The sequence below is a fragment of the Cycloclasticus sp. genome (genome assembly GCA_040743155.1).
In the GTDB taxonomy this organism is placed as follows: domain Bacteria; phylum Pseudomonadota; class Gammaproteobacteria; order Methylococcales; family Cycloclasticaceae; genus Cycloclasticus.
Genome location: JBFLJU010000001.1, coordinates 863,819 through 979,161, shown reverse-complemented (window position 1 = coordinate 979,161; position 115,343 = coordinate 863,819). Strand labels below are relative to the sequence as shown.

Annotated in this window: 107 protein-coding genes and 3 tRNA genes (2 of these 110 running past the window's edge); 15 read left to right on the top strand and 95 right to left on the bottom strand. The window is 42.4% G+C overall.

The genetic code is table 11. The annotated features are described in order from the left end of the window. The 10 genes from recJ to surE form a co-directional block, all read right to left on the bottom strand. Positions 1–1,613 carry the 5' portion of a single-stranded-DNA-specific exonuclease RecJ gene (recJ, locus tag AB1Y31_04735; GenBank protein ID MEW4982472.1) on the bottom strand. The gene continues 127 nt to the left of window position 1, outside the view, so only the first 1,613 of its 1,740 coding nucleotides appear in the window; it begins with the start codon at positions 1,611–1,613; its stop codon lies beyond the left edge, outside the window. A 19-nt stretch (positions 1,614–1,632) separates the two neighbouring features. After that, positions 1,633–2,775: a threonine synthase gene (gene thrC / locus AB1Y31_04730; protein ID MEW4982471.1), complete on the bottom strand. Its 1,143-nt coding sequence runs from the start codon at positions 2,773–2,775 to the stop codon at positions 1,633–1,635. 8 nt (positions 2,776–2,783) lie between these two features. Then, positions 2,784–4,094, bottom strand: coding sequence for a homoserine dehydrogenase (locus AB1Y31_04725; protein MEW4982470.1), 1,311 nt, complete (start codon positions 4,092–4,094; stop codon positions 2,784–2,786). Positions 4,095–4,158: 64 nt separating this feature from the next. Beyond that, complete coding sequence (gene alaC, locus AB1Y31_04720; protein ID MEW4982469.1) at positions 4,159–5,343, bottom strand: alanine transaminase; 1,185 nt, start codon at positions 5,341–5,343, stop codon at positions 4,159–4,161. Positions 5,344–5,450: 107 nt separating this feature from the next. Next, positions 5,451–6,116 carry a sigma-70 family RNA polymerase sigma factor gene (locus AB1Y31_04715; GenBank protein MEW4982468.1) on the bottom strand — a complete coding sequence of 222 codons (666 nt, stop codon included), beginning with the start codon at positions 6,114–6,116 and terminating at the stop codon, positions 5,451–5,453. After that, positions 6,113–6,370, bottom strand: coding sequence for a sigma-70 factor domain-containing protein (locus AB1Y31_04710; GenBank protein ID MEW4982467.1), 258 nt, complete (start codon positions 6,368–6,370; stop codon positions 6,113–6,115). The genes AB1Y31_04715 and AB1Y31_04710 overlap by 4 nt, the downstream gene beginning before the upstream one ends. A 1-nt stretch (position 6,371) precedes the next feature. Continuing rightward, positions 6,372–7,064 (bottom strand): peptidoglycan DD-metalloendopeptidase family protein, encoded by a 693-nt coding sequence (locus tag AB1Y31_04705; protein MEW4982466.1) that lies wholly within the window; start codon positions 7,062–7,064, stop codon positions 6,372–6,374. Between the two features lie 51 nt (positions 7,065–7,115). Then, entirely contained in the window at positions 7,116–7,691 is a 576-nt protein-coding gene (locus AB1Y31_04700; GenBank protein ID MEW4982465.1) for a YqaA family protein, read from the bottom strand. A gap of 11 nt (positions 7,692–7,702) precedes the next feature. Continuing rightward, positions 7,703–8,359, bottom strand: a complete 657-nt coding sequence (locus tag AB1Y31_04695; protein MEW4982464.1) for a protein-L-isoaspartate(D-aspartate) O-methyltransferase — start codon at positions 8,357–8,359, stop codon at positions 7,703–7,705. Further along, the gene (surE, locus tag AB1Y31_04690) at positions 8,356–9,108 is read right to left on the bottom strand and encodes a 5'/3'-nucleotidase SurE (protein MEW4982463.1); all 753 of its coding nucleotides are present in this window, start codon (positions 9,106–9,108) and stop codon (positions 8,356–8,358) included. Before surE ends, AB1Y31_04695 begins: the two co-directional genes overlap by 4 nt. Before the next feature lie 62 nt (positions 9,109–9,170). On the opposite strand from surE, the gene AB1Y31_04685 reads away from it, so the two are divergent. Next, complete coding sequence (locus AB1Y31_04685) at positions 9,171–9,719, top strand: Smr/MutS family protein (GenBank protein ID MEW4982462.1); 549 nt, start codon at positions 9,171–9,173, stop codon at positions 9,717–9,719. On the opposite strand, the gene AB1Y31_04680 is transcribed toward AB1Y31_04685, so the two are convergent. From AB1Y31_04680 to rpsB, 26 genes are all read right to left on the bottom strand, one after another. Next, positions 9,716–10,516 (bottom strand): undecaprenyl-diphosphate phosphatase, encoded by an 801-nt coding sequence (locus tag AB1Y31_04680; GenBank protein MEW4982461.1) that lies wholly within the window; start codon positions 10,514–10,516, stop codon positions 9,716–9,718. The two genes, AB1Y31_04685 and AB1Y31_04680, sit on opposite strands and share 4 nt — an antisense overlap. Before the next feature lie 9 nt (positions 10,517–10,525). Further along, complete coding sequence (locus AB1Y31_04675; protein MEW4982460.1) at positions 10,526–11,572, bottom strand: tRNA pseudouridine(13) synthase TruD; 1,047 nt, start codon at positions 11,570–11,572, stop codon at positions 10,526–10,528. After that, positions 11,573–12,055: a 2-C-methyl-D-erythritol 2,4-cyclodiphosphate synthase gene (ispF, locus tag AB1Y31_04670; protein ID MEW4982459.1), complete on the bottom strand. Its 483-nt coding sequence runs from the start codon at positions 12,053–12,055 to the stop codon at positions 11,573–11,575. It abuts the gene before it with no gap. Next, complete coding sequence (gene ispD / locus AB1Y31_04665; protein MEW4982458.1) at positions 12,046–12,762, bottom strand: 2-C-methyl-D-erythritol 4-phosphate cytidylyltransferase; 717 nt, start codon at positions 12,760–12,762, stop codon at positions 12,046–12,048. The genes ispF and ispD overlap by 10 nt, the downstream gene beginning before the upstream one ends. After that, positions 12,752–13,036, bottom strand: coding sequence for a septum formation initiator family protein (locus AB1Y31_04660; protein ID MEW4982457.1), 285 nt, complete (start codon positions 13,034–13,036; stop codon positions 12,752–12,754). Before AB1Y31_04660 ends, ispD begins: the two co-directional genes overlap by 11 nt. A 1-nt stretch (position 13,037) precedes the next feature. Continuing rightward, a complete protein-coding gene (gene eno / locus AB1Y31_04655) occupies positions 13,038–14,318 on the bottom strand; it encodes a phosphopyruvate hydratase (GenBank protein MEW4982456.1) in 1,281 nt (426 codons plus the stop codon). A 21-nt stretch (positions 14,319–14,339) separates the two neighbouring features. Continuing rightward, positions 14,340–15,173, bottom strand: coding sequence for a 3-deoxy-8-phosphooctulonate synthase (gene kdsA / locus AB1Y31_04650; GenBank protein ID MEW4982455.1), 834 nt, complete (start codon positions 15,171–15,173; stop codon positions 14,340–14,342). A gap of 2 nt (positions 15,174–15,175) precedes the next feature. After that, on the bottom strand, positions 15,176–16,816 hold the full coding sequence (locus AB1Y31_04645; GenBank protein MEW4982454.1) for a CTP synthase: 1,641 nt from the start codon (positions 16,814–16,816) through the stop codon (positions 15,176–15,178). Positions 16,817–16,911: 95 nt separating this feature from the next. Next, positions 16,912–18,240, bottom strand: coding sequence for a tRNA lysidine(34) synthetase TilS (gene tilS / locus AB1Y31_04640; protein MEW4982453.1), 1,329 nt, complete (start codon positions 18,238–18,240; stop codon positions 16,912–16,914). Between the two features lie 60 nt (positions 18,241–18,300). Further along, on the bottom strand, positions 18,301–19,260 hold the full coding sequence (accA, locus tag AB1Y31_04635) for an acetyl-CoA carboxylase carboxyl transferase subunit alpha (GenBank protein ID MEW4982452.1): 960 nt from the start codon (positions 19,258–19,260) through the stop codon (positions 18,301–18,303). Positions 19,261–19,302: 42 nt separating this feature from the next. Further along, positions 19,303–22,812 carry a DNA polymerase III subunit alpha gene (gene dnaE, locus AB1Y31_04630; GenBank protein ID MEW4982451.1) on the bottom strand — a complete coding sequence of 1,170 codons (3,510 nt, stop codon included), beginning with the start codon at positions 22,810–22,812 and terminating at the stop codon, positions 19,303–19,305. After that, a complete protein-coding gene (locus AB1Y31_04625; protein MEW4982450.1) occupies positions 22,809–23,375 on the bottom strand; it encodes a ribonuclease HII in 567 nt (188 codons plus the stop codon). The genes dnaE and AB1Y31_04625 overlap by 4 nt, the downstream gene beginning before the upstream one ends. Continuing rightward, the gene (gene lpxB, locus AB1Y31_04620; protein MEW4982449.1) at positions 23,372–24,547 is read right to left on the bottom strand and encodes a lipid-A-disaccharide synthase; all 1,176 of its coding nucleotides are present in this window, start codon (positions 24,545–24,547) and stop codon (positions 23,372–23,374) included. Before lpxB ends, AB1Y31_04625 begins: the two co-directional genes overlap by 4 nt. Before the next feature lie 67 nt (positions 24,548–24,614). Beyond that, the gene (lpxA, locus tag AB1Y31_04615; GenBank protein ID MEW4982448.1) at positions 24,615–25,385 is read right to left on the bottom strand and encodes an acyl-ACP--UDP-N-acetylglucosamine O-acyltransferase; all 771 of its coding nucleotides are present in this window, start codon (positions 25,383–25,385) and stop codon (positions 24,615–24,617) included. Continuing rightward, a complete protein-coding gene (fabZ, locus tag AB1Y31_04610; GenBank protein ID MEW4982447.1) occupies positions 25,382–25,831 on the bottom strand; it encodes a 3-hydroxyacyl-ACP dehydratase FabZ in 450 nt (149 codons plus the stop codon). Before fabZ ends, lpxA begins: the two co-directional genes overlap by 4 nt. Then, positions 25,831–26,853 carry a UDP-3-O-(3-hydroxymyristoyl)glucosamine N-acyltransferase gene (gene lpxD, locus AB1Y31_04605; protein ID MEW4982446.1) on the bottom strand — a complete coding sequence of 341 codons (1,023 nt, stop codon included), beginning with the start codon at positions 26,851–26,853 and terminating at the stop codon, positions 25,831–25,833. The genes fabZ and lpxD overlap by 1 nt, the downstream gene beginning before the upstream one ends. A gap of 23 nt (positions 26,854–26,876) precedes the next feature. Further along, the gene (locus AB1Y31_04600) at positions 26,877–27,386 is read right to left on the bottom strand and encodes an OmpH family outer membrane protein (protein ID MEW4982445.1); all 510 of its coding nucleotides are present in this window, start codon (positions 27,384–27,386) and stop codon (positions 26,877–26,879) included. Positions 27,387–27,420: 34 nt separating this feature from the next. Then, entirely contained in the window at positions 27,421–29,715 is a 2,295-nt protein-coding gene (gene bamA / locus AB1Y31_04595; GenBank protein ID MEW4982444.1) for an outer membrane protein assembly factor BamA, read from the bottom strand. An 83-nt stretch (positions 29,716–29,798) separates the two neighbouring features. Continuing rightward, entirely contained in the window at positions 29,799–31,157 is a 1,359-nt protein-coding gene (rseP, locus tag AB1Y31_04590; protein MEW4982443.1) for an RIP metalloprotease RseP, read from the bottom strand. Beyond that, positions 31,157–32,335 carry a 1-deoxy-D-xylulose-5-phosphate reductoisomerase gene (gene ispC, locus AB1Y31_04585; protein MEW4982442.1) on the bottom strand — a complete coding sequence of 393 codons (1,179 nt, stop codon included), beginning with the start codon at positions 32,333–32,335 and terminating at the stop codon, positions 31,157–31,159. Before ispC ends, rseP begins: the two co-directional genes overlap by 1 nt. After that, positions 32,332–33,153 (bottom strand): phosphatidate cytidylyltransferase, encoded by an 822-nt coding sequence (locus AB1Y31_04580; protein ID MEW4982441.1) that lies wholly within the window; start codon positions 33,151–33,153, stop codon positions 32,332–32,334. Before AB1Y31_04580 ends, ispC begins: the two co-directional genes overlap by 4 nt. Before the next feature lie 3 nt (positions 33,154–33,156). Beyond that, positions 33,157–33,900 (bottom strand): polyprenyl diphosphate synthase, encoded by a 744-nt coding sequence (gene uppS / locus AB1Y31_04575; protein ID MEW4982440.1) that lies wholly within the window; start codon positions 33,898–33,900, stop codon positions 33,157–33,159. Between the two features lie 93 nt (positions 33,901–33,993). Then, positions 33,994–34,551 carry a ribosome recycling factor gene (gene frr / locus AB1Y31_04570; protein MEW4982439.1) on the bottom strand — a complete coding sequence of 186 codons (558 nt, stop codon included), beginning with the start codon at positions 34,549–34,551 and terminating at the stop codon, positions 33,994–33,996. A 14-nt stretch (positions 34,552–34,565) separates the two neighbouring features. After that, positions 34,566–35,279: a UMP kinase gene (gene pyrH / locus AB1Y31_04565; GenBank protein MEW4982438.1), complete on the bottom strand. Its 714-nt coding sequence runs from the start codon at positions 35,277–35,279 to the stop codon at positions 34,566–34,568. 3 nt (positions 35,280–35,282) lie between these two features. Further along, positions 35,283–36,167, bottom strand: a complete 885-nt coding sequence (tsf, locus tag AB1Y31_04560) for a translation elongation factor Ts (protein MEW4982437.1) — start codon at positions 36,165–36,167, stop codon at positions 35,283–35,285. An 80-nt stretch (positions 36,168–36,247) separates the two neighbouring features. Continuing rightward, positions 36,248–37,030, bottom strand: coding sequence for a 30S ribosomal protein S2 (gene rpsB, locus AB1Y31_04555; GenBank protein MEW4982436.1), 783 nt, complete (start codon positions 37,028–37,030; stop codon positions 36,248–36,250). 295 nt (positions 37,031–37,325) lie between these two features. Between rpsB and map the strand changes: the two genes are divergently transcribed. Together map and glnD are read left to right on the top strand one after the other, a co-directional pair. After that, positions 37,326–38,129: a type I methionyl aminopeptidase gene (gene map, locus AB1Y31_04550; protein MEW4982435.1), complete on the top strand. Its 804-nt coding sequence runs from the start codon at positions 37,326–37,328 to the stop codon at positions 38,127–38,129. A 20-nt stretch (positions 38,130–38,149) separates the two neighbouring features. After that, positions 38,150–40,762, top strand: a complete 2,613-nt coding sequence (gene glnD, locus AB1Y31_04545; GenBank protein MEW4982434.1) for a [protein-PII] uridylyltransferase — start codon at positions 38,150–38,152, stop codon at positions 40,760–40,762. On the opposite strand, the gene AB1Y31_04540 is transcribed toward glnD, so the two are convergent. Genes AB1Y31_04540 through AB1Y31_04515 form a run of 6 tightly spaced genes read right to left on the bottom strand, consistent with a single transcriptional unit; the run spans position 40,755 to position 51,674 of the window. After that, positions 40,755–41,444, bottom strand: coding sequence for a TIGR04283 family arsenosugar biosynthesis glycosyltransferase (locus AB1Y31_04540; GenBank protein ID MEW4982433.1), 690 nt, complete (start codon positions 41,442–41,444; stop codon positions 40,755–40,757). The genes glnD and AB1Y31_04540 overlap by 8 nt on opposite strands. 25 nt (positions 41,445–41,469) lie before the next feature. Next, on the bottom strand, positions 41,470–42,513 hold the full coding sequence (locus AB1Y31_04535; protein ID MEW4982432.1) for a methyltransferase domain-containing protein: 1,044 nt from the start codon (positions 42,511–42,513) through the stop codon (positions 41,470–41,472). A gap of 10 nt (positions 42,514–42,523) precedes the next feature. Beyond that, a complete protein-coding gene (arsS, locus tag AB1Y31_04530; protein ID MEW4982431.1) occupies positions 42,524–43,474 on the bottom strand; it encodes an arsenosugar biosynthesis radical SAM (seleno)protein ArsS in 951 nt (316 codons plus the stop codon). Between the two features lie 8 nt (positions 43,475–43,482). Then, the gene (locus tag AB1Y31_04525; GenBank protein MEW4982430.1) at positions 43,483–45,585 is read right to left on the bottom strand and encodes an FAD-dependent oxidoreductase; all 2,103 of its coding nucleotides are present in this window, start codon (positions 45,583–45,585) and stop codon (positions 43,483–43,485) included. A gap of 25 nt (positions 45,586–45,610) precedes the next feature. Continuing rightward, a complete protein-coding gene (locus AB1Y31_04520; GenBank protein MEW4982429.1) occupies positions 45,611–48,991 on the bottom strand; it encodes a UvrD-helicase domain-containing protein in 3,381 nt (1,126 codons plus the stop codon). Further along, entirely contained in the window at positions 48,984–51,674 is a 2,691-nt protein-coding gene (locus AB1Y31_04515) for a PD-(D/E)XK nuclease family protein (GenBank protein ID MEW4982428.1), read from the bottom strand. Before AB1Y31_04515 ends, AB1Y31_04520 begins: the two co-directional genes overlap by 8 nt. A gap of 153 nt (positions 51,675–51,827) precedes the next feature. Between AB1Y31_04515 and AB1Y31_04510 the strand changes: the two genes are divergently transcribed. Beyond that, positions 51,828–52,274, top strand: a complete 447-nt coding sequence (locus tag AB1Y31_04510; protein MEW4982427.1) for a hypothetical protein — start codon at positions 51,828–51,830, stop codon at positions 52,272–52,274. Positions 52,275–52,409: 135 nt separating this feature from the next. Here the strand turns inward: AB1Y31_04510 and AB1Y31_04505 are convergent, their stop codons facing one another. The 6 genes from AB1Y31_04505 to AB1Y31_04480 are packed head-to-tail and all read right to left on the bottom strand — an operon-like array spanning position 52,410 to position 59,202. Beyond that, on the bottom strand, positions 52,410–54,122 hold the full coding sequence (locus AB1Y31_04505) for a BatD family protein (GenBank protein MEW4982426.1): 1,713 nt from the start codon (positions 54,120–54,122) through the stop codon (positions 52,410–52,412). A gap of 13 nt (positions 54,123–54,135) precedes the next feature. Beyond that, positions 54,136–55,881 carry a VWA domain-containing protein gene (locus tag AB1Y31_04500; protein ID MEW4982425.1) on the bottom strand — a complete coding sequence of 582 codons (1,746 nt, stop codon included), beginning with the start codon at positions 55,879–55,881 and terminating at the stop codon, positions 54,136–54,138. Continuing rightward, positions 55,878–56,867: a VWA domain-containing protein gene (locus AB1Y31_04495; protein MEW4982424.1), complete on the bottom strand. Its 990-nt coding sequence runs from the start codon at positions 56,865–56,867 to the stop codon at positions 55,878–55,880. The genes AB1Y31_04500 and AB1Y31_04495 overlap by 4 nt, the downstream gene beginning before the upstream one ends. Beyond that, positions 56,864–57,328, bottom strand: a complete 465-nt coding sequence (locus tag AB1Y31_04490) for a DUF4381 domain-containing protein (GenBank protein ID MEW4982423.1) — start codon at positions 57,326–57,328, stop codon at positions 56,864–56,866. The genes AB1Y31_04495 and AB1Y31_04490 overlap by 4 nt, the downstream gene beginning before the upstream one ends. Next, positions 57,328–58,218, bottom strand: coding sequence for a DUF58 domain-containing protein (locus AB1Y31_04485; protein MEW4982422.1), 891 nt, complete (start codon positions 58,216–58,218; stop codon positions 57,328–57,330). The genes AB1Y31_04490 and AB1Y31_04485 overlap by 1 nt, the downstream gene beginning before the upstream one ends. Then, on the bottom strand, positions 58,219–59,202 hold the full coding sequence (locus tag AB1Y31_04480) for a MoxR family ATPase (GenBank protein MEW4982421.1): 984 nt from the start codon (positions 59,200–59,202) through the stop codon (positions 58,219–58,221). Between the two features lie 144 nt (positions 59,203–59,346). Here AB1Y31_04480 and AB1Y31_04475 point away from each other — a divergent pair, with 144 nt between their 5' ends. Beyond that, a complete protein-coding gene (locus tag AB1Y31_04475) occupies positions 59,347–60,567 on the top strand; it encodes an NAD(P)/FAD-dependent oxidoreductase (protein ID MEW4982420.1) in 1,221 nt (406 codons plus the stop codon). An 87-nt stretch (positions 60,568–60,654) separates the two neighbouring features. Here the strand turns inward: AB1Y31_04475 and AB1Y31_04470 are convergent, their stop codons facing one another. The 7 genes from AB1Y31_04470 to AB1Y31_04440 all read right to left on the bottom strand — a co-directional run bounded on the left by AB1Y31_04470 (position 60,655) and on the right by AB1Y31_04440 (position 68,094). Beyond that, positions 60,655–63,810, bottom strand: a complete 3,156-nt coding sequence (locus AB1Y31_04470; GenBank protein MEW4982419.1) for a CusA/CzcA family heavy metal efflux RND transporter — start codon at positions 63,808–63,810, stop codon at positions 60,655–60,657. Further along, positions 63,803–65,116: an efflux RND transporter periplasmic adaptor subunit gene (locus AB1Y31_04465; GenBank protein MEW4982418.1), complete on the bottom strand. Its 1,314-nt coding sequence runs from the start codon at positions 65,114–65,116 to the stop codon at positions 63,803–63,805. Before AB1Y31_04465 ends, AB1Y31_04470 begins: the two co-directional genes overlap by 8 nt. Continuing rightward, on the bottom strand, positions 65,109–66,389 hold the full coding sequence (locus AB1Y31_04460; protein ID MEW4982417.1) for a TolC family protein: 1,281 nt from the start codon (positions 66,387–66,389) through the stop codon (positions 65,109–65,111). Before AB1Y31_04460 ends, AB1Y31_04465 begins: the two co-directional genes overlap by 8 nt. 170 nt (positions 66,390–66,559) lie before the next feature. Further along, positions 66,560–66,892 carry a hypothetical protein gene (locus AB1Y31_04455; GenBank protein MEW4982416.1) on the bottom strand — a complete coding sequence of 111 codons (333 nt, stop codon included), beginning with the start codon at positions 66,890–66,892 and terminating at the stop codon, positions 66,560–66,562. 193 nt (positions 66,893–67,085) lie between these two features. Then, entirely contained in the window at positions 67,086–67,280 is a 195-nt protein-coding gene (locus AB1Y31_04450; protein ID MEW4982415.1) for an oxidoreductase-like domain-containing protein, read from the bottom strand. A gap of 11 nt (positions 67,281–67,291) precedes the next feature. Beyond that, positions 67,292–67,492 (bottom strand): hypothetical protein, encoded by a 201-nt coding sequence (locus tag AB1Y31_04445; protein ID MEW4982414.1) that lies wholly within the window; start codon positions 67,490–67,492, stop codon positions 67,292–67,294. 92 nt (positions 67,493–67,584) lie between these two features. Continuing rightward, positions 67,585–68,094: a DUF411 domain-containing protein gene (locus AB1Y31_04440; protein ID MEW4982413.1), complete on the bottom strand. Its 510-nt coding sequence runs from the start codon at positions 68,092–68,094 to the stop codon at positions 67,585–67,587. A 231-nt stretch (positions 68,095–68,325) separates the two neighbouring features. On the opposite strand from AB1Y31_04440, the gene AB1Y31_04435 reads away from it, so the two are divergent. Next, on the top strand, positions 68,326–69,045 hold the full coding sequence (locus AB1Y31_04435) for a helix-turn-helix domain-containing protein (GenBank protein ID MEW4982412.1): 720 nt from the start codon (positions 68,326–68,328) through the stop codon (positions 69,043–69,045). A 270-nt stretch (positions 69,046–69,315) separates the two neighbouring features. On the opposite strand, the gene hcp is transcribed toward AB1Y31_04435, so the two are convergent. After that, complete coding sequence (hcp, locus tag AB1Y31_04430) at positions 69,316–70,986, bottom strand: hydroxylamine reductase (GenBank protein MEW4982411.1); 1,671 nt, start codon at positions 70,984–70,986, stop codon at positions 69,316–69,318. Between the two features lie 89 nt (positions 70,987–71,075). Here hcp and AB1Y31_04425 point away from each other — a divergent pair, with 89 nt between their 5' ends. Further along, positions 71,076–71,738: a Crp/Fnr family transcriptional regulator gene (locus AB1Y31_04425; GenBank protein ID MEW4982410.1), complete on the top strand. Its 663-nt coding sequence runs from the start codon at positions 71,076–71,078 to the stop codon at positions 71,736–71,738. 241 nt (positions 71,739–71,979) lie between these two features. On the opposite strand, the gene AB1Y31_04420 is transcribed toward AB1Y31_04425, so the two are convergent. The 9 genes from AB1Y31_04420 to AB1Y31_04380 form a co-directional block, all read right to left on the bottom strand. After that, on the bottom strand, positions 71,980–72,456 hold the full coding sequence (locus tag AB1Y31_04420; GenBank protein ID MEW4982409.1) for an FKBP-type peptidyl-prolyl cis-trans isomerase: 477 nt from the start codon (positions 72,454–72,456) through the stop codon (positions 71,980–71,982). A gap of 9 nt (positions 72,457–72,465) precedes the next feature. Continuing rightward, the gene (locus AB1Y31_04415) at positions 72,466–72,810 is read right to left on the bottom strand and encodes a BON domain-containing protein (protein MEW4982408.1); all 345 of its coding nucleotides are present in this window, start codon (positions 72,808–72,810) and stop codon (positions 72,466–72,468) included. 48 nt (positions 72,811–72,858) lie between these two features. Then, the gene (locus AB1Y31_04410) at positions 72,859–74,169 is read right to left on the bottom strand and encodes a replication-associated recombination protein A (protein ID MEW4982407.1); all 1,311 of its coding nucleotides are present in this window, start codon (positions 74,167–74,169) and stop codon (positions 72,859–72,861) included. Beyond that, entirely contained in the window at positions 74,166–74,804 is a 639-nt protein-coding gene (gene lolA / locus AB1Y31_04405; GenBank protein ID MEW4982406.1) for an outer membrane lipoprotein chaperone LolA, read from the bottom strand. Before lolA ends, AB1Y31_04410 begins: the two co-directional genes overlap by 4 nt. Before the next feature lies 1 nt (position 74,805). After that, on the bottom strand, positions 74,806–77,100 hold the full coding sequence (locus AB1Y31_04400; protein ID MEW4982405.1) for a DNA translocase FtsK 4TM domain-containing protein: 2,295 nt from the start codon (positions 77,098–77,100) through the stop codon (positions 74,806–74,808). A gap of 166 nt (positions 77,101–77,266) precedes the next feature. Beyond that, on the bottom strand, positions 77,267–78,049 hold the full coding sequence (locus AB1Y31_04395) for a class I SAM-dependent methyltransferase (GenBank protein ID MEW4982404.1): 783 nt from the start codon (positions 78,047–78,049) through the stop codon (positions 77,267–77,269). 205 nt (positions 78,050–78,254) lie between these two features. Then, a tRNA-His gene (locus AB1Y31_04390) sits at positions 78,255–78,330 on the bottom strand. 68 nt (positions 78,331–78,398) lie between these two features. Continuing rightward, a tRNA-Arg gene (locus AB1Y31_04385) sits at positions 78,399–78,475 on the bottom strand. 17 nt (positions 78,476–78,492) lie between these two features. Then, positions 78,493–78,569 (bottom strand) — tRNA-Pro (locus AB1Y31_04380). Between the two features lie 119 nt (positions 78,570–78,688). Between AB1Y31_04380 and folD the strand changes: the two genes are divergently transcribed. Continuing rightward, positions 78,689–79,543 (top strand): bifunctional methylenetetrahydrofolate dehydrogenase/methenyltetrahydrofolate cyclohydrolase FolD, encoded by an 855-nt coding sequence (gene folD, locus AB1Y31_04375; GenBank protein ID MEW4982403.1) that lies wholly within the window; start codon positions 78,689–78,691, stop codon positions 79,541–79,543. A gap of 27 nt (positions 79,544–79,570) precedes the next feature. Here the strand turns inward: folD and cysS are convergent, their stop codons facing one another. Then, positions 79,571–80,962: a cysteine--tRNA ligase gene (gene cysS / locus AB1Y31_04370; GenBank protein MEW4982402.1), complete on the bottom strand. Its 1,392-nt coding sequence runs from the start codon at positions 80,960–80,962 to the stop codon at positions 79,571–79,573. A 172-nt stretch (positions 80,963–81,134) separates the two neighbouring features. Between cysS and AB1Y31_04365 the strand changes: the two genes are divergently transcribed. The 3 genes from AB1Y31_04365 (at position 81,135) to AB1Y31_04355 (ending at position 83,994) form a co-directional block, all read left to right on the top strand. Next, positions 81,135–82,577: an HDOD domain-containing protein gene (locus AB1Y31_04365; GenBank protein ID MEW4982401.1), complete on the top strand. Its 1,443-nt coding sequence runs from the start codon at positions 81,135–81,137 to the stop codon at positions 82,575–82,577. A gap of 178 nt (positions 82,578–82,755) precedes the next feature. After that, complete coding sequence (locus AB1Y31_04360) at positions 82,756–83,265, top strand: peptidylprolyl isomerase (GenBank protein MEW4982400.1); 510 nt, start codon at positions 82,756–82,758, stop codon at positions 83,263–83,265. Positions 83,266–83,268: 3 nt separating this feature from the next. Next, the gene (locus AB1Y31_04355) at positions 83,269–83,994 is read left to right on the top strand and encodes a UDP-2,3-diacylglucosamine diphosphatase (protein MEW4982399.1); all 726 of its coding nucleotides are present in this window, start codon (positions 83,269–83,271) and stop codon (positions 83,992–83,994) included. Between the two features lie 24 nt (positions 83,995–84,018). Here AB1Y31_04355 and AB1Y31_04350 read toward each other — a convergent pair whose 3' ends face one another. Further along, positions 84,019–84,855, bottom strand: coding sequence for a ferritin-like domain-containing protein (locus tag AB1Y31_04350; GenBank protein ID MEW4982398.1), 837 nt, complete (start codon positions 84,853–84,855; stop codon positions 84,019–84,021). Positions 84,856–84,940: 85 nt separating this feature from the next. Here AB1Y31_04350 and sthA point away from each other — a divergent pair, with 85 nt between their 5' ends. After that, entirely contained in the window at positions 84,941–86,353 is a 1,413-nt protein-coding gene (gene sthA, locus AB1Y31_04345; protein ID MEW4982397.1) for a Si-specific NAD(P)(+) transhydrogenase, read from the top strand. A gap of 63 nt (positions 86,354–86,416) precedes the next feature. Beyond that, entirely contained in the window at positions 86,417–87,106 is a 690-nt protein-coding gene (locus AB1Y31_04340; GenBank protein MEW4982396.1) for an SIMPL domain-containing protein, read from the top strand. Positions 87,107–87,189: 83 nt separating this feature from the next. Here AB1Y31_04340 and AB1Y31_04335 read toward each other — a convergent pair whose 3' ends face one another. Both AB1Y31_04335 and acnB read right to left on the bottom strand, forming a co-directional pair. Beyond that, positions 87,190–87,783, bottom strand: a complete 594-nt coding sequence (locus tag AB1Y31_04335) for a tetratricopeptide repeat protein (protein ID MEW4982395.1) — start codon at positions 87,781–87,783, stop codon at positions 87,190–87,192. Between the two features lie 171 nt (positions 87,784–87,954). Next, on the bottom strand, positions 87,955–90,546 hold the full coding sequence (gene acnB / locus AB1Y31_04330) for a bifunctional aconitate hydratase 2/2-methylisocitrate dehydratase (GenBank protein ID MEW4982394.1): 2,592 nt from the start codon (positions 90,544–90,546) through the stop codon (positions 87,955–87,957). A 152-nt stretch (positions 90,547–90,698) separates the two neighbouring features. Between acnB and AB1Y31_04325 the strand changes: the two genes are divergently transcribed. Continuing rightward, positions 90,699–91,469: an NRDE family protein gene (locus AB1Y31_04325; protein MEW4982393.1), complete on the top strand. Its 771-nt coding sequence runs from the start codon at positions 90,699–90,701 to the stop codon at positions 91,467–91,469. 139 nt (positions 91,470–91,608) lie between these two features. Here AB1Y31_04325 and AB1Y31_04320 read toward each other — a convergent pair whose 3' ends face one another. From AB1Y31_04320 to rpoE, 23 genes are all read right to left on the bottom strand, one after another. Next, positions 91,609–92,325, bottom strand: coding sequence for a YebC/PmpR family DNA-binding transcriptional regulator (locus tag AB1Y31_04320; GenBank protein MEW4982392.1), 717 nt, complete (start codon positions 92,323–92,325; stop codon positions 91,609–91,611). A gap of 207 nt (positions 92,326–92,532) precedes the next feature. Continuing rightward, positions 92,533–93,723, bottom strand: a complete 1,191-nt coding sequence (locus AB1Y31_04315) for an O-succinylhomoserine sulfhydrylase (GenBank protein MEW4982391.1) — start codon at positions 93,721–93,723, stop codon at positions 92,533–92,535. Positions 93,724–93,741: 18 nt separating this feature from the next. Then, positions 93,742–95,250, bottom strand: a complete 1,509-nt coding sequence (gene purF, locus AB1Y31_04310) for an amidophosphoribosyltransferase (protein MEW4982390.1) — start codon at positions 95,248–95,250, stop codon at positions 93,742–93,744. Between the two features lie 25 nt (positions 95,251–95,275). Beyond that, entirely contained in the window at positions 95,276–95,788 is a 513-nt protein-coding gene (locus AB1Y31_04305) for a CvpA family protein (GenBank protein MEW4982389.1), read from the bottom strand. A gap of 10 nt (positions 95,789–95,798) precedes the next feature. Continuing rightward, positions 95,799–96,329: an SPOR domain-containing protein gene (locus tag AB1Y31_04300; GenBank protein ID MEW4982388.1), complete on the bottom strand. Its 531-nt coding sequence runs from the start codon at positions 96,327–96,329 to the stop codon at positions 95,799–95,801. 40 nt (positions 96,330–96,369) lie between these two features. After that, positions 96,370–97,650 carry a bifunctional tetrahydrofolate synthase/dihydrofolate synthase gene (gene folC, locus AB1Y31_04295; GenBank protein ID MEW4982387.1) on the bottom strand — a complete coding sequence of 427 codons (1,281 nt, stop codon included), beginning with the start codon at positions 97,648–97,650 and terminating at the stop codon, positions 96,370–96,372. Between the two features lie 2 nt (positions 97,651–97,652). Next, positions 97,653–98,570: an acetyl-CoA carboxylase, carboxyltransferase subunit beta gene (gene accD, locus AB1Y31_04290; protein ID MEW4982386.1), complete on the bottom strand. Its 918-nt coding sequence runs from the start codon at positions 98,568–98,570 to the stop codon at positions 97,653–97,655. 20 nt (positions 98,571–98,590) lie between these two features. Next, on the bottom strand, positions 98,591–99,403 hold the full coding sequence (gene trpA / locus AB1Y31_04285) for a tryptophan synthase subunit alpha (protein ID MEW4982385.1): 813 nt from the start codon (positions 99,401–99,403) through the stop codon (positions 98,591–98,593). Beyond that, entirely contained in the window at positions 99,400–100,632 is a 1,233-nt protein-coding gene (gene trpB / locus AB1Y31_04280) for a tryptophan synthase subunit beta (GenBank protein MEW4982384.1), read from the bottom strand. The genes trpA and trpB overlap by 4 nt, the downstream gene beginning before the upstream one ends. Beyond that, positions 100,619–101,248, bottom strand: a complete 630-nt coding sequence (locus tag AB1Y31_04275; protein MEW4982383.1) for a phosphoribosylanthranilate isomerase — start codon at positions 101,246–101,248, stop codon at positions 100,619–100,621. Before AB1Y31_04275 ends, trpB begins: the two co-directional genes overlap by 14 nt. 9 nt (positions 101,249–101,257) lie before the next feature. After that, positions 101,258–102,067: a tRNA pseudouridine(38-40) synthase TruA gene (gene truA, locus AB1Y31_04270; protein MEW4982382.1), complete on the bottom strand. Its 810-nt coding sequence runs from the start codon at positions 102,065–102,067 to the stop codon at positions 101,258–101,260. Positions 102,068–102,080: 13 nt separating this feature from the next. Further along, on the bottom strand, positions 102,081–102,821 hold the full coding sequence (pdxJ, locus tag AB1Y31_04265; protein ID MEW4982381.1) for a pyridoxine 5'-phosphate synthase: 741 nt from the start codon (positions 102,819–102,821) through the stop codon (positions 102,081–102,083). A gap of 18 nt (positions 102,822–102,839) precedes the next feature. Beyond that, positions 102,840–103,535, bottom strand: a complete 696-nt coding sequence (gene recO, locus AB1Y31_04260; GenBank protein ID MEW4982380.1) for a DNA repair protein RecO — start codon at positions 103,533–103,535, stop codon at positions 102,840–102,842. Between the two features lie 47 nt (positions 103,536–103,582). Beyond that, positions 103,583–104,485, bottom strand: a complete 903-nt coding sequence (era, locus tag AB1Y31_04255; protein ID MEW4982379.1) for a GTPase Era — start codon at positions 104,483–104,485, stop codon at positions 103,583–103,585. Then, positions 104,478–105,155 carry a ribonuclease III gene (rnc, locus tag AB1Y31_04250; protein ID MEW4982378.1) on the bottom strand — a complete coding sequence of 226 codons (678 nt, stop codon included), beginning with the start codon at positions 105,153–105,155 and terminating at the stop codon, positions 104,478–104,480. Before rnc ends, era begins: the two co-directional genes overlap by 8 nt. Before the next feature lie 31 nt (positions 105,156–105,186). Beyond that, positions 105,187–105,558 carry a DUF4845 domain-containing protein gene (locus tag AB1Y31_04245; GenBank protein MEW4982377.1) on the bottom strand — a complete coding sequence of 124 codons (372 nt, stop codon included), beginning with the start codon at positions 105,556–105,558 and terminating at the stop codon, positions 105,187–105,189. A 24-nt stretch (positions 105,559–105,582) separates the two neighbouring features. Continuing rightward, entirely contained in the window at positions 105,583–106,356 is a 774-nt protein-coding gene (gene lepB, locus AB1Y31_04240; GenBank protein MEW4982376.1) for a signal peptidase I, read from the bottom strand. Next, complete coding sequence (gene lepA, locus AB1Y31_04235; protein ID MEW4982375.1) at positions 106,356–108,158, bottom strand: translation elongation factor 4; 1,803 nt, start codon at positions 108,156–108,158, stop codon at positions 106,356–106,358. Before lepA ends, lepB begins: the two co-directional genes overlap by 1 nt. 128 nt (positions 108,159–108,286) lie before the next feature. After that, on the bottom strand, positions 108,287–109,684 hold the full coding sequence (locus AB1Y31_04230) for a DegQ family serine endoprotease (protein MEW4982374.1): 1,398 nt from the start codon (positions 109,682–109,684) through the stop codon (positions 108,287–108,289). A gap of 43 nt (positions 109,685–109,727) precedes the next feature. Next, positions 109,728–110,171, bottom strand: coding sequence for a SoxR reducing system RseC family protein (locus tag AB1Y31_04225; protein ID MEW4982373.1), 444 nt, complete (start codon positions 110,169–110,171; stop codon positions 109,728–109,730). Further along, a complete protein-coding gene (locus AB1Y31_04220) occupies positions 110,164–111,129 on the bottom strand; it encodes a MucB/RseB C-terminal domain-containing protein (GenBank protein ID MEW4982372.1) in 966 nt (321 codons plus the stop codon). The genes AB1Y31_04225 and AB1Y31_04220 overlap by 8 nt, the downstream gene beginning before the upstream one ends. A gap of 45 nt (positions 111,130–111,174) precedes the next feature. Continuing rightward, positions 111,175–111,645, bottom strand: coding sequence for a sigma-E factor negative regulatory protein (locus AB1Y31_04215; GenBank protein MEW4982371.1), 471 nt, complete (start codon positions 111,643–111,645; stop codon positions 111,175–111,177). A gap of 20 nt (positions 111,646–111,665) precedes the next feature. Beyond that, a complete protein-coding gene (rpoE, locus tag AB1Y31_04210) occupies positions 111,666–112,238 on the bottom strand; it encodes an RNA polymerase sigma factor RpoE (protein ID MEW4982370.1) in 573 nt (190 codons plus the stop codon). Positions 112,239–112,410: 172 nt separating this feature from the next. Between rpoE and nadB the strand changes: the two genes are divergently transcribed. Then, positions 112,411–114,012, top strand: a complete 1,602-nt coding sequence (gene nadB / locus AB1Y31_04205) for an L-aspartate oxidase (GenBank protein ID MEW4982369.1) — start codon at positions 112,411–112,413, stop codon at positions 114,010–114,012. Here nadB and AB1Y31_04200 read toward each other — a convergent pair. The 3 genes in view from AB1Y31_04200 to AB1Y31_04190 are tightly spaced (each overlapping or abutting the next) and all read right to left on the bottom strand, a layout consistent with a single transcriptional unit that may run on beyond the window. Beyond that, entirely contained in the window at positions 114,002–114,448 is a 447-nt protein-coding gene (locus tag AB1Y31_04200) for a protein YgfX (protein MEW4982368.1), read from the bottom strand. The genes nadB and AB1Y31_04200 overlap by 11 nt on opposite strands. Continuing rightward, positions 114,423–114,659: a succinate dehydrogenase assembly factor 2 gene (locus AB1Y31_04195; GenBank protein ID MEW4982367.1), complete on the bottom strand. Its 237-nt coding sequence runs from the start codon at positions 114,657–114,659 to the stop codon at positions 114,423–114,425. The genes AB1Y31_04200 and AB1Y31_04195 overlap by 26 nt, the downstream gene beginning before the upstream one ends. Beyond that, positions 114,659–115,343 carry the 3' portion of a succinate dehydrogenase iron-sulfur subunit gene (locus AB1Y31_04190; GenBank protein MEW4982366.1) on the bottom strand. The gene runs 101 nt beyond the window's last position, so 685 of the gene's 786 nt are visible here — the last part of the coding sequence; its start codon lies off the right edge, out of view — the gene reads right to left on this strand; the stop codon is at positions 114,659–114,661. The genes AB1Y31_04195 and AB1Y31_04190 overlap by 1 nt, the downstream gene beginning before the upstream one ends.

The window sequence follows — 115,343 nt, the reverse complement described above, 5'->3', positions numbered from 1 at the left end:
AAATAAATGGCGTCTATTTTTCTGTTATTAGTTTGAGTTTCCAACTCCAACTTAACGTGTTTCTGACCTAAAATTCGCGCGTTTTTTACTTTAAACGTACCAACAAAAAGTGGTTCTGGAAAATTTTGCCCCCAAGGCCCTGCGCCACGTAGTGTTTCCGCTAAATCTAAATTAATGTCGCTATCCGGTATTTCACCATCTACAAGAAATACATTCTCTGGCACTTGGCTATTGAGACGTTTCTTTACCGCTTGATTAAACGCCTCTTTAAATGTTGCCAAGTCTTTCTCAGCAAAACTCATTCCTGCGGCCATTGCATGACCACCGAACTTTTTTAATAATTTTGGATGTTGACTGGCAATGTCATCCAAAGTATCTCGTATATGCAAGCCAGGTATTGATCGTGCGGAGCCTTTCACATCACCATTATTAGCCTTAGCAAACGCAATCACCGGCCTGTTTAATTTTTCTTTAATACGCGACGCGAGTATGCCGATAACACCTTGATGCCAGTGCTCATCAAATAAACAAACGCCCCATTGTTCTTCTTCTTTCTTTTTTAAATTCAGCGATGCAAGAATCGCATATGCATCTTGCTTCATATCTTCTTCTATTGAACGGCGTTCAATATTTAGCATATCAAGCTGTTCTGCAATATTCTGTGCTTCTTGCTCATCATCTGTGAGCAAACACTGAATGCCAAGTGACATATCCTCTAAGCGCCCTGCTGCATTTAGCCTTGGGCCAATGGCAAAGCCTAAGTCAGTGGAAACAACTCGCTCACGTTCTCGTTTTGCAATTTTTAGTAACGCACTAATACCGGGAACACACTGATTGGCTTGAATCCTAAGGAGCCCTTGATGAACCAGTTTACGGTTAGTTTCGTCTAGTGGCACCACATCAGCAACTGTACCTAATGCAACAATATCAAGTAGAGCAGCTAAGTTTGGTGCAGGAACATTGCTGAATAAACCGTCTTTGGTTAGCGAGGCTCGCAAGGCAAGTAAAACGTAGAAGATAACCCCAACACCGGCCAACGCCTTGCTAGGGAACTTATCATTTATTAATTGCGGGTTAACAATGGCATCGGCTATCGGCAGTAGCTTCGGCGGCAAGTGATGATCAGTTACCACAACCTGACAGCCCTGCTCTATAGCATAAGCGACACCTTCAACACTGGAAATGCCATTATCAACGGTAATAATCAAGTCTGGCTTTGAGGCCAGAGCTACCGCTACAATTTCTGGTGTTAAGCCATATCCGAACTTAAAGCGGTCAGGTACTACAAAGCCTACATTTTTCGCGCCCAATAAGCGCAATCCTCGAATAGCCACCGCACACGAAGTCGCGCCATCGGCATCAAAATCGGCTACGATCAATATTTTCTTATCGGAATAAATCGCGGCTTTAATAATGCTGACTGCAGTGTCAATACCCGTCAGACTTTGGTAATTGGGTAAATCTCTCAGTGTACGATCAAGTTGCTCTTGCTGCGTAATACCCCTGTTTAAATAAACCTGCCGTAAAACAGGGTGAAGCCCAGCTAAGTCTTTCGCATCATGGCTGACCGCTTCTCGGTGCTTTATCTGTATGGCTGAGTCACCTGTATCCAACTCGCTCACCTATGACCGATCAGAGCTTATCTAAAATCGCGGCTTTTACAGCATCTAGCGATGCATCAATAGCTTTTGAATTAACAGCACACTGAGAAATGGCAGTATCTGGATCTTTTAGACCATGCCCTGTTAAGGTACATACGATTGTACTGCCTTCTGGAATTTTGCCATTTTTAATATCACGAATAGCGCCACCAACGGATGCTGCTGATGCGGGTTCACAGAAAATACCTTCTTTTTCGGTTAGTAATTTTTGTGTAGCTAAAATCTCTTCGTCTGCTAGCAAGTCAAACCAACCACCTGACTCTTTTTGTGCCGCCCAAGCTTGGTTCCATGATTGAGGACGACCAATACGAATGGCTGTTGCGACCGTTTCTGGGTCATCAATCATTTCACCTTTTAGGAAAGGTGCTGCTCCCGCTGCTTGATAGCCGACCATAATAGGTCGCTTATCGGCGGTAAAAGGAGAGCGGTCGTACTGACAGTCACCATCGCAAAATGCACAAGAATCTGTGACGTGCTCACCCGCAGGCTGCGCCATTTCGCTATAACCAATCCAATGTGCAGTTATGTTCCCAGCATTGCCGACAGGTAAGCAATGATAGTCTGGTGCTTTACCGAGTGCCTCTACAATTTCGTACGCGGCTGTTTTTTGACCTTGCAATCTATATGGGTTGATTGAATTAACAATCGTTACGGGCGCATGTTCGGCTACCTCTTTAACCAACTGCATACCGTGGTCGAAGTTACCTTTTATTTGAATGATTTCTGCGCCGTGCATCATTGCCTGCGCTAATTTACCGAGAGCAATTTTACCTTCAGGAATCAAAACAAATGCTTTAATTCCGGCTCGAGCAGCATACGCGGCTGCAGAAGCAGAGGTATTTCCCGTAGAAGCACAAATAATAGCCTTGCTGCCCTCTTCCACTGCTTTAGTCACCGCCATGGTCATACCACGGTCTTTAAAAGAGCCTGTTGGGTTTAAGCCCTCGTATTTAACGTAGATATTAACGTTTTTTCCGATGAGTTTAGGAATGTTTTGTAATTGGATAAGCGGCGTATTGCCCTCGCCTAAGCTAATCAAACGCGTGCTATCAGACACCGGTAAAACGGCTTTATATTTGTCGATAAGACCAATGTAACGATTTCCTGCTGGCATAATAATTCCTATTGTAAAGATTCCACACGGATGCGAACCGCTGGTTGATTTATTGAATCAAGCGATTCAATTTTATCTAACGCCGTGAGTAATGATTTTTCCACAATACTATCCGTTAGTAAAATCACTTGCGCATTTGCACCATGCTGTTCGGGTTCTTTTTGTTGAACCGCCTCAATGCTAATACCATGATCAGCCAATATCTTTGTAATGGCTGCCATAGCTCCCGGCTTATCTTCAACAGACAAGCGTAAGTAAAAGGCCGTTGTAACCTCTTCAATAGAAAGAACCGGTAATTCTTGTAACTCACTAGCTGCAAAACCCAGTGCAGGAACAGCATTCCCTTTAGGCGTATCCAGGTGCCGACAAATATCAATGATATCTGCGATAACAGCCGATGCAGTTGCATCTGCCCCTGCTCCTGGTCCGTAATATAACGTTGGACCAACAGCGTTACCTTTAACGAGAACCGCATTCATAACACCATCGACATTAGCAATAAGCCTTTTATCAGGAATTAGTGTTGGGTGTACACGCATCTCCACACCGGCGGTTGTTCTTCTTGCTACACCTAGGTGCTTAATCCGATAACCCAGTTCTTCAGCATAAGTGACATCAAGCGGCGTTATTTTGGAAATACCTTCCGTATACACACGTTCAAAGTTAAGTGGCATGCCAAAAGCCAGTGAAGCAAGAATACAGAGTTTATGTGCTGCATCGATACCTTCAACATCATATTCTGGGTCTGCTTCGGCATAACCTAACTCTTGCGCTTCTTTCAAGACATCAGCGAAAGCACTTCCTTTGTCGCGCATTTCGGTCAGAATAAAGTTGCCGGTACCGTTAATAATGCCCGCCAACCACTCGATGCCATTAGCGCTCAGTCCTTCACGCATTGCTTTCACAATAGGAATACCACCCGCAATAGCTGCCTCGTAGGCCAACGTTACGTTATTAGCGCTCGCCACAGCAAACAATTCATTACCATGATTAGCGATAAGGGCTTTATTGGCCGTTACGACGTGTTTTCCCTTTGCCAGTGCTTCAAGAATTAAGGATTTTGCTGGTTCTTCACCACCCATTAACTCAACAACTATTTGAATTTCGGGATCGTTGATAATATCGTGAGGGTTAGTCGTCAGTTGAATATCGTCGGTTTCACAAATACGTGGACGGGTGATATCTCTAGCACTTGCAGATGCCACGAGCACTTGGCAACCAGTACGGCGCAAAATTTCTTGGCCGTTTTTGGCTAACACATTCACCGTGCCACCGCCAACTGTTCCAAGGCCTAACAGCCCAATTTTTACAACGTTCAAAAGATTCCCCTTAGTTCAATTTAAGGGCGAGATTATACAGGAATTAGCACCTGCCAAAAAACACTTATCCTAAACTATCGTTTTTGAACATTTGCTTTATGCCACGTACTGCTTGGCGTGTTCTGTGGTTGTTTTCAATTAAGCCAAAACGAACATGTTCGTCACCAAAATCACCAAAACCAATGCCCGGTGAAACAGCTACCTTGGCTTCTTTTAACAGCTTTTTAGAAAACTCTAACGAACCCATTTTACGATATTTCTCAGGGATTTTTGCCCAAACAAACATTGTTGCTTTCGGTTTCTCAACCTCCCAGCCAATGCCATTAAGACCCTCACATAACACATCTCTTCGTTCTTTATACAGCGCCCTGATATCATCAACACAATCTTGAGGCCCCTCTAACGCAGCTATTGCAGCAACTTGAATAGGTGTAAACATACCGTAATCAAGGTAAGATTTTATGCGTGCCAAGGCACCAACCAGTTCTTTATTGCCGCACATAAAGCCAACACGCCACCCCGGCATATTGTATGTTTTCGATAATGAATAAAACTCAACAGCAATGTCTTTGGCACCCGGCACCTCAAGGATCGATGGCGCTTTGTAGCCGTCAAAAACAATTTCTGCGTAAGCATTATCGTGTACAACCCAAATATCATGTTCTTTGGCCATTGCCACTACTTTCTCAAAAAACTCCAAATCAACGCATTGAGTTGTTGGATTACCGGGAAAGTTGAGGACCAGCATTTTTGGCTTAGGGTACGACGTTTTTATCGCTTTTTCTAATTCACTAAAAAAGTCTACCTCAGGGTTAATCGGCACATGTCGAATATCTGCGCCGGCTATTACAAAACCATATGGGTGAATTGGGTAAGCCGGGTTAGGTACTAGAACAGCATCACCAGGGCCTAGCGTAGCTAAAGCTAAGTGAGCCAAACCTTCCTTTGAACCAATGGTAACGATCGCTTCTGAATCAAAATCCAAGTCAACGTTGTATTTTGATTTATACCAACCGCAAATAGCTTGGCGTAACCTTGGTATACCACGTGAGACAGAATAGCGATGGGTATCACCGCGTTGTGCAGCCTCAGTCATCTTATCAACGATATGCTGTGGCGTAGGCTGGTCTGGGTTACCCATGCCAAAATCAATAATGTCTTCGCCAGCCGCACGCGCCTGAGCCTTTAGGTCATTAACAATATTAAAGACGTAAGGTGGAAGGCGTTTTATTCTTGCGAAATCATGCATGATATTTAAGGTGTTAACAAAGTCAGATACAAGCGCGCTACAGTACGCATCTGACTTTTAACTGTCAATGTAAATGTAGCAATAAGGCGCCTTCCAACGCTCTGTTTTTAGTGCAACAAAACAGAGGCAGACATTCCTTCATTTTCAAGAATTGACCTTAATGACTTGAGCGCATTCATCTGAATTTGCCTCACTCGTTCTCGAGTAACACCCATTTCATTGGCGACTTGCTCTAGTGTTGAGGCATGATAACCTCGCACACCAAACCGACGTGAAATAACTTCTCTTTGCTTATCATTAAGTAACTCAAGCCATTCTGATAAATTTTCACGAACTTCTTCTGACTGTAGAATATCTGTTGGTTCTTGTGCGTCTTGATCAACGACGGTATCCAATACTTGCTGATCGCTATCTTTAGAAACAGATACATCAAGTGACGAAACGTTTTCGGCGTGCATACGAAACATTTTCTCAATCACCTCAACAGGCTTTCCCGTTACCTCTGCCACTTCTTCGGCACTCGCTTCACGCTCAAATTCTTGACTCAGTTCTCGTGCTTTTTTGAGATAAATATTCATCTCTTTAATAATATGAATCGGCAAACGAATCGTTCTGGTTTGGTTCATAATTGCTCGCTCAATGGTTTGGCGAATCCACCAAGTAGCATAGGTTGAAAAACGAAAACCTTTTTCAGGATCAAATTTTTCAACTGCACGAATTAACCCCAAATTCCCTTCTTCAATCAGATCCAGCATAGGAAGGCCACGATTCATATAACGTCTTGAAATTTTACAACAAGGCGCAAATTACTCTCAATCATACGCTGCCTTGCTGGTTGATCACCTTGTTGGACAAGACGACCATAATAAACTTCTTCTTCAGCAGTCAATAATTCCGACCCTGTTAAATCATTTAGATATAGTTGTGTAGAATCACTACTTGATGTTTTTTTCGCCTTCCTGGCTGTCTTTTTGCTAGCTAAAACCGGCTCTTTATCAGACGGTTTTATTTTAGTGTTTCCTTGCATTTTATCCCCTTAATTTAGGCAAGTATTTAGTTACCGGAACAGCTTTACCGTGTCGTCTAATTTCAAAAAAAAGAACCCTGCGTTTTTTATTATCTATGCCTATTTCGGCGATAGCTTGGCCCTTTGCGACAATACTGCCTTCTTTTACTAATAACCGTTCATTATATCCATACGCGGTTAAATACTCATTGTTATGCATAATGATTAACAGGTTGCCATAACCTTTTAGTCCATTGCCTGCGTAAACTACTTTCCCTCCCTCACTACTCCTAACCAACTCACCAGATTTGCCAACCAATACGACACCTGATTTAACGAAACCTTTCTCCAGCTTCCTCACCTTTATCGGCCACTGCCAGACCAACTTTAGCTTATTTTTATATTGATTTGCAACCTTATGCTTTTTATATGTTTTCTTTCTTGCTAGAGGTGTCGTTTGCTTTTTATTAATGGTTACTTTGCGCGCTACTAATGTTAGCTTCTGCCCTTTATAAATCGTATAAGGCCATGAGATTCCGTTCCACTTTGCTAATGACTTGTAATCTCGACCATTTTGCCATGCGATTGAATAGAGGGTATCACCTGTACGAACTAGATGTGATTTAGCGGAACTCGTTTTAGCAGGGTTAGAGTAACGATGAACAGGTGCATGTATTTGATTGGAGCTACAAGAAACAAGTATAAAGCTCAGCAATATAAATACTGTCAACGCATAAATGTCTCGTGAATGTCGCAAACTACGTTTTTAGGAGAGTTTATAAATTAGTAGCCCCACAACAATAACTGCGCTGACAGCCCAGCCAATCCTTTCAATATAGTCATTTAGCTTATTTCGCAAGTTATCGCCACCGAGTGATACCAAAAAAGCGACTAAAAAGAACCGTGCTCCGCGACCAACAATAGACGCCAACACAAAAGGGATGAACATCATGTTAAGCATACCAGCGGCAATGGTAAAAAGTTTGTATGGGATGGGTGAAAAACCTGCAATTAAAATAGCCCAAAAACCCCAATCAGCAAACCACACTTTAACGTGCTCAAATTTTGAACCATACTTAAGCGCTTCAATCATAGGCTCTATTAATTCGAACGAAAACATGCCGATTAAGTAGCCGAAGACTCCCCCAATAACCGAGCCTAATGTCGTCAAAAAAGCGAAATAAAAACTTTTTTTGGGCTTAGCCAAACACATCGGCGCTAACATCACATCCGGCGGTATTGGGAAAAAAGAGGATTCTGCGAAACTTAACCCTAATAGAAATCTAGTCGCTTTTGGGTGCTCCGCCCAACATAAAACTTGGTGGTATAAACGCTTAAACAACGTGACTTCTCCTATGCACGGCCTTTAAGAAAAGGCACAAAACTAACCGGTTCAATTGTTTCCACCTCATATGCCGATTCAGTACGAGTGACACGCTGAAGAACCTGATGCCCTTCCTCGCCGATAGGAATGACTAATTTGGCACCTATGGACAATTGTTCTAATAAATTGACAGGGATCTCCGTTGGAGCGGCTGCGGCCAAAATACCTTGAAATGGCGCACACGCTTTCCAACCCCAACCGCCATCTGAGTGTTTAAAACTTATATTTCTAAAGCCAATGTCCGTCAATACAATTTTGGCTTGATCTTGTAATGGTCGGATACGTTCAACTGAAAACACCCTGGGGATTAAACTCGCTAATATTGCCGACTGATAACCTGAACCGGTCCCCACTTCTAAAACATTTTCAGGCAAACCGTCCTCTATCAGTAACTCAGTCATACGCGCCACTATATAAGGCTGAGAAATAGTTTGACCGTGCCCAATCGGTAACGCGGTATTTTCATAAGCGCGACTCGACAATGCCTCGGCCATAAATAAGTGGCGTGGAACTTTTCTCATGACATCAAGAACACGTTCATCTTTAATACCCTGTTCTTGCAATCGAAGAATGAGTCGATCACGAGTGCGCTGCGAGGTCATTCCAATGCCTGCGTGAGTTTTCATAAATCCACCTTTTCTAGCCAATGATCTAATTCGTCTAAACGCTGATAATTGGTTAAGTCAATCTTTAAGGGTGTAATAGAAACGTAGCCATGTTCAACGGCATGAAAATCAGTCCCTTCGCCCGCATCTTGCTGCCCCCCAGGCGGTCCGACCCAGTATATTTTTTTGTTTCTAGGATCACGAGCCTCAATAACTGGTTCTGAGCGATGGCGCTGACCCAGCCTTGTCGCTTTTAGCCCCTTTATCTGATCCAGCGGCAAATCTGGAACATTAACATTCAATATGGTGTCCTGTGGTAGCTCATTCACTAATAATTGCTTAAGTAATTGCGCCGCTATAACCGCTGCTGTTTCAAAATATTGTGGCTGACTTGCATTGATAGAAATGGCGACTGATGGAAAACCAAGAAAACGCCCTTCTGTGGCCGCCGCGACGGTGCCTGAATAAAGAACGTCGTCACCCATATTTTCGCCATTATTTATACCCGAAAAAACAATACTTGGATCTTCCTTTAGCAAACCCGTCATCGCCAAATGAACACAATCAGTTGGGGTGCCATCTACGCTAAAAAAACCATTGTCCATTTGTTGCACCCTCAGCGGCATGTCAAGGGTCAAAGAGTTACTGGAGGCACTTCTATTTCTGTCTGGTGCAACAACCGTTACACGAGCCAGCTCTGATAGTTTAGTGGCTAAAACCGACAAACCCGGAGCAAGGTATCCATCGTCATTACTGAGTAAAATATGCATTAAAATTATTTAGATACGACCGTTAATAAATACTAATGATTCAAATTTGCTAAACTCTTATTATGCCTGAAGATAAAAACAAACACCTAGGTTCAGATCAAGATTCTCAATTATTTCGGGAGTTTGTGGGCGATACAAAACCTCTTACAAGCGATAAGCAATATTCTTTCGAAAATAAACCAAAGCCTAAGCCCATAAAAAAGGTTTTTCATTTAAAGGAAACGCAACATGAGGCTTTTTTTCAAGAGATTGACAACATCCAAGCAGATGACAGTCTATTCTTTTCACGAGATGGCGTTCAACATAAAACGATAAAAAGATTAAAACGCGGCGCTTTTGGAATTGATGAGAAAATTGACTTACATGGTTTAAATAAACAAGAAGCTCAAGAGCTTCTGTACGAGTTCTTAACCGAACAAGTTTCTCAACAGCACCGCTGCCTCCTTATCGTTCATGGTAAAGGCATGGGCTCTTTAAATAGTCGCCCCGTTCTGAAAAACTTAGTTTTCAACCTCTTGAAGAACGAGCCTTCGGTGCTTGCTTTTTCATCTGCTCAAGCACGTGACGGAGGAACCGGCGCACTGTACGTCTTGTTAAGAAAGAACCTTTAAACAGCGTATAAATACAGTAAAAAAGCCCCTAAAAATAAGCGATATATCACGAAAGGTAGCATCCCAATTTTCTCAAGCATGCGTAAAAAAAGTGAAATACAGGCAAAAGCACTTAAGGCTGAAATAACCACACCCGCACATATAGAAAACCAATCAATCGCGATAGAGCTATTCATTAATTCCAACGACTTTAAACTTCCAGCCAAGAAAATTAGCGGTACCGACAGAAGAAATGAAAACCTTGCCGCTGCTTCGCGTGTTAAGCCCAAAATAAGACCTGCTGTCATCGTTATACCTGAGCGAGAGGTGCCTGGAATAAGGGCTAAAACCTGATACAAGCCAATAATAACCGCAGCCCTAATAGTGATTGCATATTCATCTTTAGAACGTGGCCCTTTCACATCAGACCACCAAAGCAATAAGGCAAATACGAGAGTTGATACCGCAATAATGATCGGAGACCTTAAATAAATCTCTATTAAATCTCCCGCAAACAGCCCGACCAAACCAACGGGAATTGTGCCGATGATAACCATCCACGCTAAACGACTATCCTGTGTCTGTTGTTGGCTAACAATAGAGGCAAACCAGCCAACAATTAATTTGCGCAGGTCTTTTCGAAAGTAGCTAACCACCGCGATTAAAGTCCCGACATGCACCGCAATGTCGAAAGCCAGCCCTTGATCTTCCCAGCCTAAAAGGAGCGGCAGTAATATTAAATGCGCAGAGCTTGAAATAGGTAGAAACTCAGTCAATCCTTGTAATAGGCCAAGGCCTACGATCTGCTCTAAATCCATTAACTTTCCCTAATTAAAGCGGTTTTTTATCGTTAGTAATTCACGTACAACCGCCGTTGCATAGCTACCACTCCGCAATTTAAATGACAGCTGGAGTTTATCACTTGCTAGCCAGTCTAATTTAAAATCATCGGGCACGACCCTTAAAGAGCGACGAGAAAAGTCCACACGTTCCTTGATCAACCCATCGCAAAATATTGAATTCTCTTTAAAAACATTATTTTCAAGCTCGTAAACCGCGCTTGCAACGGCACCCTCCCCCTGTCCAAATAGTGGCCCAGTAGGGTGAATATCATGTGCTGATAAGCGTTTATTTATCTCGTTTGAGATATTATCTTCCTTAAAAAATTGACGCGTTCCATTAAGCATAAAAGCATCACCCTCCACTGCTAAGTCCCAGTTTTTATCAGCAGCACGCTCAGCAAGCACTTTATTAAACAAAAAAGACCTCGCAGATGATAAGAGTAAACTTTTCATTTTCTTGTTCTTAATCGCTTCACCTTTGGAAAACAAATTATAAACTCGGTCTATGTTTTGGCATAAATACCCAAACCGCTGATCCATAAAATAGTTTGGCACCCCGAATGTCTTAATTTGCTCTGATCGATCAGCCAGTTGTTCTTTATCGGCATTCAGTTGTGAAACGACAATATTGAACTGATTGAATTTTATCGTACCCCGTTTTAACTTTTTTAAATGGCGCGTCACATGCTCTATTTTTAATGACTCGTCTTCTAACAAGTACCAATCGGGGCCCTCCTTGCCGGGCAGGTGCACACTAAACCATTGTTTAGTAACTCCATGTCTATCTTTCATTCCAGCATAAGAAACCGAACGCCTTGGCAGCTCTGCGTGTATCGCGAGCCTTTTTACAATGTCTTCAGTATTTAGAGCCGTTTTTTGTATGTATAAAAATACGTGCTCGCCATCGCCAGAAGGTTCAAAGGTTAATGATTCATTAACCTTAAAGTATTCATTTTGTTCTCTTAGTAAACCGGTACCGATTGGACCACCGTGCGCATACGGTAAGTCATCAACGTGCGTTTCAAAACCCATCTAAATTGACTTCCTAGAAATCAGCAAAACAACAGCATGTGTTTCTATGCCTTCTTTTCGACCAGCAAAGCCCATGCCTTCGGTGGTTGTCGCCTTAATATTTATTTGCGATGGATCCGCTTTCAAATCATCAGCAATACATCCGGCCATTTTATTTAGGTATTGAGCTAGTTTAGGTGCTTGCGCAATGATGGTTAGATCTATATTACCCACTTGAAAGCCCTCGCTTTCAACTAAACCATACACATGCCGCAATAAAATACGACTGTCTATATTGGCATAATCATCTTTGGTATCAGGAAAGTGTTGTCCAATATCACCTTTAGCTATCGCGCCTAGTAGCGCATCACACAAAGCGTGAAGTGCAACATCCCCATCTGAATGTGCCAACAAACCAAATTCGTATGGTATTTTAACCCCAGCTAAAACAAGCGGCTTTCCCGCTTCAAACTGATGTGCATCATAACCATGACCTATACGCATTGCTCTTTATCCTGTTGTTCTAAGTAATACATAGCTAAATTTAAATCAGCTGGTGAGGTTACTTTTATATTATCTGAGTGACCTTTAATAATTTGAACCGGCTTGTTGAATTGCTCAATAGCACTAGCCTCATCCGTCACCACTTTATTTTCTTGCTTGGCTGATATTAGCGCCTGCTCAAGCTCATTGAGTTTGAACAGCTGTGGTGTCAACGCACGCCAAAGCGTTGATCGGTCAAGCGTTTCTTCAGATAAGCTATTAGAAACTTTCTTGATGGTGTCATGAATCGGCGACGCTAGAATCGCGCCTAATTGATTAGCCAGTGCTGCGCTGGTCAGTAAATCGATATCACTACGCCTTACACAAGGTCTAGCGGCATCGTGAACCAACACCCAATCATTTGAACTCGCTTGTTGTTTAATGGCTTGTATGCCATTCAAAACAGTATCCGACCTCTCTTCGCCACCGATTACCACGGTGATTTGAGAATGTGTAGCGAACATGCTTTCTTTCCAATACGGATCACCGTGTTGAACACACACAACAATATTCTCGATTGCCTCACATGATAAAAGCCGCTCAAGTGTGGTATCCAAAATGGTGGCGCGCCCTAGTTTCAAGTACTGTTTAGGAACACTGCTTTGCATCCTAGTGCCAATTCCTGCAGCAGGCACTACGCACCAAATTTTCTCACCATTACTTTGCATTATCGGGCTCGATATATTGAAAAAAGGTCTCGTCCTTGCCAATAAGCCCTAACTCACTACGTGCCTTTTCTTCAATAACATCGTGCCCACTTTTCAGGTTGACTACTTCGGCTTGTAAGGCATTATTGCGCTGAGTTAGTGTTTTATTTTCAGCCCTAAGTGATATTATTCTTTGTTCTAATTGCCACGAATCTTGAATTTTCCCTTCGGCAATCCAAAGTTTGTACTGTAGATAACCGAAGAGAACAATAAGTATGGCCAGTAGAACTTTCAAACTAGCTTAGGTATTTAAACGCCTTTTTGCCAGCATAGATCGCATTCGCACCTAAATCTTCTTCAATGCGCAGCAAGCGATTGTATTTGGCGACACGATCAGAACGACAAAGCGAGCCCGTTTTAATTTGACCTGAACACGTTGCAACAGCTAAATCTGCAATCGTGGTATCTTCAGTCTCACCCGAACGATGGGAAACAACTGAGGTATATCCATTTTCATGTGCCATTTTAATAGCGGCTAACGTCTCAGTCAGTGTGCCAATTTGGTTCACTTTAATTAAAATCGAGTTGGCGATATTTTTATCGATACCTTGTTTGAATATCTCAGGGTTCGTAACGAATAGATCATCTCCAACTAATTGAACTTTGTGACCCAATTTTTCAGTCATGTATGCCCAACCGTCCCAATCATTTTCATCCAAGCCATCTTCAATTGAAATGATAGGGTATTGGTTTACCCAGTCAGCAAAAAAGTCTGTCATCTGCTGTGAGTTAAAGCGCTTATTCTCAGATTTTAGGAAGTACTCACCCTTGTTATAAAACTCTGAACTTGCTGCATCAAGCCCAAGTGACACATCATCACCTACTGTCAAACCGACTTGTTCAATCGCTTGCAGAATCACTTCAATCGCTTCTACATTCGATGATAGATCCGGTGCAAAACCACCTTCGTCACCAACTGATGTACTAAGCCCTTTAGCCAACAGTACTGATTTCAACGCGTGAAATACTTCAGTCCCATAACGCATCGCTTCACTGAAATTAGGTGCGCCAACCGGCAAAATCATAAATTCTTGTAGGTCTACGCTGTTATCTGCGTGCGAGCCACCGTTAATGATATTCATCATCGGCACGGGCAATACAAAATCAGTGTCCCCAAGGTAGCGATACAATGGTAAACCGCCTTCATTAGCAGCGGCATGTGCGGCCGCTAGTGATATGCCTAACGTTGCATTCGCGCCGAGTCGAGCTTTATTATGCGTACCATCAAGCTCAATCATAGCTTTATCAATGGCCTCTTGATCACTAGCATCCATGCCTATCAACGCATCTTTAAGTTCACCATTAACGTGGCCGACTGCTTTCAACACACCCTTTCCGCCATAACGACTTTTATCGCCATCACGTAGTTCAATTGCTTCACGTTCACCTGTCGACGCGCCTGATGGCACCATCGCACTACCAATAACGCCTGATGCTAAGGTTACATCTGCTTGTAATGTTGGGTTACCACGTGAATCTAAAATCTCACGCGCCTTTATATCAACTATCTGTGCCATAACGTCCTCAAGTATATTGTCTTAAAATGTATTTTCGATAAACCCAGTTTGTTTAACTGCGTCGTCAATTGTTTTCATGATGCTGAGAAGTTCTTTCATTTTGTCTAAAGGTACTGAATTAGGCCCATCACTCAATGCCTTCTCGGGGTCAGGGTGAGTTTCCATAAACACACCAGAAACACCCGCTGCCATTGCTGCTCGCGCTAACGTTGGCACAAACTCACGTTGACCTCCCGACGAACTACCTTGACCGCCCGGCAGTTGAACAGAATGCGTTGCGTCGAACACTACCGGTGCATTTGTTTCACGCATAACCGCCAATGAACGCATATCAGAGACTAAATTATTGTAGCCAAAAGACGCCCCTCTTTCACAAACCATAATGTTTTGGTTACCAGTCGATCGCGCTTTATCGACCACGTGTTTCATATCCCAAGGAGCTAGAAATTGCCCTTTTTTGATATTGATCGGTAAGCCAGTTGCCGCAACGCGCGTAATATAATTTGTTTGACGGCACAAAAAAGCCGGCGTTTGCAATACATCAACAACGGATGCAACTTCATCCATTGGTGTATCCTCATGAACATCCGTAATAACCGGCAGCCCCAATTGATCTTTTACAGCTTGTAGCACCCGTAAGCCTTCCTCAATACCCGGCCCTCTAAAGCCATCAATGGAAGAGCGATTCGCCTTATCAAAAGACGATTTATAAATAAAAGGAATACCTAGTTCATCTGTTATTTCTTTTAAAGTGCCCGCCGTATCAATTGTCATTTGTTCACTTTCAACGACACAGGTACCCGCAATTAAAAAAAAGGGTTGATCTATTCCTACTTCAAATCCACATAAATGCATGTTTATTCCGCCTTTTCAACCGATGAAGAGTAATCAATGGCCGCTAAAACAAAACCACTGAATAAAGGATGCCCCGTTCTGGGTTTAGAGGTGAATTCCGGATGAAATTGACATGCTAGGAACCACCTATGCTCAGGAATTTCAACTATTTCGACTAATCGACCATCCATTGATTTGCCCGATATTTTCAAGCCCTCAGATTCAAATTGTTCCAAAAAGGTATTGTTAAATTCATAGCGATGTCTATGACGTTCAGTAATAACATCCTTTCCATATACTTGATGAGCCAACGACCCCGGAACAAGTTGACATTTTTGACTACCTAAACGCATGGTGCCACCCAAGTCTGAACTCTCATCACGTGTTTCAACTTGGCCTTCTTCGGTTAACCATTCTGTAATTAAACCAATTACGGGATAAGGCGAATCCGGCATAAATTCGGTGCTATTCGCTCCTTCAAGGCTCATTTTGTTTCTTGCATACTCAATCACTGCTGACTGCATACCGAGGCAAATACCTAAATATGGCACATCGTTTTCACGAGCGAAACGTATTGCCGAAATTTTTCCATCGACTCCTCTTTCACCGAATCCGCCGGGTACAAGAATGGCGTCAACGTTATTTAAAACCCCCGTGCCGTTCTCTTCAATTTCTTCCGAGTCAACTTTTACGACCTCGACCTGTGTTTTAGTGTGAATACCCGCATGGATTAACGCTTCTGTCAGCGATTTATAGGCATCCGCGTGGTCTACATACTTACCAACCAAGGCTATTTTGACGGTTTCAGTCGGCGCAAACAACCCGTCCACAACGTCCTGCCAGTCGGACAAGTCTGCTGGAACGGTATCTAAATGCAACTTCTTTGCTACGATTTGATCAAGGCCTTGATCATGTAACATCATAGGAATTCGATAAATACTGTCGGCGTCCAAAGCGGTAATCACCGCTTTTTCTTCCACATTGGTAAATAATGCAATTTTCTTGCGGTCTGAGGCGGGAATTGGGCGCTCTGAACGACAAATTAAAATATCAGGCTGAATACCAATCGTTCTTAACTCTTTAACTGAGTGCTGTGTCGGCTTGGTTTTAATTTCTTTTGCCGAGGCAATATAAGGAACAAGCGTTAGATGAATAAACAGGCATCGATCATCACCAAATTCGACACGCATTTGACGAATGGCCTCTAGAAAAGGTAACGACTCAATATCACCAACTGTGCCGCCAACTTCAATTAATGCAACATCAACACCTTCAGAACTCTTGATAATACTGCTTTTTATCTCGTCAGTAATGTGAGGAATAACTTGAACTGTTCCACCTAAGTAGTCGCCACGCCTCTCTTTTTTTATGACAGTTTCATAAATTTGGCCGGTCGTGAAATTGTTCGCTTTAGACATAACACTATTGCTGAAACGCTCATAATGACCTAAATCTAAATCCGTTTCGGCACCGTCATCTGTCACATACACTTCACCGTGTTGAAATGGACTCATTGTTCCAGGATCAACGTTGATATAAGGGTCTAGTTTCGTCATGGTTATTTTCAAACCACGCGCTTCAAGAATAGTTGCTAATGATGATGCGCAAATTCCCTTACCAAGAGACGACACCACACCGCCGGTTATAAATATAAACTTAGCCATACAAACCTATGAGTCAAAAATATGAATGTTGCACATTATACGCGAATCAGATAATAAGAAAGCCCCCGCCCAGCATAAAACTTAAAACTTAGGAGTTACCTAAGCTGTAATTTCGGGTGTTGCCAATCAAGCACATAGCCGAGTTCATTCTCACTCGCTAAAAATCTTTCATCTAGCCAAAGATCAGCCACGGCAGCTAGCTCATTATTAAGATAGATCAATGGAATTGAATGCCTAACCCATGGCAGGATTTTTTCTTCATTAAGGAGTTTTTTTAATTTCTTACTGCCCAATCTTGCCGCTAATTTTATAGTTTCCCCGCCCTGACGACACCGTATTGATACCTCAGATGAATTCCATAGCTTTTGGGCTATCCCCTCTCCAACAATGGGTATTAAACAGATCTCGCCCAAAGTATTAGGTAATTTAATTCTCTCAGAGCGCCATTCAATAGGTGAAAATGTTGATTCACCCTGTTGATGGGTAAAAAACAGACGCCCATCAAACAACCTAACCTGTTGACCTGACCACTCAACAAGGGGGGTTTTATCGACCTTAGCGCTTAGCATCATTAGAATTTGTAACAAGACTTTTTCTGAAGGAAAAAGTACGCCTCGTGCTCTAAGCCATTGACGTATAACGAGTCTCTGAATTTCTTCTTTTTGATCCAATATCGGCTTAATATAGAGTTCGCCATCACCTGTTTCTAATAAAAAAGAGGAGCCAACATCAGCTAAGATTGAAGACGCCTCTGCACAGTGAGACGCAGTTCTTGATGTTGTTTTAGAAAAAGCTGGCCACCTTTTTCTTATTAGTGGAATAACTTGTTGCCGCAAAAAATTTCTATCGTAGGACTCATTCTGATTACTTGAATCCTCAACCCAACTCAAACCCTTTTCATCTGCGTATTCTAGAATATCTTTTTTAGAAAACTCCAATAATGGCCTAGAGATAAACCCTGCATCAAACCGAGCCAGTGTCGGCATACTCGCCAAACCATTAACCCCTGAACCCCTGAGCAATTGAAGCATCAGTGTTTCAGCCTGATCATCTTGATGCTGAGCTGTTAGTAGCACGGTATTTTCATCAACCAAGGTTGAAAGCGCGGCATATCTTGCGCGTCGAGCGGCTTGCTCAGGACCCTCCCCGTTATTATTTCTTGCATCAACCTGCTGCGAAGTGAAATCAACACCTAGGTCAATCGCTACTTTTTCACAGTGTTCAGACCAACGCGAAGAATCTTCATGTAAGCCATGATCAATGTACACGGCTTTGAATGCGAGGTGGTTTAGATTTTTCTGTAACTGAGCACAGACATGGAGCAAAACATGAGAGTCAACACCACCACTATATGCGATAACAATCCGCTTAATATCTGTAATTGAGGCTATACGTTGCTCAACACAGTTAATTAAATCGTTCAATCTCTACGCCCTGTTGATAAACCAACGACTGTCACCCAGAGGAAGCCGGTGATGAAACGATTAAGATTCTGTGAATTTTCCGTAACTCATCAAGCGCTGATAACGCTCTGATAACAGCTCATCGATTGACTTCATATTAAGCTCATCCACTTCTTTCAGTAAGAGACTTTTGATCTGGCTTTTCATGAAAGCCAAATCTCTATGCGCACCACCTAATGGTTCTTCAATAACGCCATCAATCAAACCGTTAGCCAGTAATTTACTTGAGGTAATCGCCATCGCTTCTGCTGCTTGAGATGCTTTCTCTGCACTCTTCCATAAAATGGACGCACAACCTTCCGGTGAGATGACTGAGTATGTGCTGTACTTTAATAAAAACAATTTGTCACACACGCCTAAAGCAAGCGCACCTCCAGAGCCGCCTTCACCAATGACGATGCTGATGATAGGTGTTTTAAGTTTGGACATCTCGAAAAGATTTTTGGCAATTGCCTCGCTTTGCCCTCGCTCTTCTGCACCAACACCTGGGTATGCACCTGGTGTATCGATGAATGTAATAATAGGCAAGTTAAAACGTTCTGCCATGTGCATCAAGCGCAGAGCTTTTCTATAACCCTCTGGTCTTGGCATACCAAAGTTCCGTTTCAGCTTTTCCTTTGTATCACGCCCCTTCTGATGACCAATAACCATCACAGGGAGGCCATCAAGTCTGGCCATTCCGCCAACAATAGCAGAATCATCGGCATAGTGCCTGTCACCATGTAGCTCAATAAAGCCATCAACAACACCATCGATATAATCCAGTGAGTAAGGGCGTTTGGGGTGACGGGACAATTTGGAAATTTGCCAATCACTCAATTTTGCAAAGATAGATTCTGTTAGAGAAAGGCTTTTTTCCTGTAAGCGGTCGATCTCTTTTTTAATATCAATTTCGTTATCTGTTCCAACACGGCGAAGCTCTTCCAGCTTTTCCTCGAGTTCAACAATCGGTTGTTCAAAATCTAAATAATCTAAGTTCATGGGTCTATTTTATCTTGAGTCGAGCAAATCAGCCAGCAGTATTCAATAGCGAATAAAGCGCTGCTGTTCAGGTAAAAGGCCCTTTAAGCCTTGCAAAAGTTCGTCTTTAGGCGAAACACGCCAATTATCAGGCAGATTTAATGCCAACGAAACGCCCGATAATTTTAATTTTATTTTTACTGGGCAGTCACCGCCTCGATAAGCTCCCAACAATGTATGTAGTTGATTAATTTGATTTTCTTGCGTTAACGTATCGCCACCCAATTCAATTAACAGGTCTTTTAAAAACCGTTCGCGAGCTTGCTCGACTGTCATAACGGATTCAATACTAATCCTATTTTGCCCTGCAAAATCATCAAATGAAATTGACCCAACTATGATCACTATTTGCTCGGTTATCAACTGCTCTGAGTGCTGTTCAAACACCTCGGTATAGGCAACCGCCTCCATTCGCGCACTGCCATCATCTAAAATAACTGTCGCTATTTTAGCGCCACTTTTTGTTGGACGCGTTCTGACATCAAGCACTAAACCCGCCACTGTCACCGGCTTACCTTTCGCTCTTCGATACTGCCCGCCACCGGCACCGGGAGAATTAAGCTCCATATCGTGCAGTATTGATAACTTGCCAGATACAATCGATAGCATTTCTTCACGAACTGAGTCAAAAGGGTGACCTGTTAAGTACAGCCCCAGAATCAATTTTTCTTCTTTTAGACGTTGATGCTCTGTCCATGGCTCAATCGTTATTTCATTATGTTGCTGAGAGGCTTCAACCAAACTCAAACCAAACAGGTCGTCTTGACCTGCTATAACGCTCTTATCGTGTTGCTCTGCGACTTTCAAAACATTCGGCAATTCATGCATTAACTTTGCACGATTAGCATCAAAACAATCAGCAGCGCCTGACTTGATTAGTGCTTCTTGAACACGCCGATTAGCTTTTCTTAAATCGATACGCCTAGCAAGGTCCTCATGGCTTGAGTACTCCCCAGCCGAATCCCGTTGCTCGATAATAGATTCAATGGCCGCCTCGCCAACCCCTTTAATAGCACCTAAGCCATAAATAATTTGACCTTCATCATTTGTTGTAAAACGATAAGCCGATTGATTAACATCTGGCGGAAGAATCTCCAACCCCATATCTCGACACTCATCAATAAACAGAACGACTTTATCGGTGTTATCCATATCCGAAGATAAAACAGCCGCCATAAATTCGGAAGGGTAATGGGCTTTTAACCACGCCGTTTGATAGGCAATTAGGGCGTACGCAGCCGAATGCGATTTATTAAAGCCATAACCGGCAAACTTTTCCATTAAATCAAAGATATATGTCGCAACACTTTCTTCGACCTTGTTTGCAATCGCACCCGTGGTAAACATTTCTCGTTGCTTCGCCATTTCTTCTGGCTTTTTCTTACCCATTGCTCGGCGCAATAAGTCGGCGGTACCAAGGCTATAACCAGCAAGGTCTTGTGCGATTTGCATCACTTGTTCTTGGTATAAAATAACGCCGTTGGTAGGTTCTAATATGGGGATTAGTGTGGGATGCGCGTACTCTGCTTTTTTCCGACCATGTTTTACGTTAATGTAATCATCCACCATGCCCGATTGCAGTGGGCCCGGTCTAAACAGTGCAACTAAGGCAATGATATCTTCAAATGAATCGGGTCTTAAACGACGAATCAAGTCCTTCATCCCTCTAGATTCAAGTTGGAAAACCGCCGTCGTTGCATAGTTCTTTAACAGTTCGTAGGTCTTCTCATCATCACGCGGTAACAGGTCGATATTGACCGCCTGCTCACCCTTCGCTTCTAGCCTTTTATTAATATTTTGTAGCGCCCAATCTATAATGGTTAACGTTCTAAGACCTAAAAAATCGAACTTAACCAGACCAACTGCTTCAATATCGTCTTTATCAAATTGCGTTACAAGGTTTGCCCCACCTTCTTCACAATAGAGTGCTGAAAAGTCAGTGAGTTTACTAGGCGATATCACCACACCACCGGCGTGCTTACCGGCGTTTCTAGCAATACCTTCTAGCATTAAAGCTAAGTCAATTAACTCCCTAACCTCGTCCTCTTCTTGGTAGGCAGCCAATAGATCGGGGCTCTCATCAAGCGCCTTACTCAATGTCATACCAATTTCAAATGGAATAGCCTTGGCCAACCTATCAACAAAACCATACGGGTGACCCAACACACGCCCTACATCACGAATAACCGCCTTCGCCGCCATACTGCCATAGGTAATAATTTGTGATACTTTATCTCGGCCATATTTTTCGCCAACATAATCTATGACCCTATCTCGACCATCCATACAAAAATCGACATCAAAATCAGGCATCGACACACGTTCTGGGTTAAGAAAACGTTCAAATAACAGGTCAAACTCTAACGGGTCTAAATCGGTAATTCTTAACGCATAAGCGACAATTGACCCCGCACCCGAACCACGACCAGGGCCAACGGGAACGCCATTGTCTTTTGCCCATTGGATAAAATCGGCAACAATTAGAAAGTAGCCCGGAAAACCCATTTGGCAAATCACATCCAGCTCACGCTTCAGCCTTGCTTGATATTCGGCACGTTTTTGGTCATCAAAGCTTATCCGATGAGACGTTTCTTCTATCCGCTTATCCAAACCTTTTTGCGACAAATCAGCAAAATACTCATCGATTGTCATGCCTTCGGTAATGGGAAAATTAGGTAAGAAACTCTTTCCTAAAACCAGTTCCACATTGCATCGTTTTGCTATTTCAACAGTATTTTCGATGGCTTCGGGCAAATCAGAAAACAGCTCTAGCATTTCTTCCTGACTCTTCAAATACTGTTGTTCAGTATGCGTCTTAACTCGCCGCGTATCCGATAGAACACGTCCTTGATTGATACAAACACGCGCTTCATGTGCGTCAAATTCTTCTTGTTTTAAAAAACATGAACCATTGGTTGCGACAATAGGTGCTTGATGCCGAGTAGCTAATTCAAGTAATTGAGTGTTTAAACGTTCTTCACCTACTCGCCCAAGCCGTTGAAGTTCGACATAAAAACGATCAGCAAACGCCCGCATCCAAGCACTAACACTCTTGTCAACCGACTCCATATCGTTTGACTCAAGCTGGGTGGAAAAAAGCCCATCTAAACAACCCGATAATGCAATCAGCCCTTCATTTTTATCCTGAACTTTTTGGCTCGTTAGGTAGGGAACCCCCTTATCTTGCCCACTAAGATAACTCTCTGAAATTAATTCACACAAGCCCAAATAGCCTTGCTTATTTAGTGCTAGCAACGTGACGATATAGGGCTTCTTTTGACTCGCAGTATCCCTAATCAACACATCGGCACCGATGATCGGTTTAACACCTGAACTGATGGCCGCACGATAAAATTTAACGGCTGCAAATAAATTGGATTGATCAGTAACAGCGATAGCCGGCATTGAAAGCTCAGTAGCGCGTTTAATGAGTGGCTTAACACGCATAATGCCATCGACTAACGAATACTCAGTGTGGTTACGTAGGTGGATAAACTGCACTGCTTCACTCATGGTAATAAACGCCTAACTGGAGAAAACGAGCGGCGATAAATGGGTCGAACACCTTTATCTGCAAGTTGTTCTTTATGTGCCGGAGTCGGATACCCCATGTGCTTAATCAAGCCATAACCTGGATTAAGAACGTCCAGAACTGCCATATGCGCATCTCGATAAACCTTAGCGATAATAGACGCGGCAGAAATCTCGGCAATTAGATTATCCCCTCCTTTTATACACTCACCAGGTAAATTAATGTCAGGGTAAAATGTGCCGTCTACTTGGGCAAAATCAGCCGCTACGTCGAGCCCATCAAACGCGCGTTTCATCGCCAATAAACTCGCCTGCAGAATATTTATATCATCAATTTCGGATACTTCTGCACGACCTATTGACCAGTCTTTAGCGCCTTCGAAAATTTTTATGGCGAGTTCATCCCGCCTTTTTTTCGTTAGTTTTTTGGAGTCCATTAAGCCCCTAATCGGGCGACTATTGTCCAATATTACTGCAGCAGCGACCACGGGGCCTGCAATACAACCACGCCCAACCTCATCCAATCCAACAACTATTTTACTCAAGATGAAATCTCACCACTGATAACGCGTGAAACAATATTGGCGGCTTGCGCATCAGCATCGCAAGTCAACTTTTCCTTCATTTTATTAAAATCATTGACCATTAATTGTGCGACGTCTTTACCCTGATAAATCCGTAATAACTCTTCTGCTAACAATTCTGCTGTTACCTCTTCATGAAGAAATTCTTTCACTAAGAGCTTACCTGCAATTAAGTTTGGCATTGAGATAAAAGGAGCTTTGAGTAAATTGAATTTCTTAAACACCCAGGATGTTAATGCAGATGGTTTATATGCGACTACCATCGGTTTTTCTAATAGCATGACTTCAAGTGTCGCCGTTCCAGACGCCACTAACACTAAATTAGAAGCGGCTATCATCTGTTTAGTTGCGTCAACTTGAATCTGCAAATCCAGCTGTAAACCAGACTGCTCATAAATATTTTTGAATAAATTTACAGCTACTTGGTCTGGCAATGGCACTAAGATTTTCAACCCAACAATAGTATCTGAGCATCTCTTTGCTGCTTCGAGAAATATCAGACTATGCCGTTCAAGCTCGCCAACACGGCTACCCGGCATAATAGTTAAAACCACGCATCCACTGTCAACGTCCAATTCTTTTCTGGCGGGCAATATTTCTAATTGTTCTGCGTACTCATCCGCTAACGGGTGCCCGATAAAATATGCCGGAACAGCGGTCTTTTCAAAATAATCTTCTTCAAATGGAAAGATACACAACAAGGCGTTCAACGAACCAATTAATTTCTTGATTCTTTTAGGCCTCCAAGCCCAGACAGTTGGACTGACATAGTGAACTGTTTTAATACCATGTTGATACAGATCACGTTCAAGCTTTAAATTAAAGTCTGGTGCATCAATACCAATAAACACATCTGGTTGTTCCTGCAAAATTGTTTTACGTAGTTTTTTCCTTATACCCAAGAGTTCAGGCAAATGTTTAATCACTTCAAACAAGCCAAAAACAGATAATTTTGACATCGGGTAGTAAGATTGAAAGCCTTCCGCGAGCATACGTTGACCGCCAATGCCTAGAAATACCGCATTCGGGTAATAATCTTTTAGGCGTTTAATTAAACCGGCACCGAGTATGTCGCCAGAATGCTCACCAGCAACCATCATAATTTTCAACGGCTTCTCACTTACAGTAGGCATAATTTAAATACTATCGGATATGGGTGTAACGACTCACACAAACGCACTAAAACGTTTGTAACGCGGTTTATCGCAAAATACTACGGCTTGAGTTTTCTAGGAAATCAACCATCGCTTTTAGTTCTGGTTGTTCTTTAGCGACTTCAGCTAGCTTGCTTATAGCCTCAGATAATTTTAGCCCTGATTTATAAAGCACTTTATAAGCACGTTTAATTTGTAAGATCTCATCTTGAGAGAAGCCTCGTCTGTCGAGACCTACTGAGTTAATGCCATGGGGTTTAGTGGGGCGGCCGCCAACCATGACAAATGGAGGAACATCTTTAGTGATCGCGCTACCCATCGCTGAGAAGCAATGGTCGCCTAAGTGGCAAAACTGATGAACAATTGAAAACCCGCCTAAAATAACATTATTACCAATGTGTACATGACCGCCCAGTGAAGCCGCATTTGCAAGAATGACATCATTCTTAATTATGCAGTCATGCGCAACGTGGCTATAAGCCATCAAAAGGTTATTGCTACCGATAATAGTTATATTTTTATCTTGCGTCGTTCCTCTATGAATCGTTGTGAATTCACGTATTTCATTGTTGTCACCGATTTCTAAAAATGACTTTTCACCAGCATATTTTTTATCTTGTGGGTCTTCACCAATCGATGAAAATTGATAAATACGATTGTTCTTGCCAATCGTTGTCGTGCCATTAATTGTGACGTGGGGGCCAATAATACTTCCTGAACCGATAGAAACGTTAGCTCCAATGACCGTATAAGGGCCAATCTCAACATTTTCATCAACCTGTGATGAAGGGGCAATAATAACTGTTTGATGAATCACTTAGTCGATTCCTTTGAAGCACACATGATATCGGCTGATACTACAACCTTCCCATCGACTGACGCAGTCGTTGAAAAAGACCAAATATTCCGTCTATTTTTTTTATATATAGCTTCAAGCATCAATTGATCACCAGGAACAACTGATTGTTTAAATCTAGCATTATCGATACGGACCAAATAATACTCGCCGAAATCTTCACCTCGGTCAGTCAATGTTTTCATAGACAAAAGCCCTGTCGCTTGCGCCAAGGCTTCAATAATTAGCACACCGGGCATAATAGGGTTGTGCGGAAAATGCCCCGTAAAATGAGGCTCATTGTAAGACACATTTTTTACCGCTAGCAACCTTTCCCCAGCTTCATATTCAACCACCTTATCTATCATTAAAAAAGGGTATCGGTGTGGCAAGAACTCCATAACTTTTCTTACATCATCATGCGACATTAATTTTCCTTTTGTAATTTTAATAATCTGTTGATTTTTTTTGCTAACTTATCAAGCTGCTTAAAGCGAACTGCGTTCTTTAGCCAATCGCTATTTGTTTGGAACGGTGTGCCCGATGAATAAACACCCGCTGTTTTAATCGAGTGAGTAACCATTGTCATACCGGTGATATGAACACCATCGGTAATGGAAATATGACCGACTAAACCAACGCCGCCAGCAAACGTGCAGTGCTTACCAATTTTTGTACTACCCGCTATACCTGTGCAAGCAGCTATAGCCGTATGATCACCAATTTCTACGTTGTGCGCAATTTGAACTTGATTATCGATTTTAACCCCATTACCAATGACAGTATTATCTAAAGCACCACAGTCAATTGTCGTATTGGAACCAATTTCAACATCATTCCCGATAACAACATGCCCTAGTTGAGGAATTTTACACCAACCTTGTTGATGACCATAAGGTGCATAACCAAAACCATCACAACCAATAACCGTACTAGGGTGTATCGTGACATTGTCTCCAACTTTGGTGCTGTCACTTAATGTCACATTGGCAACTAAGTTAAGGTTTTTACCGATAACAACATTGCTTGCAATAACACAGCCCGGTCCGATATGACATGCATCGCCTATAGTTACGTTATCACCAATAACAACATTAGCAGCCAAGACACAGTCATCCGCTATTGATACCTCTTTACCAATAACAACAGAAGAATGAATATTCCCAGCTTTAATAGGTTCTTGATAAATTAAGGTTGCTGCTTTGGCATAAGATAAATAAGGGTTTTTAACGACTAGCGCATTACCCGTGTAATCACCCAGAAACTCCTCAGATAAAATAACAACTCCTGCTTTGGTATCATTCAGAGCGGAGTTGTATTTTTTATTGTATATAAAAGAAAGCTGGTTAGATTTAGCTAATCCGAGCGTGGCACAACTGCTCACTTCGTGTGCTGGGTCACCTTTTAAATCTGCATCAATAGCTATTGCTAACTCTTTTAAAGAAATCATAAAACAATAGCGCCCTTAATTTTTTATTTAGTAGCCGATAAGCGACTTTGAACCTTATTCGTTATGTCAACAGCACTACTGGTATAGACGACACCATCATGAAGAACTAAGTCGTACTTTTCAGCTTCAGAAAGCCCTTTGATAGCTTCAAAAACCAATCGTTGTAACTTTGCTAATTCCTCGTTACGTCTTAAATTGAAGTCTTCTCTAAACTCTTCTTGGTCACGTTTAAGTGCACGTTTCTTTTCAAGCACATCACGTTGTAAGCGGCGGGCTTCTGCTTCACTCATTAGTTTCGCGTCACGAGCTAACTTTTCGTCTAGTTTCTTAATTTCTTTTTGACTCGCTAATAAGCGTTTGTTTCTTGGAGAAAATTCTTTTTCCAAAGCGACCTTAGCTTCTTCAGCTTGCGGTGCTTTCTCTAAGATTCTAGCGACGTTTACAAAACCTACTTTAATATCTGCAGCCTGTGCGGTACCTAATAATACAACCGTTAATATGCAAGCTATTAGGGTTTGGTTTAAAAATTTCAATGTTATCTCCTACGATTTTACGTTTATATTGTATTTAAATTCCAGAGCCAAAAGAGAATTGGAATGTTTGAACTTCATCATCATCACCATCGTTTATCGGCATCGCTAAACTAAATGATAATGCACCGAACGGTGATAGCCATTTTGCAGATAGTCCAACCGAGTAGCGCAATTCACCAAGGTCTATCTCATCATCATAAACATTACCAGCATCAACAAATGTGCTCAACCTAACCGTTTTACTTTCTGGCATAAATGGAACTGGGAATATGAACTCAGCATTACCCACTAATTTAACACTACCACCGATAGGGTCGTCAAAAACATCTCTTGGACCCAATGTATTATCATTAAAACCTCTAACAGAGCCCTTTCCGCCAGCGTAGTAATTTTCAAAAAATGGAAGACTTTCAGCATCTCCATACGAATCTCCATAGCCAAAATCACCATTCAAATAAAGTGTTGTATGGCTACTAATAGGGAAGTATTGTTTTTGATTATATGAGATTTTATAAAACTCAAGGTCAGACCCTGGCACGGTAATAACACCTGACAATCTTTTAGATCCTCCACGTGTTGCGAAAATTGCACGGTTTCTAGTATCTGTACCCCATACAGCCGTTGCCTTAAGGTTCGTGTATGAGCTGCCATTTTCAGCAATAAAGTTATTTATTTCACCAAAAAACAAATTCTCATCTATATCAAGACTTGTGAATTCCAAATCCATACCTAAACCGACTTTATCGCTTTCATTTAAGGGTAAGCCAAAGTTTACGCCCATATTGAATGATTCTGTTGTATAGCTTGAGGTATTTGCCTCATCAGCATCGGTCGTTCTATAACTGATGTTATAGCCACGGCTTACACCATCAATGGTGTAATAAGGATTTGTGTAACCCAAGCTATAAATGGTATTGACAGCACTATTATTAAAACTGGCACTCATCCTTTTGCCGGTTCCAAGAAAGTTGTTCTGACTAATGCTCGCGTTTAGCACAAGCCCTTGTGACTGAGAAAACCCAGCCCCAGCTAAAATATTGCCTGAAGACTTTTCTTTAACAGTATATTTAACGTCTACTTGGTCACTCGTTCCCGAAACGGGTAATGTTTCGACATCAACTTCATCAAAATGTCCTAAGCGAGATAAACGGGACTTTGAATGCTCTACCGCATTCGTTGAAATAGACGCTGCTTCCATTTGTCTAATTTCTCTTCTCAACACTTCGTCACGGGTCTTAGTGTTACCTTCCATGATCACACGGCGAACATAAACACGCTTCCCAGGATCAACAAAGAAAGTCACCTTTACTGTCGAGGTTTCTTTGTCAATTTCTGGAATCATATTGACATTGGCAAAAGAGTAACCGGCGTGGCCCAACACAGTCGTAATGTATTCAGACGTTTGAGTTGCTTTTTTTCTTGAAAATACATCGCTTGGTTGCACAATGACATACGGAATCAATTTATCCGGGCTAACAATTAACTCGCCCGCTAATTTAACTTCACTAACGGTATGAACTTTACCTTCATTCACGTTGATTGTAATGAATATACCGTTTTTATCTGGACTAATTGAAACCTGCGTCGACTCTACTTTGAAGTTGATGTAGCCACGATCTTGATAAAATGAATTAACACGTTCAAGATCCGCCGACAGTTTTTGTTTTGAGTATTGGTCGCTGTTGGTATAAAAAGTAATTAAAGTAGGCCCTGTTAGCTCGAATTCTTTAAGTATCTCTTCATCTGAAAATGATTTATTACCAACGATATTAATTTTTTTAATGCTCGCGGCAGAGCCTTCAACAACACTAATCAAAATAGCCACACGGTTACGTTCTAGTGTTGTTATTTTGCTATCTACTTCAGCTGAATATTTACCATTGTTATAGTATTGCTGTAACAGCTCATTTTTGACTTTATCGAGCACTAATGGATTAAACACACGGCCTACGGTCATACCAACATCACCGAACGCTTCTAACAGCTTATCTGTTTCAATGTCCTCATTGCCTTCTAGTTCAATGCTTGTGATCGCTGGGCGTTCTTTGACATTAATAATGAGCGTTTCTTCACTTTGCTCTACGCTAACATCACTGAAAAAACCCATTTGAAATAATTCTCGAATAACATCACCAGAGAGGTCATCATCAAAGCCATCACCTACTTTAACAGTTAACGCATTGAACACGGCACCTGCTGTGATTCGCTGCAAACCATTAACTCGAATATCTTTAATAATAAAAGGCTCCGCAGCAAATAAAGCACTGGAACCTAAAAGGACAAAGAGTAAGCACGCGCTAATGAATATTGTTCTGATTTTTTTTATCACAATTGTGGTTTTTTATTTGTTCATTTTTTATAATTCGAGCAAGTATAGATAAAACAGCCAACCGACTCAATACGTATTTTTAATTAGCCAATTATCCGGTCGATATCAATAAAAACAGCTAGCACCATCACGCATAACAGGATAAACATTCCAACCCGCATAAATAGCCCTTGAGCCCTCTCTGAAACTGGTTTGCCTTTGACCGCTTCGATTAAATAGAAAAATAAATGTCCGCCATCAAGCATAGGAATGGGAAGTAGATTCATTACACCTAAACTCACACTGACAAAAGCCAAAAATTTTAAAAAGGGTATTAAACCAATGCTTGCTGTTTTGCCCGCATATTGAGCCAAACTAATGGGGCCACTTAAGTTTTGAACAGATGCTTCACCTATCAGCATTCTTCCAATTAATTTAACTGTCAACAATGAATAGCTCACCGTTTGAGTTGCCGCCTCTGTCACCGCGGCAAAACCACTTAAGGAATATACTGCATAAAAGTTTTTCGATAGGTCCTTGTCTATTAACGGTGATATGCCAATTCTGCCAATAGAAACATCATTTTCTATTATTTCTTTGGGGGTTACCGTTAACTCAATTTTTTGATTATTTCTTAACACGACAATGAACATGCTAACGTTTGCGCTTGAACGTGTTAACTCAACCCAAGCACGCCAATCCTCAATAACTTGGTTATTAGCCGATAGAATCAAATCCCCTCGCTGCAAGCCTGCTATGTCGCCGCGTTCACCACGAATCACCTCGCCTACGATGGGTTTTAAGGTAGGCAGGAGCGGTGCAATGCCAATTCGTGTAACCACATCACTGGGTTCAGGCAGATCTTCTTGATCAAAGCTGAGTTGTACATTTTTGCGCTGCCCTCCCGCTCTAGCAACGGTGAGATCGACAGACCCACTGTCTAACATTTCACTGGCCATCAAGCCAACAGCTACTCTCCAAATGGCTACTGGGCGGTCATTAACAGCTACAATTTCATCACCAACTTCTAAGCCCGAATGGATTGCAACCCCAGTGGTATCGAGTTTTCCGACAACAGGTTTTAAGCCTTCTTCGCCGACTGTAAGAATGACCCAAAATATCAAGAAGGCAAAAACAAGGTTAAAAACTGGGCCTGCTAGAACGATGAGAAATTTACTAAAAAGAGGCTTATTATTAAACGCCAGACCCTTCTCGTTTTCCTCAACGGTCCCCTCGCTTTCATCTAGCATTTTTACGTAACCACCTAGCGGAATACCAGCAATGACATATTCTGTTGGGTCATCTTTTCTTCGAAAGCTGAATAACGGTTTACCAAAGCCAATTGAAAAGCGTAGAACTTTGACACCACACTTTCTAGCTACCCAAAAATGGCCAAATTCATGCACGGTGACAAGAATACCGAGCACTAAGAGAAAAGAAACTATTGAAATAACGAGCGTCACTAAAAAGACTCCAAATATTGATTGCTAAGCATTCTTGTTTCTTTATCGGCCTGTAGTACGCTATCTATTGAATCAGCAGACTTTATGGTCGAGTTATTAATTACCTTTTCGATCAATTTTGAAATATCGATAAAGCGTATTTTTTTGTTCAAAAATGCCTCTACCGCTACTTCGTTAGCGGCATTTAGTACGGCTGGTGCCGTCCCCTTCATATTAAGCGCTTCAAATGCCAGCCTTAAACAAGGGAATTTATCAAACGATGGCTGTTCAAACGACAATTGCTTGTTAAGCATAAAGTCTAAGGGAGACACGCCACTCTCATGTCTTTGCGGCCACGCTAACGCATGTGCAATAGGTGTTCTCATATCTGGGTTTCCTAATTGCGCTAATACTGAGCCATCAACATAATCAATCATTGAATGAATGATGCTTTGAGGGTGCACTAGCACATCAATTAAATCTGCCGGCATATCGAACAAATAACTTGCTTCAATAACCTCTAGCCCCTTATTCATCATTGTTGCTGAATCAACCGATATTTTTCGACCCATCGACCAATTTGGGTGGGCGCAAGCCTGTTCAACCGTGACACTCTCAAGCTCAGCCAGTCCCAAGTCCAAAAAAGGACCACCTGAAGCCGTTAAGATCAGTTTTCTAACTCCCTTAGCACGCCGCCCTGTTTGATACCCATCCGGCATACATTGAAACAATGCATTATGCTCACTATCCAACGGCAATAATGTGCCCCCGCCCTCTTTGACAGCAGACATCAGTAAATCACCCGAAACCACTAACGACTCTTTATTTGCTAGCAACAGTCTTTTACCGGCTTTAGCCGCCGTTAGTGTTGATAATAACCCAGCCGCACCAACAATAGCGGCCACAACGATATCTACCTCAGGTAATTGAGCGACAAATTCTAATGCCTCGATACCCGATAAAACTGTTGTGTCAGCGGCTTCAGATTGCTCAATTTTTTTATTAAAAACTTCCGCAAGGTCCTGATCAACCACGACCGCATAGGCCGGTTTAAACTCTATGCATTGCTCTAATAAACGCTCTATATTTTTATTTGCAGTCAGCGCAACAACTGAATACCTATCCTGATTAAGCCTCAGAACATCCAGTGTGCTCAAACCAATTGATCCTGTGGAGCCTAGTAAGCAAATACTTTTCATGAAAACATTTTTGTTAATAAAACACAGGCAACAAAAACAGGGGCCGCAGCGATAAGGCTATCAATACGGTCTAAAATGCCACCATGACCGGGTAAAATCGCCCCGCTATCTTTAACATTAGCGCGTCGTTTCATTAAGCTTTCAAACAAGTCACCGAACACGGATACAAATGCAATATAGACGGATATCAGAATAAAGCTAGCAGCGCTTTCAACGGCGAAATGATTCGCACCTAAAAAGGCAAACAGCAGACAAGCTAATAGACCGCCTACGACACCTTCTATAGATTTCCCAGGACTTATAATCGGGGATAACTTGTGTTTTCCAAACGCCCGGCCCGCAAAAAAAGCGCCGCTGTCAGCTATCCAAATTAGTAATAACAAATACATTAATAGGTCGGGGCCATACACAAAACCAAATCTAATTTGGCACAAGGAAATAAACGTTAAACTGACCACTATAATGCCCAATAAAAGCATCAACGGCTGGTTAATCTTAACGTCTAATAAGAACTGCGGTTTTACGATGATAAGCACAATAACGAGTGACCAGAAAAACAGACTCGTATACATAAGGTAATGGGTCACATCTACACTTAATACAGTCAGGCCATGTGATAACAATACAACAACACCAGCTAAAACGTATTTTTTAAAATTGCTCTTTAAGCCACTTAAAGCCCCCCATTCATAAGCAGCAATAATAATGATAATGCTTAGGATGGAGATAAAGGCCATATCGGGCGAAAACATAACTAACCAAACGACCACAGGAATAAGTACCGCAGCAGTTAATAACCGTTGTACAAGGCTGCTCATAGATTAACCACCTTCATTAATTTGTTCGCCTGTTTGACCAAATCTACGCTGACGAGAAGAAAAATACTTGATGGCCAAATCAAGCGCATCCTTGCCAAAATCAGGCCAAAGGGTATCGGTAAAGTAAAGCTCACTATAAGCTATTTGCCACAGTAGAAAATTACTAATTCTCTTCTCACCACCGGTTCGTATAAATAAGTCAGGGTCAGGAATACCCGATGTCGAGAGGTAATCCTCTAATTCTAAATCAGACACTAAAAGATCTTCATTTAGCGCATGTTCCAGCATTCGAAGTGTAGCCTGCTGAATATCCCACTGACCACCGTAATTTGCAGCAATAACAAGTGTTAAACCGGTGTTATCTCTTGTTAACGACTCTACGTCATTTATCTTACTCTGCAATGAAGCTGAGAATCTTGTCTTATCACCAATGATTTTCAACCGTATATTGTTCTTGTGTAGACGTTTCGCTTGGCTTTTAAGTGTCAACATAAACAAGTCCATCAACACACTTACTTCTTTAGCGGGTCGTTGCCAATTTTCACTGCTGAAGGCAAAAACGGTTAAGACTTCGATGCCGTACGATGCGCAGGCTTCAATAGTCGCTTTTAAGGCATCTACACCCGCTTTATGGCCGAATGTGCGGGGTTTGTTTTGCTGTGTAGCCCAGCGGCCATTGCCATCCATAATGATGGCAATGTGCTTAGGTAGAGAGTGTTGATGTTGCGCGTTTAAGTTATCGTACACAAGAATTCCATTTATTCCTTTCGGCAACAGTGTGCAAACTTAAATATTGAGAGATTAGGTCGGTCATTAAAAACCAACTTGTCATGTAAAACATTACATTGACATTAAATCAGTTTCTTTAACCTCAAGATGTTTATCAACACCTTTAACGTGTTGATCAGTTATTTTTTGGATTTTTTCTTCACCTGAGCGTAGCTCGTCTTCGGTGATCATTTTTTCTTTTAATGCTTCTTTAAATTCAGAGTTAGCATCACGACGAATGTTTCTAATGGCAATCTTTGCGCCTTCTGCTTCGTTACGAACCACTTTAACAAGGTCACGGCGTCTTTCTTCAGTCAACGGAGGCATAGGAACTCGAATAACATTACCGGCTGTTACAGGATTAAGACCTAAGTCAGCTTTCATTATGGCTTTTTCAACGGGACCGATCATTGTCGCTTCCCAGGGCATAATCGATAACGTTCTAGCATCTTCAATATTAACCGTTGCCACCTGGTTCAACGGTGTATCTACATCGTAGTAAGAAACCACAATATCCTCTAGTAAACTCGGGTGCGCGCGCCCTGTACGAATTTTAGTTAACGCTTTTTGGAAAGACTCAACAGACTTCCCCATTCTCAGATTCCCATCTTTAACAATATCTTCAATCATAATTACCTCTACTGTTATTGCACTAACGTGCCGACATCTTCACCCATGACAAGTCGCTTAACAGCACCTTTATCAAAAATATTGACTACCCTTAAGGGCAGTTTATGATCTCGGCAAAGAACCAATGCCGTTGCATCCATTACATTCAAACGCTTATCGATGGCTTCGTCAAAACTAATTCGCGAATAAAATTCTGCGTCAGGGTTCTTAAGAGGGTCATCAGAGTAAATGCCATCTACCTTTGTTGCTTTTATTAAGACCTGAGCGTCTACTTCAACACCCCTTAAACTAGCAGCAGAATCCGTTGTAAAGAACGGGTTACCCGTGCCAGCAGCAAAAATGACCACACGGCCTTTTTCAAAATGCCTAATAGCTCTACGGCGTTTAAAGCTTTCGCATACTTGGTTGATTTGAAGCGCTGACATAACGCGAACGGGCTGCCCGAGTGATTCAAGTGAGTCCTGCATAGCTAATGCATTAATCACCGTCGCTAACATACCCATATGATCACTTGTTACGCGGTTTAAAACATCCGACGCCGCCTCAGACCCACGTAAGATATTACCGCCGCCAATAACCAATCCTACTTGGACACCGATATCGCACAGTTCTTTAACTTCTTCTGCCAGTCTTAAAACCGTAGCACCATCGATACCGCCAGCGGAGTCACCCATTAAGGCTTCCCCGCTAAGCTTTAACAATATCCGCGTATATGCCAACTCACCCATCAACTAATCGCCTCGTACTTGAGCCATCACTTCAGATGCGAAGTCCTCTTCTTTCTTCTCAATACCCTCACCTACTTCAAAACGTACAAATGAACGTACTTTAGCATTGTTAGATTTCAACAATTGCTCAATTGTTACATCACCATCTTTAACGAAGGGTTGGCCTAATAACGTTACTTCTTTTAAGAATTTTTTGATTTTACCAACAATCATTTTTTCAACGATTTCTGGTGGCTTACCGCTTTCAGCAGCCTGACCTTTAAAAATCTCTTTTTCTTTTTCAATTTTTTCAGCAGGCACTTCTGCCTCAGAAAGACATAATGGGTTAGTTGCAGCTACATGCATGGCAATATCTTTAGCCAGCTCAACTGAACCACCTTCAAGTTCAACGAGTACGCCAATACGGATACCGTGTAGGTACGAACCAACAACACCACCTTCAGTTTTAATTGTTTTGAAACGTCTTACATTGATGTTTTCACCAACTTTAGCAATTAACGCGCGTCTCTTTTCATCAACCGTCACCGACTCACCGTCAACTGTTGTGCTATTCAATGCATCAACATCCGTTACATCGTTATTAACCGCGGTATTAGCAACTGCTTTTGCGAACTCGATGAAGTCATCACCTTTTGAAACAAAATCTGTTTCACTGTTAATTTCAACAATAGACGTTGTTGAACCATCGCCTGATGTTGCTACTTTTAAAATGCCTTCCGCAGCAATACGGCCTGCTTTCTTGTCTGCTTTAGCCATGCCAGATTTACGCATGTTTTCGATCGCAACTTCTAAATCACCACCTGTTTCTACCAATGCTTTTTTGCACTCCATCATGCCAGAACCCGTTCTCTCACGTAATTCTTTCACCATTGCAGCTGTTACACTCATTTTCTATGACCTCTATATATTCATTAATTTATAAAAACGCCCCCAATCGGAGGCGCTCATTGCCTTCTTAAAAGCAGCAGTTAACCTTCTTTGCTTGCTTCTTTAGTCGCTGCTTTTTTAGCAACCGGCTTTTTAGAAATGGCTTTGGCCACTTCTTTATTTTCAACTAATTCTTTAATAACACTTGCTTTGCCTTCAAGAATCGCAGCTGCAAAACTTTGGCAATATAATGTTAATGCTCTAATAGAATCGTCATTGCCAGGAATAACATAGTCAACATCTACTGGCTTGTTGTTAGTGTCGACAACACCAATGACGGGAATACCTAGTTTAGCTGCTTCTTTAATTGCAATTTTTTCATAGCCTACATCCATAACGATGATCGCGTCTGGTGGGCCTTTAAGGTCTTTGATACCGCCAACACTGCGTTCTAACTTTTCAAGTTGACGCATAAACTTCAAGCCTTCTTTTTTGCTAAAACGGTTCAAACTTCCGTCTTCACGCATCGCTTCAAGTTCTTTTAAACGGTTGATAGACTTTTTGATGGTTCCAAAGTTTGTCAACATGCCACCTAACCAACGGTGATCGACATAAGGCATGCCGCAACGTTTAGCTTCCGCAGATACGGTTTTGCGCGCTGCTTTCTTTGTGCCAACAAACATAATAGTGCCTTTTTTTGCCGCTAATTTGTTAATGAAATTTAATGCATCATTAAACAGTGGTAATGTTTTTTCTAAGTTAATGATATGAATCTTGCCGCGCTCACCAAAGATGTAAGGGGCCATTTTAGGATTCCAGTATCTCGTTTGGTGACCAAAATGAACACCTGCTTCGAGCATTTCACGCATTGTGATATTAGACATTTTTTTGCTTCCTTCTATTGTTATAGCCATCCAGCTCCATGCTGGCTTGACTCGGGTTGATAACTACCACGCATCCCAAACGGTAACCTGATTAAACTCAAGCACCCTACCGGATGTGTTGATGCATGTGATCGTTGTTGCCAAAAGTGGCGACGCTTTATACCATATTTACGCTCCTAGGACAATTTATACGCGTAAAACCTGAATTGTATTGCGGTTAAAAAACCGCTTTACTTGGCATTAACCCGTTATAATTCATTGCTTATATTCCACATAATAAGCGACCTTTTTAGTTATGAGCATTACTTTAAAAACACCCTCTGATATTGAAAAAATGCGCGTTGCTGGCCGATTGGCTGCCGAGGTGCTCGAGATGATTGCTGAATACGTTGTTCCTGGCGTCACCACCGAGGAACTTGATCAACGCTGTCATGACTTTATGGTCAACACTCAAAAAACAATCCCCGCCCCTCTTGATTACCATGGTTTCCCAAAATCTATTTGCACTTCTGTTAATCATCAAGTTTGCCATGGAATACCCAACCATAAGAAATTAAAAAAGGGCGATATTATTAATATTGATATTACCGTAATTAAAGATGAATTTCATGGTGATACCAGTCAAATGTTTATCGTTGGTGAGGCCAGCATCCTTGCTAAACGCTTGATAGAAACCACCCAAAAAGCCTTATACCTTGGCATCAGCATGGTAAAGCCAGGTGCGAAATTGGGCGATATCGGGCATGCCATACAGACATTTACCGAAAGCAGACGGTATTCAATTGTTCGTGAGTATTGCGGCCATGGCATTGGCCGTGTATTCCATGAAGAACCTCAAGTGTTACATTATGGCAAGCCCGACACAGGCACCGTACTTGAGCAAGGCATGACCTTTACCATAGAGCCCATGATTAATGCTGGAAAAAGAAATGTAAAAGTTCTACCCGATGACTGGACGGTAGTAACTAAAGATCGCAGCCTTTCGGCACAATTTGAACATACTTTAACCGTCACAGATACGGGGTTTGAGATCTTTACTGTGCGGGCTGACGAAGATATCGAACCGACCTTTATATCGCCAGACCTGTTCACGGCTTGAACAAGACTGACACAGTAACTATGACGACATCCCAGAGTATCGCCGACATTAAGGCTCTCATCAGAACGTTTAATGAGAGCATCCTAGAACGCGCAAAATCTGACGTAACGATTGAAGCGTTACTCGAAGAACGCAGTGACTTTATTGATCATTTATTAACAAACTGCTGGTGTGATATTTTAGGCTCGCACAGCGAAAAACCCTCTCTCATCGCCACCGGCGGTTATGGGCGAGCAGAATTACACCCCTTTTCTGATATTGACCTGCTAATTATTTTTGATGAAGCGCAGCTTGAAGACTATAAGTCAGAGCTTGAATCATTCGCTACTTTTCTTTGGGATATCGGCCTAAAACCTGGCCTAAGTGTCAGGAGCATCGCAGATTGTATTGAGCAGTCTAAACAAGATATAACCGTCATTACCAATTTAATTGAAGCGCGGCTGATAACCGGTTCCGATGGGCTCTTCAGTGATATGCAAGAGCACATTAGCGCTGACAAAATCTGGTCACCCGTCGAGTTTTGTCATGAAAAAATGGCCGAACAACATAAAAGGCATTTGAAATTTGGCGACACCGCTTACAACTTAGAACCAGATATTAAAGAAGGTCCGGGTGGACTCCGAGACATTCAAACCATTCAATGGATTACAAAACGATACTTTGGTTCCAACTCGCTGGGTGAGTTAGTGAATCATGCCTTCCTAACCAAAAACGAATACCGTGCGTTAATGAAAGGCCAGCGTTTTCTTTGGAAAGTTCGCTTTGAATTACACTTGTTAGCTAACCGACCTGAAAACCGTCTACTGTTCGATTACCAAAAAAGCTTAGCCTTAGCGTTTGGTTTTCAAGATGGTGATAACAACCTCGCCATCGAAGGGTTTATGCAGTTGTACTACCGTACTGTCATGGATTTAGAGCGTATCAATGAGCTAGTGCTACAAATATTCGATGAGGCATTAGAAAAGGATGTCATGGATGTAACGCCTATTAATGAGTCATTTAGGGTGATTAATGGTTACATTGAAGTCACCCATCCAGACACCTTTAAAAACCAGCCCACTGCTCTTCTGGACATTTTTCTTCAGCTGCAAAAACACAATTATATTAAAGGCGTTAGGTCGGCGACTATTCGTCTCATTCGTGAATCTTTGCATTTAATTACCGATGAATTTAGAGCAAGCCCACAGGCTCAGCGCTTATTTCTAGATATTATTCGTCAGCCTCACGGCATCACTCACCAATTCCGGCGAATGAATCGCTATGGTGTATTAGCCGCTTACATCCCAGCGTTTAACGACATTATTGGGCGCATGCAATACGACTTGTTTCACGCCTATACGGTAGATCAACACACCTTATACATAGTTAGGAATTTACGCCGTTTTGCCTTGGAAAAACACCAAGATGACTTACCCCATTGCTACGAGGTTTTTCAAAATATTCAGAAACCAGAACTGCTTTATTTAGCCGGTTTATTTCATGATATTGCAAAAGGCCGTGGTGGCAACCACGCAGAATTAGGCATGCACGACGCCACTGAATTTTGTCAACTGCATGGCTATAACGCTTACGATAAGAACCTTGTTGGCTGGCTGGTTCAAAATCACTTAATCATGTCGATGACCGCACAGCGTAAGGATATTAACGACCCCGTTATTGTGCATAAATTTGCCTCAAGGGTTGGTAGCCTCGAATATCTCGATTATTTGTACTTGCTGACCATTGCCGACATCAGAGCAACAAACCCAACGCTTTGGAATGACTGGAAAGGTTCCTTATTAAGAGAGCTTTACAATAACACTCAAAAACTTCTACGCCGTGGCCTTCAAACCGTCAATCAGGAAGACGGCGATGACATCAAGCAAATGCAGTACCAAGCTAGGCAGGGCTTAAACTCACGCGGCTTAAGTGATGATAAAATAGACAATGTTTGGAAGAACATCAACAAAGATTACTTTTCTAGGTTTTCTGTTGAAGATAGCATCTGGCATACCTTAGCCATTTCATTTTGCCAAGAAGAAGACTTACCACTCGTATTACTACGTCCTCAAACGCATCGTGGTGGCGCAGAAATATTGATTTACACCCGTGACCGCTCAGGCATGTTCGCCGTCTGTACCGCCACGCTTGACCAGCTGGGGCTAAATATCTTAGACGCGCGAATCATCACCACCCGCGAAGGCCTCGCGCTCATTAGTTTTCACATTTTAGAAGACAACGGCAACCCCATTCCTGATTTATCTCGCGAACAAACCATCGCTAATATTTTACGTCGTAACTTAATGAACCCTGATCAGGCAGTCCTCTCCGTGAACAGGCATAAAACCCGCCTATCTCAACATTTTGAAACTAAAACAACCATTACCTTTAAAGATGATCATCAAAAAAGATATACCATCTTAGAAATTCATACGCATGATCAGCCGGGTGTTTTATCACTCATCGGCCAATGCTTTAGTGCTTGTAAAGTTAACGTACGAAATGCCAAAATTGCGACATTGGGCACAACGGCCGAAGACATTTTCTACATTACCGATACGGACAATAAAATGATAGAAGATCAAACTGCCTTAGAACATTTAGAACAAAGCTTACTAAACGCGCTATCTTCTACTGAAAATAAAGCTACTTAAGCCTAGTTTTCTGATATTTCTCCGCCAATATTAGCGGAGATTTTTTGAAAAAATACGCCCACCTTAATTGCCACATTAATAACACCGTTCTCAACACACCCTGCTCTTGCCAACGGCGAGCTGAGATTAGAACGGGTTGATTAAGGCAGATCGGCATAGCATATTTTTTTAATGTCTTACTGATGGCAATATCTTCCATCAATTCAATATCAGGGTAGCCGCCCACCTTTTCAAACAAGGCGTTAGAAACAAACATGGCTTGGTCACCCGTCACGATCCCCGTCAAACAAGAGCGCCAGTTCATCATCTTTTCAATGAGCCGAAACGCTAACCGCGAATCATCCAATTTAACGTTAAATCGACCCCATCTACTGAATCCCCTGGCTGAATTATTTAATAGTTCTAACGCATTAATTGGCAACTGCGTATCCGCATGGAGAAACAGTAATAAATCACTTCGCGCAGCCTTGGCACCTTTATTCAATTGACGCGCCCTGCCAACTTTCGAGCTAATAACGATATCAGCAAACTGCTCTGCTATAGCGAGCGTGTCATCATCACTGCCACCGTCAACAATAATAACCTCAACATTGTGCTTTCTAAGTGCTTGTAAACTTTGCAGCGTGAATGGAAGCACCTTTGCTTCATTCAAGGTAGGAATGATGATGGATAGTGTCGTCATATCAAACGTAAACAGCCATTATGTCTCAGCAACAAGAACTCCCTTGTTTAGCATTACGGTGCGAACTACCTTTACTATCCGCTGCAGGTCTTAAGGTGCCGGCTGGTGCGCACCAAAGTTGCCCTTCACTTTGTTGCGCTGGAGCAATGCCGATAAAGTCATCTGCATACGGCCCATCGGTCAAAAATTTGTAGGTGCGCTCACAAACCGCCATGCGTTTACCACGGTAGAACACATGCCCTTCATCGTCAGTCGTTTCAGCGTAAGGGCCTTTGTAGATCACCGCGTGGCCTTTATCTATACACGCAACGTCAGCGCCTTTAACCGCAGTAATCGTTACTGAACGAAATTCAATACCCTCTACAACCTGCCAAGGCTCAGCGTCCCACTTGTCGCATTTAACCGCCAAAAAACCTGCTTGTTTAAAGCTGTCTAAGAATTCATCTTCAAGGAATGAACCAGAAATACAACCCGACCACAATGCTGGGTCTAATTTTAACTTTTCAGGAACCGTCTCATCCGCAACAATGTCTGAAATCGCAATCCTCCCACCTGGTTTTACCACGCGGAAAATTTCTTCAACAAGTTGTTTCTTATCGCTGTCATTCACCAAATTCAACACACAGTTAGACAAAACCAAATCGACTGAGTTATCGGCGATCATTGGCTCTTTTGCATCAGGGTTATCCAAATCAACCGCTAAGTTTTGAATTTGCCCTCTAACAAAACTGACCTTTTCAGCACCTAACTTTTCGGCCATATCGGTTTGATATTTTCTAGCGAGGGCCAGCATTTCGTCGTTCATATCAACACCAATAACACGACCTGAATCACCAACCAACTGCGCCGCCATATAACAAATTTTGCCCGAGCCCGAGCCTAAATCTAGCACCACATTCCCTTCTTCTACATAACGGGAGGGGTCACCACAGCCGTAGTCTTTTTCAATCACTTCTCGTGGCAGCATCGCCAGCAGGGCTGTGTCGTAGTCAACTGGACAACACAATGCTGGCTGCACAGCTTCTGCACCCTTTGTATATCGTTCTACCACACTATTTTTCATGTCCATCGTAAGTTCCTTAGGTTAGTGCGCCGCCACAACTAGAACCGCTACCTGCGGTACAGCCATAGCAATGGTCGGCAATGGTTATTGCTTGTTGTTTGAAATCAATCTCCAAACAATCTGAAATATGCTTCTTTTTGTCGCTTATACCAGCCGGCAAATCTAACATTTGGTTAAAATCACAGTCGTATACATAGCCTTGCCAATCGACACTCAACAGGCCTTTGCACATTAATTGATCGATGTTTACTGGCCGATAAGCAGCTTTAAGAACGTCCATATAATCATCAAACTGTCCTTTAGAAATCAGAGTACTACCAAAGCGTTTTATTGGCATATTAGTGATCGTCAGTAAGCGGCTAAAAACAATGCCGAAATGGTCGAGTAAATGCTCTTTGTACTCAAGCTCTAAGGTTGTTTGCTGCGGAGGTAGCTGAGTGCCCTGCGGGTTGTACACAAGGCTTAAATCCAATCCCTTACCATAGCCCAGTGCATTAAGCTTTTTCAGTGCTGCTATGCTTTTATCAAACACCCCATTACCTCGTTGAGCATCCACATTTTCACTCGAGTAACACGGTAAGGAGGCAACGATTTGCACATTATTACTGGCTAAAAATTCGTACAAATACTCATAGCCTGGCTCCTCAAGAATCGTTAAATTGCAACGGTCTATAACACTCAAACCACGTTGACTCGCCTGCTCCACCACGTATTGAAAATGAGGGTTCATTTCTGGCGCACCACCAGTTAAATCAAGCGTAGTAATGCCTTGCCGATCAATAAACTCAAACACTTGATCTACAGTGGCTTTATCCATTAATTCTTTACGCGTAGGCCCTGCATTAACATGGCAGTGCAAGCAGGACTGATTACATAAATAGCCCAAATTCACCTGTAAGGTTTCAAGCTTATTTCGCCTTATTGACGGAAAATCCGTATCCGCTAGTTTTGGTAAGGTTGGATGCATATCAGTAATTACTGCCGTTTGGCGCGATGGTATCTTTCAAGAAACGTTAACAACTTATCGGGTTTATGGTTTTTCTTCCAAACCCCCGCAGTATATTTATTCGCTTCAGCCCAAGTCGGGTACGCGTGAATCGTGCCCAAAATCTTATTTAACCCTAAACCGTGTTTCATGGCTAAAACAAATTCAGCTAATAGTTCCCCCGCGTGTTCACCAACGATGGTTACACCCAAAATTTTATCTTTGCCGACTACGGTTAATACCTTGATAAAACCGTCTGTTTTTCCGTCCACAATAGCCCTATCTAACTGATCTAATTTGAAGCATGTTTTTTCTACCATGATGCCCGCCGCTTTAGCTGACTCCTCGTTGTACCCAACGCTGGCGATTTCGGGTTCTGTAAAGGTCACTCGTGGAATCACTCGGTGGTCTGCCTTAAAACGCCAAATATCACCGAATAAGCTATTAACCGTGCTGTACCATGCATAATGTGCTGCGGTATGGGTAAATTGATACGGCCCAGCGACATCGCCGCAAGCATAAATGGTAGGTACACTGGTTCGCATGTACTTATCGACCTCGATCGTGCCAGTTTTGGTCAATTGAATACCTAGCGTTTCTATACCGAGCCCAGTTGTATTGGCTTGCCGTCCAATCGCAAACAAAAGCGCATCAAACTCAAGCTTTTCAGTCTCAGCCGCTGCGTTTTTAATAACGCAGTATTGTTGACCATTTTCAACATCAACCGATTCAATAGTAGCGTTAAGCTTAAGCTCCACACCCTCCGATTCTAATTCTCCCTTCAATAAGTCGCCAGCATCGCGATCCTCGGGCAACATAATACGCTCTGCGATATCCAGTATTGTTACCTTGCTCCCTAATCGACTAAAACTTTGCCCCAACTCGCAGCCAATCGGGCCACCGCCCACAACCAGTAGACGTTCTGGCCGTTTACGTAAAGACCAAATAGTCTCTGATGTATAAAATTGAACCTTGTCTAAACCTGAGATAGTCGGCACGCGCGGTTTCGCACCTGTTGCAATAATAATGTGTTGAGAGGTAATTTTCTTGCCGTCTATGTCTACTTCCCAAGGTGATACTATCCGCGCCTCAGCTTGACGGCATTCAACGCCTAATTCGGTATAGCGCTCAATTGAGTCGTGCGGTTCTATTTGTTGAATTACCGATGACACACGCTCCATAACCTCTGCGAAATCAAATTCTGCTGACGCACTTTTTATACCATAGCGCTGACTGCGGCTTAAATCGGCCAAAAATCGTGATGACTTAATCAATGATTTTGACGGGACGCAGCCTGTGTTTAAACAGTCGCCACCCATTTTATCTTTTTCAATTAACAACACCTTTGCTTTAACCGCCGCAGCGATGAAAGAGCTGACTAAACCGGCAGAACCTGCGCCGATAACAACCAGGTTATAGTCGAACGAATCGGGTTTTTTATGGGCTTTTAAAGCCTGATAGCGATGAACAATACCCGGTATTGATTTAGCCATTAATGGAAACAGGCCTAAGAGTGCAAAAGAAACCGCAATAGTAGGCGATAAAATATCACTTAGCTGATCCACTTTCGCCAATTGCGTACCGGCATTAACAAATACGATGGTCGCCGGCAACATACCAAGCTGACTGACCCAAAAATAAGTACGTAATTTGATCGCTGTTAAGCCCATCAATAAATTAATCAACCAAAACGGAAAAACCACGATCAATCTAAGCGTAAAGAGATAAAAAGCACCCTCTTTTTCAATGCCCGTATTAATATCAGCGAGCTTGCTAGAAAATTTAGCTTGCACAGCATCCTTAAACACGTAGCGCGATAATAAGAACGCAAGGCTGGCACCAATAGTCGATGCAAAAGATACCAAAACAACACCCCAAGACAAGCCAAAAATTGCGCCTCCTACTAGGGTGAATGTGCTTGCGCCTGGTATTGATAGGGCAGTAGAGAACATATATACAAGGAAAAACCACAATGACGTTTGCCAAGGGTTATCATCGTAATAAGCGGCAAAGCCTGCGCTTTTTTCTTTTAAATAATCTAAATTGAGGTATTGATTAAAACCCAATGCATAAAAAGCTACGACTAGCGCCACGAACAGTGCCAGCAGTAGAAACCTTTTATTTCGCAGCACGCTCAAACTCCCAGCTGCGCCAGCCAGAAAACGCTGGATAATACAGTCCAAGCATAATTGGACGTGAATCAATCGCACTCATTAGGTGTGCATATTGTTCTAATTGCGGTTTATAACGTGTCACTTCATTATCCAGAAATTGTTCTTTGTTCTCGTCTTCGTGACGGCTCGTTTTATAATCAATGATCCATCTTTTGCCATCATCAACAAAGGTTCTATCTAGTCGATAATGCACAACAGCTCCATCCAAAACGCCTGACAAAGCCAACTCAAATTGGCTATCTTCATGCTGGTTATTAAGAACCCATTGCCCGCGATTATCTTGCAAGCATAACTTTAAAATTTGTTTGCTCCGTGCAATGGCGTCTTCAATATACTGGGGTAATACACCTGCTTCCAACAGCAAATGGCGTATCGACTCATCATCGATAACTGGATTTTTCTCGCCACTCTCACCCATTATCTGCATACATTGGTGGCAAACACTGCCTATGGATGCCGCTAAATCACTCGCCCAATCAAACTCAATTACGTTGCTTTGTGGTGCAATGATTACTGACGTTTCTTGTTGATAATCTAAACACGACAGGTCTTCTTTTTTTATTTCTTGTGTATTTAATTTTTTTAAATAACATTTAGTTACAGCTTCTTTATTATCTAATTTATCACCTAACAAATCGGTTTTTACAGCCTTTTTAATCGTCGACCACAACAGACCTAACAGCGTATTACTCGGCGGCTTTTTGGCTTCACCGGTTTTTTCATCAAGCGTTAAACAGAAACTTAAGTGTAAGCATTTTTTCGCGCGTGTTGCCGCCACATACAATAAACGCTGACTTTCATGGGCTGATTTTTGTTGTTCAATTTTATTTAAATAATTGCCTATCGCATCGTCTGCTTCGGACCCTGTTTCCTTTATCGGCGCGATCAATAATTCGCTTTCGCCGGGTAGTTCAGAGGGGCGTTCCAGCCATGTCAGCAACTGTTTATCATCGTGACGCCCTCGCCTGTCTAAACCCGGCAATATAACGTGATCAAATTCCAAACCTTTCGCTTTATGAATAGTCATTACCTGAAGTGTTTTAGGCGCATTCACATCAGCCGCGGCATAAAGTTTTTCAACGCGTTCTTCTAATGCCTTTATATCAATTGAATTTCCTGCTGATTCCAACTCCGCAAGGCATTCAAAAAAGCGTACATTGTCAGACAGTTCAGCCGTTGTAGACAAACATTCAGGGCCCAACAATTCACTCCATAGGCCCTTGATGATTTCTGCGCTAGGCATTCTTTCTCTATGACTAAATGCCACCGCGAACTGGGTCAATACGTGTGCAATACTGCTTTGACCGGATTGACTTAACGCTGATAGTCGACCCTTATCTTGCAGTAGCGAGTAAATATTTGCATCTGGACAGCCATCCAGCAAACTGTGCATATCAGCGAGGCTCAAGGCGCACCAAGGGGCGCGTAATACAGAAAGCCACGCGACTCTATCGGCAGGTTGCAGGTAGGCGCGCGTCAGTGACATTAAATCAATGACCGTTTGTCGTTTATGCAGCGGATCGATGTCGGTTGCTTGGTAAAGTACGCCCGCTTCATTTAATGCGATAACAAGCTCAGCAAGGCTGCTTCTAGTGCGCACCAATACAGCAATGGTCTCGTCAGGTTTATCGAGTTGAATCTTCTGGATCAACTTCAATAATGACTCACCTTCTGCTTGTCTATCACTATGCGGGTAATAATGAACCGCCTGCTCTTCAGGCTCATTTAATTTAAATGGGATGGAAGGTTTATATGAAATGGCACCACTAAAAATATTATCGCTGTCTGGCATTACCTCACTAAACGCCTCGTTTACCCAATCAACCACCGATTGTTGGGAACGAAAGTTAACCTCAATATTAACCGGACTGATATCCCTTACTTCACCTAAACCGTCTTGTTGTGTCTTCAAGAACAAGCCAACTTCTGCCTGTCGAAACCGATAAATAGATTGCATCGGGTCGCCCACTAAAAATAATGTTCGACCATCATCTGCCTGCCAACCTGCCACCAAGTCTTTTAACAACATAAATTGTGTTTCAGAGGTATCTTGAAACTCATCAACCAACATGTGTTGTAATTGATAATCTAAAATTAAGCCAACGTCGGTCATGCCAGAACTATCGTGCAAGGCTTGACTCGCCGACAAAGACACCTCACAAAAGTCAACTTGGCCAACTTGTTGGAAAACTAAACGTAAATAAGCAACCGCCCTTGGCAAGACTTTCAATAGCGCTTGGATTACGACCCATTGCTGCTCACTATAGCTTGCCGTTGGTAAGCTACGCAGCCAACTCACTGCATCTGTTAAAGCTTGGTTATCCCGTAGTTCAGCCAGCAATTCTTTAAATTGTTTTTTCTTAGCGGCATAGATCGCCTTTTCTTCTTTATTTTTCGAGTTGCTCGGTGCTGGGAAACCCAACTTGGCGTCAGCCTGCTTTCGCCAACCACCGGATTTGGTGAGTAAGAAATCACCAAGCATTAGCCAGATCGGCAATGAATCCACGCTGGTATTCGATAAGTCTAGTTGCTCAGCTAAATGACGAGTCGTCGATCCACTATCGGTCACATTTGCCGAAGCAAACTGTATCAGGCTATATAGTTGCTGTTGTTGACCAGCATTGATGTTTTGCGAAACGTCGTTTAACACTACCTCAATCGTGCGTTGTAACACCGCCTCCAATGCATAACGCATCGAGCCGTCAGACTGTTGGCCCATCACATGACGTAGCCACTGATCACGAGAAGCAAGCATCGCCGATAGCAAGTTTTCAGCGCGTGATAATTGGTTATCAACGTGTGCTAATAAAACTCGAATGGCTTGCCCTACCTCGTCATCAGCATCCAGCTCTTGTAAGCAATACCTCGCCGCCTCAAGGTACAACGCCGTAGGATCGAGCTGTACAGCCGGTGGCGAGCCAAATCGCGCTGTTACCGGCAATTGCTTAGTCAGGTGGGCACAAAGCGAATCAATGGTTTGTACTCGCAAGCGGTTTGGGTTTTGTAACAACTTCCAGCCACGGTCTGAATCGTGTTGAAGCACCTGTGCCGCTAGTTCCCACGTTTTGCCATCAAATTCGTTATCGGGTCGGGGCTTGGTCGCTAATTTGACTGACTCGATGATGCGCTGATGCATTTCCGCTGCGGCTTTTTTAGTAAAGGTAATCGCCAAAATTTCTTCTGGGTTATTAACAATGGTTAATAAGCGTAAAAAACGCTGTGTCAGTAAGGTGGTTTTACCTGAACCCGCGGGTGCCTGCACAATAAAGGATTGACTGACGTCTAATACCTGCTCTCGTTTCGTATGATCTTGTGGCTTATTCATGTGAATCTACCGCTATCGGCTGTTTTTCATTAATACGGCATAGACTAGTTAAGTCGCAATAGTCACAGGCTTTTTTAGTTGGATTAACGCGCGCGTCACCGGCTACAAATTCATCCGCTAATGAGCTGATAACACCTCGCCAATGGCTCATTTGAGCAGCCCAATCTTGCTCGTCTGCTTTCGCCTCGGCGATACTTTTTAAACAAGAAAATTGATCCGAGCCATCACTGATACCAACGTACTTTGCGTTTCCTTTTTTCAGTTGAGCAAAACTAATGCTATGCACTGATCCGCTGCCGAATACGCTGTATAAAGGTAATTGCGGTTCTTCTGGCCGTTCACCAAACCAACTCGTGATCGTCGTCGAACCCGTTTTATAATCAATAATGGCGGTCGATCCATCGTCTAAGATATCGACCCTATCGATAATTGTATTGAGTTTCAGCGGTCCAACCGTTAGCACATTCCTGAATTCTTTTTCTATCACCTCAAATGGTTCACGTTCAATATCAATCGCCAGCCAATCTTCTAATAACTCACTGATTCGCCGCGCCTCTAATCGCCCAAAGGCTGTTTTTAAAATAGGCGTATATTGACTTTCATGTTCGATAATCTGAGTGGTTACCGTTTCTAGCAAACTGTGTTTTTCTTCATCCGCCAACAAACAAAGTGCTCGATGCGTTTTAAGCTTTCCCCAAAGCACTTCTAATGCGCGATGCACAAGAGTGCCGCGCAATCGCGCATCAATACCTGGCTCGGGTTCTTCCATTGAATTAGCCAATAAGCGATAGTGTGCAAACGCTTTAAATGGACAGGCCGACTGCTCCTTTAAAACACCGACACCACCGTGTGTAACGCCCTCGTTGTTTAACAACGGTCCATTGCCATCTTCCAGTAAACTGATCGACTCGCCCGTAATTCGTTGCCCCAATCGGTCAAGCGGAATTTCCTTTAATAAACTGTTTTTATCAACCACATCATAGGGCTCAAGTAACGGGCTCATTTGACGCGGCGTTTCCGCATCAAAACTTGAATAACTAAAAATCACGCTGTTAGCTGACTTAGCCCAGTTACGCGTTATATTTGCCGCATAGTCATGCTGCAGTGTGGCCGAAGACTGCACTAAGCCTTGCTTACGCTGTTCCGCTAACGGTAAAAATGGGCTCGGTTGCGACGCTGCTGGCCAACACTTATCGTGCAAGCCACACACCCATAAAGCATCGAAAGTATGCCCAGAGGCTTCCATTAAGCCCATGATTTGAATCGGTGCTGGTGGCGTTTCAGGCTGGAATACGCGCTCAGCCACTAAGCGGCGAATAGCGTTAATGGCAGTGTCGTAGTCGATAAGCTTATACACGGCGTCTAAGCTGGCGAACGTGTGTAAGACATTATCCCACGCTTGAAACACCTGATATTCAGTTGAATTCAACTCTTTATCGCCTTGTACACCTGCCGCCGCTAATAACAACCTAATCAATTCAACCCACTCAGACGGTAGGACACGGTTTGGTTTCTTATCTAGCAACTGTATGACTTCATGTATCGATAGTTGCAACAGCCGACATCGTGACTCTTCAGCTTCTGTTGCTTGCAATACTTTGTTTAACTGGTGTATTGAACAAGTTAAATAGCCGTTTTTACGCAGATTAAGCTCTAATTGTGCGCGCTCACCCCACTCCGCTTCGCCGGCTGATAAAAACGGTGAACGCAACAATATAATCAATTCGTTCAACGGTAACGGTCGATTGAAAAACTGTAGCCAGCGCGATATTTGTTGAATAGGCGCGTAATGCGATAACGGCCGCCCTAAAGAGACGTTGTAAGGCTTATTAAACGGCACATCAATCGCATAGCTGACACTCGGGTAAAACACCGTGTTAAAGGTGGTTTCTAATTGCTGTCGCACTGCTTGAAGTTCTGGCACGACAATACCAATCGACGAATCTGGCGACTCGTCCAAACGCTCCCGAGCCCATTGCGCCATCATCAGCATTTCTTCTTTCGTATCAACCGCCGCCACAAGCTGTGTCTTGTTGCTTATTTCATACGGCGTGTATTCAGACAGCTCGCAACCATTAGCTTTAAGTAAGCTCAATAATGCCTGTTGACTTGGGGTCAACACATCAAAGCCAGCCAGCACCATTTGTTGCGGATACGGTAAACAAGATTGATCAATCAGAATCGTCACCGCTTCAACTAACTGCACCCGATCAATCCAGTTGCCACGAATTAGTTTCTCCTGATAAGCCTTATGCCAAGCCTCAAACGCTGACAAATCCATACTGCTATTAAACTGACTAGAAGGCCGCTCATCAATTTGCCACTGAATAGCCAGTTGTCGAGCCGTACTCGCAGCTTTTGCCGTAGCGACTACGTTTAATAATTCCGCATCTTGGGACTCGCGTATGACCTGCTCCCAAAGCACTAACGCCTGCTCAGGGCTGAGCAGTGTTTTATTAATGATTGATTGATTATCCACCTCATCGAGGTGATCAAAACGTTGCTGCCACAGTTGCAATAACCACGAGTCAAACGAAATAATAGACGGTGACGGCCAAGTTACCGCAGCATCTTTTATATAGGCTTGTTCGATTTTAGTTAACAAGTGCCGCGCTAGGCGTTGGTTAACTGTTATAACAACGGTACCCTTTTTAAGGGCGCTAAATAAGTCAGAAAATATCATCCACTAAGCCTAACAAAATCGTTCGGTAAATTCACAATAACGTCTTTAATAAAGCATGCAGGTCTTTTTCCGCGTCGCCTTTGATTATTTTATTATGTGTGCTTGGCACAATACCTGCTTTAAATTTTGCATTCTATTTATAGGGAAATAAATATGCAAGTTACACAAGCCAGTTATACTCAAACGGTAAATACGACACCATACAGCGGCAATACATTGCCGCCCACCGGTGAAAATGAGGTAGTTCAAGAAAGTTCTTTAATACATGAACTAGCTAAGTCGATTGATCCTACCAATATGAGTCGTAACGAGGCTCGTATGATAGCTAATGCACTCATGAAATCAGGTGAAGGAGACATTAGTTCAGCATTTATGACGCAATCTATGGTATTGAAAGTAAACGCTGATGGTAGTTACTCTAACCCCACAGATGATGATCCACTAATGACTACAAAGTTTAATATGTTTGATTCCTTAAAGGGGCAGATGGAATTTAATAGAGAGCACAACCTCCCTACAGATTTACTCGAAGAAGCCGAAAGCTTTTTAAGAAAACTTCAAGTTGCAAAAAACTCACCGAGAATTGATACATACACATAACGAATGCTTAACGGGGTATTTTCTTGAAAAAAAGTTAAGCCGCCGTGTTGCTGAATCATAACATTGATAGCGCGGGCTTTTACCCTTGCACAAGCCATCAACAAGGTGAAAATTTATTCAGCTCAAGTTGTTTAACTACAATCTATGAAGTGGCTCTAGCTCATCGCTCAGCGTTGTTTCTTTCTGCAACAGCTGACTTTGCTCTACCACCAACTCAACCAATGCATGTCCCTTCCAGTCACCGTCAATTCTTGCATATAGGCATTCATTCAGCTTTTTAATTTCTGTCTGTAAAGCAGCGCCGCAATACGTTGCAATCACTTCCAAATCGTGTGTGTTGTATTGAAGCTCACCCCATTGCATCAAAGCCTGCTTTACTTGTTTTGGGTTATTCGCTTTACAGGCAGCTTGCAGCTTTTTAATCACTTTTTTTAAAGGCAGCTGCTCATCCGTAGCGCTTTGTACCGAGGGCGACTTTATGCAGCGCTTCCTTAGCATCCACACCAAGGTAAATAGCCAGCCGATTGTCACTATGATGGACAACCACTTCCAATAATTATATTCAGTATTCGGTGGTACTGCCTTGTCTTGCGATTCTACTTGATCAGCTAATTTTTCAGGCGATTCTGTCGCCACAGGCGCGTTTGGCTTAACTCCCTCTTTTGCAATCGCTGTAATCGTTACCTCAGGGATAAGCGCTATTTCCATTAAGCCCGTTGAGGTATTAAACCAAGGTATCTCAATCGCGGGCAATTGGTATTCTCCAGCGGTAGCAGGAATGATCGCCACTTTTTGTTCACGTAATGCGGTCACCCCCGCTGCTCCCGGCTGGTTTTTCAATACGGGCTGATCGGGATACATAGTGACATTGGTTGACTCACTAACGGACACAAGATCAGGGAGTTGACTCGCAGTCACGCCTTTAGCCACTAGGGATAAGGTTCTTGTTAAGGGCTCACCAACAATGACCGTTAAATCGCTATTAGACCAAGTTTGTTGTAAATGAACATTCTCCGCAGCAAGCCAATGCTGACCATTGAACCTGTCAAGTGCAGGCAACACGTCGACTGTTATCGCCTTAGAACGAACACGTTTGGTTCGAGATCTCTGCGCATTAAAAATGCTCCCGTAGCGTGAGGACTGCCCCGCTGTCACCACCTGTGCCGTTAACTCCACAGCGGGGATGACTAACTGACCACTTTCCTGTGGAAAGATCGCGTACTTACGCTCAAACACTAAATAATTAACGCCATCTATTTTTGTGTTGTATTGCTTATCTTTACCTATTTTTTCAATAATTGCATTGTCTGGTTCAGGTTCAGATAAAGACGCCTGACTTATTTGAACGCGTTGAAACAAGCGTATTGTGTACAAGATTTGCGCCTGTACATATACTTCACTCGGTACCGCACTAACCTGTAAATATATCTCATCATCGACGGATATATTGTCCTTTACGGCGCTTGCCATCACGTTAATTTGTAACGCTCTGGAACTGTCATCGCCAAACGAAATAACTGGGATTTGTAAGCTACCCGCTCGCTTAGCCATCATATCTAGCACCCATGAAATACGCTTAGTCGATTGACCATTTACCCAAGATGACTGACTGCTTTTTCGTTGATTTAATATCTGAAAATTTTCTTCGAGGGGAGTAAAGTCAGGGTCATCATCGGGGGATTCCGAGGCACTAAAAGTGAGCTTAAATGACTCATTAATCGTCAGCTGACTTCTATCGACGGACACGTCTACATCAACTGCAAACGCGTTTATGCTAAAAACAACGCCCAGTACCAGCAATAAGACACGCGCAGCACCCGGCACAAAACCCAACCGCCTCGTTATCACTAAATTTCTACTCTTAACGTTGTTGTCGTTGACCATATTGATATTTAAATTTTCGTTTTAATAAGCCCGCAGGATCATCCTGAATACGGTTTAACCACTGTTCCGCTGCCTGTTTTTCTTCATCCGATAAACTGGCAGTGCTTGCTTGTTGACTGTCACTCGCTTCACCACCTTCAGCTGATTTACTTTCTAAATCAGCCTGCTCTAACTCGGATTCTTTTTCGTCAGATGCTTCAGGCTGTTCATCATTTTGCTTTTCTGTTGGTTTTGTAGAAGGTGCGCCCGACTCTTGCTCTTCATCGCTTTGTTGTTGATCGGCTTGCTGACTGCCACCTTCTGAATTATCCGACTGTTGTTCATTTTGCTGTTGCTCGCCTTGTGTCTGCTCACCTTTTGGCGGCGCTTTTTTTAAAGCATCCTCAATTAACTGCAAATTGTATTGTGCATCTTCATCGTCGGGCTTTAATTCTAACGACTTTTTATAAGCTTCTTTTGCCTTTTCTAATTGCGCTAATTTGGCAAAGCTATTTCCTAAGTTGTAATAACTATCAGCCGTTTCAATGGGTTTAAGTTGCTCAATAGCTTGCTTATATTGCCCTGCTTTATACTCTGCGGCGGCTTTCCATTGCGCTGTTTGAAATTTTTCTGCGGCCTGTTCAAATTGCTGCTGCTGGAACGCCTGCTGAGCTTGTTGATCTTTGGTCAGCCAAAGGTCGCCCCATTCAATTGCGTAACTACTTGTCGGCATCGGTAATATTACAAATAAACACAGCATTAACAAGCCTTTACGGAAGCCCAGTGCTACCAAGGGTAATACCAGTAATAATAGCCAAGCGCCTTTGTCACTCCACTCTTCAATGAGGCCATTGTTTTCACTATTAGCAGAATTTGTCGCGGGCCGTTCTATACTTGAAAGTAATGTTTTTATATCGCTATCATCCGATGTAATAGCGCTATAGCTACCGCCGGCTTTTCTTGCCAACGAAGCAAGCCGCGACGCTGCTAACTTAGGCACCACAATATTCCCGTGGCGGTCTTTTAAAAAGCCGCCACCTGCCAACTTAACTGGCCCGCCACTTTCCGTACCGACACCGAGTACGGACACTGCATAAGCAGACAGTTCGTCCGACAACTGGTCGACATCCGACTTCACCGCATCCGTTATAAGAAAAATATTGCCTTGCTTTTGACCCGCTTGTTTTAAAAGCTTAACGGCTAGTTTCAATACCGACTGCGTATCTTTACCTTGTCGGGGCATCAAATGGCTTTCCAAGGCATTTAACTGACTTTCAATCGTAGCAACATCACTGGTTAAAGGCGTTACGGTAAATGCATCGGTTGAATACACAACTAAGGCAGTTAAGCCGTCTTTACGTTGCCTTAATATATCGGCAATTTTATAGCGCGCACGCACTAATCGACTTGGTTTTATATCGGTAGCATTCATGGTTTGAGACAGATCTAATGCGATAACTAAGGCCGCATCGTTTCTAAACACCGGCGTATCCAACCTCTCCCAAGTAGGCCCTGCTAAAGCGACAATAGCCAGCAACACAGCAAAAGATAAAGCACCAAATACCCAATGGCTTTGAGAGCTATTTTTGTTTTCTAGAATAAAAGGCAACAACTCGACATCACACACATCCACCCACTGCCCCCTGCTTAAGGTATGTTTGACCGATACAATCATTAACCCAACCGCTGGAATAAGCGTCAACAGCCAATATGGCCTAATAAAATGAAAATCTAGCCAGTTCATGTAAACCTCAATCTACCAATAACGAGTAGCGCCGTTAACATCAAACTGAATGCTAATGGCCAAGGGTAAAGTTCACTCATTGGTCGATAGAATTGCTTGCTTTTTTCAACCGGCTCGAGCTGATCCAACAGTTCATAGATGTTCTCAAGCTCTTCTTTGCTTCGAGCACGAAAATATCGACCGTTCGTTTTATCGGCGATCGCTGTTAATGTTTTTTCATCCAAGTCACGTGACGGGTTGACCTTGCGATTGCCAAAAAAACTGCGAACCAGCATTTGATCGGCACCAATACCTATCGTATATATTTTAAGCTGGTGATCTGCTGCTATTTGTGCCGCTTGCATCGGTGTAATTTCACCTGCAGTATTCGCTCCGTCGGTCAATAATACCAATACTCGACTATTCGCCTTCTCATCCTTTAAGTGCTTAACGGCTAAACCAATCGAGTCACCAATCGAGGTCGCGGGTTCATCATCGGTGATCCCGATGAACGCTTCATTAAGTAAGGTAATAACCGTTTTTCGGTCAAAGGTGAGCGGTGTTTGCAAGTAGGCGGTAGTGCCAAATAATATCAGCCCTAATCGATCGCCTGTACGCCGTTCTATAAAAGCACTTGCAACGTGCTTTGTTGCCGTTAAACGGTCAACTCGTGAGCCGTCAATAACAAAATCTTCTTCGTCCATACTGCCAGAAACATCGACAGCTAGCATTAAATCTCGGCCACTCACCGCTTGTTCAATCGGTTCACCTAACCATTGAGGTCGACTCGCCGACATGACCAATAAAACCCAAGCAATAGTGGCTAACCATAGTAACCAAGGTTTGTTTTTTGACACACTGCTTTTACTTCCTGCACGACTAAAATCGTCAATAAAGGGCACTTTAAGTGCTGCCTCCGTGGTGGGTTTTTGTGCCGGCAGTAACCAACGAAATATCAGCGGTAACGGCAAAACTAGCAACAACTGAGGCCACTCGATGTGAATCATGCTTTTCGCCCCTTAAGCCAACTCTCGCATAAATTAATTAAAGCTTCCGAATCCAGCCCTTCTGGAGCCGTTTGGCGATAATGCGCATCTGATAAATATTGCCCTACACCGCTACTAAAGGGGGTCCCTTCAACCGATTGATCTAAGTAACTCAACCATTTCTCACCGGTTAAACTGGCCACTTCAGCGCGCGAATCCGTGCTCATCGCTACTCTGCGTATACAACTAGATAGTTGCTTTAGTAGGGCTAATTGATCATTTTCTTCACTCTGCTTGATACTCAACAAAATTCCGAACCCAGTTTTGATGGCTGTCCGTCGTGTTAACTTTTTATACAACATCCAGCCACCCACTAAGGCTGCAAGAATAACGAATAACAATAACCACCAGCCTATCGCTGGTGGCCACCACGTAATGGCCTCAGGTAAATGTATATCACGCAGAGGGAGTTCTTGATCCACTAACTTAGTACCTCAAATGGGTTATCACTTGTACTACATTGTATTAATGACATACGCCATTTTTTGCACATCGTTTTTAGCTGCTCTTGTCGTTGTTGATAATGCTGCTGGTAAGCCAATACGCCTTGATTATTACTGGTATCAATAACAATATCCCGTTCACCATTGGTAAAACGGTACTGGCCTTTTTTTGGAAGATGGCTTTCTAATGGGTCATAGATGTGTACCAGTTCAATCTCACAGTGCCGTGCCAATTTCGATAATTGCCGTTCAACCTTGTCGTTAAAACCACGAAAATCACTGACGATATAAAGCAAACTGCCCGGCCGCGCATGCTTAGTCAAACGATTAAGTACTTGTTCTAAAGACAAAGGCTCTGCGACCGAAAGCGTCTGTTTAACCAAGGCGTTCAATAAATGTAAAACAGCCCGCCTACCCGATGCTGGCTTTAACTCCTGACAACCCTCTGCGTTAAACACTTGTCCACCAACCCTATCTCCATTTAGTTGAGCAGACCACGCCAGTAACGCCGCCACTTTTGATGCCTGTACCGACTTAAAAACACCCCGCGTTGCAAAGTTCATCATCGGGCGCAAATCGACAGAAATAAAAATGGGTCGCTCTCTTTCCTCACGAAACACTTTGCTGTGCGTTTTATTCGTGCGTGCCGTCACCCGCCAGTCGATACTGCGGATATCATCACCGGCTTGATACAAGCGCACTTCATCAAACTCCATCCCACGGCCTTTAAAACGCGAGACATAACCACCACTTTGAGCCGCTTTTATCCGCTGCTGACGACTGGTTAAGAAGGCGGCTTTTTTTGCCAAGTCCACTAATGGTTTCAACCGAACAATGACTCGTTCATCGTTCTGCATAACATCATTCATTTACGGCACGGCTATTCTAGCGATAAGTTCTTTAATAAATCTATCGGCGCTGATGCCTTCCGCCTCAGCTTCGTACGACAAGATTAAACGATGGCGCAATACATCATACGCAATGCTTTGAATGTCTTCTGGCGTAACAAAGTCACGCTGTTGCAACCAAGCTTTAGCACGCGCACAACGGTCTAATGCAATGCTCGCTCTTGGGCTAGCGCCGTATTGAATCCAAGCTGCTAAATCATCGCCGTAGGCTGCGGGGTCGCGTGTAGCTAAAACCAGCTGCAAAAGATAATCTTCCAGCTCATCACTCATATACACGTCCAGTATTTCTTGGCGTGCAGAGAATAACTGCTGCTGCGTCATCGGTTGAGCACTGACGGCTTTTTGTTCACTCGACTTTTCTTCAGCTCTAGCCAGGTGCAAAATTTCTTTCTCATGCGCTGCGTTAGGGTAATCAATTTTTATATGCAACAAGAAACGGTCTAACTGTGCTTCAGGCAGCGGGTAAGTACCTTCTTGCTCAAGTGGATTTTGCGTTGCCATCACCATAAACAAGCCCGGTAGTGGGTAAGTCGAACCGCCCACCGTGATTTGCCTTTCAGCCATTGCTTCTAACAGTGCTGCTTGTACTTTAGCGGGAGCACGGTTTATTTCGTCAGCCAACACAAGGTTGTGGAATAAAGGGCCTTTTTGAAACTCAAATGTGCCCTGTTCTGGGCGATAGATATCAGTGCCGGTTAAATCAGAAGGAAGCAGATCTGGGGTAAACTGCACCCGATGAAAGTCTGCCTCAACACCTTGACTGAGCACATTAATTGCTCGCGTTTTGGCAAGTCCCGGTGCACCTTCAACTAAAATATGCCCGTCAGCTAACAAAGCAATTAGCATTCTCTCTACTAAGGCATCCTGACCAATAATTTGCTGAGTGACCCTGGTCTTAAGTTGCTGAATAGCTATTTTAGCGTCACTTAAACTTCCTTCTAACATCGTTTATCTATCCTTTTTATTCGTGGGTTTTATACAATACCTTGTTTAGCAGACTTATTGATGATTGCAAACTTGCTTTAAAACATTGGGGCATTCATCAGAATTTCAACCACTCAGTCAATAATCAAACGCCATCAATTATAAATGTCCGATATTCTAACCAAAGTAAGCACACCCATAACCAATAAACCCATTGATGTTCTTATCATCGGCGCTAGCGCTTCTGGCTTAATGTGCGCCATAGAGGCGGGTAAGCGTGGCCGCAACGTTGTGGTGCTTGACCACGCAAACAAGGCCGGCAAAAAAATCCTAATGTCTGGCGGCGGTCGCTGCAATTTCACTAATTACAATATTGATGCTGAAAACTTCATCTCGCATAACCCACATTTTTGTAAATCAGCTATCAGCCGTTATACGCAATGGGATTTTATTGGACTGGTTAGTGACTACAAGATCCCCTTTCATGAGCGAAAACACGGGCAACTATTTTGTGATGACAGTGCAAAAGATATTCTCACGATGTTGCTGTCTGAGTGCGCCCATGCGGGTGTTCAAATTAAATTGAAGTGTGACATTCACGGCATAGAAAAAACAACGACCGAACAATTCGACATTGAAACATCTGCCGGTCTATTCCATTGTCAATCCCTCGTTATCGCGACCGGCGGCTTATCCATTCCCAAAATGGGCGCTACGCCATTTGGTTATAACCTAGCCAAACAATTCGGCCATAAGGTTTTAGCTACCAGCGCAGCACTGGTGCCTTTGACTCTGCAAAACAATGATAAAGCTTGGCTTGCAGATCTATCGGGGATTGCCGTTGATGCGGTGGTTAGCTCTCACTCCATCAGTTTTAGAGAAAATATATTGCTGACCCATAGAGGCTTAAGCGGGCCGGCTATTTTACAAATATCGTCATACTGGAAGGCAGGCGAGCCCATCAGCATTAACCTATTACCCGATATCGACATCGAAAATTTCTTGAAGAACAAGCAAAACGAACAGGCCAAAACACATTTAAAAACGGCTCTCGCCGAACATTTGCCCAAGCGGCTGGTTACAGCATTATTTGATGAAGACTTGCTCGACAAGACATTACAAAGCATCAGCCACCAACTGTTTAAGGAGGTCGCTAATAAACTGCATCAATGGCAAATAAAACCTAATGGCACCGAAGGTTACCGGACAGCAGAAGTCACTCTCGGAGGTGTCGATTGTGATGAACTATCGTCGCAAACGATGCAATCCAAAAAAACCGAGGGGCTATATTTTATCGGCGAGGTTGTAGATGTCACCGGTTGGCTCGGCGGCTATAACTTTCAGTGGGCTTGGTCATCTGGTTGGTGTGCGGGACAGGTTGTATAAACCCACCTGCGCCCTCAAACAATATGCTGATTGAAAAACTCAATAACCCAGCCCGATTACAAGGCTGGGCCATTGATTTTTTAGTTGTTAACTCTCCTGCTTTAAACTTTTTTTATTTTCCTGAAACTGCAAAACAAAACTATAGATAACCGGTAGCACCAATAAATTTAAGACCAATACGCTCAACATCCCCCCTAGCATCGGTGCAGCAATACGATGCGTCACGTCTGAACCGGTGTCGCTACTAAGCATAATTGGCAGTAAACCGGCCATGGTTGAAACAGCTGTCATCACCACTGGGCGTACCCGAAGGGTGGTTGCCGAATGAGTCGCATCCATTATTTCATCTGCTGTTAATGGTTCTGTACTTGCAGCGCGTCGTTTGCTGATTTCCATATCAATAAAACTCAGCACTAATACCCCTATTTCTGCCGCCATTCCAGCTAAGGCGATAAAGCCAACGTAGACAGCCACCGACAAGTTGAAGCCATTGAAATAAATCAACCAGATTCCACCAATCACTCCAAACGGTAGCGCTAGCATGACGATAACCGGCTCGACAATATTGCGGAAGTTAAAATAAAGCAGCAAGAAAATAATTAACAAGGTCGCCGGAACAACCAGCTGTAGTCGTTTAGCTGCGCGCTCCATATATTCAAACTGCCCCGACCAAGTAAGCGTATAGCCCACTGGAATAGTCAATTTTTCGGCCAGTAGCAGCTTGGCTTTGGCAACAAACCCACCAATATCCGAGGTATTTATATCAACATAAATCCAAGCATTCGGCCGTGCGTTCTCGCTTTTAATAACCGGTGGGCCGCGCCTAAGGTTCAAATCTGCCACCTGCACTAGTGGTATTTGGCTTCCCACTGGCGTTGGAATCAATACCCGCTTCAAGCTTTCCATATTATCTCTTAGCTCGCGCGGGTAACGTAGGTTGACCGAGTAACGCTCTAAGCCTTCCACCGTTTCGGTTACCGTCATTCCTCCGATAGCACTTTGAATGACATCTTGGACGTCTCCCACGGTCAGCCCATAACGGGCTGCTGTTTCTCGATTTATGTCAAAATCTAGGTAATAGCCCCCTACCGCCCGATCACCAAAAGCTGAGGTTGTTTCTGGTAACGTTTTCATGACACTTTCTATTTGCTGTGAAAGTGTCTGTAGTACATTCAAATCAGGCCCGGACACCTTGATACCCACCGGGGTTTTTATGCCCGTTGATAGCATATCGATACGTGTTTTAATGGGCATTGTCCAAGCATTGGCAACACCCGGGAACTGCATAGCCTTATCCATCTCATTCATCAGTTGCTGAGTCGTTTTATCAGGGTTAGGCCATTGCTCTTTTGGTTTTAAACGAACCGTGGTTTCGATCATCGATAAAGGCGCAGAATCAGTTGCCGTCTCTGCCCTACCGACCTTACCAAAGACAGAAAGCACTTCTGGAAAGGTTTTTAAAACCTTATCGGTTTGTTGTAATAATTCTTTTGCCTTGGTAATTGATATGCCGGGAAAGGTGATTGGCATATATAAAATATCGCCTTCATCTAGCGGCGGCATGAATTCGCTGCCGAGTTTTGAATAGGGGTAGTAGCTTGCAGCCAAAAGCCCCAACCCCAGCGCGATTGTCACCTTACGCCACTGCATAGCCTTTTTTAACAACGGTGTATGTATCGTGTGTAGCGCACGATTGATTGGATTTTGTTTTTCAGAAACTATTTTCCCGCGAATAAAATACCCCATCATCACCGGTACTAAGGTTATCGCAAGTATGGCTGAGGCAGCCATTGCGTAAGTAGCGGTAAAAGCTAGTGGGCTAAACATACGCCCTTCTTGTGCCTGCATTGTAAAGATCGGTAAAAAGGAAACGGTAATGATGAGTAAAGAGAAAAATAGAGCGGGGCCAACTTCACGCGCAGAATTTCCAATGGTTTCCCAGCGCTCTTGAGCCGTCAGATCCCTCCCTTTATCTACAAAAGCCTGCTCCAAATGCCTATGCGCATTCTCCACCATAACAATGGCACCATCGACCATCGTACCAATGGTAATTGCAATTCCACCAAGAGACATAATATTGGCATTTAAGCCTTGAAACTTCATCACAATAAAGGCCATTAAGATGCCCAATGGCAAGGTCACAATAGCCACTAAGGCCGAACGCGCATGCAGTAAAAAAAGTATAACAACCAAACTGACGATGGCTAACTCCTGCATCAAGGAGGTATTTAAACTTTTAACGGCGCGCTCAATTAGCTGGCCCCTGTCATAAACTGGAATAATTTCCACTCCTTCTGGCAAGCCCTGCCTTAGCTCATCCAATTTCTTTCTCAGTTCTTGAATGATCGCTAATGCGTTTTCGCCGGAACGCATAACCACAATGCCACCGGCCACTTCACCTTCGCCATTCAGTTCGGCAACACCTCTACGCAGTTCAGGTCCAATATGAACGTGCGCAACATCTTGCAAACGAATCGGCGTTCCGTTTTCATCAACACCCACGGGTATAACATTTAAATCAGAAACCGAATGAATGTAGCCCAGCCCACGCACCATATATTCAGTTTCCGCCATTTCTAATAGTCGCCCGCCGACATCATTATTAGATCGTTTTATTGCCTGTTTAACTTTTGACAATGGAATGCCATAGGCTTGCAATACGTTAGGGTCCACTTCGACCTGATATTGTTTAACGAAACCACCCACTGACGCAACTTCTGAAACACCCTTAACGGTTTGCAAGGGATAGCGCAGATACCAATCCTGAAGCGAACGAAGTTGTGCGAGGTCATGCTTGCCCGTTTTATCTACCAGTGCGTATTCGTAAATCCAGCCCACTCCGGTTGCATCTGGCCCTAAGGTTGGCGTAACACCTTGAGGCAAATCACCGCTAACATAATTTAACGATTCTAATACCCGCGACCGAGCCCAGTACATGTCTGTACCATCTTCAAAAATAACGTAGACAAATGACAAGCCAAAAAACGAGTAGCCGCGCACGACCTTAGAATACGGAACAGAGAGCATCGCGGTTGTTAACGGATAAGTGACCTGATCCTCTACAACTTGAGGGGCCTGCCCGGGATATTTCGTGAACACGATGACCTGAACATCTGATAAATCTGGAATCGCATCCAACGACGTATTGTTATAACTCCAAACACCCGCGACGATGATAATCAACGTCGCAATAAGCACCATTAAGCGATCTTTTATAGCACCGCTGATGACGGCGTTAATCATGCTCTATCTCCTGCTGAGGTTGATTCATCGGCGTCATCGAACCTTCGTTTTCCGGCTGTAGCATTTTGGCTGTTGCTTCGCGCAATTTAGATTCCGAGTCAATCAAGAACTGTGCTGAAGTAACAACTTCTTCCCCGACTTCAACGCCTTTTAATACGACCACTTTTCCATTTGAAGCCAATCCAAGTGTCACCAGCCGAGGTTCAAATTTGCCAGGTGAACGGACGATAAAAACCTGATTTCGTGACCCTGAACGAATCACCGCTTCTGAGGGAATAACAACAGCATTAACCTGTTTACCTGCATGAATTGTCACATCTGCAAACATCTCAGGTTTTAACAATAAGCCTGGGTTATCAAAAACCAATCGAACTTTTATCGTACGTGTTTTTGCTTCCGCATAAGGGTAAATAAAAGAGAGGTGGCCTTTAAATGTCGTACCCGGAATACCAGCCAACTGCATTTCCACCGAATCGCCTTCTTTGACCCAGGGCAACTCATATTCATAAATATTGGCATAAACCCAGACCTTTCTTAAGTCTGCAATCATATAAATTTCAGTTTTTGGCGTAACAAACTGACCATCGCGAGCACCAATTCTCATCACAATCCCTTCTGCGGGGGCGTGAATATGTAAATCTTTTTTAATACTGCGATTACGTTCTAAATCAAGCAGTTGATGTGGCGGGACATCGAGCAATTTCAAGCGTTCCCGCGAGCTGTTCACTAGTTCTTCCGCCCCCTTCCTAATCTCTTCAATGGGGCTATTTTCTAATGCCTTAAGATTGTTTAGAGCAAGAATATACTCCTGCTGGCTCGCGACTAATTGTGGTGAATAAATACTTAATAAGTCGCTATTTTTTTTCACCCATTGGCCTGTTTTATCAACATGCACCTTTGCGATCCAACCTTCAATCTTCGGATGTAGATGCACCATTCGCTCTTCGTTATAAGTAACACGGCCCACTGCACGGACAGTATGCGACAGCGTTTCCCTGACAGCTCTTGTCGTCCGCACACCGATATTTTGCACCGTAACACCATCGATTTTTACTGTTCCTAATGGCTCTTTTTCCTCATTACTAGAATCTGCATAAACGGGGGTATATTCCATTCCCATCGAACCTTTCGCAGGCACAGGCGATGTGACTGCTGGATTCATTGGGTGACGATAAAATAAAACCTCTCTCTCTCTTTGAGCAGGCTCATGTTTCACGACGACCTGTTTAGAATCCGCTAACCAATAACCACCAGCTAAACCAATCACCAACATAATAGGTGCAATTATCCATACCAGCTTATTCATAAATCTCTTCCTTGCCGACAACGGCCGTCAATTGTGCGAGTGCCCGATTCGCCCCCGTAAAGGCCATCCAATACTGAGTTTCATAGTTATATAAGGTGATTTGACTTCGCACTAAGTTGAGGAAACTGACCTTATTAACCCGATAACCCGCCAACATTGAGGCCACTGTTTGTCTTGCCTGAGGAATAATGCCGCTTTTAAAAAGCTCTGCCTGTCGCTTAAACTGCTTGTAATCAGCATAGGCCGTTGATATATCGGCGCGCACACCATTCCACTCATCCTGCAACGTAAAGCGTCGCTGAATGAGCTCTTTATTACGTTGATCAACCGCTTTTTGCTGTTTTTTTGCAGCAAAGATAGGAATATTCATGCTGAGTTTTAGGCTAAAAAAATCAGCTCTGCTACTCCCTGAAGGCATATCATCACGAACACCATAAAAAGCACCTGCTTTGAAATCTGGGTAAAACCCCTTTTTCGCAAGCTCCAGCTTGGATTGAGCCGCATTGACGGATTCTCGACGTGAAGCCAACAGGGCTCGGTAACTGCTTGCTAATTTAAATAAAGCCGGTTTATTTAGCAACCTAGGAGTAGATTCCAATACATCTTTTTGAACATTGATCTTATGATCCATTGGCCAGCTCAGCAAAGAGGCTAATTGTATTTCCGTGCGTTCTCTAGCTCCCTGCAAGCTGATCTCATTATCCAATAACTTTGAGAGCTCCAATTGCGCCAGTAAAACATCCTGCTGTAGGCCCTCGCCTACTTTATATTTTGTTTGTGCGATTTCAACGAATTGGTGTAATAAGTCCCTGTTTAAAGCGATAATTTCCAGCGCCCGATCTAAATAAAAAATTCGCCACCATGTTTTCTTAACATCTCTTCGTAGGAGCCAGCGTGCCTCGACAACATCATATACAGCTGCTTCAGCTTCATGACTCGCACCCTGTTCACGTAGCGCTAATTTACCTGGAAATGGAATAACTTGAGACACCCCAGTTTGTAATTGCGTCATATTCTCTTGATCGAGATCAAAGGTATCGACCGGCAGATTTAGCGCGTTAAAACTGATCACTGGGTCAGGTAAAGCACCAACTTGTGGAGGAATAGTCTTCATTGCGTCTGAACGCGCCTGAATTTCGGCAAGGCTTGGGTTATCTTTCACAGCAATGCTGACCGCTGACAGTAGGGTTAAAAAATCAGATTCTTTCGCATCGACAACACTGCAAAAAAGTGCCAGCAATAAAATGGGGACTGCCTTATTTGGTAAAACCATAATACCCTCGTAGATATCTAAAACAAACAACATGGAATAGCTAAATAGAAAAATTAGAGGGCAACGCAGGTATAACTATCTCAGCAATTTACGAAAGCAAATGAGTACATGAATCCTTTTAAAATTCAGAGTTGCCGAGCTAGCGTGCGTCGCTATTCTCTAATAGGCAATTAAACGAGAGGTGGTCTTATTTCTGGAGAAACAGCAGTGCTGAAAGGGAAGGATGGTTTAAAGTTTAAAAAATCAATCATGTTCGGCAAATCAAAACTAGCTGCTGATATAAGGAGACCGCAGGCACAGTTATGAGCTGAACAATCAGAATTCAGAGTATCCATATTATCAGTTCCCACATTCTCAACACTTTGAACAGCTACTTGATGATCTAGCATATGTACATCATTCTGGTGCATTGTCATTTGGCTACTTTGCTCAGAAGAAACAGCCGTCATCGCCATACCCGAACAATCGTTAAGCGCGGCTGAAACTGGCGTTATCACCATCATCAGTATCAGCAAAATTGAAAAGTGTTTCGTTACCATCTAGCCCGAATGATTAATAATAGAAAGTAAAATCATATATTAAGGTTACTTTATCAGAATATGCTTAACCTTGCTTTTTAAAATATTGACTCATGTAAGCTTCATATGCTGATTTATCCCATGGATAAATTCCATGCCTCTGCTCCCTTTTGACCACTCAACGAAAAAGATTTGTTGTTGCTGCCATGGGTAGCGCTGTATCTTTTTCTTTTTCAGCTTTTCCTGTGGTTTCCTGCTCTTCCCAGAGAGTTAACTGGTCAAAATAAAAGTCCCAAACACATGGACAGCAACCACCGCCGCCACAACAGTCGTCATTCGCGGGTCGTTCAGGTTTTTTTACTATCTTTTGCAATCTTATAATTGTTATTGATTATCCAGTTCGCCCTGACGTTCATCGGCACTTTTTTGCAGAATGTTTTCGATATTTCGTGTTTTCTCAAGTGCATTAATTTGGCTGTCAAACACGGTTTTTTTCTCTTCTGCTGAAGAGGTCGCGCTGCCATCATTAGAACAAGCCACCAAAGCAAACATCGTGCTTAATATAAATAACGTTAAGTACTTCATTTTTCCATTACTCCTTGTCATCAAATGAACCATGTTCACCCACCGGTACGACATTATCTCAGGCTCAAACTTCTATTTAAGTCTTTAGGGTGTTAGCCGTTAGGACGAATACGTGCATAAACAGAAGAGCCTCCATCCTTTTTCAGCAACAAGACGTCATAATCATCACGTCGACTGCCCATTTCCATACCTGGGCTACCTACTGGCATTCCAGGCACAGCCAAACCCAGCGCGTTTTTAGGTTTTTCAGCTAAAAAACGTTGCATCACATCCGCTGGAATATGTCCTTCGAAAACATAACCCTCTTTCGACACAGCGGTATGGCAAGACTGATATTGAGCTGTCACGCCATGCTTAAGCTTAACCGCATTGAGGTCTGCTGGATGGTACGTGGTTGTATCAAAGCCCTTAGATTCAATATGAGTCATCCAGCGTCCACAGCAACTACACGTTGGGCTCTTATAAACATCCAGCTTGAACAATGCAAGTGGATCAGCAGCAAGTTTCTTCGACTCAGCGATTGTATTGTCAGAACAAGCCGTCAAACCCATAACAAGAACAATACAAACAAATAACCACCTCTTTCCTATCAGCTTCTTCATTTCAATACACCCTTTTAATTTCAATATAAACAATTTATAGACCCATTTTAAACAAAAAACTCACATCGACGAAAAACAAATCTAAAAATTACGATTTAACTATTAACGTTTATAAAAAATGAATCAGTGATAAAAATCTAAGAGTCAGAATGTCTTATCAAAACATTAATGTTTGCTAATAGAAAATTTTTATGATGAAATTATTAAACCGTTACTGATAAAGTGATTTAGATGACTGAAGATTGTAATCATTGTTCATTATCAAACACCTGCTTACCCAGTGCCTTCGATAAATCCGAGGTTAACAAGCTTGAAAGGATCGTGTCTTCCGGCAAAAATCACCCACGCCAACAATGTATTTATCATCAAGGGACAACTTTTCAAGCACTTTACATTGTCAAATCAGGAGCCCTAAAAACGTTTATTACCAACTCTAAAAGCGATGAAAATATTACCGGTTTTTATCTGCCTGGCGATATTGTAGGCCTTGAAAGTATTTCTAAAAGAGCCTATCTAAGTACAGCAATAACAATCACTAACACCCTGCTTTGTAAAGTCAATTATCAGCAGCTTGCCGAGCTACGAAAAAGCACACCATCCTTATCTGATTGGGCCATTAATTTATTTAGTCAATCATTAGCATCTGGGCACGACTTTTTTAATTGCTTATCCCAACAGACGGCTGTTGCAAGGCTAGCAACATTCTTGCTAGTTATCTCAAAACGCACGAGTAGATCAGATCAATATCAAGCCAATTTTCATCTCTCCATGTCTCGACAAGATATTGGCAATTATTTAGGACTTGCTTGTGAAACAACGAGTCGCGCCTTTACACGGTTAGTCGAGAAAAAATGCATTCGAAAAAGAAACAAAGAAATTTCCATTATCGACCTAACGAAGCTACAACAATGTTCTACCCTTAATACAACTGAAACCAAAAGATTTGTTTAAGCACGTGCCTGCCTTGTTACTAACTTCCAATTAAAAAAGCTATGAACACTTTTATCTAGAATCAGACACCGATCTAAAATAATCATCCATTTTGCCAAACGTCAACAAGCCTCAACTTTTCTTAATGTATCTAATCGTCTGCCCTACATAATAGAGTCATCTCGCTCTCTACAATCGCGATAAACAACACAATCAGATCAAACTGAACCTTCTTTAAGCGATAAAAAAAGGGTGCTATATACACCCTTCTTTATCACTTTAATTTTAAGATTAAGCGGCCTCTTTACCCAAGGCTTTAGCTAAGTCCTCTGTCGGATCACCGTTGGGCTTAATGTCAAAGGTATCAACTAGAACCTGCAAAAGATTCGGTGTTAAGAACCCAGGAAGTGTCGGGCCTAAATGAATGCCTTTAATACCGAGCGATAATAAACTCAGTAACACAGCGACTGCTTTTTGTTCGAACCATGAAATCATCATCGTTAAAGGTAAGTCGTTAACATCACAGTCGAACGCGTCTGCTAATGCACTCGCTATTTGAATAGCCGAGTACGCATCATTGCATTGGCCGATATCCAATAAACGAGGGATTCCTCCAATATCACCAAAATCATGCTCATGAAAACGGTATTTACCACAGCCCAATGTCATAACGACGGTGTCATCAGGTGTCTTCTCAGCAACCTCTGTATAGTAGTTACGACCTGGTGCAGCACCATCACAACCACCTATTAAGAAGAAATGACTGATATCTCCACTCTTAACCGCATCGATTACTTTATCAGCCACACTTAATACGGTATGACGACCGAAGCCAACGGTTACAGTTCTTTCTTCTTCATCTTCAGTAAAACCAACTGCTGCCTTAGCCGCTTCAATTGCCAGCGTGAAATCGCCATGCTCGATATGAGGGATACCCGGCCAACCAACAGGTCCAGCAGTAAATATTCTATCTTTGTAAGACTCTTGGGGTTCGATTAGACAGTTTGATGTCATCACGATTGAGCCTGGGAAGGCGGCAAATTCTTTGTGCTGATTCTGCCACGCCGTACCGTAATTACCAATCAAATTTGGATAGGCCTTAAGTTTAGGATACGCATGTGCCGGTAACATTTCACCATGCGTATAAATATTGATATCCATATCTTTAGTTTGCTCAAGCAAGTCTAGAAGGTCTTGCATATCGTGACCACTGACTAAAATAGCTTTACCTTTCTTTGCTGTGACGAGCGCAGCACCAGCTTCTTGCGCACCAAATTTTCCAGTATTAGCCGCATCAAGTAATTCCATTACTTTCAGATTAATAGCACCCACTTCCAGACAGCCGTCTAATAAAATTTGCGCATCCGTCGGTTCGCTAGCAAGAAGATCAAGTGCCTTTTCGATTCGTTCAAAGACTTCCTCATTGTCGTAACCCAATGCATGTGCATGGTAACAATAAGCCGCAACACCTTTTAAACCATAGAGCATCATTGCACGCAAACCCACAATATCCTCGCCCACTGTATCTAAATCTTTATTAATAGCAGCCGCTTCAACTTGAAGTAATAAGCCCGCTTTCACCGTTGATGGAATCCATACAGCAGGACCTTCTGGTGTTTCGACAGGAATATTTTGTTCAACAGCTGCATTCTCATATAGCGCCTTCACACGGTCACGCGTTTCAGCAGCCTCTGCAATTAGAGCAACAAAGCGGTCAGCACTAAAGTTAACATTCGTTAATGTTGTAAAAAGGCCGTAAATAATAAAAACATCGGCTTTATTGTCTACTTGACCAAGCTCACGAGCTAGTTTTGCGTATTGTGCGATACCTTTAACACTATAAGTGAGTAGGTCTTGAAGGTCGGCTGTAGTGGCATCCTTACCGCAAATTCCTTCCGCCGTTTGGCAACCGATTCCATTTCTTTTTGAATGTGCTGTTTGTTCGCATTGGTAACAAAACATGATAGTCTCCATAGTCATTTATGTGAAGGCTGCACTTTAAACAATACGGCTAATTCTGTAATTGACCTATATCAAAAAAACTAAAACCGATGAATTTATTACGCGAACATATATTATTTGCCAGCTTTAATGACAAACAGTTTTCCCAAGTTATGTCCGGCGCTCGTAATAAATCGCTGACTGAAGGTGAGCATCTATTTCATCAGCAACAACCAGCTGATTTTTTTTATTTTTTGGAAAGCGGCACGGTCAAACTCTATCGCTCATCATCAGATGGCGAGCAAAAAGTCATTGAGTTAATACAGCCGAGACAAACATTTGCTGAAGCCGTCATGTTTATGCAATCTCAACATTATCCAGTCCATGCGCAGGCTATTGCAGACAGCCAGCTTATTCAAATTGAAATGTCTACTTTTCGCAAACAGCTTGATCATTCCGCAGAAACTTGTATAAAAATACTCGCTAAAATGAGCCAACGCCTACACAGCTCAATCCAAGAAATCGATCAACTAACACTGCAAAATGCCACCATGCGCGTTATACAATTTATGCTCAAGGGTATCCCTAGCGATACCCCTTCCCCCTATGAAATACAATGGACGGCACCTAAGGCAACATTGGCATCCTTGTTAGCCGTTCGCCCCGAAACATTCTCTAGGATTTTAAAACAGTTAACCTACGAGGAACTTATTGAAGTGCACGGTAAAACCATTACTATTCTTGATTTAGATGCCTTACGTCTTCATATATAACACTCAGCATGTTCGAAGTTTTAGCCTCTTCAACCCAAGAGAAAAAATAGCCTAGCCCATTGCGCCTAAACCCATAAAATCTATTTCTAAATCACGCACTTTTATATCGCTATTACTTCCTTTACCCTCTTATAAGATAAGCGGTGTAAATTGAAGAGGTATCTTCTACCGCAACCTGACATAAGTGAGCAACATCATAAATTTCCTCATTTTCTACAGCGGGTTATTGCTAAGGAATAGTTTAATCAATGGCAATTAACTCAACCTCAAAAATTAAAGTCGAACCGCCTTTAATAGCCCCCATAGACTGATTTCCGTAGGCTAATTTACTGGGAATGAAAAAACGTGTTTTGTCACCGATTACCATCAGCTGAACGCCTTCTGTCCAACCTTTAATAACTTGGTTCAAACCAAACGCAATCGGCTCACCTCGATCCACTGAGCTATCAAATACCGTTCCATCTAATAATGTACCGTGATAATGAACGGTAACCTTGCTACTAGCCGTAGGGTGCACCTCACCACTACCGCTTGAAAGAACTAAGTACTGCAGACCAGAAGCTGTTGTTTTAACACCTTCCTCTAGCGTATTTTTAGCTAGGAAATCTTCGCCAGCTTTAATGTTTTCTTGCGCACCCACCTTAGCTTTACCACTTAAAAAGTGCTGTACCATGTAAAAAATTGATGCAATAACAACGATAATAATTAAAATTTTCATAGTGTCTTCTTACCTAATAACAGCTAGTTTTGAAATGACTTTTTTAACGCCCTTAGTTGTCTTTGCCAGACGAACAGCGCGAGTAATTTGTGCCGTTTTTTTGACATGGCCGTATAAGGTAACCACTCCACGATACGTATCAACATTAATATCAAAGGCATCAATTTGCTCATCTTTAATCAATGTAGTCTTCACGCTAGCAGTGATAGATATATCTTCAGAGATGATTCCTAGAGGTCTTTCGTCCGTTCCAGCTATGTAACCACCAGCACCGGCGCCTCCTACTAATACGGCTGTACAACCATTTAAGAAAAGCGCTAGAAGCAGCATCGTAAGTGCGATGTGTTTATTCATTAAGATATCCATTGTGTGATTATTGGTATAAATAATACCTGCTTGGTATTACTGTTTATTGATCTTTTTTGCTTGTTTGTTGAGTTGTCTTAAACGTTTTAATTTTTCGGAAATTTTGATTTCCAACCCTCTTTCAACAGGTTCATAATAAGTTGAACCCAGCAATGTGTCAGGTAAATATGTTTCACCGGCAGCAAATGCATTAGGTTCGTTATGAGCGTATCGGTAACCCTTGTGATAGCCCTCCTCTTTCATCAGCTTAGTGGGCGCATTTCGAAGATGATACGGCACTTCTAAACTACCGGTGCTTTTAATCACAGCCCCTACCGTATTGTACGCGTTATACACAGCGTTACTTTTGGCCGCACATGCCAAGTAAGTCACGGCCTGAGCCAATGCAAGCTCACCTTCTGGGCTACCAAGCTTTTCTTGAGTTTCCCATGAATTAAGGGCTATTTGCAGGGCTCGTGGGTCAGCATTACCAATATCTTCTGATGCGATGCGGACAATGCGCCTAGCAACGTACAAGGGATCGCAGCCACCATCTAGCATTCGCCTTAACCAATAAATGGATGCATCTGGGTCACTGCCCCGAACAGACTTATGTAATGCTGATATTTGGTTATAAAAATCTTCACCGTGATTATCAAAACGACGCACACCTTCCCTAACAACTTCTTCCGCAATAGAGCTAGAGATGGTTTTATTATCGACCGTTTGTGCCAATTGTGCGCACAGTTCAATAAAATTTAACAGCCGCCGCGCATCACTATCCGCAGCATTAATTAATATCTGTACCGCGCCCTCATCAATAGAAAAATCACCAGAAACCCCTTTTTCTTTATTTTTTAAAGCATTCTCCAAAATGCTTCTTAACTCACTTTCTTCCAGCGATTTCAATGTATAAACCCGCGCCCTTGATAACAGCGCATTATTCAGTGAAAAAGATGGGTTTTCAGTCGTTGCCCCGATGAATGTAAAAACACCGGCCTCTACGTGGGGTAAAAAGGCATCTTGCTGTGCTTTATTAAAACGGTGCACCTCATCAACAAAAAGAATCGTATTTTGTTGTTTTTCTTGACGACTTTTTTTTGCTTCTTCAACAACGGCTCGAATATCCTTAACACCCGCCAAAACAGCTGACAGAGCAATAAAGTTAGCATCTGCCTGTTGCGCAATAATTCTCGCTAATGTTGTTTTTCCAACGCCCGGCGGCCCCCACAAAATTAACGAGTGGAGCTGGCTTGATTGAATAGCCTCGTAAAGCGGCTTACCTTTAGACAGGAGGTGTGTCTGTCCTGAAAACTCTTTTAATGTTTCGGGTCTAAGACGATCGGCTAGTGGTTCAGTTGGATTCATTGATCAGCAACTTCATCAAAAACATCTGTGCCTTCCGGTGCTTCAAACTCAAATTTATCGCTATCAATAGGTGTATAAACACTAACGGCAGTAAATAATAAACTGGTCGTCTGTCCGAAGTTATCTTGAAAAACCATACGTGATAACAAGCCATTATTGAAACCCACATTGATGAATTCAAAACCGCTAGAATCTGTCTTAGGAGTTAGTTGTAGCCATTGCAAATCACCCTTATCAGCTAGCTGAGAGATATTAAAAAGCTGTTCGAGGGACGTTGAGCCAAGAATAATCGCCAGCGGTGATGAATCGATTGATTCCGCTGCGTTTTTAATCGTTACCTGCTCTAGGTCTTCATCATAAACCCATAACTTTTCACCGTTTGAGATGATTTTTTGGATGTATGGTGTCGAATAGTGCCAGCGGAATTGGCTCGGTTTTTTTATCCAAAACTCACCACTAGACGACTGTGTATGATTGCTTTGTTCGCTACTAATAATTTGGGTAAATTGACCACTCAGATGCTTATAGTTTTGCAAATGTGATTGAAGGCTGTCCTGCCCGCTTTTAGCGAAGCTGACACTTATAAAACTAAGCAGTAAAATCAAACCGCTTATAAGAATTCGAATAATCGTCATTTTACAACTCCGGTGGTGGTGGCGCTAACACTTCTCGTGACCCATTAGATTGTAGCGGCCCTACTACACCACAACGCTCCATTTCTTCAATCATTCGAGCTGCGCGGTTATAGCCAACCCTTAATTGACGTTGCACGCCAGAAATTGATGCCCGACGAGTTTCTGTCACAATTTTCAACGCTTGGTCATATAGCTCATCTGAGTCTTCAGATCCACCACCCGAGCCTCCCCCGTCAAATTCAGCAGGGTCCGACGACGTTAGAATACCTTCTATATAGTTCGTTTTACCCGATTTTTTCAGTTGCCTAACCACTTTATGCACCTCATGGTCATCCACAAAGGCACCATGCACACGTTGCGGTAAGCCCGAACCAGGCGGTAAATACAGCATATCGCCATTGCCAAGTAACGACTCCGCCCCCGATTGATCTAAGATCGTGCGCGAGTCAATTTTAGACGACACTTGAAAGGCTATTCGCGAAGGGATGTTGGCTTTAATAAGTCCCGTTAACACGTCGACTGATGGGCGCTGAGTCGCAAGCACCAGATGCAAGCCTGAGGCACGTGCTTTTTGCGCAAGACGAGCAATAAGTTCTTCAACTTTCTTACCGACTACCATCATCATGTCGGCTAGCTCATCAATAATAATGACAATTTGCGGCAATTCTGCCAGCGTACCCGCTTCATCTTCATCAATAAAGGCAGTGGGTTCCCACAGGGGGTCAGCCAGAGGTTTACCCTCCTTTATGGCGTCTCTAACTTTTTTGTTATAGCCGCTTAAGTTTCTAACGCCTAACAGTGACATTAACTTATAACGTCGCTCCATTTCAGCAACCGACCAACGCAATGCATTAGCCGCTTCTTTCATATCGGTCACTACCGGCGTTAAAAGATGTGGAATCCCCTCATAAACCGATAACTCCAGCATTTTTGGGTCAATCATGATCATTCGGACTTGCTCAGGCGTTGCTTTGTACAGCAAACTTAAAATCATCGCATTGATGGCAACTGATTTACCAGAACCTGTGGTACCCGCTACCAATAAATGCGGCATTTTAGCCAAATCAGCAACCGTCGGCTGGCCAGATATATCCTTACCCAGTACAAGGGTTAACGGTGAGCTGGATTTTTCATACGCCTGCGACGAAAGAATCTCACTGAGTCGAACCATTTCTCGTGATTCATTTGGTATTTCCAAGCCAATAACGGACTTACCAGGAATCACTTCGACCACGCGAACGCTGTGTGTCGACATCGAACGAGCTAAGTCTTGCGCAAGGCCGCTGATCCGACTGGCTTTAATGCCAGGGGCAGGTTGTATTTCAAAACGCGTAATCACCGGCCCGGGGTTTACCGCAACAACGTTTACCTCAACACCAAAATCTTGTAGCTTCAGTTCAACCAGTTTAGATAACGCTTCCAAAGCCGCTTTGGAGTAACCTTCTACGTGTTCAGTTGCCTCATCTAGTAGCGCCAACGTCGGTAATGAACCCGCTGGATCATCAAATAAAGCCACTTGTCGTTCTTTTTCTACCCGCTCACTGCTTTTTATCTCTTTTATAACTGGGGCAATACGCGCCTTTGGTTTAGCGAAGAATATTTGTGATTGTCTTTTAAACGTGTCCTTACGTTGCTTTTTAACGCTATGAGATTTTTTTCGTTCTTTACTGTCTTCAATGTATATTTTTATGCTGCTAAACGTCTGTAGTGATGACGCCCCTAATTTATCCATTAAGCTGAGCCAAGAAAGCCCAGTCGATAACGTAATACCCACCAGAAAGAAACTAAACAAAATCAGCGTTGCACCTTGAAAAGCAAATAACTGGGTTAAAAAATCACTCAGCTCTAGCCCAAGGATGCCACCTGGTGAACCAGGGATAGTGAGCCAGCTTTGATAATAATGCATATCAAGAAGACCTGAGCCGGCCGCTAAAAAAACAACAAAACTAATCCAGCGGATAACTTGATGCATCATTGTATCTGCCTCATCGCTGCGTGCTTCTGACAAAAACTTCCACGCACTGCTCATCAGCATAAATGGAAAACTGAACGCCATAAAACCAAGAATAGATAACATGAGGTCGGCAATCCATGCGCCAACCACTCCGGTAATATTTGACACCGACTGATCTGCACCACGATGAGTCCAACCGGGATCATCTACGTTATAGCTAAAAAGCGACCCTAGCAAAAATAAGCTGACGGTTAATAGCGCAAGAAAGGCCGATTCTTTTAACAGCTTAACAACTTGTTGATGCGCTATAGAAACGGTTGGTGTAGTGGTTTTTAGATTCACGTAACGTTATTTAAACTCTTTGAATATATTGCAACATCCCAGCATTTAATCATTAGTAATGATGGGTTCCCTGTCGTAAGTTAAAGGTGTTATCGCCAGTTATCTTATCACTTTCAAACTCAATGTTGCGTGTTTAAAAACAGCAAAGAAGGTGGCAGGTAAAACCCTAAACTGGCTGCTTAACGTAAACGTCATACCGTGTATTAACACTACTAACCGTATAGCTGAGTTTACTATTAATCAAGGCTTTAGCAGATTTAGGCCGCTTAACAACCACTCGATGCCGTGCTGCTTTTAATGCCACGACGAATAACTCATTTTCATCGTTAGCATGACCTACAAGGTGCTGTAACACCTGCATTTCTTTTTTTATTTTCGCGGATTTCTTTCTTTCCGGATACATTGGGTCTAAATAGATGACATCAGGTCGCGTAAGCAAAGAAGAGTCTAGACTCATTAGGTAGTCAACCGAGTTATGGTGGACACATTTCATTCGGTTTGCGATGGCGGCAACGTCAATATCTTGAGACGCTCGATAAATACCGTCAGTCAATAGAGCGTACAATGCTGGATGTTGCTCACAGAGGGTTATATCCGCCCCCAGACTAGCGAGAACAAAGGCATCCTTACCAAGACCCGCGGTTGCGTCCAGAATGGCCCACTCAGGGTGTTTGTCAATGCCACAGGCTTTTGCTAAAGGTTGTTTTTTACCTCCGCCATATTGCCGCCGATGCTTAGCTTTACCCGCCACAAAATCAACACAAAAACTCAAGCTCTCATTATTTAAATGAAGGTTGATACTTAATGACTCGTCGTTGTAGTTTAAAAAACAAGTTTCTTCGTCGTTGGCATTAATGGCTCGACAACAATCAGTTTCTAGCAGCGTTTTAATATCAGCTGACAGTAAATCAGATTCACTAAAGAAAATAGGAAAGGGTTTAGATGACAAAACTTGGCCTAGTGATGAATTCGTCGTTAGATTTTAATTTAAATCTAAGGCCAATGGGAATAGCTATATATATAAAGAAGGTAAAACGATTAGTTGGAAATTCTAGGCACTTAACGAAAGTGTTAGACAGCAGTCGAAAACGTTAGACACTTGAAGAAATAAGGAAATAAAAAACGCTGTAACTCATTGAAATTTAAACCGAAAATGGGGTGGATGAAGGGACTCGAACCCTCGACAACCTGAGTCACAGTCAGGGGCTCTACCAACTGAGCTACACCCACCATCGACGATTTCAAACAGACACCTACTATACTCTTGAAGATAGAACTAACCAACTTTACTCACTTTATGGTGCGCTTGACAGGACTCGAACCTGTTACCCTCGGCTTAGAAGGCCGATGCTCTATCCAGATGAGCTACAAGCGCTTCGTCATAAGTAAAATTGGTCGGGGTGGAGAGATTCGAACTCCCGACCCACTGCTCCCAAAGCAGTTGCGCTACCAGGCTGCGCTACACCCCGACTATCCCCAGAAACAAATGCATAAATAATGCAATAAGTCTGTAGGTGGGCGATAATACGGCACACAGTAATTTTGGTCAACGCTTCTTTAAAAAAGAACATAAAAAAGTTTAAAAAATATGAAATTTCAAAAAATAGATGGAAAAAAAATCTCAGCTGAGTTAAGAACTGCAATTAAAAAACAAACCGATGGGCGAATTGCCCGAGGCTTGTCAAAACCTGGCCTAGCGGTCATTTTAGTTGGCGAAAACCCCGCCTCTGAAGTTTATGTACGTAATAAATGTAATGCCTGCGAAGAAGTTGGCTTTTACTCCTTGTCTAAAACGTTCCCTTATGGCGTAACCGAGGAGGAGCTACTTACTTTAATTCAAGACCTAAACAATAATTCAGCAATTAACGGTATTTTGGTTCAACTCCCCTTGCCAGAACATATTAATGAAGAAAAAATCATCGAGGCAATCGACCCGTTAAAAGACGTTGATGGTTTTCATCCTTACAACATCGGTCGTTTAGCACTTCGCATGCCCATTTTAAGGTCATGCACACCCAAAGGCATTATGACCTTACTCAAAAGCACAGGGGTTGCCCTTGAGGGCAAAGAAGCTGTCGTAATAGGCGCGTCTAACATCGTTGGGCGACCTGTCTCGCTTGAGTTATTGATGGCGAAATGCACGGTGACCACCTGCCATAGTAGAACCATCGACGTTGAGGCACATGTGAGGCGCGCTGATATTGTCATTGCAGCTGTTGGCATCCCGGGCTTTGTAAAAGGTAGCTGGATAAAACCCGGTGCCATCATTATTGATGTGGGCATTAACCGTTTAGACAATGGGAAACTAGCTGGTGATGTTGATTACGAGGAAGCCTCCAAGCATGCTAGTTGGATCACCCCCGTACCCGGCGGCGTCGGCCCAATGACCATAGCTTCTTTATTAGAGAACACTCTGCTAGCCGCTGAGGCACAAAGCACGTAGAACCGGTGCAGGTTTGAGCTAAGGCTCTTAGGCTCTTCGCCAAGTCGTCACTTGACCGTTATCCTCAAGTATGACGCCTTGAGCCTTAAGCTCATCCCTAATTTGATCGGCTAGGCCCCATTGCTTATCATTCTTTGCTTCTAAACGTTGTGCAATTTTCTGCTCAATATCATTATTACTAATAGCGTCATCCGAGCCAGCTGTCGATTGAAGGTATTCGTTAGGGTCTTGACTCAGCAAGCCAAGCGGCTCGGCCATTAGTAATAAATCACCGGCTGTTTTTGCTGCTTGCTCAGGATCCGTCTTTTTTAGCTTATTAATGTCATTAGCGCACTCAAACATCACCGAAATCGCTTTGGCCGAGTTAAAGTCGTCATTCATGGCAGATTCAAAACGTACAATATAATCAGATTTTATTGTATTTTTTTCAGGCACAATATTTCGTATGGCCGTGTACAAACGCTCAAGCGCCGAACGCGACTCGTTGAGCTGCTCGTTTGAATAATTAAGCGGGCTACGGTAGTGGCTTGAGAGCACGAAAAAGCGAATCTCTTCACCACGGTACTTTTTTAACACATCGCGCACGGTAAAGAAGTTTCCAAGCGATTTGGACATCTTTTCATCATCAATTCGCACAAAACCATTATGCATCCAAGTATTCACATAACGCTCACCTGTTGCGGCTTCTGATTGAGCTATTTCATTCTCATGATGTGGGAATTGTAGATCCATACCGCCGCCATGGATATCGAAGTGATTACCCAAACAACATGTCGCCATTGCTGAGCATTCAATATGCCAACCGGGACGACCATCACCCCAAGGCGATGACCAAGCAGGTTCACCCTCTTTAGCTGACTTCCATAATACGAAATCAAACGGGTTGCGTTTATTTTGGTCAATATCAACTCGCTCACCAGCGTTCATATCCTCTAATTTACGGCCGGACAGCTGACCATAGTTATCGAATGATTCCACGGCGTAATAAACATCGCCATTAGTGCCAACATAGGCATGTTCTTTACTGATGAGCGTTTCAATCATGCTAACAATATCGACGATGGACTCAGTAGCCAATGGCTCAAGGTCAGGCTGAAGTACATTTAAAGCCGCCTCATCCTGATGCATTTCAGCAATAAAACGCTGCGTTAATTGCGTGAAATCTTCGTTTGCTTCTATAGACCTAGCAATGATTTTGTCGTCAATATCGGTAATATTTCGAACATACTTAACGTTATAACCTAAGTATTTAAAATACCGTGATACCACGTCAAAAACGACCATAACGCGCGCATGGCCAATATGGCAAAAATCATAAACGGTCATACCACATACATATAAACTAACGTTGCCTTCATTAATAGGTGTAAATACTTCCTTTTGCCTCGTTAAAGTATTGTGTATTTTCAATGCGCTCATTTTTATGACCAAAATTAATTAAGGGCGAATAATAACCGATTCAACGAAACTCGGCACCGTTAGAGCGTTATTTATAATTTATACTGTGAAAATAGTAGGGTTTTATTTAAGCTAAGACTCATAAAAATAAATACGTTACAGGCAGCATTGCTGCTATCAATTTGGACATAATGTGAATAGCGAGTCAAAACCTCAAGTAGAAAGCTGGATTAAGCGAATCACCGAAAGTGAAATGCCCATTTTTGGTCGCACAGTACAAGAAGTTGTTAGCGTTTCTGAAGATGATGTCAGCTCAGCTTTTCAATTAGGCCAAGTAGTACTGAAAGATGCCGCGATGACGGCACGAGTACTAAAGCTTGCTAATAGCGTCCATTACAATGCCACAGGGCAAAAGTTCAGCACCATCAGCCGCGCGATTATGATGTTGGGCTTCGATACTGTAAGGAGCATGTGTTTAACCGTATCACTTGTTGACAGCTTGGTACATGGCATCCATCGAGAGCAACTGATCAAACAAATGGCTCGTTCGCTTCATGCTGCAGCGCAAGCACAAGAAATCGCAAGACAGCACTCGGAAGGAAAACACGAAGAGGTTTTTATCGCCACCTTGCTCCTGCATATCGGTGAGCTAGCTTTTTGGTGTTTTGGCGATGAAAAAGGCGAAGAGCTCAATGAAGCATTAAAAAACGAAAAAATAACCCCTGCGCAAGCGCAAAAAGAGGTGCTTGGTTTTACGATGGGTGAATTGAGCCAAGGCTTGGCACAGACATGGGGGCTAAGCGGTTTACTAAAACAAACACTTGAAAACCCGGACTCAACCGAGCCACATTGCCAAGTGATTATTTTATCGCACGAGTTAGCTGAAGCCGTTGAAGCTGGCTGGGAGTCAAAAGAAGTTAAAAAAATCACTCAGTCGATATCATCTTTAATCAATTTAGCGCCTAAAAAAACCACTGAGCGGCTTCACGAATCGGCCAAAAAAGCCGCAGAAACAACCGCATATTATGGCGCTAAAGCTGTCGCTAAAATCATACCGCTACCGGTTGATATTCAACTTGAAGATGACCATGCACTTGTCGATACGTTTGCGCAACCCGACCCTGTGTTACAACTACAAATATTGCAGGAACTAATATCCATTGATAAAGATAATGGTGATTTCAATATGTTAATTGAAATGACACTTGAAGGCCTTAACCGTGGCGTAGGTTTAGACAACGCCCTCTTCGCCTTACTTACGCCAGACCGTAAAGAACTGAAAGTAAAACAAGTCATTGGCGATGGTAATGAGTGGTTACGAAAAAATTTCAAATTTAACCTAAAAGAGCCTGCTTCAAGAATTTTTCTACAAGCCATGAGGGAACAGCAGTCTATCCGTATTGATAACGATTCTAATGCCGAGGTTAAACGGCTAATCACACAGTCCTTAACGCAAAAGACTAAAGCCAAATCATTTTACATCGCTCCCGTTGTCGTTAAAAACAAGCCCATTGGTCTATTTTATGCGGACCGCTCTAGTAGCCGCCGATATCTTGATGATAGCAGTTACGATAGTTTTTTATTATTTTCACAACAAGTTGGTATGTTGTTGAACCGACTGATGGGTAGCAAATAACCCTGAGTTCCCATATACCGAGCCATCTCTTTATAATAAAGACAGAAAAAGATAAGATACGTCCCTTAATTTATCACAGGAGTTTTTACTAATGACTAATAAGTTAATTCAATTTTTAAAGGCGGCTATTGCTGGCGCCCTACTTTTCTCAACAGCAACTTACGCAACGGATAAAAATATGAGCATGACAACAATTAAATTAAGTACTAACCAAGGCGACATTGTTTTAGAACTAGATGGTGAGAAAGCACCTAATACGGTTAAAAACTTCATCACTTATGTGGAAGAAGGTTTTTATGAAGGCGTGATTTTTCACCGCATCATTCCAAATTTTATGGCGCAGGGTGGTGGCTTTACAGCTGATTTCAAACAAAAAGACACACATGATGCCATTGAAAATGAAGCTGATAACGGTCTAGCAAATGATCGCGGTACAATCGCTATGGCAAGAACAGGCGAACCACACTCAGCAACGGGTCAATTCTTTATTAATCTTGCCGATAATGGCTTCTTAAATCACAGCTCAAAAACTCAACAAGGCTGGGGTTATGCCGTTTTTGGTAAAGTTACAGAAGGTATGGATGTGATAGATAAAATGGCGAACATTCCTACAGGCTCTGGCGGTATGTTCCCAACTGACGTTCCTCAAGAAGAAGTTATCATTGAAAAAGCAGAAGTTATCAAATAATTCGTGAGCCAACATATCCACTTTATTTCTGACTTACACCTAACTCAAGATAGGCCTAAAAATACACAGCGATTTTTAACCTATCTTGAGTCGTTAGATGCAAACGTTTCTGACCTTTACATCTTAGGCGACTTGTTTGATGTCTGGGTTGGTGATGATGACCCGACCCCTCCTAATGAGCTCGTCAAAGAACAACTCAAAAAACTGACCAGCTCAGGTGTAGGAGTCCATTTATTAGTAGGAAACAGGGACTTCCTAGTTGGGCAACAGTTTTTCAACGACACGCAAGTAACCCCTCTAGAAGATGAGTATGTTATAGACCTGTTTGGTGTTAAAACCTTGTTAATGCACGGCGATTTGCTTTGTACTGACGATGTTGAATACCAACAGTTCAGGCAATTAACGCATACTGCCGCATGGCAACAAGAGATACTACAAAAACCCCTGCCAGAACGGTTAGCGATTGCTCAACACTATCGCCAAGAAAGTCACTTAAATAAAAAAGAAAAATCCGCTACGATCATGGACGTTAACGAGACAGCGGTTATTAAGGTGCTCGAGAAACATCACGTTCAACGACTGATTCATGGGCATACGCACCGTCCTGATGTCCATACCCAAGATGCCAACGGCAAACCCAGTAAGCGGTTTGTTTTAGCTGAATGGGACAACGAGGGCAGTATTCTCGATTGGAGCGAACAAGGCTATAACGTTATTAAACTTCCCTAACGTTTGGCTAGCGCTTCGATAGAATTATTTGTTAACCACAGAGCCTTTTCTTGTATAGCGTTTATCCAAACCTTCAAGTTTAAGTAACTCACTTTCTGTGAAACCCGCTCTTTTTCTTAACGGTCGATTAAAAGGCCCGAGTATTTGACCTTTCAAATACAGTTCGACGTTTTCAAAAAAAACATCTTCACGTTGAAGGTTTTGTTCCTTGCAAACAAAATCGAGCCACTTCGTACCATACTCCACATGGGTCACTTCATCTTCAAGAATAGTTTCTAGAATCGCAGCTGAAGCTAGGTCTTTTTGAGCATAAAGTTTATCTAGCATAGCGGGTGTCACATCAAGTCCGCGCGCCTCAAGGTAGCGAGGCACCAGCGATAAACGCGCCACTAAATCATTCTCAGTCTTAACAGCCATGCTCCATAAGCCATCATGAGATGGGTCATCACCATAGTTGCAATTGAAATTAGTTAGGTGATCACACAGTAATTTAAAGTGCTTACATTCATCATTAGCCACATACACCCAATCGATATAAAATTGCTTCGGCATCCCTTTAAATCTATATGCAATATCCAAAGCCAGTTTTATAGCATTAAACTCAATATGCGCTATCGCATGGATAAATGAGCGCTTACCCGCCTCTGTACCTAACCGCCTACGTGGTAAATCCCTAGGCGCTACACATTTCGGTTTGTCAGGAAAACTAACTAGATCAATAGGCAAAATCTCCCGTTCTGCTGACTCATTAATTGACGAGGGTTCGTTACTCAATTCAAACGCTTTACGAGTCATCTCAACCGTTTCACCAATAGATGACGTTAACAATGCTTTTTCTATGGTGTTAAAAAATTCAGACATGCACAAATACCCTTAGCCAAATCAGGATTTTATCGTATCTGTTGTATACTTGTTAAAGCATTTGTAAAAATAATGAGAATAGCTAATGAGCAAATATGAGTATGATGTAATTGTTGTCGGAACAGGCCCAGGCGGCGAAGGTGCGGCGATGAAAGCTTGTAAAGAAGGCAAAAAAGTTGCCATTATCGAGAAATATAAAGATGTTGGTGGTGGCTGTACACATTGGGGAACAATTCCTTCTAAAGCATTACGCCAAGCTGTACAACGCGTTATTCAATTCAACCGTAACCACTGGTTTAAAGAGGCTTGCGGCGGCCCTCTACACCTAACATTCCCTCAACTTCTAAGTTCAGCAACCGATGTTATAAAGAAACAAGTGGATATGCGCAGTAGTTTCTATGAGCGTAATAATCTCGACCTGTTATCTGGAACAGCTAGTTTTATTAACGACAATACGATGCAAGTCAAACCCGCTGATGGTGGGAAAGCAAGAAAGATAACAGCTCAAGTTTTTGTTCTTGCTCCCGGCTCACACCCCTACCGACCGGATGACGTTGACTTTAGTCACGCCAATATTTTTGATAGTGACACGATACTTAATTTAAATTTTACACCACGCTCTATTACCATTTATGGCGCAGGTGTTATCGGCTCTGAATACGCATCCATTTTTCAAGGACTTGGCGTTAAAGTAAATCTCATCAACACGCAAGCAAGCTTATTGGCTTTTTTGGATGAAGAAATTGTTCACGCCCTTAGTCATGACATGCGCAAACAAGGCGTTGTTATTCGTTCTAGCGAAGAATATGAGTCCATTGTCGCCAATGATGAAAGCGTAATCACGAACCTAGTTTCAGGCAAAAAAATTAAAACCGATATCTTTCTTTGGGCTAATGGTCGAACAGGTAATTTTCATGACTTATCGCTTGAAAAGGTAGGGATCAAACCTAACTCACGCGGCCAAATTAACGTCAACGAAAATTATCAAGTCGATGGCAAGGAACATATTTATGCCGTTGGTGATTTTATTGGCTATCCAAGTTTGGCGAGTGCCGCCTATGACCAAGGGCGTTTCGCAGCAACACATATCGTGGATGGCACTTGCGACATAAAACTCGTTAAAGACATTCCGACAGGTATTTATACAAACCCAGAAATTAGCTCCGTGGGTTTTACAGAAAAAGAGCTGACAGAACAAAAGGTTCCTTATGAAACGGGATACTCACGCTTTGATTCTCTTGCAAGAGCGCAGATTTCTGGTGAAACTCAAGGCTTATTAAAGATTATCTTCCACTCAGATACATTACAAATATTAGGTGTACATTGTTTTGGTGACCAAGCCGCTGAAATTATTCATATTGGCCAAGCCATTATGTCGCAAGAAGGTGATGCTAACACCCTGCTCTACTTTACCAATACCACGTTCAACTACCCAACGATGGCTGAAGCGTACCGTGTAGCCGCTTTAAATGGTTTGAACCGTTTGGACAATCATTAACAGCCTATTCATATTCAAACTATATAGTATCCACACGTGTATTAACTTAATAGGGAGATGGACATGAATAAATGGATCGCGTTATGTTGTTTAAGCTTTTTTCTAGTCCCTGTCGTTGCACACGAAGTGCAGCCGGAGGGTCTTGTTAACCTACAAGCAACCGCAAGTCTTGAAGTAGAAACAGACACGATGCAAGCCATCATTGCTGTAGAAGCCGAAAACCATGATCCCGCCACATTAGCTCAACAGATCAATGAAAAAATGGCTTGGGCGTTAGATTTAACTAAAAAATATAACGACGTAAAAGTTAAAGGCGGCCAGTACACCTCACACCAAATATACAACAAACGAATTTTCAAGGCTTGGCGTGGGAGACAGACTATTACGCTAGAAAGCAAAAATAGCGCCGCATTGGGCGAACTCATCGGTAAATTACAGAAAAAACTATTAGTTAAATCGCTGAATTACCACGTCTCAAAAGAGAAATTAGACGGCATTAATAAAAGACTTATTAAGCAAGCGATTGAAAATTTTAAAGAGCAGGCGTTAGTGATTACTAAAGAGTTTGGCAAAAATAAATATGTTCTTCATCACATCAACGTAAATCAAAACAATCCGCAGCGTCCAATTTATTACGCTAAGTCTCGCATGACGGCAGACTCAACCATGATCGAAACAGCGCCCGCAAATTTGCAACAAAACACATCTAATATACAAGTTAACATTAGCGGAACCATTAGATTAATCAAATAGTTAGAGTTCTTACTTAACTAGAATAATACCCTTAATCAAGTAACTGAACTTGCAAGACACCTGAACTACAATATTAGTTACCGCTAAATAAAGTCCCTTTTATGCTCGTCATTTATTTTTATTAGCTGATGAAGTCGGGTAATGTGCTTATAAATTCGCGGATGAAGTGGATACAGGTTTCTTGCTGTTTTAAACACCGTAAGCGCTTCTTTAAATCTTTTTTGCTGGGCGAATATATGCCCTTTCCCAATCAACGCACCAAAATGTCTAGGTTCAAGTGCTAGTGTTCGATCAATACTGCTTAGCGATTCTTTATACTTACCCATCAAAAAAAGAATGGTGGCATGTAAGTTCCATGCTTCTGAAAAATTGGGCTTTTCCTTTGTTATAACCGCCATTATTTCTAACGCTTCCTGAGCTGAGCCGTTACGCATCACCGTATCCGCCAGGTTCATACGCTGATCTATTTCCTTATTGCCCGATTTATTCCATATCTGCATAATTTCATATTCGACTAATTGGGCTTGCCTAACCGTCTGCGCCTTGTTCAATTTGACAAACAGCGTATCTAATCGGGGATTAGTTTGGTTGGCTAATGCAGTTGTTGAAACGGATAATAAAGATAATACGGCCAATATGGCCAAGTGCACTCGTAAAAACTTTGTAGTTAGTTTCATGATTAAGCAACTAGGTTCTAAAGAATATGACTCAATACTATAGAAAATAGCGAGCTTTTCAAGCACATGATGTGCAGCCTCGTAAAATTTTTCGTTCTGTCCTCAATCATTAATTACAAAAAAAAGGGCTGTTTTCACAGCCCTTTTTCACTAACTAAACCCGCTTAATTATTAAGCGCTTACCTCAACCTTGTCAGCAATTTCTTGGTACGTACCAATCTTGTCAAAGTTCAAATAACGGTATGTATCCGCTGCTGTTGCGTCGATTTTCTTAGCGTATTCCATGTATTCATCCTTAGAAGGAATTTTACCTAAAATAGCACCAACCGCTGCTAACTCAGCAGAAGCCAAGTAAACATCTGCGCCTGTACCTAAACGGTTTGGGAAGTTACGTGTAGAGGTTGAAATCGCAGTTGATTTCTCGGCAATACGCGCTTGGTTACCCATACATAGAGAACAACCCGGCATTTCAGTACGTGCACCAGCAGCGCCATAAGTGAAGTAGTAACCTTCTTCAGTTAATTGTGCTGCATCCATTTTTGTTGGAGGAGCAATCCATAAACGTGTTGGCAATACACCACCAAACTCTTTAAGTAAGTTACCCGCCGCACGGAAGTGACCAATATTGGTCATACATGAACCGATGAATACTTCATCAATTTTTGTACCCGCAACCTCAGATAATGTTTTCACGTCATCTGGGTCATTCGGACAAGCAAGAATAGGCTCTTTAATGTCACTCATGTTGATTTCAATGATTTCTGCGTATTCCGCATCGGCATCTGCTTCCATCAATTCTGGGTTAGCTAACCATTCTTGCATTGCAATAATGCGTCGCTCGATTGTTCTTACATCGCCATAACCTTCAGCAATCATCCACTTAAGCATGGTGATGTTTGAATTTAAGTACTCAGTAATTGGCTCTTGATTAAGCTTAATGGTACAACCCGCTGCTGAACGTTCAGCTGATGCATCAGATAATTCAAATGCTTGCTCAACTTTCAAGTCAGGAAGACCTTCAATTTCAAGAATACGACCAGAGAATGCGTTAATTTTGCCTTCTTTAGCAACGGTTAATAAACCTTTGTCGATTGCTGCTAGAGGAATGGCATTAACCATATCACGTAGAGTGATACCCGGTTGCATTTCACCTGAGAAACGAACCAAGATTGACTCAGGCATATCAAGAGGCATAACACCTGTTGCCGCAGCAAACGCCACTAAACCAGAACCCGCAGGGAATGAGATACCTAATGGGAAACGTGTATGTGAATCACCACCTGTACCAACGGTATCAGGTAATAACATACGGTTTAACCATGAGTGAATAATGCCATCACCCGGGCGTAAAGGTACACCGCCACGGTTCATGATGAAATCAGGTAGTGTGTGATGTGTTGTTACATCAACAGGCTTAGGGTAAGCCGCTGTATGACAGAAAGACTGCATCACTAAATCTGCTGAGAAACCTAGGCAAGCTAGATCTTTAAGTTCATCACGTGTCATTGGGCCCGTTGTATCTTGAGAACCCACTGTTGTCATACGCGGTTCACAATAAACACCGGCTTTAATACCAGCAACGCCACATGCTTTACCAACCATTTTTTGCGCTAAGGTGAAGCCTTTACCATTGTCTTCGTGTGACTCTGGTTGACGGAATACGTCAATTTCAGGCAAGCCTAATGCAGTACGAGCACGTAATGTTAAACCACGACCAATAATTAATGGAATACGACCGCCAGCTTGCACTTCATCCAGTAGCACGTTAGATTTCAGTGCAAATTCAGTCAACACTTCATCGGTGCCGCTTTTAGTTACTTTGCCTTCATATGGGTAGATGTCGATAACATCATTCATATTTAGCTTGCTAACGTCCATTTCGATAGGTAAAGCGCCTGAATCTTCCATTGTGTTGAAGAAAATCGGTGCAATTTTGCCACCAATACAAACACCACCGCCACGTTTATTAGGTACGTAAGGAATGTCGTCGCCCATAAACCATAACACTGAGTTAGTGGCTGATTTACGTGAAGAACCTGTTCCCACAACATCACCGACATAAGCCAAAGGAATACCGTCTTTTGCCATTTCAGCTATCTGAACGATAGGGCCAACTTCGCCTTCAACATCTGGGTTGATACCATCACGTGGCATTTTAAGCATCGCTAACGCGTGCAAAGGAATATCAGGACGAGACCAAGCATCAGGTGCTGGTGATAAATCATCGGTATTCGTTTCGCCAGTCACTTCAAAGACTTTAACGGTTAACTTATCAGCTAATGGTGCGCGGCTGGTAAACCACTCCGCATCTGCCCATGATTGTAAAACGCGCTTAGCCGCTGCATTACCTGCATCCGCTTTTTCTTGTACATCGTGAAATGCATCAAATACCAATAAGATGTGTGATAACTGCTTAGCAGCCGTATCAGCTAATTCAGCGATATCGAGTAGGTCTACTAAGGGTGAAATGTTATAACCACCTAACATAGTACCTAATAATTCAGTTGCTTTAGCAGCATCAATTAAAGGAGATGTTGCTTCACCTTTAGTGATCGCCGCTAAGAAACCTGCTTTAACATAAGCTGCTTCATCCACCCCAGGTGGTACACGGTTGGTGATAAGGTCGAGTAAAAACTCGCCTTCACCCGCAGGAGGCGCTTTTAACAGCTCAACAAGGCCTGCAACTTGGTCGGCATTTAGTGGCTTAGGTACAACACCTATCGCCGCACGTTCTTCCACATGTTTACGGTATTCTTCTAACACAGATCACTCCTACTTTTAAAATAAGGCTTTTAGCAAGCAAAGCTTACAAATTAAGCCGGTTATTTTAGCATTTAGTACTTAAAATTGACAGGTGTAGAAGGAAGGTGTTTTATGTATCGATACATCAATTTATACCTAGAGAGCATTTATTAATGTGCCTTATACTTTTTAAGTACCAACCGAACGAGCAGCAGAAGTTAGTCTTAGCTGCAAATCGTGATGAGTATCACCAACGCGAGACATTGCGTGCGGGGTACTGGCCACATCAACCGCATATTTTCGGCGGCATAGATAATGTGGCTAATGGTAGCTGGCTGAGCGTTGATACATCAGGTCGTTTAGCCGCCCTCACCAATATTCGTAAGCCGCCGTATAAAGACAACAGCAAACAATCTCGCGGCCACTTAGTGAGAGACTTCTTGTCGCAACAGCAACCTGCCCCCGAATTTATAGAGAATTTAAAACAACGAGACCATGAATATGGCTTGTTCAATTTATTGTTAATGGATAACACGGGGCTTTGGTGCTACTCGAATGATTCCCACCTAACTCAAAGAGTCTCACCCGGCAACCATGGCCTTAGCAATGCCACACTTGATACACCTTGGCCCAAATTAACAACGTCGTTGCTAGAGTTTGAAAAATCACTCGCCTCAAATAGATTAGATGATCTCCAGCTAATCGACACTATGCAATCACAAACTAAGCCAAAAGATAAGGACCTACCTGATACCGGCATTGGGCTAGAATTTGAACGCTTTCTATCACCAATATTTATTCAAGGAGAAGACTACGGCACTCGATGCACGACACTGTTAACAATAAATGATCATGCCATTAAGTTTACGGAACTAAGTTATGCGCCAACTGGAAAAATTAGCGATGAAGTACAACAAAAAATTGAGTTAAACCGACATTGCTGATGACGTACTTATATGAAGATTAGTCGCCCCATCACTTTGATAAGTCGACCTATTTATTCATACAACGCCTTTTAGAAATTTAAATCTAATATGGCTATCATTAAAGCAACGCGGCTCTTAACAAAGCGCTTTGCGCTATTTACAACTCAACATTATGGTACACCTGTTGCACGTCATCTAAGTCATCCAACATGCTTATAAATTTTTCAAATAAAGCCACGTCATCCCCACTTACAGTTGTATAGGCATGAGGAATGAATTGGATCTCATCCACCTCAAAATCAATATCACCGCAGCTATCAAGCAAGGCTTGTTTTGCCTTGAAATAATCGGTATTCGGGGCAAAAACGGATATCGTACCGCTTTCATTTTCAATATCAGTCACATCAACGTCGGCATCCATTAGCGCTTCTAAAACACCATCTTCATCGCCATATTTGAAAACAAAAATAGCAGAGTGATCAAACATATGGCTAACGCTACCTTGCGTACCAATTTTACAATTGGTTTTGGTAAACGCCTGACGAACATCGCCAAAGGTACGATTAGGGTTATCAGTTAAGCAATCAATAATTGCCATACTGCCACCTGGGCCATAACCTTCGTACCGCGCAGGAGCAAAGTCTTCACCTGCACCACCTTTCGCTTTATCGATGGCCTTATCGATCACATGAGCAGGTACTTGGTCCTTCTTTGCTCTATCAATTAAGCTGCGTAAAGCTAAGTTACCACTAGGGTCAACACCACCAGATTTAGCGGTTACATAAATCTCACGACCATAACGGCTATAAACCTTCGCCTTCATATCTGAGGTTTTTGCCATTGACTCTTTGCGGTTTTGGTAAGCTCTACCCATATGCTTAATACTCCGTAATATCTAAAATGCTTATTCTACTGCTAAGCCAGCGCTTAAGGAAACTGCATTGATAGCAGCACAGTCACGTTTATATCAAATCCCTGTTTTTATTCTTGCTCAAGCTCATACTCAGAAAAATATTGAACGCTAGGCCGTAACATTCCGTTATGTAAAAGCCGGCACAAGCAAAAAAATCAGGCCACTGTTCTAAACTTGTGACAGCCCTCTATTTAAATCAGCCTTAATATCTTCAACACTCTCCAAACCAACACCCAATCGAACTAACGAATCTGTTATACCCGCTTTCGCACGTTCTTCTTCAGTTAAACGACCATGTGTCGTGGTAGACGGGTGCGTAATCATACTTTTAACGTCACCTAAATTGGCGGTAATGGAAATCATTTGAGTAGCATCAATTACTTTCCACGCGTTCTCTTTGCCACCTTTTACATCAAAGCTGACAATGCCGCCAAAGCCAGTTTGTTGTTGCTTGGCAAGTTCATGCTGCGGGTGGTTTTGCAACCCTGTGTAATACACATTTTCCACCGCAGCTTGTTGTTCTAGCCACTGCGCAATAGCTAGCGCATTTGAACAATGCTTTTCCATACGCAACGATAATGTCTCTAAGCCTTTATGAAATACCCACGCATTAAATGGGCTCATTGTGTGCCCTGCAGTGCGTAAAATAGGGTAGATTTTTTCTTCAATTAACGCGTCATTGCCCACCACTGCCCCGCCAATACAGCGCCCTTGACCGTCTATGTACTTAGTTGCCGAATGAACCACCAAATCCGCTCCCAAGCTAAGAGGCTTTTGCAACGCGGGTGTGCAATACACATTATCGATGATTAATAAGGCAGCGTTTGCATGTGCTAATTCTGCCAGCTGCTTTATATCTGCGACGGTTCCTAGTGGATTGGATGGCGTCTCCAAAAATAGAAACTTTGTCGTTGGTTTGATGGCTGATTGCCAAGCATTGATATCGTCTAAATCGACAAAGGTCGTTTCGATGGCAAATTTTTGCATGATGTTCTTAAACATCAAGGCTGTATTACCGAACACACTACGCGAACAAACAACGTGATCACCTGCACTTAACAAGCCTAAACACACAACGTTAATGGCCGCCATACCCGATGACGTTGCCATAGCGCGTTCAGCGCCTTCCATCGCCGCTAAGCGTTGCTCAAAAGCTCTAACCGTCGGGTTGGTGAAGCGTGAGTAAATATTGCCTGCAGATTTACCCGAAAACTTATCATGCGCATCTTGAGCACTCTCAAACACATAACTAGACGTAGGGAATATTGCGTCACTGTGCTCACCTTCTGGCGTGCGGTGTTGGCCCGCTCTAACACCTTGAGTTTCTATAGAGTAGTCTTGCCAATCGTTGTCTGACATATTACGGGCCTTTTAAAATTAATGGGTATTATGTAATTCGATCACGGTTGGGTCTAAGTCATTTTTAGTTTTCTGCTCATCTGAACGGTTTAAACCCTGCTCTCTAAGGTACTCATCACTGACCGTACCCGTCACATATTTTTGATTAAAACAAGCAGCATCAAAATCGACAATTTCAGGGTTTCGTTTTCTTACCGATTCAAATAAATCTTCTAAGTCTTGATAAATGAGCCAGTCAGCACCAATCGCTTGTTGGACTTCTTCCACCGTTCTATCGTGTGCAACAAGCTCTTCTACAACAGGCATATCAATACCATATACATTAGGGTAGCGCACAGCTGGCGCGGCAGAAGCAAAATACACTTTTTTAGCTCCCGCCTCTCTTGCTAACTTAATAATTTGCCCAGAGGTCGTTCCACGAACAATTGAGTCATCCACCAATAGAACATTTTTACCCCTGAATTCAAGCTCAATGGCATTAAGCTTACGCCGAACAGATTTTTTACGTTCTTGCTGGCCCGGCATAATAAAGGTACGTCCAATATATCTATTTTTTATAAAACCTTCTCGATACTTAACATCCAGCATATTTGCCAGTTGTAACGCTGATGTACGACTGGTGTCTGGAATAGGAATCACCACATCAATATCGTGATCAGGTTTAATTCGCATGATCTTTTCGGCTAACTTTTCACCCATACGCAAGCGTGATTTGTACACCGAAACATTATCGATGATTGAGTCTGGGCGGGCCAAGTACACGTACTCAAAAATACACGGAGTCAAACGAGGGTTTTCTGCACATTGTTTAGTGTGAATAACACCACCTTTCTTAATGAAAACAGCTTCACCCGGTGCAATGTCCCTGATTAATTTGAAATTCTGGGCGTCCATGGCGACGGATTCTGAAGCAATCATATAGTCACTGCCATCATCGGTTTCTCGAACACCGAAGCAGATAGGGCGAATACCATTCGGGTCACGGAAACCAACGACACCAAAGCCTGTGATCATCGCTACCACTGCGTAGGCACCTTCACAACGTTTATGCACCGCCTCTACCGCTTTAAAAACGTCTTTTTCATTAAGCTTTAACTTACCTAAACGTTGTAATTCATGAGCGAAAACATTCAATAGAATTTCCGAATCAGAATTAGTGTTGATATGTCGTTGGTCGTCAATAAACAACTCTTTTTTAAGTTCAGCCGCATTGGTTAAATTACCGTTATGCGCCAACGTAATACCAAACGGTGAATTAACATAAAAAGGCTGCGCCTCAGCCGAGCTCGAACAGCCCGCTGTTGGGTAGCGTACGTGCGCGATTCCCATGTTTCCAGTTAGTTCAAGCATGTGTCTTGTTCTAAAAACATCACGCACTAAACCATTTGCTTTTCGTAGGTGAAGCTGACTCCCTTCACATGTGACTATGCCCGCAGCATCCTGACCGCGGTGTTGAAGAACAGTCAATGCTTCGTATAACTCTTGATTAACGTTTTGGTGGGCTACAATGCCAGCAATTCCACACATATTGAACTCTGCCTTTTAATAAAACTTAATATGAAAAATATCCAGAAACGCCAGCCGGTATATGTTCTCTTAACCAAACGGACAATTCTTGAAAGGGACTAATCAATGATGATTCAACCCACCATGGATCTTGAGGTAATGGCGTTAAACCTGCCAATAATACTAATACAGCAATAACGACCATGCCGCGCGCTATACCAAAAAGAAAACCTGCAAACCTATCTGTACCACTTAAGCCGGTTTTATCTACAATTTGGCTGACTAAAAATGACAGCATCCCGCCTAGCATCAACGTCAGTAATAACAAAACAATAAATGCTACCGCAATTCGTACGGAGGGTACGTCTATGTAATCAAGTAGGTAAGCTGAAAAAGGCTGACTGAACCTGATACCAATAATAATCGCAACAACCCATGTGCCGAGTGAGAACGCTTCTTTTACCAGCCCACGAAACAAACCTATCAACGCAGAAATCAAGATAATGCCAAGAATGACATAATCAATCCAAATTAAATTATTTAACACACTAACAGACAATGCTTATGACCTATGGGTATTGAACGACTATTGCATTCGGTAATTGATGTACTTTTTTGAGCTTAGCACTCACAGCGTCGGCTTTTTCTTTGCTTAATTCTGGCCCTACTCTCACCCGAAAAACATCACCTTTCTTGCCGGAGGATTGCTCAACGAACGCAGTAAACCCGGCCTTCATTAGCTTAGTAGATAAGGCATTTGCATTTTTTTGATCCGAGAAGCTACCCACTTGAACAACCCAAGCGGTAATGCCTTCAACTGTTTTCATTTCGGGCGGCTTCGGAATAGCTGGTTGTAATAACTTGGTGACTTTAGCACCCGATTTGCTCGAAATCGAGACCTCGGCCAACACTTCCTCGTTCTGTTCTGGCAGCGTCAATATGCGCGAATCAAGTTCAAGATCTTTTGGTGCTTCTGGAATTTCTATTGAAATTATTTCGGAATCGGTCGGCTTTTCGCCTATCAACATGGGAACAAAAATCACAGCCAGTGAAATAAGGATAATGGCGCCAATTAAACGTTGTTTTAGAGGTTGTTCCATAAAAATCAATAAGCTGTCATTGAGGAATATTTTGAACGCATTATAACGCTTCTAAACAGGCTTCGACCACATAAAAAGAACCGAAACATATAACTAAATCGTCTTTATTTAAGATAGCCCTAACTTGTTTAAAAGCATGTTGTATCGAATCATACTGTGAACAATGCTGAGTTAAATCATTTGTTAGAAAATCTTGCAGCTTTTCAACTGATACAGACCGAGTGCTGTTCAAAGATGCTATATGCCATTGATCAACGAGACCCAAGAAAGGTTCAATCACTTGATTTAATTGTTTGTCTGCAAATATTGAAAAGACCGCGTGAATACGTCCCTTGCATTGCCGTGTTTTTAGAAACTCCGCCAAGGCCATAGCGGACTCAGCATTATGCGCCACATCTAAAAAAACATCTGGCGCTGAATTAACCTGCTGAAGCCTACCTGTTAGAGATACATGTGCTAGGCCAAATTCTATATCTTGTCGTGTAACAGGCACCTTATTTTGAATTTGTGCCAGCAAGCTAACGACCGCGCTAGCATTTTGTATTTGGTGTTCGCCATGAAGTGATGGCGCTGGATAATTTCCAGCGAAGCTATGATTGGCGATTAATTGCCAATCATTATGTTCAACTTTAAAATCAAAATCTTGACCGGCTAAGAGTAAATTAACACCCAGTTTATTTGCATGATCTATTAAACTTTGGGGAACGGCCTTATCACCGCAAACTGCAACTTGCTTAGTACGGAATATGCCTGCCTTCTCTAAGGCTATTTGATTGATGTCATCACCTAGCCAATCTATATGATCTATTGAAATACTGGTCACTAGAGCCGCATTGGCATCAACAATATTAACCGCATCCAGTCGTCCACCTAGGCCAACCTCAAGAATTTGAATATCGAGCTTTTGCTCATAAAAGATATCTAAGGCGGCCAGCGTACCAAATTCAAAGTAGCTTAAACTGATCGCTTGGCGAGTACTGTTAATTTTAGAAAAAACACGCGTTAACATGGAGTCTGAAACTGATCGCCCGTCGACCCTAATCCGTTCATTATAATGCGTTAAGTGTGGCGTGCTATACACGCCCACCCGATAGCCTGAAGCAATAAGAATAGACTCGAGAAGTGCAACACAAGAACCCTTTCCATTCGTTCCAGCGACAGTAATGGTATAAATTGAGTCCGACTTATCACTCTTTAGAGTTTGCCACACGGCGGCAACTCGATCTAAGCCCAAGTCTATTTCTTTAACGTGACTTTGCTCTTGCCAAGCGAGCCACTCAGTTAGCGATGACTTTTCCGAAAGCCTCGATGTCTGATTAATTTTTATTGCTCTTCTGGATTATCGGCAACCACGTCGACGACCGGTATGTCCACGCTTTCCAATGAATGATGTCCGGCATGTAATAAAGAGAGAATCTCTGTAATCGTTATGCGCAACTCTCTCCGGTCAATAATCATATCTATTGCACCATGTTCCAGCAAAAATTCACTACGCTGAAAACCTTCTGGTAGTTTTTCGCTCACGGTTTGTTCAATAACTCGCTGCCCTGCAAAGCCAACTAAGGCGTTCGGTTCGGCAATATGCACGTCTCCCAGCATAGCTAGACTGGCCGAGACACCGCCCATCGTTGGATCAGTTAGCACAGAAATAAATGGAATCTTTTTCTCAGCTAATTGCGCGAGCGCAGCACTCGTTTTTGCCATTTGAAACAAAGAAAACAACGACTCTTGCATACGCGCACCACCACTAGAAGAAAAGCAGACCAGTGGAATATTTGATTCTATTGATTGATTTACCGCGCGAACGAACCGTTCACCAACAACCGAGCCCATTGATCCGCCCATGAATGAGAAATCAAAAGCCGCGGCAACCAAATCCATCTCCAATACTTTACCTTTCATGACAATGAGTGCATCAGTTTCGCCTGTCGCCTTAACAGCCGACGCATGACGGTCTTTGTACTTTTTACTGTCTTTAAATTTCAACGGGTCAAGTGATCTAACTTCAGCACCAATTTCTTGTCGCCCAGCATCATCTAAAAATGATTCAAGCCGAGCTCGCCCACATAAGCGCTGATGATGATCACACTTTGGACACACGTGTAAATTGCTTTCTAAATCAGTTTTATAAAGAACACTCTGACAGCTATCACATTTGCACCATAGGCCTTCAGGTACAGAGCCTTTCTTTTTTCCGCTTAATTGTATGCCAGAGGGTATTAATTTTTCAAACCAACTCATAAATCACCTAAAAATTTATATTATTGTGTGACAGCGTCCATCGCTGCTCGCATATCACTTAACAAACTTGAAATTGCTTCTTGCCCTTGTGCAGGGTCATCAGCATGATCTGTAATGCAATTTATAAGAGCACTACCAACAACAACTCCGTCACCTAGTTTAGCAATATTAGCGGCAATATCGGCATTTTTCACGCCAAAACCTACCGCAATAGGCAACGGCGTTATCTGTTTTATTTCTTTTATTTTATTTTCAACTTCATCTAATTGAAGATGACCAGCACCAGTTACACCCTTCAGTGAAACATAATAAATATAGCCTTTGGCGACGGCCGCGACTTTCTTAATTCGGCCTTCATTGCTAGTCGGTGACAATAAGAAAATAGGGGCTATATCGTATTTATCATACGCGGCTATCAAATCGGCGCTTTCTTCTGGTGGAATGTCCACGGTCAAAACGCCATCAACGCCCGCCTCTGCCGCGCTCTTGGCAAACGCTTCATATCCCATAAACTCAATAGGGTTTAAATAGCCCATTAAAACGACGGGGGTTATTTGGTTGTCTTCTCTAAAACGTTTTACTATTTCAATAACGCCTTTTAAGGACATGCCATTGATTAATGCTCTTTCGCTGGCTTGTTGAATAACAGGGCCGTCGGCCATTGGGTCTGAAAAAGGCACACCCAATTCAATGATACTCGCTCCGGCTTTTACCATCTCGTGCATGCACGACAAGGTGAAATCAGCACTTGGATCACCGGCTGTTACAAAAGGCACTAGCGCCTTTTGTTTTGTTTCTTGGAGTTCCTTAAAACAATTATCTAAACGACTCACAATTCAATCCCCTCTATTTTGGCAATCGTGAAGATATCTTTATCACCACGACCTGATAAGCAAACCAATATAGACTCATCTTTACCCATTGTTTTGGCCAGTTTGGTGGCATAAGCAACTGCGTGACTTGATTCCAGCGCCGGGATGATACCTTCAACACGAGTTAGCTGATGGAAGGCTTCTAAAGCTTCATCGTCTTTTATGCTGACGTATTCAACGCGTCCAATATCTTTCAGCCAAGAGTGTTCCGGCCCTACACCTGGATAATCGAGCCCAGCCGAAATTGAATGTGTTTCAATAATTTCGCCATTTTCATCTGCCATAAGGTAGGTTCTATTACCATGCAGCACACCCGGCTTACCCGCACATAATGGCGCCGAGTGTTGACCCGTCTCCACACCTAAGCCTGCAGCTTCTACGCCATAAATAGACACACTATCGTCTTCAATAAACGGGTGGAAAAGCCCTATAGCATTCGAACCACCGCCGACACAAGCAACAAGCGCATCTGGTAAACGACCTGTTTTCGCCATCATTTGTTCACGGGACTCGCGACCTATGATCGTTTGAAAGTCTCTGACCATGGCGGGGTATGGGTGCGGTCCAGCAACGGTACCAATAATATAGTAGGTATCATCGATATTCGTAACCCAATCTCTAAGTGCTTCATTTAACGCATCTTTCAGTGTTTGAGAACCTGACGTTACCGCCACCACTTTCGCACCTAATAATTTCATCCGGTAGACGTTGGGTGACTGACGCTGTATATCCTCTGCGCCCATGTACACAACACACTCTAATCCAAGCCTTGCAGCAACGGTTGCAGTTGCAACACCATGTTGACCGGCACCGGTTTCAGCGATAATACGCGTCTTACCCATCCGTTTAGCCAGCAACGCTTGACCAATCGTATTATTTATCTTGTGCGCACCGGTGTGATTTAAATCTTCTCTTTTAAGATAAATTTGTGCACCGCCTGTTTCCTTACTTAGTCGTTCCGCATGATAAATGGGCGATGGACGACCGACATAGTCTTGTAAATCCGCATCTAACTCAGCTAAGAACTCCGGATCTTGCATGAACTTAACGTAAGCTTCATTAAGTTCATCTATAGATTCCATCAAGGTTTCGGCAACAAAAAGGCCACCATAAGGACCGAAGTGGCCTCGCTCGTCGGGTAAATTGTAATTAGTGACGGTTGATTTTTTTTTGCTATTACTCGTTGGCACGTTTTACCTCATGCATAAATTTATTTATTAATTGGTGATCTTTCACACCCTTACTTTTTTCGACACCGCTACTAACATCAACAGCGTAGGGATTTGTGTTTTTTACAGCATCATAAATATTGTGAACAGTAAGACCGCCAGCCAAAACAATAGGCAAGTTACATCGCTTCGGCAGCAAATCCCAGTTAAACGTTTGCCCAGTTCCACCATATTGGGTGCTATCAAAAGCATCAAGTAATAAACCAGACGCCGAACTATAAATTTCCGCCATGTCGCTTAAGTCAGTTGTGTCACGCATTCTAATCGCTTTTAAATAAGGCCTGTTAAAAGAACGACAGAAAGCTTCATCTTCATCACCGTGAAACTGGAGAATATCCAAAGGCAAGGCATCCAAAACATGGCTAATATAGTCATAATTTGCATTAACAAAAAGCCCCACCTTATTGATAAATGGCGGTAATTTTTCAAAAATTAGCTTTGTTGAATGAATATCAACAAACCGTGGACTGCCCTCATAAAAAACAAAACCCAACGCATCAGCTCCTGCATCTATGGCCGCTAATGCATCGTCAACTTGCGTGATACCACAGATTTTTACACGTGTTCTTAAAGACATTTTTCTAATTCAAAAAGTAGGTTTTATTTCGATTGCATCGCTAAAAGGCGCAAATGCTTCTTGTGTAACTAAGCCAAATATTTTGGGGTAATACACACCCTTAAAATATAGACCATTAGGCAAGGCTGTTACACCCGCCTGCTTTCTATCTTGAGCACGTAAGACCCGCTCAACATACTCGGGTGGCTGCTCGCCCTTTCCAACAGGCAATAAAGTACCAACGATATTTCTAACCATATGATGTAAAAAAGCACTCGCGATAATATCGATAATGATTTTATCATTAGAACGCTTAATAACAATCGAATGAATTTTCTTAATGGCTGATTTTGCCTGACAACCTTGCGCCCTAAACGAGGTATAGTCATGCGTGCCTAATAAATAATTCGCCCCCTGTTGCATAAGTGACTCATTCAAAGGTTGAAAGATAGTCGTGACATGGTTGCGGTTGAGCGCAGACTTAACCCAGCGATTAAGGATCTCGTAGCGATAATAACGCGCTGCAGCCGAATAACGCGCATGAAAATCATCAGGTACCGGCTTTATCCAAACAATACGGATATCGTCGGGTAAGTTTGCGTTTGCACCAAGTACCCATTGATGCAACTTTCTTTGTTTCAGTGTTTCAAAATGAACAACCTGTTCAAATGCATGAACGCCCGCATCGGTACGACCAGCACATACAACCGCGACTGGGTGAACCGCTAATACGGATAAAGCCGCTTCAACCTTTTCCTGAACCGTTTCACTTGTACTCTTTTGACGTTGCCAACCATGGTATTGGCTACCGTCATATTCTACGCCCAATGCTAACTTCAAAATTTTGTACCAATCAAAGACTACGGGCGTTACGCATAAGTACTTTCATGTCGCGCACAGCAGTATCTAAACCAGTCATAACAGCTCTTGCAATAATAGAGTGACCGATATTCAGCTCAATTATTTGGGGGATTTTGGCGATTGCTTCTACATTATGGTAATGCAAGCCGTGCCCTGCATTGACTTGTAAACCTAAGCCATGTGCGTAGCTGGCCGCTTCAGTAATTCTATTGTACTCGTGCAGCTGATCGGATTCGCTTGACGCATCGGCATAACAACCTGTATGTAATTCCAATAAGGTTGCTCCAGTTTCTTTTACCGCATCTATTTGTTCTTTGTCAGGGTCAATAAATGGTGAAATTAAAATACCCTCAGAGGATAAACTAGAACAAGCATCTTTAAGGCGATTAAAATTTCCAGCAACATCAAGCCCCCCTTCTGTCGTTAACTCCTCGCGTTTTTCCGGAACTAAGCAACAAGATACAGGCTTAACATCGCAAGCAATGTCAATCATTTCACTGGTCACTGCCAGTTCAAGATTTAAGCGGGTATGGATATTGGAAACAATATCGCGAACATCTTGGTCCTTTATATGTCGCCTATCTTCACGCAAATGAATCGTAATGCCATCAGCACCGGCTCGCTCGGCAATAAACGCGGCATCGAGAGGTGATGGGTAATCAGTACCACGTGCGTTCCTTAATGTGGCAACGTGGTCAATATTAACGCCCAGAAGAATCGTTTTTTTATGTATCATCAGAAAATTTTTAAATTATACGAAGAGTTCGCGACTTTTTAGTATTTTACCATCCAATTGGTGATCAATTAACCGCCTCATGAGTCGTTTCGCCTGTTTAAGTTCTGTACTTTTTCGAAGGCTATTATTATTTAAGTTAAGCAAGGTGCTACCTAGGATCGCCAGAGGGTGATGAGTGTTTTTTTCAATCATCGGACCAGAGCCTATGGAATAGGCATAATATTGATCTGACTGCAGGGGTGAATTACTCCCCACTTCGTGCTCAAGCACCAGACCATAACCAATTTCATCGAGTAAGACTTTTTCAAACTGTCTTAAATTTGCTTCTATATATTCACCTTTAAATAACTGAATAGTGATGTTCTTAAAGGCATTGAATAAATTTGGGTGCGCATCGTGTTTGTGTAATAGATTTATTATCAATTCATTGATATAAAAACCGCAATACAAAGAAGTCCCCGTAAGCTGGCCTATACTCGAACTTTCATCAGCAGTCGTCAGTGTTTTAAGTTCACCTTTACCAACCCACGATAGCGATAGCAATTTAAACGGTTGTAATAACGAACCATATTTAGATTTTTTAGCCCTTGATCCTTTTGATATCATCGAAAGAACACCGTAGTCCTGCGTGAACACCTGGTGTATAACGCTAGTTTCTTTAAATGATTGGCTTTTTAAAATGAAGCCGACCTGGTGATCAACTCGATTCATATTCTTAACTCTTTTGTTCTGAAGCTAAAACCTCAGTAATAATTTAGTTATTCGATGTTACGATAACCTAAACTGATCAATTCTCGCTCGCTATCAGACCAGTTTTTCTTAACTTTCACCCATAAATTAAGGTAAACCTTCGACTCAAGCATTTTTTCAATATCTAAACGTGCCTGTGTACCAATGTCCTTAAGCCCTGCACCTTTATCACCAATAACAATGTTCTTTTGGCCTTCTCGCTCAACCCAAATAACGGCATAAATTCGCGTAATCTTTTCTTCAACCTTAAACTGGTCGATACTGATACTCAAAGAATGTGGTATTTCTTGGCCTAACCGTCGTATCAGTTTTTCACGAATAATTTCAGTTACCATGAAACGTTCTGAGCTATCCGTCACCTGATCTTCCGGGAACATAAGCTCACCTTCAGGTAAGAGGTTTAACAATAATTTTTCAAACTCTCCGAGCTGCTTACCTGTTAAGGCAGAAATAGGAACTATTGATTTAAAATCGTGCTCAAGACTGATTTTTTGAATAAATGGCAGTAGTGTTTCTTTATTATTAATCTTATCAATCTTGTTAATGGCCAGCACAACTGGGGCACCTTCATTTTTCAACTTTTCAAGGATTGAAATATCGATGTCATCCCACTGCATATCATCTTTAACCCAAACAATAACATCGACGCCCATAAGGCTCGTATCAGCCGTTTTATTGAGGTATTTATTGAGTGCTTTTTTCCCACCTAAATGCATCCCAGGTGTATCCACGTAAACAACTTGTGATGCGTCCGTTGTTTTAATACCAAGAATTCGGTGTCGGGTCGTTTGTGGTCGCCTTGACGTAATGCTTATTTTTTGACCTAATAAATTATTTAATAGTGTCGATTTTCCAGCATTTGGCGCACCAATCAGTGCAACAAAGCCGCTTTTAAATGAACTGTTAGTCATTAAGTAAACTCTCTAATATTTTGGAAGCCGCCTTTTGTTCGGCTTTTTTTCGTGAACTGGCCATAGCGTGCACCACTTCATTAACGCATTCAACTTTGCATTCAACTTTGAACTGTTGATCATGGTCCGACCCCGTCGTTGAAACCACCCTATAGACGGGAACAGCTATACCGCGTGCTTGCAGGTGTTCTTGCAGTTGTGTTTTTGGGTCTTTTATTGCGGTACCTAAGGTTAAGGCATCTAGCTGATCTTTAAAAATCGCCAGCACCCATGAGGTCGCCTCTTCAAGCCCTTTATCTTTGTACATGGCACCAATCAATGCTTCCACAGCATCCGACAAAATTGAAACGCGGTGCTTACCACCACTTTTCATTTCTCCCTGCCCAAGTACCAATTCATCGCTTAATTTTAGTTTCTTAGCCATCTCAGCCAAGGAATCTCTATTGACTAAGTGCGCCCTCAAGCGGCTCATCACACCTTCATCAACTTCAGGGAATCGAGTATAAATCTCGTCCGCAACGATGAAACCTAAAATAGCATCACCCAAAAATTCTAACCGTTCGTTATTACGTTGCCCAATACTACGGTGAGTTAACGCCTGCTCCAGTAAAGCATGGTCGTTAAATTTGGCATTAATTTTTTTTTGTAGCCTGTTTGCGTCAAAACTCAACAAAAGATCTCTTTTCCGGTTTATAAAAATATTACAGCGAGACAGCCATTTGATCGCTGAACGACAACACAATATCAATATTACCGATATAATCTTTACGCACTTCGTATTCAACTTTCATTGTGATATCGCTGATTGAGCGATTAATTTTAGCGTCTTTCGCATTAATGCTAGTTACTTGGTTCATATCCAGTTTCTTTTCAAGTAACCCTCTTATTTGTCCGACGGTCATTTTTTTTATTTCTGGGTCCGTTTCTATCGCCTCTATCGACGTTTGCACCGCTAAATGTTCCATATATATCGGGAATATTTTCAACACGCTCAGTGTAATAATACCGATTAGTGCGAAAACTAAAATTAGCCCAACAAGGGTAAAGCCTTTTTGTTTACTTGAATTCATCATATGTTCTCCTTTCATAATTGATTCTTAATATATTGTAGAGCCTAATCTATTCCAATCGATGCCGCTATTACTTGAGTCCCAGTTCATCCAGATCATGAATGCTTTGCCCACTATATTTTCTTCTGGAACCGTACCCCAATAGCGACTGTCGTTACTATTATCTCGGTTATCACCCATCATAAAATAATGCCCTTTCGGAACAGTCATTTCACCTTCAATTGATGGCCGTTCTTGCATAATCAGTATATCGTGTTCTTGAGATGGCAACAGTTCATGCTGCAACAAGGCGTTACTCATATTCTCACCTTGGCCTACACCTTGATAGACACCGATAGGTTTTTGGGTAATTCGTTGACCATTGATATACACGTGCTTATCGAAATAACCGACTGTATCACCCGGCAAGGCAATCACACGCTTTATGTAATCTAGTGAAGGGTTTTTCGGGTAACGAAATACCATAATATCACCACGCTCAGGCTTGCCCATATCAATTATTTTGGTATTAACAACAGGCAAACGAACACCATAAGAAAATTTATTAACTAAAATGAAATCGCCAATCAATAACGTTGGCATCATTGAGCTAGAGGGGATTCTAAATGGCTCGACTATAAATGAACGCAAGACCAAAACAAATAACAAGACAGGGAAAAAAGATTTGGAATATTCAACCAGAATAGGCTCCTTTCGCCCAACCAATTCTTCTTTTGAACGCTGAGTAAGCCAATAAATAGCAGCAATAAAACCTGTTAGGAGGGTCGCCAGTGTTAATGCTGCTGAAAAATCAAAATGCATCAGTCTTTACCTAACTTAAGAACCGCTAAAAAAGCATCTTGTGGAATATCAACATTACCCACCTGCTTCATTCGTTTTTTACCGGCTTTTTGCTTTTCTAACAATTTGCGCTTACGAGAAATATCGCCACCATAACATTTTGCAGTGACATTTTTTCTTAACGCTTTTACTGAAGAGCGCGCAATAATTTTTGCACCGATTGCCGCTTGGATGGCAATTTCAAACATTTGACGAGGAATCAATTCTTTCATTTTCTCGACAAGTTCACGGCCACGACCCTGACTGATATCTCGATGAACAATAAGCGATAATGCATCCACTCTGTCACCGTTAATGAGCACATCAAGCTTTACTAATGGTTCTGCTTGAAAGCGCCTGAATTCATATTCAAAGGAAGCGTAACCTCGACTGACGGATTTCAACCGATCAAAAAAGTCTAGCACCACTTCACTCATTGGCATTTCGTAACTGAGTGAAACTTGATTACCCATATATTGCATCTTAGTTTGTACACCGCGCTTATCAATGCATAAAGTGATAACGCTACCCAAATATTCCTGCGGAACAAGGATATGAGCTTCAATAATCGGTTCACGAATTTCATTAACCGTTGATATATCGGGGAGCTTAGCTGGGTTATCAACCTCAAGAACCTGACCGTTATGCAGTAACACCTCATACACAACCGTGGGAGCTGTCGTAATAAGGTCGAGGTCATACTCACGCTCAAGGCGCTCTTGGATGATCTCCATGTGTAGCATCCCTAAGAAGCCACAGCGGAAGCCAAAACCAAGCGCATCCGAGGTTTCTGGTTCGTAGTTTAGAGAAGCATCGTTAAGTTTTAACTTATTCAGCGCTTCACGAAGGTTTTCGTAGTCATTTGAACTCGAGGGGAATAAGCCAGCAAACACGCGAGCTTGAACTGTTTTAAAGCCCGGTAATGAGCTTTCTGCAGGGTTATTAGCACCCGTTATTGTGTCACCAACGGGTGCACCATAGATGTCCTTGATGCCCGCCACCATAAAGCCAACGTCTCCTGGATACAAAGCCTCAAGTATTTCTCTTTTAGGCGTAAAAACACCGACTTGGTCAACAAGATGAACATCATTTGATGACATCATCTTTATTTTTTGTTTTTTTCTAATCGTTCCCTGTACAACACGGATGAGAGAAACCACGCCCAAGTAGTTATCAAACCATGAGTCAATAATAAGCGCTTGTAACGGCCCTTCAGGATCTCCTTCTGGCGCAGGAACATCTTTCACGATCTGCTCTAAAACTTGGTCAACACCCAAGCCTGTTTTTGCGCTGATATGAGGCGCGTCAATGGCTTCTATACCGATAATATCTTCAACTTCTTCAGCCACACGGTCTGGCTCTGCGGAAGGTAAATCAATTTTATTGAGTATCGGTAGTACTTCCAAGCCCAATTCAATAGCGGTATAACAATTAGCCACGCTTTGTGCCTCAACCCCTTGCGCCGCATCAACGACTAATAGAGCACCTTCACAAGCCGCTAAAGACCGCGACACTTCATATGAAAAGTCAACATGTCCCGGTGTATCAATAAAATTGAGTTTATAGGTTTTGCCATCCTTCGCTTTATAGTGAAGGGTGACACTTTGTGCCTTGATGGTAATGCCGCGTTCTCGCTCAATATCCATTGAGTCAAGTACTTGCTCTTCCATTTCACGTTCACTCAAACCACCGCACATATGAATTAAACGATCGGCCAGCGTGGATTTCCCGTGGTCAATATGGGCAATAATTGAAAAATTTCTGGTTAAACTAATATCAGGCACACTATTTACTCATCAATCATGGTCACATGACCATTAGTTTGTTTAATCAAGCATAAAGGCACACCTGATCAATTTAGCTAAAAGCGCCTCATATGAGGCGCTTTTTTATATTGCAGCTATTGTACCTATTATTTTTTCAAAGCGAGAAAAATTGGGTTCCCTTGGCGATTAATTAGCACAGAAACAAACCTCCCTTTTTTGATTTTATCCGCCAATTGCTTAATGTGCTGTGTGTTTTTTATGTCATCCCCATCCATTTGCATGATGATATCGCCAGAACGAATACCTGCATTAGAGGCCGCGCCGTTAGTAACAGACTCAACAATCACACCGTATTTTTCAATTTTCAAGCGACTACGTAACTCTTTTGTTAAATCTTTTAGCAACATCCCTAGGATACTATTAGCTTTTGGTTTCGTTTTTTCGCTCAACAACTCCTTCTCATCATCAGGGAGATTTTCCAGTTTCACACTGAGCGTTTTAGAGTGCTTATTTCGGATGATTTCAACTTGAGCAGCCTTAGAAATATCTGCCGAACCCACCAAAGGTGGTAAAGAAGAAGAACGGTTGACGCTCTCACCATTAAAAGCCACGATAACATCCCCTACCTTCAACCCAGCTTTGTCTGCTGGACTATTAGGAAGCACATGCGCAACCAATGCACCATGAGGCTTATCCATCTCAAACGACTCGGCTAATTCACGGGTGATATCTTGAATACGTACGCCTAACCAACCACGCACGACGTGCCCTGATTTTTCTAATTGACGACTCACATTTAGAGCAACGTCTATGGGAATTGCAAATGACAGCCCCATAAAACCACCTGAGCGGCTATATATCTGAGAATTTATCCCAACAACTTCACCGTCTAAATTAAACAGGGGACCCCCTGAGTTACCGGGATTAATGGCCACGTCTGTTTGAATAAAAGGAACGTAGTTCTCTTTGGGCAAGCTTCGACCCTTAGCGCTGACAATACCGGCCGTGACAGAGCTATCAAAACCAAATGGTGAGCCAATAGCGAATACCCACTCACCAACCTTTAGAGCTTTAGAGGAACCGAGCTTAACTATCGGAAGGTTTTTTGCATCTACTTTCAATAAAGCAACATCCGTGCGTTCATCACTACCGATCAAGCTAGCTTTCAGCTCTCTACGGTCTTGTAATCGTACAAAAATCTCATCAGCATTTTTAATAACATGATGATTCGTTAGCACATAACCATCATGCGAAATGATAAAGCCAGAACCTAATGAGCGCACCTCTCGTTGTCTTGGTGTTTGCCTTGGAGCACCAAAGAAGTGCTTTAATAAGTCACCGTACGGTTGGTTTTCAGGAAACTCAAAACCTTCAGGTAAGCCGCTAAGTTGCTGGGTTTTTTGTGTGGTACTGATATTAACGACAGCATTACTATTTTCCTCCACAAGAGAAGTGAAATCAGGCAAGTTACTTGCTGTAACACTGCTAAATACCAGCGATATTAAAATTAAAAAAACAACATGTCGGCTAACACTCATATTCATACAAGAATCCTTTTACAATTATCTCCAATATAGATGGGGCTCATTAAAGCTTTTTCAAAATAATCGGGTTAATTCTTTGTGGTTCGAAATAATGTTGAATAAATACTTTTACCAAATAATAACAGCCTGCAAATCCAGTTATGGCAAGGCCTAAAATCGGTAATTCATTATCAATATTAAACTGATGTCCCAGATATTGCCCTAACACGGCAAATAAAAGTAGCGCACACAAAGGTACAAAATAAATTAAACACGTCAGCCCCATGAATACATTTTCATCGATGCCAATAGTGACTTGGTCGCCTATTTTAAGCGGAATAGTTGAATGCATTTTCAACTCAATATCTTTAGCCCCGAAGAACTTCGATAATACCGATGTAGAACACGACTGAGCTTCACCACATTGGTGGCAACTTGAACTTTGAGTCGTTAACACACTAACCCAATGGTTTCGTACCGATTTCACAATAGCCGTTTCTTCAATCATGACTGTTTTTGAGCACTATATTTAATCCTATTTTTTTCAGCGTCTCATATGGCAACCGACCTTCGACACTTACTTTTTTCTCACCGAGCACGTGTTTAAATACATGAAAGGCGTCTAATTGCTGCCCTCTCGTTAATTTTGCCTCACGCCCACTCTGACCGAGATAAATATCTACCGAAGCAAAGCCATCTGTTAACAACAGATGCTTATATAACAAAGTTTGGCTTTTATCATAAACGGATTGTATTGAAAAAATCCAGAAATTAGCTGGTAACCAGTCTATTTTAGCTTGCTTGACGCCTTCATTACTTTCATTGTGATATAGAACAGACTCAATACTTGCTAGGTTAATCGTATTTTCAATGCTGTATTCAGCAGGCTGTTTTAATGTCAACGACGTTAGTACGAATCGCTCAATCAATTCACCTTGCCCATTTAGGGTATCTGTTCGCAAGATAATATGGTCGTCAGAATCGAACCAATAAACATAGCTATACCGATCTTTGCTTTTTGAAATAACAGATAATCTAACCGCCTGCCTGCCTGCAACATAGTCATAGTTCTTGCTGATCGCTAACTCATATGACTGCGTCGCTTTCGATAAATTTTCATGTAAATACTTTAGCGGCTTAAACTGAGGCTTATTAAAATAAGCTGTCACTTTTTCTTTGGTATGAAGAAGCTGCATGTCTTTTAATAACGTGTGAGTCATTAGAGCTTCTTCGCCAGCACTGTAAGTGATACGCTCCAGCTTTTCTTCGTGCTCGATATCTATTGACTGCATACCCGACGGCCGGATATAAACCGCACTTGCTCTGTATGAGTGTTGTGAAAAACTGCTAATTACTTTGCTTAAGAGACTTTCTGACGTTTCCTGTACTGCCAGGGCAACGCTTGGAAAGCAAAAAAAAGAGAGAACAATAAAAAAAGACGAAAACAGGAATTTCTTATGCAACATCAACTATTTTAAATAATTTAAAGAATAAAATTGTAAAGCTAAAGCTTACTTCTCAAATGTTACTAATTGAGCGTCCAGATTAGATTCATTCTTGCGCACGCCTTCATTCACAAGTTCCTCAAGCGCTAGTACTTCACCTTGCTCAGCTTCAACTGACGCAACCGACTGATACGCTGGTAATGGCGTTGAAAACAACCCTATATTAAAAATAACAACTGTAAAAAAGGCAACCGACGCGGCCAACGCTAATGCCACATAACTTTTATTTTCACGTTTTTTATGAGTCGGTGCTAATACCGTAGGCTCAATCACAAGCGCATCTTGAACGCTCTTCAAAAATGACTCTTGATAGACAACGACATCCTCATTTAACGCATCTCGAATAAGCGCATATCGGTCAAACTGTTTGTTAAGCGCGCGATCCGTCTCAATCGCTTTCAATAATTCCTGCGTCTCGGGTAAACCTAGTTCACTATCGAGTAAGGATGATAGTTGTACTTTATGTGTATCATTCATTGCTTATTTCCATCAATATATTAATTGAGTAATGGTTCTAAAATTTTATCTACTGCTTCTCTAGCCCGAAAGATGCGGGATCGAACGGTGCCAACCGGACAACCCATTTTTTGTGCAATTTCTTCATAGCTCATACCATCAAGCTCTCGATATCTAATGGCTCTTTTCAATTCTTCTGGCAACGCTTCTATTGCACGCTGTATCGTTTCTCTAATTTCCTCACTTAGTAGCAAATGTTCTGGTGTATCACCTTCTTTAAGCCTAAACGCACCTTCAAAGTTCTCCGCATCATTAACTTCTACCTCGTGGTCAGACGACCTTCTTGCCCTAGAAACAAGGTAATTCTTTGCCGTATTAACGGCTATGCGATAAAGCCATGTATAAAACGCGCTCTCTCCTCTAAAACTCGGTAGCGCCTTGTAAGCTTTAATAAACGCTTCTTGGGCTACATCCTGCGCTTCGCTTCTATCTCGCACATACCTCGCAACTAATTGAATAATTCGTTGCTGGTATTTAATAACTAACTTATCAAATGCCTTCTTGTCGCCCTCTTTAACGAGCACTATCAAAAGTTGGTCTTCACGGTCAGACATATCTAAACCGACATACCTGATCGAATAACATTAACTCCTGCCCTAGAGACAGTGTTGTTAATGAGGAGTTCAATTGTTGGAAAGAAAAAGTCAATTTATTAATTAATCCGTGTAAAGTGTTTGTTTTTTTCCTATTATGACCTTTTAGAGTAAGTCTAATCAAATAATTTATATGTCAGATAATACCCTTTCGTATGACGTTATTATTGTAGGTAGCGGCGCTGCAGGACTTGGCTTAGCTTTATCCCTACCTGATCACCTTGAAATTGCCATTTTATCAAAATCAAGCATGTCTGAAGGTAGCACCAATTATGCTCAAGGTGGAATCTCAGCAGTTTTAGATGATGAGGATTCACTTGATTCACACCAAGTAGATACAATTAAAGCCGGTGTTGGCCTTTGCCACAATGATATTGTTGACCTTGTTGTTTCTCATGGCAAAGCCAGCATCGATTGGCTGATGGCAAATAATGTCCAGTTTTCTACTAGTAAAGACACACACTCAAAAAACAAGCTTCACTTAACCAAAGAAGGTGGCCATTCATTTAGGCGCGTTGTGCACGCAAATGATTCAACCGGTCGAGCCATCCAAACAGCCCTCAATGACTTAGTGGTAAGCAAACCTAATATAAAAATTTTTGAACACCATAATGTCATCGACCTAGTCACAAGTGATGATAAATTATCTGGTCAGTCAGCAATTGCTGGCTGCTATGTTTTAGATACTAAAAAGGATGTCATCTTTAGCATGAAGGCGCCCTGTGTAACGCTGGCAACCGGTGGCGCAAGTAAAGTATACCTGTACACAAGTAATCCTGATGTTTCGACAGGTGATGGTATCGCAATGGCATGGCGCGCTGGATGTAGAGTAGCCAATATGGAATTCATGCAATTCCACCCTACCTGTTTATTTCACCCAGAGGCTAAATCGTTTTTAATCAGCGAAGCTGTTCGCGGCGAAGGTGGCTTGCTGATATTACCTGATGGAACACGCTTTATGCCTAATTTCGATAAAAGGGCAGAATTAGCACCGCGCGATATTGTTGCACGAGCCATTGATCATGAAATGAAGCGGCTTGGTATCCCTTCTGTTTTTTTAGATATCAGTCACCGTACTGCAAAATTTACAAAATCACATTTTCCAATGCTCCATGAACGCTGTCTTAGTTTTGGTTTTGATATGACTAAGGACCCCTTACCAGTTGTTCCTGCCGCACATTACACGTGTGGCGGTGTCATAACTGATAAAAATGGTTCAACAGATATTGCTGGATTATATGCCATTGGTGAAGTGGCTTTTACCGGGCTGCATGGGGCAAACAGAATGGCTAGCAATTCCATTCTTGAGTGCTTGGTCTTCGCAAAACAAGCGAGCATTGATATTCCTAAGTTTTTAAAAAACTCAGCAAGGTCGCCCAATATCAAAGCATGGGATAATTCGAAAGTTATTGATTCAGATGAAGCAATTGTAGTGTCCCACAACTGGGCTGAACTACGACAATTCATGTGGGACTATGTTGGGATCGTTCGCACAACAAAGCGATTACAGCGTGCGAAGCACCGCATAACTCTGCTAAAACGTGAAATTGAAGATTATTACGGAAACTTTCACGTTACCAGCGATTTTTTAGAACTGAGAAATCTTGTGACTGCCGCTGAGTTAATTATTGATAGCGCGTTATTACGAAAAGAAAGCAGGGGCTTACATTACACACTTGATTTTCCAGACTTGGATGATAAAAACTTTAAAAAAGATACCGTGCTTAAGCCTTAGGCAATAAAAGTTGATTTTTATATATCCGCAAAGCAACCCGTAATCGCCTTTCTTCTTCGAGTGTCATCGAATCACTAACGACAACTAAATTAATAGTGCTTGTTATCGATTCAAAATGTAGAAAGAAAAAGGGGCCTAAAATAACACTCGTGTCTTTTAGCTTATAAATCTCTGACTGGCCATCTCTATCAAGTAACGCCCAATAACCATCCGTTTTGCAATGAATTTTTGAAACGTTTCGATAGCTAAAAACACCAGAACGAAGTGCATAAGTGAATGTAAAAACGACGCTTATTGCTAATACACACTGTACACCAAAGCTAAAGCGATTAAGCCAACACGATATTAAGGCCAGCAGAAAAGAACAAACGATAACAAGCTTAAGCTTTACCGATGGCTGTAAGTATATTTCAAACTCGGCTAAGGATTTTTTCAACGATACCAGCTACATCTGGGTCGGTTGGGTTGTCATCGTAGAGCATATAAGCCAATATTTCCGGATCCTCTATCTCAAGTAGCTTGTTAAAAGCCGCTTGATCAGACTCAGACAAATCGTCATAGGTTGACTCAACAAAACGAGTGAATAAAACATCAAGCTCCTTTACGCCGCGTCGGCAACGCCAAAGGAGCTTTGATTTTTCAGACATTAAGCTATCTTACGTTCAACTAACAATTTCTTGATTTCAGCAATCGCTTTCGCTGGGTTCAAACCTTTAGGACACGTTTCTGTACAGTTCATAATCGTATGGCAACGGTACAATTTAAACGGATCTTCAAGCTCATCTAGACGCTCACCAGCATTTTCATCACGCGAGTCAGCTAACCAACGATAAGCCTGCAACAAAATAGCTGGGCCTAGGTAACGATCACCATTCCACCAATAACTTGGGCATGATGTAGAACAACAGGCACAAAGAATACATTCATACAGGCCGTCTAACTGCGCACGGTCTTCTTTAGTCTGTAAACGCTCTCTATCTGGCGGCGGCGGTGTTGTTGATTGAATCCAAGGTTTAATCGATGCATATTGTGCATAAAAGTGCGTTAAATCGGGCACAATATCTTTAACCACTGGCATGTGAGGCAATGGATAGATTTTAATTGGGCCTTCGATATCGCCGATATCCTTCGTACACGCCAACGTATTTCTGCCATTAATGTTCATTGAACATGAACCACAGATACCTTCGCGGCATGAACGACGAAACGTTAAAGTCGGATCAATTTCATCTTTAATTTTAATGATTGCATCCAACACCATTGGACCGCAGGTATCTAAATCGATGTTATAGATATCAACACGTGGGTTTTCACCACTGTCAGGATCCCAG

Bases quoted from the DNA above. Each gene is read 5' to 3' on its own strand.
- AB1Y31_04350 (MEW4982398.1), bottom strand. From the start codon at position 84,855: ATGTCTGAATTTTTTAACACCATAGAAAAAGCATTGTTAACGTCATCT.
- AB1Y31_04475 (MEW4982420.1), top strand. From the start codon at position 59,347: ATGTCCGATATTCTAACCAAAGTAAGCACACCCATAACCAATAAACCC.
- accD (MEW4982386.1), bottom strand. From the start codon at position 98,570: ATGAGTTGGTTTGAAAAATTAATACCCTCTGGCATACAATTAAGCGGA.
- AB1Y31_04410 (MEW4982407.1), bottom strand. From the start codon at position 74,169: ATGAATCCAACTGAACCACTAGCCGATCGTCTTAGACCCGAAACATTA.
- AB1Y31_04715 (MEW4982468.1), bottom strand. From the start codon at position 6,116: ATGAATCGTGGCCTTCCTATGCTGGATCTGATTGAAGAAGGGAATTTG.
- AB1Y31_04420 (MEW4982409.1), bottom strand. From the start codon at position 72,456: ATGAAAATTTTAATTATTATCGTTGTTATTGCATCAATTTTTTACATG.
- AB1Y31_04695 (MEW4982464.1), bottom strand. From the start codon at position 8,359: ATGAAAACTCACGCAGGCATTGGAATGACCTCGCAGCGCACTCGTGAT.
- ispD (MEW4982458.1), bottom strand. From the start codon at position 12,762: ATGCAAAGTAATGGTGAGAAAATTTGGTGCGTAGTGCCTGCTGCAGGA.
- frr (MEW4982439.1), bottom strand. From the start codon at position 34,551: ATGATTGAAGATATTGTTAAAGATGGGAATCTGAGAATGGGGAAGTCT.
- map (MEW4982435.1), top strand. From the start codon at position 37,326: ATGAGCATTACTTTAAAAACACCCTCTGATATTGAAAAAATGCGCGTT.
- AB1Y31_04465 (MEW4982418.1), bottom strand. From the start codon at position 65,116: ATGAATAAGCTGGTATGGATAATTGCACCTATTATGTTGGTGATTGGT.
- nadB (MEW4982369.1), top strand. From the start codon at position 112,411: ATGTCAGATAATACCCTTTCGTATGACGTTATTATTGTAGGTAGCGGC.
- AB1Y31_04580 (MEW4982441.1), bottom strand. From the start codon at position 33,153: ATGAGCAGCCTTGTACAACGGTTATTAACTGCTGCGGTACTTATTCCT.
- AB1Y31_04455 (MEW4982416.1), bottom strand. From the start codon at position 66,892: ATGATGGTGATAACGCCAGTTTCAGCCGCGCTTAACGATTGTTCGGGT.
- AB1Y31_04460 (MEW4982417.1), bottom strand. From the start codon at position 66,389: ATGGTTTTACCAAATAAGGCAGTCCCCATTTTATTGCTGGCACTTTTT.
- rpoE (MEW4982370.1), bottom strand. From the start codon at position 112,238: ATGTCTGACCGTGAAGACCAACTTTTGATAGTGCTCGTTAAAGAGGGC.
- AB1Y31_04360 (MEW4982400.1), top strand. From the start codon at position 82,756: ATGAGCATGACAACAATTAAATTAAGTACTAACCAAGGCGACATTGTT.
- thrC (MEW4982471.1), bottom strand. From the start codon at position 2,775: ATGCCAGCAGGAAATCGTTACATTGGTCTTATCGACAAATATAAAGCC.
- accA (MEW4982452.1), bottom strand. From the start codon at position 19,260: ATGAACTTAGATTATTTAGATTTTGAACAACCGATTGTTGAACTCGAG.
- pyrH (MEW4982438.1), bottom strand. From the start codon at position 35,279: ATGGGTGAGTTGGCATATACGCGGATATTGTTAAAGCTTAGCGGGGAA.
- lpxD (MEW4982446.1), bottom strand. From the start codon at position 26,853: ATGATTTCTTTAAAAGAGTTAGCAATAGCTATTGATGCAGATTTAAAA.
- AB1Y31_04685 (MEW4982462.1), top strand. From the start codon at position 9,171: ATGCCTGAAGATAAAAACAAACACCTAGGTTCAGATCAAGATTCTCAA.
- AB1Y31_04540 (MEW4982433.1), bottom strand. From the start codon at position 41,444: ATGACGACACTATCCATCATCATTCCTACCTTGAATGAAGCAAAGGTG.
- glnD (MEW4982434.1), top strand. From the start codon at position 38,150: ATGACGACATCCCAGAGTATCGCCGACATTAAGGCTCTCATCAGAACG.
- AB1Y31_04515 (MEW4982428.1), bottom strand. From the start codon at position 51,674: ATGATATTTTCTGACTTATTTAGCGCCCTTAAAAAGGGTACCGTTGTT.
- AB1Y31_04195 (MEW4982367.1), bottom strand. From the start codon at position 114,659: ATGTCTGAAAAATCAAAGCTCCTTTGGCGTTGCCGACGCGGCGTAAAG.
- AB1Y31_04495 (MEW4982424.1), bottom strand. From the start codon at position 56,867: ATGATTCACATCGAGTGGCCTCAGTTGTTGCTAGTTTTGCCGTTACCG.
- AB1Y31_04445 (MEW4982414.1), bottom strand. From the start codon at position 67,492: ATGAAGTACTTAACGTTATTTATATTAAGCACGATGTTTGCTTTGGTG.
- AB1Y31_04510 (MEW4982427.1), top strand. From the start codon at position 51,828: ATGCAAGTTACACAAGCCAGTTATACTCAAACGGTAAATACGACACCA.
- eno (MEW4982456.1), bottom strand. From the start codon at position 14,318: ATGGCACAGATAGTTGATATAAAGGCGCGTGAGATTTTAGATTCACGT.
- purF (MEW4982390.1), bottom strand. From the start codon at position 95,250: ATGTGTGGAATTGCTGGCATTGTAGCCCACCAAAACGTTAATCAAGAG.
- lepB (MEW4982376.1), bottom strand. From the start codon at position 106,356: ATGCATTTTGATTTTTCAGCAGCATTAACACTGGCGACCCTCCTAACA.
- AB1Y31_04320 (MEW4982392.1), bottom strand. From the start codon at position 92,325: ATGGGTAGAGCTTACCAAAACCGCAAAGAGTCAATGGCAAAAACCTCA.
- AB1Y31_04675 (MEW4982460.1), bottom strand. From the start codon at position 11,572: ATGGGTTTTGAAACGCACGTTGATGACTTACCGTATGCGCACGGTGGT.
- AB1Y31_04485 (MEW4982422.1), bottom strand. From the start codon at position 58,218: ATGAATGATGTTATGCAGAACGATGAACGAGTCATTGTTCGGTTGAAA.
- AB1Y31_04645 (MEW4982454.1), bottom strand. From the start codon at position 16,816: ATGGCTAAGTTTATATTTATAACCGGCGGTGTGGTGTCGTCTCTTGGT.
- kdsA (MEW4982455.1), bottom strand. From the start codon at position 15,173: ATGCATTTATGTGGATTTGAAGTAGGAATAGATCAACCCTTTTTTTTA.
- AB1Y31_04230 (MEW4982374.1), bottom strand. From the start codon at position 109,684: ATGAATATGAGTGTTAGCCGACATGTTGTTTTTTTAATTTTAATATCG.
- AB1Y31_04435 (MEW4982412.1), top strand. From the start codon at position 68,326: ATGACTGAAGATTGTAATCATTGTTCATTATCAAACACCTGCTTACCC.
- era (MEW4982379.1), bottom strand. From the start codon at position 104,485: ATGACTAACAGTTCATTTAAAAGCGGCTTTGTTGCACTGATTGGTGCG.
- AB1Y31_04245 (MEW4982377.1), bottom strand. From the start codon at position 105,558: ATGATGAATTCAAGTAAACAAAAAGGCTTTACCCTTGTTGGGCTAATT.
- AB1Y31_04415 (MEW4982408.1), bottom strand. From the start codon at position 72,810: ATGAATAAACACATCGCACTTACGATGCTGCTTCTAGCGCTTTTCTTA.
- lpxB (MEW4982449.1), bottom strand. From the start codon at position 24,547: ATGCCTACTGTAAGTGAGAAGCCGTTGAAAATTATGATGGTTGCTGGT.
- tsf (MEW4982437.1), bottom strand. From the start codon at position 36,167: ATGAGTGTAACAGCTGCAATGGTGAAAGAATTACGTGAGAGAACGGGT.
- arsS (MEW4982431.1), bottom strand. From the start codon at position 43,474: ATGCATCCAACCTTACCAAAACTAGCGGATACGGATTTTCCGTCAATA.
- AB1Y31_04325 (MEW4982393.1), top strand. From the start codon at position 90,699: ATGTGCCTTATACTTTTTAAGTACCAACCGAACGAGCAGCAGAAGTTA.
- hcp (MEW4982411.1), bottom strand. From the start codon at position 70,986: ATGTTTTGTTACCAATGCGAACAAACAGCACATTCAAAAAGAAATGGA.
- fabZ (MEW4982447.1), bottom strand. From the start codon at position 25,831: ATGTCGCATGATGATGTAAGAAAAGTTATGGAGTTCTTGCCACACCGA.
- AB1Y31_04315 (MEW4982391.1), bottom strand. From the start codon at position 93,723: ATGTCAGACAACGATTGGCAAGACTACTCTATAGAAACTCAAGGTGTT.
- AB1Y31_04710 (MEW4982467.1), bottom strand. From the start codon at position 6,370: ATGCAAGGAAACACTAAAATAAAACCGTCTGATAAAGAGCCGGTTTTA.
- lolA (MEW4982406.1), bottom strand. From the start codon at position 74,804: ATGACGATTATTCGAATTCTTATAAGCGGTTTGATTTTACTGCTTAGT.
- AB1Y31_04225 (MEW4982373.1), bottom strand. From the start codon at position 110,171: ATGATTGAAGAAACGGCTATTGTGAAATCGGTACGAAACCATTGGGTT.
- AB1Y31_04340 (MEW4982396.1), top strand. From the start codon at position 86,417: ATGAATAAATGGATCGCGTTATGTTGTTTAAGCTTTTTTCTAGTCCCT.
- AB1Y31_04335 (MEW4982395.1), bottom strand. From the start codon at position 87,783: ATGAAACTAACTACAAAGTTTTTACGAGTGCACTTGGCCATATTGGCC.
- folD (MEW4982403.1), top strand. From the start codon at position 78,689: ATGAAATTTCAAAAAATAGATGGAAAAAAAATCTCAGCTGAGTTAAGA.
- sthA (MEW4982397.1), top strand. From the start codon at position 84,941: ATGAGCAAATATGAGTATGATGTAATTGTTGTCGGAACAGGCCCAGGC.
- AB1Y31_04680 (MEW4982461.1), bottom strand. From the start codon at position 10,516: ATGGATTTAGAGCAGATCGTAGGCCTTGGCCTATTACAAGGATTGACT.
- ispF (MEW4982459.1), bottom strand. From the start codon at position 12,055: ATGCGTATAGGTCATGGTTATGATGCACATCAGTTTGAAGCGGGAAAG.
- AB1Y31_04215 (MEW4982371.1), bottom strand. From the start codon at position 111,645: ATGAATGATACACATAAAGTACAACTATCATCCTTACTCGATAGTGAA.
- rpsB (MEW4982436.1), bottom strand. From the start codon at position 37,030: ATGTCTAATATCACAATGCGTGAAATGCTCGAAGCAGGTGTTCATTTT.
- AB1Y31_04470 (MEW4982419.1), bottom strand. From the start codon at position 63,810: ATGATTAACGCCGTCATCAGCGGTGCTATAAAAGATCGCTTAATGGTG.
- AB1Y31_04520 (MEW4982429.1), bottom strand. From the start codon at position 48,991: ATGAATAAGCCACAAGATCATACGAAACGAGAGCAGGTATTAGACGTC.
- cysS (MEW4982402.1), bottom strand. From the start codon at position 80,962: ATGAGCGCATTGAAAATACACAATACTTTAACGAGGCAAAAGGAAGTA.
- AB1Y31_04480 (MEW4982421.1), bottom strand. From the start codon at position 59,202: ATGTTAGAAGGAAGTTTAAGTGACGCTAAAATAGCTATTCAGCAACTT.
- AB1Y31_04220 (MEW4982372.1), bottom strand. From the start codon at position 111,129: ATGTTGCATAAGAAATTCCTGTTTTCGTCTTTTTTTATTGTTCTCTCT.
- recO (MEW4982380.1), bottom strand. From the start codon at position 103,535: ATGAATCGAGTTGATCACCAGGTCGGCTTCATTTTAAAAAGCCAATCA.
- AB1Y31_04535 (MEW4982432.1), bottom strand. From the start codon at position 42,513: ATGGACATGAAAAATAGTGTGGTAGAACGATATACAAAGGGTGCAGAA.
- alaC (MEW4982469.1), bottom strand. From the start codon at position 5,343: ATGCATGATTTCGCAAGAATAAAACGCCTTCCACCTTACGTCTTTAAT.
- AB1Y31_04500 (MEW4982425.1), bottom strand. From the start codon at position 55,881: ATGAACTGGCTAGATTTTCATTTTATTAGGCCATATTGGCTGTTGACG.
- AB1Y31_04275 (MEW4982383.1), bottom strand. From the start codon at position 101,248: ATGTCTTTAAGAACACGTGTAAAAATCTGTGGTATCACGCAAGTTGAC.
- surE (MEW4982463.1), bottom strand. From the start codon at position 9,108: ATGCATATTTTACTCAGTAATGACGATGGATACCTTGCTCCGGGTTTG.
- AB1Y31_04440 (MEW4982413.1), bottom strand. From the start codon at position 68,094: ATGAAGAAGCTGATAGGAAAGAGGTGGTTATTTGTTTGTATTGTTCTT.
- ispC (MEW4982442.1), bottom strand. From the start codon at position 32,335: ATGAAAAGTATTTGCTTACTAGGCTCCACAGGATCAATTGGTTTGAGC.
- AB1Y31_04300 (MEW4982388.1), bottom strand. From the start codon at position 96,329: ATGGAACAACCTCTAAAACAACGTTTAATTGGCGCCATTATCCTTATT.
- AB1Y31_04425 (MEW4982410.1), top strand. From the start codon at position 71,076: ATGAATTTATTACGCGAACATATATTATTTGCCAGCTTTAATGACAAA.
- dnaE (MEW4982451.1), bottom strand. From the start codon at position 22,812: ATGAGTGAAGCAGTGCAGTTTATCCACCTACGTAACCACACTGAGTAT.